Here is a 115,343-nt window from a genome sequence, read left to right on the forward strand (position 1 = left end):
AGACGTCGGTGCCGAAGTACTTTTGCGAGATCTGGGCGAGCGTTCCGTCGGCGCGCAGTTCGTCCAGGGCCTTGTCGATGTCGGGCATCAGACCGCTGTCCTTGCGGGCCGCGAACGCCTGCTCGCTCGTGTCACCGGTCTCGGCGGCCACCTTCACACCGGTGTCGTTCGTCTGCTTCTGGTATTCGGCGACGGCCAGATTATCGTTGACGGTGGCATCGACGCGGCCGTCCTTGAGCAGCGTGATGGCCTGCACGAAGCCCTCGACGGATTCGACGTTCGCGCCCGCATCCCTGGCGACCTGCGCCCAGTTGCTCGTCGCGGACTGCGCCGTCGTCTTGCCGTTCAGGTCGGCGAGCGAGGTGATCGAGTTGTCGTCGGCGCGGGTGACGATCACACCCTCGGAGTAGGTGTACGGCGTCGACAGGTCGTACTTCTGGCTGCGTTCGTCGTTGACGGTCACCTGGTTGGCGACGAGGTCGTAGCGTTTCGCTTCGAGGCCCGCGAAGATCGAGTCCCACGGAGTCTGCGTGAACTCGACGGAGACGCCGAGTTTGTCACCGACCGCGCGGATGACATCCACGTCGTACCCGGTGAGCTGACCGTCCGGGCCCTGGTAGCTGAACGGTGTGTACGTGCCCTCGGTGCCGACCTTCAGGACCCCGGCCTCGCGAACCTGGTCGATGACCGGCCCCGAGTCGGAGTTCCCACACCCGGCCAGCGACAGCGCGGTCAGGACGGTGATCAGGACGGCCGGAAGTGTGCGTCGCACGGGGTTCCTCCTCTGTCGGCGGATCAGCTAACCGTACTGGTCGAACGCTACCCGGATAGGATCTTCGGGTCTCCTCAGGAAGTAGGTTTGTCGCGTCGTGCCTTCTCTCGCTCTCCGACGGCCGGTGTGGCTGCATCCGACGGTTTTTCGTATCGAGTCGTTGTCCGCGCTCGTCGTGGCGATGGCCCTCATCCCGGAGGCGCTGTCGTTCTCCATCATCGTGGGGGTCGATCCCCGGGTCGGCTTGTTCACCGCCGCGATCATGGCGATGACCATCGCGTTCACCGGCGGACGTCCCGCGATGATCTCCGCGGCCACCGGTTCGGTGTCGCTGGTGCTGGCCCCGCTCATGGCATCACACGGATTGCAGTACCTCATTGCCGCCGTCTTCCTCGGCGGTGCGATGCAGATCCTCCTCGCCGTCCTCGGGGTCGCGCGTCTCATGCGGTTCCTGCCTCGCAGCGTGATGGTCGGGTTCTGCAACGCGCTGGGGGTCCTCATCTTCGTTCACCAGTTTCCGTATCTGACGAACGTGCCATGGGCGGTGTACGCGCTCCTCGCCGCCGGTCTGGCGCTGCTCGTGTGGATCCCGAAGCTGACCACCGCGGTGCCCGCCCCGCTGCTGGTGATCGTCGGTCTCACCGCGTTCACCGTCCTCACCGGTGTCGCGGTGCCCACCGTCGGGGACCAGGGGGAACTGCCCGACGGACTGCCGACCCTGATCGGGCTGCCGGACGTTCCGCTCACGGTCGACACCCTGAAGATCGTCGCCCCGTTCGCGCTGGCGATGGCCGTCGTCGGACTGCTCGAATCATTGATGAGCGCCAAACTCGTGGACTCCGTCACCGACACACATTCGGACAAGACGCGGGAGTCGTGGGGCCAGGGCGTCGCGAACATCGTGACCGGGCTCTTCGGCGGCATGGGCGGGTGCGCACTGATCGGGCAGACCATCATCAACGTCAAGACCGGCGGCGCGCGAACCCGGTTGTCGACGTTCCTGTCCGGTGCGTTTCTGCTGATTCTCGTGGTCGGGCTCGGCGACGTGGTGGGGACCATTCCGATGGCGGCGCTCGTCGCCGTGATGGTTCTGGTGGCCGCCACGACCTTCGACTGGCACAGCGTCCGCACGCTCCGGCGGATGCCGCTGAGCGAGACGATGGTGATGCTCAGCACCGTGGCGGGCACCCTGGCCACGGACAATCTTGCGATCGGTGTCGGTGTCGGCGTGCTGGTGGCGATGGTTCTGTTCGCGCGCCGGGTGGCCCACATGGTGGACGTGCGCGGCGAACTCGACGGCGACGTGAAGACGTACCGGGTGAGCGGTCAGCTCTTCTTCGCCTCGTCCAACGACCTCGTGTTCTCGTTCGACTACGCCGACGACCCCGGCCGCGTCGTGATCGATCTGTCGGGCGCCACCATCTGGGACGCGTCCACCGTGGCCGCGCTCGACGGCATCACCACCAAGTACGCGAGTCGCGGCACCGACGTCACGGTGGAGGGGCTGAATCCCGTCAGCGAGGAGCGGTACCGCAGGCTGACCGGCCGGCTGGGCGACTAACCTACGGTTTCCCGCAGGTACGCGAGGTCCTCGGCCAGCCCCTCCGCCGGTGTCTCGAGGACGACGGGCGCGTCGGCGGTGCGCACGACCTCGGCGAGCAGTTCGGCGTCGATGGTTCCGTCGGCGAGATTGGCGTGCCGGTCGCGGGCCGAGTTGAACTCGTCGCGGGAGTTGTTGAGGTGCACCAGGTCGATGCGTCCGGTGATGGCCTTGATGCGTTCGACGACACCCACCAGTTCCTCACCGCCCGCCCACGCGTGACAGGTGTCGAGGCAGAATCCGGCGCCGAAATCGCCGACCTCCTGCCACAGCCGGTCGATGGCGTCGAAGTGCCGTGCCATCGCGAAGTCGCCGCCTGCGGTGTTCTCGATCAGGATGGGACGGGGAATCCGCCCTTGTCTGCCTGGCGTTCGAAGAGTTTGCGCCAGTTGACGATCCCCGCGTTCACGTCCTCGCCGTCGCGGACGTGGCCGCCGTGGACCACCAGCCCGAATGCGCCGATGTCGGCGGCGGCCTGGGCCTGCTGCGCGACGGCGTTGCGGGACGGCATCCGGAGCCGGTTGTTGAGGCTGGCCACGTTGATCACGTACGACGAGTGCACGACGACGTCGATGGGGCTGTTCCGGATCTCGTCGGTCCGCGGATGCGTCGGCGGCTTCTCCCATTTCTGTGGGTCCGTGAGGAACATCTGGATGACGTCGGCGCCGAGCGTTTCGCCGTATCCGATCGGATCTTCGTCCTGGCGGACGTGTGCTCCTATGCGCATGAATCCAGGGTAGGGGGTGGGTGTGTCCACGTCCTTTGTGCTTGTGATCGCAGGCTTAACGTGGGAGATGACCCGGTTCATGTTCTTCTCGCGCTTTAAGCTTGCTATCGCAGTCATAGGGGTGGACTTCGGGGCAGAATCGGCGCACACTGTCGTTAAGCGTCCGTCGACAAGCATTGCACCGATCAGGGAGGCTTCATGGCAACCCCACGCCGCCGCGAGCGAACCGAGACCGGCGGAGTCGCCGACGGGTTCGTCGCGCGGCGGCACCAGCTCGGGCTGACGCAGGCGGAGCTGGCCGACCTGGCCGGGGTGTCGAGGTCGAGTGTGCAGTCGATCGAATCTGGTCGGGGGACCGTGCAACTGGACCTCGTCGTCGCCGTCGCGGACGCGATGGGGTGCCGTCTGGCGCTCGTCACCCGCTCGGGTGTGGAGGTGGCGTCCTGATGGTCGAGAACCTCAGCAGTGTCGACCGCGCCGACGTCTACAAGGGCGAACGCCTCGCGGGCAGTCTCGTGCGGGAGGGCGGTGACGTCGTCTTCCGCTACGACACCGCCTACCTGCAGGACCCCGGCGCCCCGCAGGTCGCATGGACGATCCCCACGTCGTCGACCGAGGTGCGCGCGAGTGGGGGCAGCGTCCCGCCGTTCTTCGCGGGGCTCCTCCCGGAAGGAATCCGGCTGCGGGGCGCGGTGGCAGCCACCAAGACGTCCGAGGACGATCACCTCACAATCCTGATGGCGGTCGGGGCCGACACGATCGGCGACGTGCGCGTCCTGCCCGCGGGGGTGCCGCCGCCCGAGACCGCACCGATGTTCGACCCCGACGCGGTCGAGCGCCAGGACCTGCGGGCGCTGTTCGAGCACATGTCGGGGCACGAGGCGGTGAAGCTGGACCCCACCTCGCTGCCCGGTGTTCAGGCGAAGGTGTCGGCGCAGATGTACTCGACGCCGATCGCGACAGAGAAGGGTCCCGCCATCCTCAAACTCTCACCACCGCAGGGGTATCCGCAGTTGGTCGAGAACGAGCACTTCTTCATGGGACTCGCCGCGCAGTGCGGGTTGCCCGTCGCCGATCATCAGCTGGTGCGTGACGGGAAGGGCAATGCCGGTCTGCTCGTCGCCCGTTTCGACCGGCGCGTCGATCCGTCCGGCCGCGTCATCCGCACACCCCAGGAGGATGCGTGCCAGGTGATGGGGATGTTCCCCGCCGCCAAGTACCGGCTGAGGACCGAGAGCGTGATCACCGCGCTCGCCGGCGTCTGTGAGCGCGGCGGCGGTTCGGCGCGGGTGGCCACCCTGGAACTGCTTCGGCTGGTGGCCTATTCGTACGCGATCGGCAACGGCGACCTGCACGGAAAGAACTTCTCGGTGCAGCTCGCCGAATCGGGGTTGTGGAGTGTCACACCCGCCTACGACCTGCTGTGCACCCAGCCGTACCTCGGATGGCGCGACCCGATGGCTCTCGACTTCTACGGCAAGGCGAACAAACTGAACCGCAGGCACTTCGTCGAATCAGGTGGGCGCCTCGGTGTTCCCGAGCGCGCGGTCACCAGAATGCTCGACGGCGTCCGCAAGGGCATCGGACGGGGCATCGAGGAGATCGAGACGATCGGCTTCACCGCGAAGGAGAACGCCCTACTGCGTACGCTGATGGAACGGCGCTCGGACGAACTGGGCTGAACCGGTTCACCACACTCGAAACGCGCTGTCCGAGAGCGTGAATCCGTGGCCCACATCGCTGCGGCACGTGACCCCGGACGTCTCGTCGACGAGGCACATCAGGTCGTTCACCTGCAACGCGGTGCCGTACGACAGTGCGGGCGCGGCGGATCCGTCGAGGGGGTAGTACCGGGGATCGCCGGCGCTGGCGAACTGACCGGCGCGGCCACCGGTGACCTCGATCGCGTTGGGCGTCACCGGGGTGCCGGACGCGCCGGCACCCGGAACCTTCGGCGCCGACGCCGGCATTGGGCCGTGACAGCCGGCGGTCGGGAGGTCGCCGCCGGTGAGGATCGCGCAGTGGAACTTGGTGCTCGGCGTCGTGAAGTAGTAGCTCCCCGCCGCGGTACCGGCAAACGTCTGCGGGGTTGCCTCGGCCGGGGTGTTCGTGGTGGTGGTAGTCGTCGTGGTGATGGGGCTCGTCGACGTGGTTCTGGTCGTGCTCGTCGTACTTGTCGTCGTCTTCGGTGCGGTCGTCACCGCCGGGGTGGTCGCGGGCCCCGCGACGGCGCCGGTCTCGGGGGATCCGTCGACCGAGCGACCGCAACCGGCCACCACCAATGCCGTCGCGAACAGAAGCACCGCACGCACCGTGTAGGTCATGGTGGAGAGCCTAGAACCGCACCCCGCCTCGGCGGTCGCGGCACGTCGGACGAAATTCTGGGACAGTGGTGACCAGCGAACTGCCAGGAGGTCCGATGTCGGAAAGCACCCAGTACGAGGAGCGGCGTGCACGCATCTCGCTGCAGGTCCGCCAGTGGTGCGAACGATCCGCGATCACGGGCACCCACGCCCCGTTGTCGGACGCCGCTGCGGTGCTGATCGCCGCCGGACACCTCGATTCGCCCACCCGGCAGGTACTCGCCCACCGGCGTCGCGCGGGCCGCACCGTCCCGTCGATCGGCGGCTTCGGGGCACTGCGTCTGCTGACGGACGAGTACCACCAGGTGGCGCGCCGCGCCGACAGCCTGCGTCCCGGACCGGCGCAACTACTGTTCAAATACCGTGCCACCGAACTGGGCCGCAAGCTGCAGTCGTCTCGGTCTGCGGTCGTGATGTCCCCGGCGCACTACGGCAACGGTGTCCGGGCGATGCGGCGGGATCGGCGTGAGGGCGTCCATCTCGATCTCGAACAGCGTGAGGCTCTGTTCCGGGCTCTGCAACGCACACCGGCGCCGATCGCGGGTACCGCGCTCGAACGTGCAGGCAACTATGCCCGCGGCACGGCGGCGGAACGACTCGGCCAGGCGGCCGAAAACACGCCGATGGCCGCGGTCGGACGACGCGTCGCCGACGCCATCGGCAAGGGCGTCGATCTCGACAACGACAGATTCGCCGACTCGTACGACACCCTCCTCTACCTGGCGGGGATGCTCTTCGACAGGATCGACGGTTCTGCAGTCTGGCATTCGGAGCACTTCGCGATCCAGCGGTACCAACTCGACCTCGCCGAAGAACTGACACAGATCGCCGTCGACACCGTGGCGCTGCGCGGAATCCGGACCGAGCTCGACGAAGCGCTGCGCGCCACCCATTCCGACACGGCGCGCGAACAGATCGAGGCCCGGCAGAACGCGCTGAAGCCGGTGTGGGATCAACTGGTCGACCGCGTCGCCGCACTCGCACGGATCGGCGACCTACTGTCCCGAGCCGAGGTGCAACTGCGGTCCGTGCTGGCGGTCAACCGGGCGATGAGTCTCGACAGCCGCATCGACGAACTCATCGCACGCTCCGGCGACCGCGAGCTGTCGGCGGAGAACACCCATCACGTGGGCGATCAGTTCGGCGGGGTGGAGGAGCTGATGCTCACCTACCAGTCGGCGCTGTACGGAGACATCGCCGAACTCACCTCCTGGTCGGGTGGGAACAGGTGACCCCGGCGACCGCGAAGGTAGCCGCCGCCACCTCATGACGCGCGCAGGTGTGCCGCGGACGGGAGCGGTGGGGCCGCCGACCGGTAGTGGTGTCCGGTCGGGGTGCCGAGGTCGATGAGGTGGGTGCGGCCGGGCCGCTGTATCGGGCGGGCTGTCCAGCCTGGTGCTTCCTTCGCGTAGTTGCAGGCCTCGCACAGTCCGGACCCGTTTCGCGCGGTGGTCGCCCCGTGCTGTCGGCGGGAGCGGATGTGGTCGTGGTGCCGGATCGGTGCATCGCACCACGGCGTACGACACGTGCGGTCGCGGAGGTCGATCATCTTTCGCAGGCTTTTCGGGAACGTGCGGGACTGGGATTCCATCGCGGTCAGCGCCCCCGAGTGCGGGCAGGAGTACACCCGCTGTAGCGATGTCTCGGTGTCACTGTCGACGGCGTCGGCCACCAGCCGCCGGGCGATTCCGGCCGGCATCGGCCCGAAGCCGTGCAGCTGCGCGGCCTCGTGCCCGCCGGCCAGCAACGTCTCGTCCGAGAGGACCAGGTTCACCGCCACCGGGACACCCGACGCCACTGACGCTCCGGTGCCGCGCTCGAACAACAGATCCACCATCAGCTGATTGCGAGTCCGGCCACCACTGTCCCCGGTCGCGATCAGACTGTCCGCATCCCGGCCCAGGGTCGTCTGCAGACACACGGCCTGCTCCACGGGCATCAGCACGCTCAGATAGGCCATCGAATCCGGCGCCGGGCGTGTCGTGACCCGCCGCTCGGACACTGCCTTGCGATGCCGGGCCACGACCGCCGCGGCGTCGAGTTCGACCGCCAACGCTTTCGCTCGTGCGATCAGCCCGCGGTCACCGACTCCGTCGAGAATGGCTGGATCCGAGCACAACCGGCGGTCCACGATGCCCCGATCGGCAGCCGACAGGCATGCTGTTTCCCGCACCAACAACGTCGTCCGCCATTCGTTCAACCGCCCGGTCTGCAACATGGCCAGGGTGTGCGGCATCTCGTGCACCAGAGCCTGCGCGAAACCCAGATGCCGCCCGCCGCGGTTCGGGGACTCTCTGCGCGCCAACGCAATCTGCGACGCGACACCCCGGTCCCACTCCACCCGCGGCAACCCCGCGGCCTTCCGGTCCGCACGGATACTCGTGGCGACGCCGTCGGTGATCACCGCCTGCGCCGCACACCCGACCGACTTCAACGCCTCGATCGCGTCGAGCAGGTCGATCCCCAAGCCCGCATCCCCGTCAGCGGAAACCACCCGCAGCCGTGCCGCGAACGCCCGCAACTCGTCCAGATCCGGTGCCATCAATTCCCCCACAACCAACCTCCCCCCAAGGTTCGAATGTATGTTCGACTTTATCAATCAGGTTCGACCAAGGCAATACCCGGATACGGTGGTGTGGGAACTCTCGTCGAGAAAGATGTAGGGGCTGGGTGCGATGACCGATGACGCCGATCTGCAGCGGGCGGTTGCGAACGAGTTCTCGGCACTGGCCGATCTGCTCGACGGGATCTCGGATGCGGAATGGGACACGCCGTCGCTGTGCGAGGGCTGGCGGATTCGGGAAGTGGTCGCGCATTTCACCATGGCAGCGCGCTACTCCGAGGAGCAGTTCATGGCGCGCTTGCGTGAGTGCGAGTTCGATTTCACCCGGCTCTCCAACGAGATCGCCCGTAGCGACGCCGAATTGGCACCGGCGGAACTCGTCGCCAACCTGCGCTCGGATGTCATGCGCCAGTGGATCCCGCCGGGCGGCGGCTATCACGGCGCGCTCAACCATGTGGTGATCCACGGTCTCGACGCCACCGTGCCGCTCGGCGTGCCACGACACGTACCGGAGGAGACGATGCGCGTCGTCCTCAACGATCTCACGGCGGGTGGTGGGCACTCGAATTTCGGCATCGACATCGAGGGACGCGGCCTGCGGGCCACGGACCTCGACTGGTCGTACGGGTCGGGCGCCGAATTACGCGGAACGGGCGAGGATCTGGCGCTGATGATCTGCGGCCGTACGCTGCCGGCCGGACGGGTCGAGGGCGACCCGTTGTAGCCCGGTTCAGATACCCGGGATGAAGCCCGGGTAGACGAAGTGCCCGGGACCTCCGCCGGGGAGGGTGGCGCCGAGGGATCCGGGGAAGTTCATGGACAACTTGACGAGTTTGTGTGGTTGGCCGTTCTGGTCGGCTTGCCAGCAGTCGAGCAGTACGCCGTGGAATCCGGTGCAGACGATGCGGTTGGCGGTTCCGAACGGTGACGTGAGCCGATTCGCGCTGACGAACGGATTCCAATAGTCGAGGTCGGTGGGGGTGAGGAAGTTCTGGGTGTCGAACGGCGCGACCGGACTGGGCTCGGTGGGTACCGGCGGCCATTCGTCGGCCGCGGCCATACCGGCGCTCCCGAGAAGGGCGGCGGCGACGACGGCCACGGTCGCGGTGAGCTGTGCGAATCGGCGAGTAGCGGTAGTCATCTCCACCACGCCACAGTAAACCGGCGGCAGTTTCTACGTCCGCAAACCGGGATGGCGGTTGGCCAGGACGGGGACGAGGAGCTTGTTCGGCGCGAGGTGGGCGAACACGGACGCCGCCCGGTTCGCGAGGCCGGGGATGGCGATCATGTGCCCCTTGTCGAGGCCGTCGATTCCGGTCCTGGCCACGGATTCTGGGCTTTCCCACATGAAGCTGGGCAGTGCGGCTTCGGCGTCTTCCTTCGCGAAGCCGGCTGTCTCACCGAAACCGGTGTCCACGGGCCCGGGGCAGAGGGCGGTCGCGGTGACGCCAGTGCCCTTCAGTTCGCCGGTGAGGCTCTCGGTGTAGGACAGGACGAATGCCTTTCCGGCGGCGTAGGCAGCCTGTCCGGGCAGCGGCTGGAACGCGGCAGTGGAGGCGACGTTGAGGACCGCTCCTCGGCGTCGTTGCACCATGCCGGGCAGGGCGCGGCTGCAGAGGTCGGCGACGGCCATGACGTCGACCTCGATCATGTTCATCTCGGCGTCCGGGTCGGACGCGGCCACCGGGCCGAGCGTGGACAGGCCGGCATTGTTGACGAGGATGTCGAGGGTGAGCCCGAGCCCGCCGACCCGGTCGAGCAACGTCGCGCGGGCAGAGCGGTCGGAGAGATCGGCACCCAGCACATGCGCCCGACCGCCTGCGGCCCGCAGTTCGGTGGCCAGTTCCTCCAGCTTCTCCGCCCTACGGGCGACGAGTACGACCTGGTGACCGCGGCGGGCGAGTTCACGGCTGATCGCTTCGCCGATCCAGGACGACGCTCCGGTGACGAGCGCGGTGCGATCGGCGGCAGGGGTGGGCAGGCTCTCAACTGTCGACTTAATGTCTAATACTGGCACCGTGTACCGGGTCTACACCGATCGTGGTTCAGGTCTGCGGGAGAGACTCGAGCGGGACTGAATCGGATGCTCGACGACGCAGCCAAGGGTCACTTCACGGTGGTGCGAATGGTGTGGCGGGACCGGTTGGCGCGGTTCGCCGGTGGCGTGGATCGAACGTTACTTGTCGGTGGTCGGCGTTAAGGTCGAGGTCCTACGGGAGCATGGGGACACGTCGCTGGTAGAGGAGCTGATGGATGACTTCATGGCAGTGCTCGCTTCATTGTCCGGCCGCTTCCACCCATTGCGGTCGAAGCAGAATCAACGTCGACTTCTTCCGGGCGATGCGGCAGCACGGTTGGAGATGGACTAACTGATGGCCGATACCGGATTCACTGCGCTGCGGCAGTTCTCGTTCACCACCCGCCCCTACCTGGCTGTCGATGACGAGACCGGTGCGCCGATCGGGCTTGACGACCTCGACGTGCGTGTCGGGTGGCTGCTCGACCTGATCTCGGGCGCCGAAGCGCAACTGTTGTCGCGGCTGTGGCAACCGGCCACCTTCGATGTCCTGGCCGCCGGATGTGACCGCCAGGGCCGGAAACTGCCGATGCAAGGTCATGTCGCTGCTGCGCGTCTGGGCTGGACCCCGCATTACCCGGACGGTGTCTACGTCCCGTCGCGTGTCACGCGGGTGGTGACCGCGCAGGCAGTCGGCACTTTGCGGGCGCTGGCCTACCGAGACACCGCGATCATCGCACTGTCGGCCCGGTTCGACCCGGCCACCGGCCGGATCGCCGCACCCACTACTGCTGCGGAGTACGTCCCGTCCGGATTCGCCCGGGGCGTGGTGCGGCAGTTCGCGGCGCACGCGCGCGGCGCGGCAGACGCGCGCCTGCGGATCACCGACGTGCAGGGACCGCCACAGACGAGCGCGATGGCCCGGCTCTCGGCCACCGATCGACAACTCGCACAGCTTGCCGTCACCGGTCACGAGCTGGTGTTGACGGTGAAGCTGCCCACCTGCCCCGCCCCGGCGGGGCGGGCGCAGTGGCGCAGTGTCCGGCTGAGCGCGACCATCCCCGAGCACCTGCACGGCCGGGCGGTCACCGATTGGCATCTGCCGACCCTGGTCCTCGACCGCCGGGGACTGCTCTGGCGGTGCGCCGCGACCGAGATCGTCCCAGCAGCCGACCTGGAATCGGCCTCCGTCGCGGTCGGGGTGGACTGGTCCCCGACCACTCTGGGTGCCGCCGCCATCACCGCCGAAAACCCCGACGGGTTGTCCTCGGATTACCGGGGTTGGACCTACGACGACCGCGGGCTCGGGATCAAACTGGCCCGCCTGCAGGCTGAGGGGCAGCTACTCCATGGCAAGGCGGCCCGGTTGACACGACTGGCCGCCACCGCCCCGCCCGAGGTCCGCGCTCAGCTGGAGGAGAAGATCGCCGTCCTCGACGAACACCGCACCGCGGTGGGTATCAAGAGGGGGAAGATCAACCGGGAAATGGCCTTCGACTTCGCCCGTCAGGTCACCGACTACGCCACCGACGCCCAAGCGCAGCTGATTGCGGTGGAAGATCTCACAACCCTCGAGAGCCGTGGGCACGGGCGGGTCAACAACAATCGGGCCGCGCAATCGGCCCGCCGCAAGGCCGTCGACGCGCTCACCCACACCGCCGCCGGTGTCGGTGTGACGGTGGTGTCCGTACCGGCCCGCGGATCTTCCGCGTGGTGTCCGGGCTGCAACGAACCACTCTCTCGCCCCGGCGGTTACCACCGGGCATGGTGTGAGCAGTGCAAAATTGGCGGCAACCGGGACCACGTCGCCGGGGTGAACCTGGCCAAACGCGCGCTGCTCGGCAGAAACAAGACCACCCGGCGGCGCGGAGGACTACCGGCGGTCCGGGTGACCGAACATGCGCCGGTACGGCAATCGCGCGACAAACACGCTCCTACCCCGAGCAGGCCGCGGCATCGCCGGGTCCGCCGCAGCCTGCCCACCGTGACACCGCGGTTGGGGGTGACTCCGAATCAGCATGTTCCTGCATCACAAGCGTCGGTGTGGGACACGGTCAAACCCACACCGCCGCACGGTGATGCGGGTAGCCGTGACACACGTCCATCTCCCACGCCCGCCACGCAAGTGGCAGATAGTATGAGATCTACGTAGACGCTCATGTGTCCAACCTACGTGCCGCCGTCGCACGCGCAAGGGTTCACCGGTCAGGCGTGGGTTCCGCCGTCGATGCGGATCTCGGTTCCGGTGACGAACGCGCCGTCGTCGGAGGCGAGCATGGCGACGACTCCGGCGACCTGCTCGGGTCCGCCCATGGCCGCGCCGCCCGATTCCAGGGTGGTGGGCAGGATGGGTGAGAGCTTGGCGAACAGGCTCCAATCGGCATCGGACGGAACGTATCCGGATGTGGCGTCGGTGATGCCGGTCTTGATGCTGCCGGGGGCGACACCGACGGCGCGCAGACCCTGCTTGCCGTATTCGAGGGCCAGCGCATGGGTGAACGACTGGATGCCGCCCTTGCTCGCGGCGTACGCGGCCATGTAGGGGTGCGCGAACGCGGCGGACGTGGAACTGAAGTTCACGACCACGCTGCGTTCGTTGCGCAGCAGCGCGGGCAGGCATTCGCGGACCATGAGGAACGTGCCGGTGAGGTTGATCCCGATCACCTGATTCCACAGGTCCAGCGACGTCCCGTGGGTGTGCGAGGCGCGGAGGATGCCCGCGGCGTTCACGAGTACGTCCAGTCCGCCGAGCTTCTCGACGCTGCGGCTCACGCCGTCGGTGACGGACTTCTCGTCGCCGATGTCGATTGCGGCGACGCTGAGGCGTCCCGCCGTGCCTGCCGCGTCGGCCAGTTCCGCCGTCCGCGCGAGGCCGTCCTCGGAGACGTCGGCTGCCACGACGGTGCCGCCTTCCTCGAGCAGGCGGAGGGCGGTGGCCTGTCCGATCCCCGACGCGGCTCCGGTCACCAGGATCCTCCGGTTGTCGAATCGATTCATCGTGTGTGCTCCTCGTGTGGCTTGCGAATTCGATCTCATTGGCCCATGACGTATTTGACGGTCGGCCCGGCGGTCCATCCGCCGTCGACGGCCAGTTCCGCTCCGGTGACGTACGTGGACGCATCCGACAGCAGGAACCCGACGGCACCGGCGATCTCCTCGGGCACGCCGACCCGGGCCATGGGAGTGTTCGGGTAGTTGCCGTCGCCCTGCTGGATTCCGAGGCCCGCGGTCATCGGGGTATACGTCATCCCGGGGTGGACGGAATTGACGCGGATCCGGTCGGTGCCCAGTTCCACGGCGGCGATCTTCGTGAGCCCGCGCACGCCCCACTTGGACGCGCCGTAACCGGCGGTCAGCGCGAGTCCCATCAGACCGGCGGCCGACGAGATGTTGACGATCGATCCGCCGCCGGCGGCGCGCATCGGGGCGATCACGGCCTGCAGGCCGTTGAACACACCGGTCAGGTTGATGTCGAGGACCGTCCGGAAGTGTTCGAGCGGTTCGTGCTCGATGTATTGGCCGGTGGAGATACCGGCGTTGTTGACGAGGCCGTCGACGCGTCCGAATTCGCTCGTCGCCACGTCGACTGCCGCCTGCCACTGCTGCGGGTCCGTGACGTCGAGGTGGCTGTACCGCGCCCGGTCGCCCAGCTGGTCGACGGTCGCGCGGCCGTCGTCGTCGAGAACGTCGCCGACCACGACGCTGCCGCCCTCGTCGACGATGCGCTGGGCGAATGCTGCGCCGAGCCCCCGCGCCGCCCCGGTCACGATCACCACCTTCCCCGCCAGTTGCTGTGCGGTCTCGGTCATCTCAGCTCACATCCTCGTCGTCAAAGAGTCACGTTCGTCGGGCACGTCGGCTGCCGACGGCCCGAGTCTGCTGTGGGCGCCGCCGGCGGGAAACGGGTTCTCCCGGTGATCGGAACAACTCGTAGCCACGGGAAACGTCCGACCACTGTGATGTGGGTTACCCGCTGACACTCCGGACATGCCGGACGAGCGGATCTCCCCGACAGCTCATCGAAAGGCTTCCCCTATGTCTCGACGCGTCACCTCCACCGCCGTGGTGCTGATCACCGGCAGCGTCCTGTTCGCGGGTTTCGGCACGCCTGCGCTCGCTTCGGCGGACCCGCTGTCGCTGCCCGGAATCAGCCTCCCGGGATTCGGTTCGTCCGACTTCGGGAGCGCGGGCCCGGTCGTCGAGACACCGCGACTGGCGTCGGTCGACAACTTCCGCGACGTCGGGGGATCGGGTAGGGGGTACGCCACCACCCACGGAGGACACGTCACGAGGGGGCTGTTCTACCGTTCGAACGCTCTGGTTCCGAACGATCAGGATCTCGCCGTCCTCACCGGGCTCGGACTGACGGCGGTGTACGACGTGCGGACCGTCGAAGAGGTGGCGGCGAAACCCGACCGGCTCCCGGCCGGGCCGCGCTACCTCGGCATCCCCATCCTGTCGGGAGACCTGGGTGCCGCAGTCGCGCAATTGAAGTCGCCCGCCGACGCCGTCGTGTTCATGCAGCAGATGAACCGCAGCTTCGTCGACGACGCGGCGACCCGGGCCGGGTTCGCGCAACTCCTGACGGCATTGGCCGACACCGAGGGGCCGCAGATCTTCCACTGCACGGCGGGCAAGGACCGCACCGGCTGGGCGTCCGCGCTGCTGCTCTCCATCGCGGGCGTCCCGCAGGACACCATCTTCGACGACTATCTGCTCACCAACGAGTACACCGCCGCGTCGATGAAGGTCACGTACGACCAGATCGCCGCCAGCCGCGGCGAGGCGGTGGCGCAGATCTACCAGCCGTTGCTGGGCGTCGACCGGAGCTACCTCGAGGCCGGGCTCGGCCGGCTCACCGAGCAGTACGGCACGGTCGACCGCTATCTCACCGAAGGGCTCGGTCTGAGCGCGGCGACCGTCGACCGGCTCCGGGGCAAGCTGCTGAGCTGAGGTCAGGCGCCGATCGCGTCCGAGAGAGTCGTGAGCCGGCTGATCTCGGATGCGGTCAGGGTCACGGTCGGGGCGTCGAGCAGAGCGGGAAGTTGTTCGAGGCGGCTCGCGCTCGCGATCGGCGCGGTGATGCCGGGCCGGGTGAGGAGCCACGCGAGCGCGATGGTGGAAATCTCCGCCGAGTGGGTGTCGGCGATCTCGGCCAGGGCGTCGACGACGGCGAGTCCGGACTCGGAGAAGTAGCGGGTCGCCATCCGCTGGCGCGGCTGACCGTCCAGGTCGGCCTGGGTGCGGTACTTGCCCGCGAGGAAGCCTGCGGCGAGCGAGTAGTACGGGAAGACGCCCAGGCCGTTCTCGGTGGCGATCGCGGCCACCTCGGGCTCGTAGTCGTGGCGGTGCACCAGGTTGTAGTGCGGCTGCAGCGCGATCGGGGCCGCGAAGCCGTTCTCGGCCGTCAGGGACAGCCACTCGCGGATGCGCTCGGGCGAGTAGTTGGAGATGGCGACGTGGCGGACGAGTCCGTCGCGGACCAGTTCGTCGAAGGCGCCGAGTGTGTCGACGAGGGGAGTGTCGGCGTCGTCGAAGTGGGCATAGTACACGTCGATGTGGTCGGTCTGCAGCCGCTTCAGGGATGCCTCCGCCGCCGCGCGGACGTTGGCGGGGGCCAGGCCCTTGAACTCCGGGTGCTGGCTGACCTTGGTGGCGATCACCATGTGGTCGCGGTTGCCGCGGGACGCCATCCAGTTACCGAGGACGGTCTCGGACTCGCCGCCGGAGTTGCCCTCGGCGAACGCCGAGTACGAGTCCGCCGTGTCGACGAAGTTGCCGCCGCCTGCGGCGAAGGCGTCGAGGATCTCGAACGACGTCGGTTCGTCACTGGTCCAGCCGAAGGTGTTACCACCGAGGGCCAGGGGAAAGATGTCCAGATCCGAGTTGCCGATCGCGACCACGGGTGCTCCGTTTCTAGGTGTGTCCTGTCCGGGAATGTGCGAAGAGTTCGCCTGACGACGCTATCGCAGCCGCTAGGCGCACGCGCGTCCGGCTACCGGACACAGTCTTCTCGGTAACGGATACCGTCGTGAATCGGACATGTGTGCGCGATCCCCGCCCACCGCGACTCCGACGGCATACCGTAAAGGGGGTGCGTTCGTTCCGGCGAGACACGGAGTTGAGTGATGCAGGACCAGTCGATCGATGACCACTTGAACACGGGCCTGTTCGTCGACGGGCAGTGGATCCGCTCCAGCTCCGGTGAGACCCGGGACTGCATCAATCCGGCCGACGGATCGGTGGTCGCCACCGTCGACGAGGCCTCCCCGGAGGACGCGACCCGCGCAGTCGCCGCGGCCCGCGCGGCGTTCGACGAGGGAACCTGGCCCCACACACCCGTCGCCGAGCGCACGGCGTTGGTCGCGAGGATCGCCGATCTCCTCGAGCGAGACAAGGAGACCCTGGCGCGCATCGAGACGCTCGACACCGGAAAAACTCTGGAGGAGAGCAGGATCGACATAGACGACGTGGTGTCGGTGTTCCGGTACTACGCGCAACTCGCCGCGGTCGAAGCCGACAATCTGGTCGATGTCGGGCGCCCCGAGGTGATCAGCCGGGTGGTGCGTGAGCCGATCGGTGTGTGCGTGCTCATCGCACCGTGGAACTACCCGCTGCTGCAGATCTCCTGGAAGGTGGCGCCCGCGCTGGCCGCCGGGTGCACCATGGTCCTCAAACCGAGCGAGGTGACCCCGCTCAGCACCATTGCGTTCACCGCGCTGATCGCCGAAGCGGGTGCCCCCGCCGGGGTGGTGAACCTCGTGCAGGGCAGCGGCGCCGTCCTGGGCGCCGCGCTCACGGGCACCCCCGACGTCGACTTCATCTCGTTCACCGGCGGGCTGGCCACCGGACGCGTCATCCTCGAGACCGCGGCGAAGAACGTCACCAAGGTGGCGGTGGAACTCGGTGGCAAGAATCCGCACATCGTCTTCGCCGACGCCGACGGAGACGATTCGGTGGACCAGGTGCTCACCGGGGTGTTCCTGCACTCCGGGCAGGTGTGCTCGGCGGGAACCCGCCTGATCATCGAGGAGTCCATCGCCGACCGGTTCGTCGCCGCACTGGCCGCGCGGGCGGAGAAGATCCGGATGGGCAACGGTCTCGATCCCGCGAGCCGAACCGGCCCGCTGGTATCCGAGGCCCACCGGGAGAAGGTCGAACGGTACGTGGCGCTCGGCCTCTCCGAGGGCGCCCGGTTGGTGACCGGGGGCGCCCGGCCCTCCGATCCCGCGCTGGCGGACGGGAGCTACTACCTGCCCACCATCTTCGACCACTGCGACCGCACCATGCGCGTCGTGCAGGAGGAGACGTTCGGACCGATCCTCACGGTCGAGCGCTTCAGCACGGAGGAGGAGGCGCTGCGACTGGGCAACGACACCGAATACGGCCTCGCCGCCGGCGTCCGGACCGCCGACAGTGCGCGGGGCGAGCGGATGGTGCGCGGTCTGCGCCACGGAACGGTGTGGCTCAACGACTTCGGCTACTACACCGCGGCCGCCGAGTGGGGCGGCTTCAAGATGTCGGGGAACGGGCGCGAACTCGGTCCCACCGGTCTGGCGGAATACCAGGAGACGAAACATATCTGGCACAACACCTCGCCCACGGCGGCGGGGTGGTTCGACAACGGCTAGGTCGGCGCACGGAGAGGCGAGAGAACCATGGCTACTCGGCACGGAGCAGTGGGTGACGGAGGTGCGCCGGGGGACAGTGGACTCGGCGAACTGGGGTACAAACAGGAATTGGACCGCAGCCTCGGTAAATTCGCCAGTTTCGCGGCGGGGGTCAGCTACATCTCGATTCTCACCGGCACGTTCCAGTTGTTCTACTTCGGGTTCGGCACCGCGGGGCCGGCGTACCTGTGGTCCTGGCCGATGGTGTTCGTCGGGCAGATGGCCGTCGCCCTGTGTTTCATGGAGCTCGCCGCCAAGTACCCCGTCGCCGGCTCGGTCTACAACTGGGCCAAGCTGCTCGGCAGCAGGATCGTGGGATGGTCGTCGGGCTGGCTGATGCTCACCGCGTCGATCGTGACCCTCTCCGCGGTCGTGCTCGCGCTGCAACTCAACCTTCCGCGGCTGTGGAGCGGGTTCCAGATCATCGGTGACGGCAGCGGTGAATACGACTTCGCCACCAACGCCGTGATTCTCGGCACCATCATGATCGCGTTCACCACGGCCGTCAACGCGTTCGGCGTCAAGCTGATGGCCCTCATCAACAGTTCGGGTGTCTTCATCGAATTGATCGCGGCCGTGCTCATCGCCGTCATCCTCGCCGCCAACATCACTCGCGGTCCGGACGTGTTCTTCTCCACCCACGGTTACGGCGCCGGAGAGAGCGGCGGCTATCTGACCGTCTTCCTCGTGGCGTCACTCGCGTCGGGCTACGTGATGTACGGATTCGACACCGCGAGTTCGCTCGGCGAGGAGACCGTCGACCCCCGGCGGACGGCGCCCAAGGCGATCCTGCGGGCGATCCTCGCCTCGTTCGTGATCGGCGGGGCGATCCTGGTGTTCGCCGTCATGTCGGCCCCCGACCTCGAGGATCCGCTGATCGGCAGCAGCGAGGGCGGCCTGCAGTACATCGTCGAGCAGGTGATGTGGGGGCCGCTCGGCAAGATCTTCCTGGTCTGCATCGTCGTCGCGGTCACGGTGTGTTCGCTCGCGGTGCACGCCGCGGCCATCCGGCTCACGTTCGCGATGGCCCGCGACAACGCGCTGCCCTTCGGGGAGCGGCTGGCCCACGTCAACCCGAAGCATCAGACGCCCGTGGTCCCCGCCATCGTGATCGGTGTGCTCGCGGCGTTCATCCTCGTCATCAACATCGGTCAGCCGCAGATCTTCACGGTGCTGACGTCGATCGCGATCATCATGATCTACCTGGCGTACCTCATGGTCACCGGGCCGCTGCTGAAGAAACGCCTGCAGGGGCAGTGGCCGCCGAAGGAACTCGCGGAGAGCGGCTACTTCACGATGGGCCGGTGGGGGCTTCCGGTGAACATCTTCGCCGTGCTGTGGGGAGTGGGGATGGCGCTCAATCTCGCGTGGCCGCGCCCCGAGGTGTACGGCACTCCCTGGTACAACACGTGGGGTGCGTTCGTCTACATCGGCATCATTCTCGGGCTCGGTCTCCTCTGGTATGCGGTGAAGGGCCGCAACCACATCGGATGTCTCGCCTCGCACGCGGCGTCGTCGAAGGACGAGGCTGAGAGTGAACTGCCATGACGGACACCGTGTTCGACTACGTCATCGCAGGCGGGGGAACGGCCGGATGTGTGCTCGCCGCGCGGCTCAGCGAGGACCCCTCGGTGACCGTCTGCCTCGTGGAGGCCGGGCCGTCCGACGTCGGTGACCGCAACGTCCTCGAGCTGTCGCAATGGATGCATCTGCTGGACTCAGGCTACGACTGGGACTATCCGGTCGAGCCGCAGGAGAAGGGCAACAGCTTCATGCGGCACGCCCGCGCCAAGGTGCTCGGCGGATGCTCCTCCCACAATTCGTGCATCGCGTTCTGGCCACCCGCCGAGACACTCGACGACTGGGCGGCGGCGGGCGCCACCGGCTGGGGCGCGAAGGACGTCCTGCCGCTCGTGGCGCGGGTGGAGAACAACGACGCCCCCGGCGAGCAGCACGGCCGCAGCGGTCCGGTGCGGTTGCGTGACGTCCCGCCGAACGACCCGTGCGGCGTGGCCCTGCTCGAGGCCGCGGCGAAGGTCGGGTTGCCCACCGTGCAGTTCAACCGGGGCACGACGGTGCTCGACGGGGCGGGGTGGTTCCAGATCAACGCGTCCGAGGACGGCACGCGCATGTCGACGTCGCACGCCTACCTGCATCCGATTCTCGGGTCCCGCCCCAACCTCGACGTGCGCACCGACTGCCGGGTCAGCGAGATCGTCATCGACGACGCGCTGGCGGCGACCGGCGTGCGGTACCAGCGCCCCGATCTCATCGGATACGACACCGTGTCCGCGCGCCGCGAGGTGATCGTCACCGCCGGGGCCATCGACACACCGAAACTTTTGATGCTCTCGGGTATCGGGCCGACGGTGCACCTGCGCGAGATGGGTGTGCGGGTTCGGGTCGACGCCCCCGGGGTCGGGCAGAACCTCGACGATCACGTCGAGGGGCTGGTGTTCTGGGAGGCGTCCCGGCCGATGGTCGAGACGTCCACCCAGTGGTGGGAGATCGGTCTGTTCGCCGCCACCGAGGAGGGGTTGAACCATCCGGACCTGATGATGCACTACGGCAGCGTGCCGTTCGACATGAACACACTCCGGTGGGGATACCCGACCACGGACAACGGCTTCTGTCTCACCCCGAACGTCACGCAGGGACTCTCTCGCGGAACGGTGCGGCTGCGGTCCCGCGACTTCCGGGATCGTCCGCGAGTGGATCCCCGGTATTTCACCGACCCCGACGGCCACGACGAGGCGGTGATGCTCGCCGGAATCCGGCTGGCACGTCGCATCGCCGAGCAGGAACCTCTCCGCGGCTGGATCACGAGGGAACTGGCTCCCGGGCCGGAGGCGGTCACCGACGACGAACTGATCGACTACGCGCACCGGACGCACAACACGGTGTACCACCCCGCCGGGACCGCCAGGATGGGTGCGGCCACCGACCCGATGGCCGTCCTCGATCCGGAACTGCGGGTGAAGGGCGTCCGCGATCTGCGGGTGGTCGACGCGTCCGCGATGCCGAAACTGCCCTACGTCAATCCCAATATCACGGTCATGACGATGGCCGAGAAGTGCGCCGATCTGATCCGCGGAACCTGACCCGACGAGGTGCCGGAGGCCCTGCGTGAACCGCTGGGTACTTTGAAGTCCTACTATCTCTCCATACTGGTAGAGAGACGGAAGGACACGTCATGAATTCTCCTGAACCGATCGTGGTAGTCGACGGCGCGAGGACCCCGATCGGCAGCTTCGGTGGTGCGTTCAAGGACGTGCCCGCCCACGAACTGGGTGCCACCGCCGCGAAGGCCGCGCTGGACCGTGCCGGGGTGCCGGGTGAGGACATCGACGAGGTGGTGATGGGCTGCATCGGTCAGGTCGGACCGGACGCCTACAACGCCCGCCGCGTCGCCCTCGCCGCCGGACTTCCCGAGAAGACCCCCGCGTACACCGTCAACCGGCTGTGCGGGTCCGGTCTGCAGGCCGTGTGGTCGGCGGCGCAGCAGATGCGCTGGGGTGGGGTGGACTTCGCCCTCGCCGGCGGCGACGAAAGCATGTCGCGGATGCCGTTCTACGACTTCTCCGCCCGCTCCGGCTACAAACTCGGCGACCGCACGCTCGTCGACGGCACGGTCGCGATTCTGACCGACCCGTTCGGTGGCGTGCACATGGGCCGCACCGCCGAGGCCGTCGCCCGCAAGTACGACGTCAGCCGGCAGCAGCAGGACGAGTTCGCCGTCGAATCCCAGCGCCGTGCCGCCTCCGAGGCCGCGAAGGCCGCGTTCGCCGAGGAGATCACCCCGGTCGAGATCGGGGGCCGCCGCCCGAAGACGATCGACGTCGACGAGCACCCCAAGCCCGACACCACCCTCGAGACCCTGGCGAAGCTGCGGCCGGCGTTCGAGGAAGGCGGCTCGGTGACCGCGGGCAACGCGTCCGGTATCAACGACGGCGCCGCGGCCCTGGTGCTGGCGACGCAGTCCGCCGCGCAGGAGAAGGGCCTGACCGGGCTGGTCACGTTGGAAGCCGTCGCGACCGCGGCGATGGACCCGGGCCTGATGGGATACGCCCCGGTGCTGGCGCTGGCGAACCTGTTCGAGCAGACCGGCACCACCCCCGGCGACATCGACGTGATCGAGCTGAACGAGGCGTTCGCGTCGCAGGCGGTCGCGGTGATCCGGGACGCGAAGCTGAACCCGGAGAAGACCAACCCGTACGGCGGTGCGATCGCGCTGGGTCACCCGGTCGGGGCGACCGGCGCGATCCTGAGCCTGCGCCTCGCGAAGGACCTCGTGCGCCGCGACCTCGAACTCGGCATCGTCACCATGTGCATCGGCGGCGGCCAGGCCCTCGCGGCACTCTTCCGGCGCGTCTAGAAACAGGGCAGGCGATGAAGAAGCACATCCCGTCGTGGCACGACGACGGGGTGAAGGCCCTGTCCGAGCTCGCGGTCGGGTTCTTCGAACGTGAGGTGGTCGCGCACAACGAGAAGTGGGACGCCCAGCACCGCATCGACCGTGCGGTGTGGCTCGCGGCCGGCAAGCTGGGGTTGCTGTGCTGCTCGATCCCGGAGGAGTACGGCGGCGGTGGGGGCACGTTCGCGCACGATCTCGCCGTGTTCGAGGCCCAGGGCTATGCCGGCGACCTCGCGCTCGGCATCTCGGTGCATTCGGGCATCGTCGCGCACTACCTCCTCGCGTACGGCACCGAGGAGCAGAAGAAGACCTGGCTGCCGGCGATGGCGACCGGGGAGATTCTCGGCGCCATCGGCATGACCGAGCCCGGCGCCGGCTCGGATCTCAAGGCGATCAAGACCACCGCCATCCGGGACGGTGACGAGTACATCGTCAACGGGTCGAAGACGTTCATCACCAACGGTGCGTCGGCCGACATGATCGTGCTGGCGGTCAAGACCGACCCGAAGGCCGGTGCCAAGGGGGTGGCGCTGCTGATCGTCGATCTGCGGGACTGCCCGGGGTTCGCTGTCGGGCGGGTGCTGGACAAGGTCGGTCAGCACGGGGCCGACACGTCGGAGTTGTCGTTCACCGATGTGCGGGTGCCGGTGTCGAATCTGCTCGGCGAGGAGGGGCAGGGTTTCGGGCAGCTGATGGCGCAGTTGGTGCAGGAGCGGTTGATCATCGGCGCGCAGGCGTCCGGTGCGATGACGCGTGCGGTGGAGGACACCGTTGCGTACACGAAGTCGCGGCAGGCGTTCGGGCACAGTCTGTTCGAGTTCCAGAACACGGCGTTCGAGCTGGCCGAGTGCCAGACCATCGCCCGCACCTGTGCGGTGTTCCTGGACCACTGCATCGAGGCGCACCTGCGTGGGGAACTGGACCCGTCCGAGGCGGCGATGGTCAAGTACTGGCTCACCGAGCAGCAGTGCGCGGTGATCGACCGGTGCGTGCAGTTGCACGGCGGTTACGGGTACATGCGCGAGTACCTGATCGCCCGGATGTACGAGGACGCCCGCGTCCAGAAGATCTACGCGGGCGCCAACGAGGTGATGAAGGGAATCATCGCGAGATCGCTGTAGCCGACGCCGGCTCACACGACACGTCGTACGCCGCCTCGTCGAACCGGCCGAGTCGCTGCCGCATGCGGTCGGTCGACCACGGCCAGTTGAAGCTGTTGCGGCCGTTGGCGTCGAGGAAGTAGCTCTGGCAGCCACCGGCGTTGTACACGGTGGTGGCCAGGGCTTCCTGGACCTGGGCGTTGAACGCGTCCTGCACTTCCCGGCGCGGTTCCATCCTGGTCCACCCGTTGCTCCGGGCACTGGTGACGGCCTGGATCAGGTAGTCGAGTTGCGCCTCGAGGATCATGAACGCCGACGTGTGGCCGGTGCCCAGCGCGGGCCCGAGGAGGACGAAGGCGTTGGGAAAACCCGCGACGGTGGTGCCGAGGTAGGCCTGCGGGCTGCCGTTCCAGTGATCGTCGAGGCTGCGACCGTCGCCGTCGAACACCGTGGCACCGATCGGCATGTCGAGAATGTGGAAGCCGGTGCCGAAGATGATGGCGTCCACTTCCCGTTCTGCGCCGTCGCTGCCGATGACGACGTTTCCGCGCACCGACTCCACGGCGTTGGCATGCACCTCGACATTCGGGCGGGTGAGTGCGGGGTAGTAGGTGTTGGACAGCAGCAGTCGCTTGCACCCGAGCGTGTAGTCGGGGGTCAACGCCGTGCGCAGCTTCGGATCCCGCACCTGCGCGCGGAGTTGTGCCTTGCCGACCTGCTGGATCACCCGCAGGATCCACGGGTGCCGGAAACCGAGTCCGAGCGATTCCATGATCGCGTACTCGACGCGTCGCAGCGCGCGGATCGCACCCGGTACCCGGCGCAGGATCGCGCGCTCGACGCCGGGCAGGGTGTGATCCGGTTTCGGTAGCACCCACTGCGCGGTGCGCTGGTAGAGATGCAGCATTTCGACCTGCGGCTGGATCGCCGGGACGAATTGCACTGCGGACGCACCGGTTCCGACGACGGCCACGCGTTTGCCGGTGAGGTCGTAGGTGTGATTCCAGCGGGAGGAATGGAACACCTCGCCGGTGAAGGTGTCGAGGCCGGGGATGGTGGGAACGAGCGGTTCGTTCCACGGTCCGGCGGCGGCGATGACGGCGTTCGCGGTGAACGTGCCCGCGGACGTGTCCACCGTCCACCGCCTGCTCTGTTCGCTCCACTGGGCACGCTGCATCTCGGTGCCGAACTTCACGTGTGCGGGCACCCCGTGTTCGGCGGCGGTGCGCTCGATGTACCCGCGGATCTCCTCCTGTCCGGCGAACAACCGCGACCACTCCCGGTTGGGTGCGAACGAGTAGGAGTACAGGGCCGAGGGGACATCGCACGCGCAGCCCGGGTAGGTGTTGTCGCGCCAGGTCCCGCCCAGCGCGTCCCCCTTCTCGAGGATGGCGAAGTTGTCGATTCCGCTCTGCTTCAGACGAATTGCGGCTCCGATGCCGGAGATCCCGGCCCCGACGATCAGAATGTCGTAATGCTTCATGCGCGTACTCCGTTCGCGAGCTGAGTGCGGGTGGTGACGAGGGAATGTTCGAGTGTGGCGAGCCGACGCCGGCCGTCCATGAAGTTCGGACCCATGACGGCGAGGTCCTCGGCGGTCGCGTCGAGGCGTATCACCCGGGTGCCGGCCGCCTCCAGCTTCGCGATCTCGGCGTCCAGCCCGGAACTCATCCAGTTCCGCAGCATCAGGCGTTCGATCCGGGCCGCCCCGCGGCCGGCGATGCGGCCCGTCGACGCCATCGGTGCCAGCACGACCACCTCATCGAGTTCGAGGGGCAGCACCAGGTCGGCGGATGCCGTGGACGCCGCGCCGCCGTCGACGAACCGGCGGCCGTCGACGGGGACCGGCGGATACCAGCCGGGAATCGCCCACGACGCCCGCAGCGCCTCGGACAGGGTGGCGGTCGGTGCACCGGGTGAGCCGAACGCGACGCGCTCTCCCGTGTCGTAGTCCATGCTCACCAGCCACGTCGCCGGGTGGCGCACCCAGCCGGAGTTGCAGACGAACCGCTGTGCGAGCCGGTCGAGCCAGGCGGCATCGCCGCGACCGTGGGGGAGGAGCCCGCTCGCGGCGGTCACGGGTGGCAGCCCGCGGCGCAACAGCCCTGGCGAACCGAGGCCCGGCCCGGGGAGCGGCGGGAACCGTCCCGGTGCGGCGGCGAGATGTCCGTCGAGCGCCGGATGGGTGGGCCCACCGAGCTGCATCGCAAGCAGTTCGTCGACGCCCGCCCCGCCACCCAGCATGGTGACGAGTTCGGCGCCGGCGGACGTGCCCACGAGGACGTCGGCGTCGCGTGGGTCCCAGGCCAGCGCGTCGCTCACGGCGACCAGGGCCGCCACCGTCCAGGCCGCGCCGAGCGTGCCGCCGCAACCGATCACCAGTCCGCGGCTGAGTTGTATGTCACTCGAAGTCATATCTAGAAGCTAGCAGAAACCAGATACCGGCGGTATATGAAAATTGGAATATTCTCGCAGGGGCTTCGAAGAAAGGGTGAGCATGGCGCGATTGACCAGGTCGGAGAGTCAGGCGCGCACGCGGGCGCATCTCGTCGCGACTGCACGCGACCTCTTCCTGGCCGACGGGTACGCGGCCACGTCGCTCGAGAAGGTGGCCGACGAGGCCGGCTATTCCAAGGGGGCGGTGTACTCCAACTTCAAGAACAAGAAGGAACTGTGCCTCGAGGTGCTCGGGCTCATCCACGCCACCAAGGGGCAGGAGATCGCCGAGGCGCTCGGCGGCGGCGACACGATGGAGGAGCGACTCGAGGCGTTCCAGACCTGGGCGGAGAAGACGCTCGGCGACGTCGGATGGACCATGCTCGAGTTCGAGCTGATCGTGTTGTCCCGCCACGATCCCGAACTCCGCGACGCACTCACCGCCACTCTCGGGGTCGCGCGGGAGATCACGGTGACACTGCTGAAGTCGTTCACCGACTCACTCGGGGTCGTCCTGCCGGTGCCCGCGGAGGATGCGGCCGGCAGCATCCTCAGTCTCGGTGTCGGACTGGGTATTCAGCGCGCCATCGATCCGACCATTTCCGCTCGGGTGGTCACCGACAACTTGCGGGTGCTGCTTTCGGTGTCGCAGGAGGCTCCGACTCCGGGGTCCGTGCCGGGGTGAAATTGGCGCGAGGAACCGATCCGAGTGGCGGCGCGCGCGTACGGTGAATTCATGAAGCGGTGGAACGTCCTGGCAATTCCGGCTGCCGCCGCGGCTGCGATCGCGTCGTACGACCTTGTTCAGCGACGCCACGCGCTGCTCCGGAATTTTCCCGTGGTCGGGCACGGACGCTATCTGCTCGAGTCGCTCGGCCCGGAACTCCGGCAGTACATTACGACCGGCAACGACGAGGAACGTCCCTTCACCCGCGACCAGCGTCGCTGGGTGTACGCGTCGTCGAAGCGGGTGACCGACACGTTCGGGTTCGGTACGGACAACGACATCGAGTTCACCGACGGCTACACCATCATCAAGCACCGGACGTTCTCGGAGATTCCTCCCTCGGCGATGCCGCATGCCGACGAACATCTCGCGATTCCGTCGGCGAAGGTGCTCGGTGCCGCCCGCGGCCGGACGCATGCCTTCCGCCCGCGCTCCATCGTGAACATCTCGGGGATGAGTTTCGGGGCGCTGTCGTCCGCGGCCGTGGTCGCTCTCAACCGTGGTGCCGCTGCCACCGATTGCCTGCACAACACCGGCGAGGGTGGAATCTCCCGATACCACCGGAACGGCGCAGACCTGATCTTCCAGATCGGGACCGCGTATTTCGGCTGCCGCGACGAGGACGGCCGGTTCGACCTGGCGCGGCTCCGGGCGCTGGTCGAGTCGGCGCCGGTGCGGGCCATCGAGATCAAACTCAGCCAGGGCGCGAAACCGGGCCTCGGGGGTCTCCTGCCCGGGGCGAAGGTGACACCGGAAATCGCCGAGATCAGAGGCGTACCGGAGGGCCGTGACTGCATCAGCCCGTCCCGGCACACGGCCTTCCGTGACGTCGACAGCATGCTCGACTGGGTGGAGCTCCTCGCCGCCGAGACGGGGCTGCCGGTCGGGATCAAGTCCGCGGTCGGCGACCCGACGTTCTGGGACCTGCTGGTCGACGCGATGAGCAACTCCGGGCGGGGTGTCGACTTCGTGACCATCGACGGGGGTGAGGGCGGTACCGGCGCGGCACCGCTGGTGTTCACCGACGCGGTCTCACTGCCGTTCCGTAGCGGCTTCGCGCGCGTGTACGCCAAGTTCGCGGAAGCCGGTCTGACCGACGGCATCACGTTCATAGGCTCGGGCAAGCTGGGCCTGCCCGACAATGCCGTGGCGGCGATGTCGCTCGGATGCGACCTGATCAATGTGGCGCGTGAGCCGATGCTCGCGGTCGGGTGCATCCAGGCGCAGAAGTGCCACACCGATCGGTGCCCGACGGGTGTTGCGACGCAAAACCCCTGGCTCGCACACGGACTCGACGCCGGCATCAAATCGATCCGGGCCGCGAACTACCTGCGGGCGTTGCGCCGGGACGTATTCAAGGTGGCCGAGGCGTGTGGTGTCGCGCACCCGGGCCTGATCACCGCGTCGGACGTCGAGGTCGCGGACGGCAACCGGCATTCGATCACGCTCGCCGACCTCTACGGTTACCGGACCGGCTGGGGGCTGCCCGGTGACGCCGACCGTGCCGAGATCACCCGCCTGATGAGCGAGGCCGCCGCCGTTCCCGCGGGCGAGACCGGGTCGCCAGGAGCGAAGACGGCGCCCTGAGGGCGTTTCCGTCCCGACTACAGCCAGTCGCGTCGGCGGAACAGGATGTAGAGCAGGGTGGCCGACGTCACGATCACGATGGTGCTGGCGATCATTCCCGACAGCTGCCCGACTCCGGGGAACAAGACGTTCTGACCGAACCACCCGGTCACCGCGGTGGGAACCGCGATGATGGCCGCCCAACCGGTGAGCTTCTTCATGACGGTGTTGAGCCGGGCATCCTGGAGCGACAGATTCGTCTCGAAGACGGTCACCACCATGTCGCGCAACGACTCCGTCCACTCCGCGGCGCGCGTCACGTGGTCGTAGAGATCGGTGTACAAGCTGTCGAGAACCGGCGACTTGTCGCGTCCTGATTCGGCGCGCCCGCGCATGACGGCGCCCACCACCTCACGCATCGGCAGCACGACGCGACGCAGTTGCACCAGTTCCTTCCGCAGCCGGTACGTGCGCTGCTGAATCTCCCGGGTCCGCGCGGACTCGTCGAACAGGCCCTCCTCGAGCGCTTCGATCGCGTCGTCGATCGTCTCGATCGTCTCGAACTGCCCGTCCACGATGGCGTCGAGCAGTCCGTGCAGGAGCGCGAGTGCGCCGGAACCCGGTGTGAGCAGTGCGGGGTCCTCCTCCCAGCGCTCCACCACCTGCGACATGTCGAATCGATCGTCCCGCCGCACCGTGATGATCCCGTTCGGCACCACGAACGCGGAGACGCGGCTGAGCCGAAGCCGGGAATCGAGGACGCCGAGAGTGCTGACGTCGTCGGTCTCGAACCAGGTGGCGTACGCGGTCACGAACGCATGGCCCGCATAGCGCGTCGCCTTCGGCCGCTCACCGCGGGCGACGGCATCCTCGATGGCGTTCGGATCGAGCGACCACTCGGCCGCCAGTTCGGTCAGGCACTCGTGGTCGGGGTCGCACAGGTCGACCCACACGAGCGCATTCTCGTCCTTCACCTGTTCGGACACGTCGGCAAGCGGAAAATCCTTGCCGACGCACTCGCCATCGCGCCACACACGGGTCTGCACCAGGTTGAGGGTCACGCTCCCAGTCTGCCGAACCATTCCGGCAGGGACGCGGTTATGACGCGCGATCGGACGAATACCCCCACAGCCAGTCGGTGTACTTGTAGCTCGACGTGTCGCGGGTGCGGAACAGTTCGTTGCGCGCGATGCGGGCGGTGCCGTCGAGGTGCCACAGCTCGCCCCACATGCGTCCGGTGGTGAGGATGCGGTTGCAGCGCGGTGCGCGTTCGGTGTTGACCTCCTTCAGGATCTGCGGCCACGCGGAGTTTCCGCCTGCGGCGAAGTCTTCGGCGGCATAGTCGGCGAGGCACTTGGCGTCCTCGATCGCCATCACGGCTCCCGAGGCCAGGTACTGCAGTGGCGGGTGCGCTGCGTCGCCGAGCAGGATCATCCGCCCGTCCACCCAGTTCTCGATCGGCTCGCGGTCGTACATCGGCCACCACCGGTCCTTCCACAGGTAGTCGATCCCGCGGCGGACGTTCTCGTGGCAGTGCGCGTAGGCCTGTTCGAGCTCCTCGGGTCCACCCCAGTTCTCGATTCCGTTCTTGAAACCGGGCGATTCGAACACCGCGACCTGGTTGAGCATTTCGCCGCCGCGCAGCGGGTACTGGATGAAGTGGCACCGCGGTCCGATGTAGCCGACCACATCCTCGATGTCCTCGTCGAGTGCGACGTCCTGGTACGGGGTGGTGCCCCGGTAGGCGGCGTAGCCGGAGGACACGGGTTCGTCGTCCGAGATCTTCCCCCGCAGCCGGGATTTGAGGCCGTCCATGCCGAGCGCGATGTCCGCTTCGTGCCTGCAGCCGTCGTCGGTGCCGACGGTCACCTTGTCACCGTCGGTGATCACGTCGGTGACGGTGACGCCCGTGTGCAGTTCGGCGCCCGCAGCCCGCGCGGCGTCGACGAGGGTCGCGTGCAGGTCACTGCGGTGGGTGACGAAGTACGGTCCGCCGTAGCGGGCGCGGAACTCGGCGCCGAGGTCGATCCTGGTGAGCACCTCCGCGGTGATCGCGTCGCGGAACACGATGTTCTTCGGCAGGAAGGCCCGGGAGAGAACGTCGTCGAGCACGCCCCAGGAGTCGAGGATGCGGGCGCCGTGCGGTCCGACCTGCAGTCCGGCGCCGACCTCACCGAACTCGGAGGCACGTTCGAACAACGTGACGTTCGCGCCCTTCCGGGCGAGAGCCAGGGCGTTGGCCGCGCCACCGATCCCGCCTCCGGCGATGATGATGCGTGCGTCCTGCAGATTCGACATGACAGTTCCTTCGTTTCGAGCGTTCGGGGCATGTGAGTGGCAATGCGTGCCGGGGCACGCGGCGGCACTCACCTGGGGGAGGGGAAGCGGCGCCAGATCACGGCGAGCAGCAGTGCGGCGACGAGGGCGCTGACGCCGAAGAGGATGAAATTGGAATCCGCGCCGAGTCCGGCGGCCAGGAGCCAGCCACCGATCTGCGGTGCGGCGACGGCACCGATTCGGCCGACACCCAGCGCCCAGCCGAGGGCGGTGCCCCGGAGATAATCGGGGTAGTAGGACGCGACCGCCGCGATGATGAGGCACTGAGTTCCGTGTGTCCCGACGCCGGCGAGCACGAAGATGACGTAGATCAGCGCCACCGGTGGGCCGGTGAGCAACGTCAGCAACGCGAGACCCGCGAGGAGTGCGGCGACGATGCTCGTGGGGATCGTGCCGAACCGGACGCCGCCCCACGCGGTGACGAACGAGCCCGCCACGGCGCCGAGGTTGAGTGCGAGGGCGAACGTGAGCGCGCTGCCGAGATCGGTTCCCTCGCCCTGCATGAGTTTGGGCAGCCACGTGCCGAGGCCGTACCAGGCGAGCAGGGTGACCATGGTGGCGAGCGCGAACATGATGCTGACAGACCGGCACCGGGTACCGAGCAGTGCGCTGAAGCCGGTTGCCGGCCGCACCTCCGTCGACGTCACCGCGGCGGTGTGATCGGGCAGCGTCTTCCACGCGATCGGCACCAGCAGGATCAGCGGGACGAGCGCGAAGACGAACATCGGCTGCCAACCCCAGTTCGGGATGACGGGGATGCCGATCAGTGCCGCGATCGAACCGCCGATGGGAACACCGGACATCATCATCGTGGCCACCGCGGCGCGCCACTTCGCGGGGATCAGCTCTGCGGCAAGTGCATTGGAGGTCGGCACGAGGCCGCCCAAGCCGAGTCCGGCGATCAGACGCAATGCGCCGAACATGACCGGTCCGGTCGCCAGCGCACACAGCGCGGTGAACACGGACAGGACGATCGCGCATCCGATCACCGCGCGTTTGCGTCCCACCACGTCGGAGAGGCGTCCCGCGAGCACGGCGCCGATCATCATCCCGAGGAATGCGAGGCTGCCGAGCGTGCCCGCGGTCGCGGCGCTGATGCCCCATTCCTTCTGCAGGCTCGGGATGACGTTGCCGTAGACGATGAGGTCGTAGCCGTCGAAGACTACGAACAGCCAGCAGACGACGACGGCGATCATGGCGGTGCGGTCCAGTTCGACGCGGTTCACCGGTGGCGCCGCGGTGGTGGCAGTGAGGGGCATGAATCGAGGGTGATGCGGCGCACAGCGCACGTGCAATAAAGTTCTGCTGTGCAGAAGAAGCGAACGATCGAAAAGCCGACGTACATGTTGGAGTCCGTCGACAACGTGTTGCGCCTGCTGCAGATGCTGCGCGACGTCGGCGGGCTGCGGCTCAAGGACGCTGCGGAGGAACTCGGCATCGCGCCGTCCACCGCGCACCGTCTGCTGGCGATGCTGGTGTACCGGGGGTTCGCCGTTCAGGACGAGAGACGCATGTACCACCCCGGGTCGGCGATGGGCGCCGGCCCGGCCCGCCGCGGGTGGACGCGCGAATTCACCGACCTCTGCAGGCCGCACATGGAAGCGCTGGCCATCCTGTGCGGCGAGACCGTCAACCTCGTGATCCGCGTCGGCACCCAGGCGCGCTTCCTGTCGTCCGCCGAGTCGACCGGGATGTTGCGCGTCGGCGACCGTCAGGGGCAGGTGCTCGACGCGGAATTGACTGCGGGCGGGCGCATTCTGCTGGCAGAACTGCCGGGGGAGACCCTCGAACAGTTGTACCTGCGGCCCGCGAATCTGGCCGACGACGAACGCGAGTGGGGCGACCGCCGTCTGTCACCCGACGACTTCGAGCGGTTCCGGCGCGAACTGTCCGCCGCCCGCGCCGTCGGATTCGCCGTCAACGTGCAGCAGACCGAGGAAGGGGTCGCGGCGTTCGGTGTCGCGATCCGGAACCGGGCCCGCACGGCCGTCGGGGCGCTGACGGTGGCCGTGCCGATCACCCGCTTCCGGCAGCACTCACAGGGACCGCTGGTGTCGCAGATCAAGAACGCGATCCGCGAGCTCGAGGTGGACATCGCCGACCTCGAACCCTGACAGCAATTCTGCACAGAAGAATTCTGTATCGGCCGGGACGCCGACCCTCCTAGCGTCGATGCCATGACCGCTACCGAACCGCACGTCGACGACGCTCCGCTCGCCCAGTTGTACCGGGACTTCGAGAGCGAACACCTGAATCCGTTGTGGACCCAGCTCGGTGATCTGATGCCGATGACGCCGACGTCGCGGGCGGTGCCGTTCGTGTGGAAGTGGTCGACGCTGTATCCGCTGGCGCAGCGGGCCGGGGACCTCGTGCCGGTCGGCCGGGGTGGGGAGCGGCGGGCGATCGCCCTGGCGAACCCGGGGTTGGGTGGGGTGCCGTATGTGACGCCGACGTTGTGGGCGGCGATCCAGTATCTGGGTCCGAAGGAGGTGGCCCCCGAGCACCGGCACGCGCAGAACGCGTTCCGGTTCGTCGTCGAGGGGGAGGGGGTGTGGACGGTCGTCAACGGGGATCCGGTGGCGATGCGGCGCGGCGATTTCCTGTTGACCCCGGGTTGGCATTTCCACGGTCACCACAACGAAACCGATCAGCCGATGGCCTGGATCGACGGCCTGGACATCCCGTTCGTGCATTACACCGACACCGGGTTCTTCGAATTCGGGTCCGAGAACGTCACCGACGACTCCACCCCGGATGTGTCGCGGTCGGAGCGGTTGTGGGCGCATCCGGGGCTGCGGCCGCTGGTCGGGTTGGACGCGAAGACGTCCTCGCCGATCGCGGCGTACCGGTGGGAGCACACCGACGCCGCGCTGCGCGAGCAGCTGGCGTTGGAGGACGAGGGGTATGCGGCGACCACCGAACCCGGTCATGCCGCGGTCCGCTACACCAACCCGACCACCGGCGGGGACGTGATGCCCACGATCCGCGCCGAGTTCCACCGGCTGCGCGCCGGCGCCCGCACCCGGCCCCGCCGCGACGTCGGGTCCACCGTCTACCAGGTGTTCGACGGTTCCGGGCGGTTCGACCTCGGCGGCGAGAACCGTGAGGTCGGCACGGGCGACATGATCGTCGTCCCGTCCTGGACGGAGTGGTCGATCGAGGCCGACACCGAGTTCGACCTGTTCGCGTTCTCCGACGCCCCCATCGTCGAGCGCCTGCACTTTGATCGCACGTACATCTCCGAAGGAGCCTGAAAATCCCATGAAGCTTGCCACCCTGCGCCGCGCCGGCGCCACCGTCGCCGTCCGCGTCGATTCCGACACCACCGCCACGATCATCGACGGGTACCCGGACCTGTCCGCCCTGCTGGCCGACCCGGACTGGAAAACCTTCGCGCAGAACGCGTCCGGTGCCACCGTCGACCTCGACGGGGCCGATTACGCCCCGGTGGTCCCGAACCCGGGGAAGATCATCTGCGTCGGCTTGAACTACGCGAACCACATCCAGGAGATGGGCCGGGATCTGCCCGAGTACCCGACCCTGTTCTCGAAATTCAAGGAAGCCCTCACCGGCCCGTACGACGACGTGATCGTCCCGTCGTATGCCGCCGCCCAGTTGGATTGGGAGGGGGAGTTGGCGTTCGTCGTCGGCAGGCAGGCGTATCAGGTGCCGGAGGCGGACGCCGAGCAGTACATCGCCGGGTATTCGGTGATGAACGATTACACGATGCGCGACTACCAGTACCGGACGCTGCAGTGGGATCAGGGCAAGACGTTCGAGAAGGCCAGCGGTTTCGGGCCGTTCCTGACGACCACCGACTCGTACACGTTCGGCGGGACACTGGAGACGAAACTGGAAGGGCAGGTGGTGCAGTCCACCACCACCGACGATCTGGTGTTCACCCCGGCCAGGCTGGTGGAGTACATCTCGCACATCGTGACGTTGCAGCCCGGTGACGTGGTGATCACCGGCACCCCGGGCGGGGTGGGGCACGCCCGTAAGCCCGGTCTCTACATTCAGGACGGGCAGACCGTCGAGGTCACCATCGAGGGCCTGGGCACCGTCCGCAACACGACGATCGTCAAATAAGGGGGTGCACCCGGTGGGTTTCCACGATCTCGACTTGTCCGAGCGGTTGCTGATCGCGCGCCGCGGTACCGCGTACTTCGCGCAGCGCCTGGCCGAGCTGTCCGACGAGCAGCTGTCCGAGCCGACCGGGTTGGCGGGGTGGTCGCGGCGACACCTGGTGGCGCACGTCGGCTACAACGCGGCCGCGTTGTGCCGGCTGCTGGACTGGGCGGCGTCGGGCGTGGAGACCCCGATGTATGCGTCGGCGGAGCAGCGGGGCCGGGAGATCGCCGAGGGCACCACCCTGTCGGCGGCGGCGCTGCGGAACCTGTTCGACCACACCGTCGCCCGGCTCGACGAGAAATGGCGCAACCTGCCCGCCTCGGCGTGGGATGCGCAGGTCCGCACCGCGCAGGGCCGTCTGGTGCCCGTGTCGGAGACGGCGTGGATGCGCACCCGGGAGGTGTGGATCCATGCGGTGGACCTCGGCAACGGCGGCCGGTTCGGCGACTTCCCCGACGTGGTCCTCGAGTCGCTGCTCACCGACATCGTCGGGATGTGGCAGCGCAAGGACCTCGGCACACGCCTGATACTCGCGGTCGACGGAGGTGAACCGGTTGCGGTGCAGCCGGATTCACCGCCCGCGGAGAAGGTGTCCGGGCCCCTCGCCGCGGTCGTGCGGTGGGCCGCCGGACGCGGCACCGTCGGCGTGAACATCGACGGTGAAGTCGAGGAACCGCCTCGTTGGCTTTGATCGACAACGGTGTCTCAGTCGTCCGGGTGTGATTGTCCGAAACGTCCGGCGTCGAAGGCGACGTGTCCGACGCCGATGTGGGCGGACATGAGGGATTCGGCGACGGTGCGGTTCTGTGCGGCGATGGCGTCGGTGATGTCGCGGTGGAACTGGATGCTGCGGGCGATGTCGGTGTCGGAGTAGTAGAAGTAGGTTCCGAGGGTGACCGAGGTGTACGCGAGTTGTTCGGCGATCTTGTACAGGCGAGGTGACCGTGCGGCCGAGAGAACGAGCAGGTGGAACTCGCGGTTGTTGTGGTGCAGATCGTCTTTATAGGTGGACTTCTTCGCTGCGGCGATCTTCGCCATCTCGTCGACGGACTTGCGCAGCTCCGCGCACTCGTCCGCGGATCGGCGTTCGGCGGCTAGGCCCGCGCCGCGGGATTCGAGGACGCAGCGCAGTTCGAAGACCTCGTCGACGTCGGAGCGGGTCCATTGCGCGACGAACGCACCGCGGTGCGGTTCGGTCTGGATCAGTCCTTCCTCCGTGAGGCGGCGGAGTGCGGCCCTGACCGGGGTGCGGCTGACATCGAGTTCGTCGCAGAGCTGTCCCTCGGTGAGGTGCGCGCCCGGCGCGTAGTGTCCGGCCATGATTCGGCTCCGGACCAGTTCGTAGACCATGGAACTCGATTGAGCCATCGGGTGTCTCCTCTGTCTGCGTTATCCACCCACGATGAGCAAGATTGTACTTCGATCGTACTGTTCTCTTATGGGTCTGAGCGGGCTCGCCGAGGCGAGCCCGCTCAGTGCGGATTGGGAGGGTGGGTCAGGAAACGCGGACGCCGTCCACTTCGGATAACTCCCGGGCGTCGGTGGCCGCGAGTTCCCGGGCCTTGGCCTCGGCCTCGCGGACGAACCGGAGCCGGGTGACCAGGCCCGCGGCGAGGATGAGCATGGCTGCGACGATGGACAGGCCCCAGTAGATGCCGCCGGTGGCGGTTTCGAGGGCGCCGAAGCCGAAGGGTCCGACGAATCCGCCGAGGTTGGCGAGCGAATTGATCGAGGCCAGGCCGACGGCGGCGGCGGGTCCCGTCAGGAACAACGACGGCAGCGCCCAGAACGGTCCGTAGGTGGCGTAGACGGCGACGGTGATGACGACCAGCAGGATCACCGAGAACCACAGGCTGTCCTGGACGAAGACCATCGACACCAGGCCGGCGGCGGCGACGAGCAACGGAATCCCGACATGCCAGCGGCGTTCACCGCCTCGGTCCGAGTGCCGGGCCCACCAGACCATGAAGATCGCGGCGGCGGCGTACGGGAGGGCGGTGATGAACCCGACGGAGGTGTTGCTGAGTCGGTCGCCGAGTCCGGAGATGATGCTGGGGGTGAAGAAGGCGAGGACGTAGATCGCGACGGACTTGCTGCAGTAGATGAACGACAGCGACAGGGTGCGGATCCCGGCGAGGCTGCGGAGGAACGACACCTGGCCGTGGGCGGCGGCCTTGGCCCGGTTCTCGGCTTCGATGGTCTCGGTCAGCCAGTCCGCTTCGTCACGGGTGAGCCACTTGGCCTTGTGTGGGCCGTCGACCAGGACGAACAGAGTGACGAAGCCGAGCATGACAGCAGGGATGCCCTCGAGGATGAACACCCAGCGCCAGCTCTCGACGCCGAACCAGTGCACATGATCGAGGATCATCCCGGACAGTGGGCCCGCGATGAGGGTGGCCACCGGCAGGGCGATCATGAACTGGGCGACGACGCGGGCGCGTTCACGTTCGGGGAACCACAGCGTCAGGTACAGCAGCACACAGGGGAAGAAACCGGCCTCGGCGATACCGAGAACCGTTCGTGCGATGGCTAATTGGGTGAAGTCGTGCACGAAGCCGGTCAGGACGGCAACGGCGCCCCAGCTGAAGAGGATGCGGGCGATCCACTTGCGGGCGCCGACCTTGCGCATCAGCATGTTGCTCGGCACCTCGAACAGGAAGTACCCGATGGAGAACAGCCCCGCGGCGAGCCCGAACTGTGCCTTGGTGATCCCGAGGTCGGCGTTCATCTCCAGGGCGGCGTATCCGACGTTGGCGCGGTCGATGAACGCCATGATGTAGAGCACCACCAGGAATGGCAGGACCCGCATCTTGATCTTGCGGATCACCGCGCTGCGGTAGGCGCCGACCTCGGGCGCGTCCAGGTCACGTGACATCGGTGGGCTCCTTCGTACAAAGCTGCTGGGAAGTCGAGGGCGGTCATTCATCCCGTGGGATTGGACGCTGCCGTGACGGGCCGCACCAGGTTGCTGTGTTGCGCGCCACACTCGATCGGTTACGAACATACAATCTGAGAACAATATTCGCAATACTGCCATGTCAAATCAGGCACTTCAGTGTCTTTGTTTCTGAAATTGTCGTCGTCGGCGGTCGGAAGTGCTCGCCTGTCGGCGCTGGGTGCGCGTAGCGCGCCACCTGCCGACCCCGGACGCGCGGCCGGGGCCGGCCGGAAAGTGGTGGACTGCGAGTTGAGCTCAGACCGCCGCAGGGATGTCGGCCTCGGACACGCTGAGCAACCACGCGAGCGCGGAATCGATGGATGTCGCGGCGTCCGGGCCGGGCGGGTGGGCGGCCAGTGAATGCACCGTGCGCTCGTAGAGCGTGCGCGTGCCCGCGAGTACCGACGAGGGCAGATGAGCCTGGTCGAGCTGGGCGACGGCGCGTTCGACCTCGTGCGAGCGGCGCTCGGCGTGCAGGAGGTGACTGCGCACCACCGCATCGAGGAAGGTGGTGAATCCTTGGGTGTCGATGTCGCCGAGTACGCGGTAGAGCTCCTCACGCACACCCTGCTTCTCCGCCGACACCAGGCACTCGACCGCCAGCGCCTCGATCCCCTTGGTCAGCACGGTGCGCAGCAGCTTCAACGCCGCCGCATCCCCGGGCCGGGCGTTCTCCAGCGCCCGCGCCGGCGCCCCGATGGTGGCGAAGTCGGCCACCGCCGTCGCAGCCGCCTCCCCCGAAACCAGCAGGGACGTGCGCAGGCCCGTCATGCCGATGGCACCCATGATCACCGCATCCGCGTACTCGATCCCCTTGGTGTGCAGAAGCTCCGACGAGCGCAGTTTGTCCGCCGGGGTGGCGGTACTCAGATCGACGAACATTGCCCCGGGTGACACGAAGGCTCCGGACTGCTCGGCCACCGCCGCGGCGACGTCGCCGGTCACGCACGACCACACCCGGTCCACGCCGGCGAGCCAGTCGCCCAGACGCTCGTGAAGCGTCAAGCCCAGCTCGATCGCCAGATCGCGCGCCGCCGGTGACGGATACGCATCGCAGAGGACGACCTCGAAGGACTCCGCCGCGACCCGGGCATACAGGCGGCCCACTTCACCGCATCCGATGATCGCCAACTTCATGATCTTCTCCTACCTCAGAGTGAGTACAAAATATGAGCGATAGTCCGGCAACGGCCCGTCAACTACCTGTTCGGATCTCTATGGTGACAGAGATTGTTCTGATAATGTACTTTTTTGTCAGATCAGTTACCAGGTGCCACCGCACCCGGCAGCGGTGGAAGCCCTCGTCCTCCGGTTCCGGTGACCCGCGCCAACCGCGCAGCACCGGAGCGGCTCCACAAATCCGAAGCTCCACCCCGTGACCGCCGGTCCGCAGTCCGCCGGTCGCACCCCACATCTGCAGAGCCGCAACATCTTCGGCAGACCCCACCACAGTCGCGACGGCACGACCGCGCAGAAACAGGAGAACACCATGAGCACTCGACCCACCGACGAGCAACTCGCCCGCCTCCGCGAGCTGGGTGCCGCCACCATCTACGAGGCCCAGGGGCAGCGCGGCTCCATCGATGCCGTGATCAAGCCGATCGACCCGTCGATGAAGCTTGCCGGTCCCGCGCTCACAGTGGACGCCGGTCCCGCCGACAACCTCATGCTGCACGCCGCCCTGCAGCACGCCCGCCCCGGCGACATCCTCGTCGCCGACGCGCGCGGCTTCCTCGACGCCGGAGCCTGGGGTGACGTGCTCACCGCCGCAGCGCAGAAGGCAGGGATCGCCGGCCTCGTCATCCACGGCGCGGTCCGCGACGCCGAGGAGATCATCGGCATGAAGTTCCCGCTCTTCGCCAAGGGCCTGTCGATTCGGGGCACGACCAAGGCCTACAAGGGCAGCATCGGCCAACCCGTCGACATCGCGGGCACTACCGTGCACAACGGCGACATCATCGTCGGGGACCGCGACGGCCTGGTTGTGGTCTACGCCGGCGAGGTCGAATCCGCCCTCGAGCTCGCCCAGGCCCGCGAGGACAAGGAAACCAAGTTCCGCGAACAGATCGCCGAGGGTGCCTCCACCGTCGAACTCCTCGGTCTGGCCGGGACACTGAGTAGCTACTTTCCGAACTGACCTCGAGCTGACCGAAGTGGAGCGGGACGATGCCATCACTCAGCCTGACCGTGCCTACCCCAGCCTTGTACCCAGCTCTGGGACTGGCAGATGCACGCTCGGTGCCGGGACACCGGCGCCGAGCTGTTCTTCGCCCGCGACGGCGAAGGTCGAGGCGCGCGCATCCGCCGCGAACGGCAGGCGAAAGCCGTCTGCGCCACCTGTCCCGTGCAACGCGAGTGCCACACCCACGCAATCACCGTGGGCGAACCCTACGGCGTCTGGGGTGGCACCTCCGAAGCAGACCGGCGATGGCGCGATCCCGACTCACCACCACGCGACGCAACCACACGGAACGGCCGGAAGCGGCCATTGCGGATTTCCTCGAAACACTCGGCGCCCGGGCATAACCCGGTGCGGCGAACATCGCCGAACGGCGCCCAGGTTTGGGCGAAGGCGACGATGTCTTGACTACGTGAAGGTTTGGCCATTGCTCCGATTGCTGGTTTGCCTGTCGGGGTAGCCGGTCTGAACAGGAATCGTCGGCCGGAAGCGAACTGTCCGGCTAGCCGGCGACGGGTACCCGTGTGCCGAGAGTGGTTGCGGCGCGGCGGACTTCGGGGATCAGGTGGTCGATCTGGGTGTCGGTGAGTGTGTCGGCGGGTCCGGTGACGCCGAGGACGGCGACGAGGGTGCCGTCGGCGGCACGGACGGGGGCGGTGACGGAGGCGATGCCGTAGAGGCGTTCGCTGACCGACACGGCGAAGCCGTCGCTGCGGATCTTTTGGAGTTGGGCGAACAGTTCCGCTTTCGACACGGTCGCACCGCTGGCGAGGGCCATGTCGCCGATACCGCCGAGGATCTCGTCGACCTCCGCGGTGTCGAGATGAGCGAGGATCGTCTTCCCGGCGCCGCCCAGGTAGAGCGGCAGGCGCTCACCGACGGGGAGGATGTAGTTGAGCGGATGGTCGCTTTCCACCCGCGCGATGAGCACTCGGGAGGATTCGACCTTCACATACATCGACGCGGTGAACCCCGTACTCGCGGCGAGCTGCTGCAGCATGGGCTGGGCAAGGACACTGAGCGGGTTGGTGACCATGAACGCGTGCGCGACCGCGAGCGCAGCGGGCCCGGCGGTGTAGGTGTCGCCGATGCGGGCGGCGTACCCGCGTTCGAGGAGCACGCCGAGGATCCGCTGCACGGTGGCGACGTGCAGTGATGCGTGGCGGGCGACTTCGCTGAGCCGCAGGGGCTGCTTTGCCTCTTGGAGGACGCCGAGCACGTCGAACGCGCGGTCCAGTGATCGCATGTTGTTGGTCGGCGCCGCCATGTTTCCTCCTCGATTCACCCACTTTCGATGAAACTTATCATTGTGCGATAAACCTGTCAGCGGATGGCGGTCGCGTTGCAGGGCGAACCGACCCCGCCGACGAAGTTGAGTGGTTTGACGGTGACCAGGGCGTCCCAGGTGTGAGTGCGGCGGCTGTCCACGGCGAGTGCGGTGAGGTTCCACAGTTCGCCGAGGGGGACGCCGAGTTTGCCGATCAGTTCCTGGTGCATCATTCCGGCATCCTCGGGAGCGGACTCCGTGAACGGGCTGTCGGGGAGGACGGGGAGAACTTCGACGGCGAAGGTGTCGGTGCCGAAGAGCGCGATCTTGTTGTTCCACAACCACTGTGCGAGGTAGCGGCTCTGTGCGAAGCCGGTGGAGCGGCGACCGGAGCGGACCTCGTTGCGTTGGTCGTCGGTGGCGGTGAGGTACCAGTGTGCCCAGCCGGTGTGGACGAGAATCAGGTCACCGCCGCGGATCTCGCAGCCTTGGCGCTGCGCGGCGGCGTCCAGGTCGGCAGGGTCGAGCGCCGGACCCTGGGCGTGGTCGAGCGGATGCCCGCGCTCGGCGTGAAGCGCTTCGAGGTCGAGGAGCAAGCCGCGGCCGACGATCGGGTCCTGCGACCAGGCCTGGATCCCGAGCGCCGGGGACCCTTCGGTGACCTGGTCGTCGGGAATACCCCCGTAGAAGCCTTGCCCGGACACCCGTCGGTGGCGCAATCCGTCGAGGTGACTGCTGGCTTGCAGGTAGAAACCGTCGAGGAGGTCGTCGCGGGATTCGGCGTGCGCGGAGACGATTGTGTGCTTCGGCGCCGTGCGCGACCGGGCCATCGGTGGGTCGAACGCGCCGAGCGGATAGTCGAGGGCGAACACCGCACCCCGGGTGACCAGGGTGGCGGCGTCGCGGACCTGCCCGGGGCCGGCGAAGTTCGCCGTCCCCCGGTCCCGGTTGTCGAAGACTCCCCAACTCGACCCGGCCGGGGCGCCGTCGGTGCGGGCGCACAGGTCGGCGTAGGTGGAGTCGGCACCGATCGTGCTCATCGACCTGGTCATCCGACGTGTTCGGCGGTGCGGGCGGGAGAGTCCTCGTTTCCGAGGGCGTCCTCCTCTCCGCCGTGGTGGAAGTACGACAAGACGAAGGCGAGCAGTCCGGCGATGCCTGCGGCACCGTAGGCGTACGGGGCGAGCAGTTCCTCGACGTGGGTGACGACGACGCCGTCGCCGAGGATCAGTCCGACGGATTGACCGAGCACGATCGCCAGTCCGCCGAGCAGGAACGCGACGACGCTGATGCGGAAGAGGGTAGAGAAGCTTTTCTGGAACATGACGTGTCCTGTCGCGGGATCAGACGGGGAGGAGGCCGAGGGCGATCAGTACCCCGATGCCGAGGATGGGAATGCAGTAGTACCTCAGGAGCGGCATGAAAATCTTCGACGGGTCGATCCGGGCGATCCCGGAGGCGACGTAGATGGGAGCGCCCGAGGGTGGGGAGGCGCCCTCGGTGGACGCGAAGACCAAGACGGCGGCCGCGGCCACGGGGGCGGCGATACCGGTGCCGACCAGGGCGGCGACGGCGACGGGGCCGACCGAGGCCATGGTGGCAGAGGCGGTCAGCGGGATCGCGATGATGACGATGATGATCCCGACGAGGATCGCCATCAGCCAGGACGGTGCGCTGAGGCTTTCGAGCATCGCGGTCAGCTGCTGAGGCAGTTTCAGCTTGGCGAGCACCGCCGACGCGGAGAACGCGGCAACGATGGTGATACCGATGACGCCGAACTGGGGGGCGGCGTCGCCGAGGACCTTCCACCAGCCCGTGCTGGTCTTGGGCAGGTGCCGGCGCCCGAGGAAGAGCACCAGCAGGATCATCAGGACGGGGATCCAGGTGATCAGGCTCAGGGCACTCGACATCACCAGGTCGGTGTAGTGCGCGATGGGTGCGGCGACCGGACCGCGGGTGAGCAGCAGCGGGATCAGGATCGGGACGAACAGCAACAGCGAGGTCCACCCGACCCGCAGGCTCCGCTTCACCGGGATCCGGTCTTCCGGTGCGATCGGCTGCAGGCCGTTCTTGCGGACCAGGTAGTAGCTCAGCACCAGTCGGTAGCCGAGGCACCAGAGGCCGGCGATGGCGAGCGGGACGATGATGTCGTCGGCGGCCATCATCCCGGTGACGGTGCTGGACCCGACCAGGATGAACATGGTCGCGCTGAACGGGAACGTCACGCCCATGCCCGCGCAGCCGGCGACGACGGTGGCGGAGAGTTCGCCGCTGACGCCGGAGCGTTTCATCCACGGCACGGTGACTGAGCCGACCGCGGCGGTGACCGAAGCGCCGACATGCGCGATGGCACCGAACATGCCGCCGGCGACGGTGGACGTGTAGATCGGACCGCCGCGCAGGCGGCCGAGGAACGAGTTGAGGATGTCGATGAGCCGGTCCAGCACCGGGGTCTTCGCGAGGATGAAGCTCATGAAGATGAACGCCAGCCCGGCGAACGTCACTTCCTCCTGCATCGAATTGACGAAGCCCTCCCACATGTACTTCGGAGCGTCACGGCCGGCGAACGCACCGACGACGACGAACCCGACGATCATCGCCTCACCGATGTTGCGTTTGAGCACCGCATTCCAGAAGACGATGGACGCTATGAACGCCAGCAACGCCCAGATGGCAATCATGCCGCGACCTTACGGGCGGCGATGATCGCGGCCCGACGCTGCGCCTCGTCGGCTTCGACCGCCCGGCCACCCGCCAGGCTGGTGAACGCTTCGGCCGCCGGGATGATGATGACGCCGTCGTCGTCCGCGACGACGAGGTCGCCGGGGGCGCAGACGACACCGCCGACCGCGACCGGGACGTCGATCTTGCCGGGGCCGTCCTTGTAGGGGCCCGAGGGGTTCACCGCACGGGCCCACACGCCGAACCCGATCTCCTGCAGGACATCGATGTCGCGGGCGGCGCCGTCGATGATCATGCCGACGCAGCCGCGGGAGCGGGCGCGTTCGGCGATCAACTCACCCATCAAGGCCCGATTCTGGTCGCCCTGTCCGTTGATGACAATCACCTCACCAGCCTGCACCTTCGCCAGCGCTTCATGCAGCGCCTTGTTGTCGCCGGCCCGGGTCCACACCGTGCGGGCACGGCCGACGATCCGTGCGCCCTTCCACATGGCATGGATACCCGAATCGACCATGCCCATGCGCTGGCGGGCGTCGCCGATGTTGGCGACCGGGAGCCCGGCGTAGGCCTCGAGCAACTCGTCGGTGGCGCGTCCATTCGCATCGGCGAGGGTGCGGTGCACCTCGGTCGTCGCGGACGCGAGGACCGGGCGGACACCAAGGGTGTCGAGGAGCTCGACCGAGGCGGCCGCCTCCACCGAGCGTCGGGCGGCGTGCTTGCGGGTGCCGTCCCGCAGCCGGTCCAGGGCCGAGAAGCTGCCGGACAGCTCACCGGCGATCTGCGCACGCACCCACTGCTCGGCGTCGGCAGCGATCCCGGCATCGACCGATTCGACGATCAACGCGCCGAGGCCCTTCATGAACGCGCTGCGCAGCAGCTTGCGGTTCGACGCGTCCCCGGGCGCACCGGAGATGTCCTCGACCGTGGCGCCGAGTGCCTCGAAATACGCGGCCGCCGCGGTCGATCCGTCGCCACTGACCACCAGGGCGGTACGCGCCCCGTGGGCGGGGACGGACCCGACCACCGCGACATCGGCGAACGCAGCGCCGGCCGCGCCGACCACGTCGGCGACCTGCGCCTTGATCTCGGCTGGCGCGGCATTCATGTCCGCATAGCAAATGCCGTCCGACAGATGCGGTGCGGCGTCGGTCGCCGCCCGCACCGCCACCTTCGCGCTGGCCAGACTCAGCACCAGATCCGCACCTCGCACGGTGTCGGCGACGTCGTCGAAGCGCAGCACTCCCGCGGGGGTGGCGGTGTCGGCCGGGTCGAACCCGGTCACCTCCCAGCCCTTCGCGAGGAATCCCGACGAGTAGAGACTTCCGGCTTCGCCCAAGCCGAGGATCGCAACCTTCATAATTTCCTCTCATAGTGTGATAACCTCTATCACATGATGCGGTAATGGTGGTCACACTGCATCGCCGTTGTCAAGGCATCGAGAGTTGAGAGGGATTGATCGCGAAAGTGACCACCGCACGCGGGGGCAGCGCAGGATCCCGCGCTATTCGGCGTGCTGACGTGCAGGTTCGCAACTACCGTCGAGTGGGGTTCGCGAGTCGTACAGCAACGAGGATTTGCGTGGGCCGGTGCTCGAGAATCGAGGCTGACCGGGGAATCGTGCGCGGAGATGGCAGGGGAGGACCGAGAATCCGGGAACCCGCGCACTTGTGAATGTGGGTGACCACGCCAAGGTGCATGCCGGCGCCGCCTCGGAGTTCATCATGCGCGAGCATCGGCGGCGCCGGCGGCGGCCACCGAAGGAGTAGTACGCGGTGGGGACGCGGATGGGGACGTCGATGCCGACCATGCCGACCTCGACCTCGTTCTGGAACTGTCGGGCGGCGCCGCCGTCGCTGGTGACCATGGCGGTCCATTGCCGAACTTGCTGGAGCGAGTGTCCCGCTAGTACGACGCCCGGCCACCGCTGGCGTCGTAGACGGCGCCGGTCGAGAAGCTGAGCGCCTCCGAGCACAGCCATGCGACGAGTTCGGCGATCTCCTCGGGCCGACCCATCCGGGCCATCGGGGTCAGGCTCTGTGACCGCGCGAGGATCGCCGGGTCGGTGCCGGCATTCATCGGGCTCTCCACCGCGGCGGGGGCCACCACGTTGGCCAGGACACCGGTTTGCGCGACCTCCTTGCCGAGCGATTTCGTCAGCGCGATCACGGCCGCCTTCGACGCCGAGTAGGCGCTCTGGTTGGGATTTCCATCCTTCGCCGCGATGCTCGCCAGATTCACGACCCGCCCCCAGCCTGCGTCGGCCATGGCCGGCACGAACGCGCGGCAGAGGAGGAACGTCCCGTCGACGTTGATGCGGAACGTGCGGCGCCAGTCCTCGAGGTCGACGGCCACCAGGGGAGCGGACGGTCCCACGACACCGGCGCTGTTGACGAGGATGTCGACGCTGCCGAGCCGGGCGGCGAGCTTCTCGACGGCGTCGGCGTCGGTGACGTCGAGTTGCTCGTCGGCCCCGGCGGCGACGTCGGCGGTGACGACGCGGACCCCGGCGCCGGCGAGGCGTTTCGCGCACGCCGCACCGATTCCGCTCGCTCCGCCGGTGACGAGCGCGGTCGCGCCCTCGGGATACGTGGCCATGGTGGTCTCTCCTCGCGACTGTGTGCGCATTAGTCTTGTTCTATGTGCGAAATCAGAATGATCGGTTTCACACTGTGTGCGAATTGGAATATATGGGCTGAGCCACACTCGTCAAACTCGCGAAGGGAATCCGATGGAGATTCGCTGGCTGCAAGCGTTCGTCGCCGTCGCCGAAGAACTGCATTTCGGCAGGGCCGCCGCGCGGCTCCAGATGGCCCAGTCGCCGCTGAGTCAGACGGTGCGCAAACTCGAGAAGGACATCGGCGTGCCGTTGTTCGAACGGAGCACCCGCAGTGTGGCCCTGACGTCGGCCGGCCACACGTTCCTGCCGCACGCCTACCGCATTCTCGAGAGTGTCGACATCGCGCGGCAGGCCAGCCGCGCGTCCGCCGGGGGCGTGTACGGCCGCATCAAGATCGGCTTCACGGGCGTGCTCAATCACCTGTCGCTGCCCCCGCTCACCCGTGCACTCCGGCAGCGCTACCCCGACATCGAACTCACCCTCGTCGGACGCATCATGACCCGCGACGCCATCACTCAACTCGACAGTGGCGCACTCGATCTCGCGTTCGTCGGACTTCCCGTGGAGACCGCCTCGGTGTCCACCCGGTTGATCCGCCGCGAGCCGTTCGGGGCGGTGCTCCCGGCGGACCACCCGCTCGCGTCGGAGCGGGAGATCGACTTGCGCGACCTCGCCGAAGACGGGTTCGTCACGACACCGCTGTCGGCAGGCTCGGCATTGCAGGAGGTCGCGATGCGGGCCTGTGTCGATGCGGGATTCCGTCCCCGCGTGGTGCAGGAGATCACCGACCCGTACATGATCCTGATGCTCGTGGCGACGGGTGTCGGCGTGGCGCTCATGACGTCGGGTATTGCCGCGCTCACGCCCCCGGGCACGGTGTTCGTGCCGCTCACCGGCGAGCCGATCTACATGAACCACGGACTCGCCTGGTCCCCGCGTCGGGTCTCCGACGCGCTCCGGGTGGCCCTCGCGGTATCGGAGGACATTCTCCCGACTCCCGATTAGGACATTTTCGGTCTATATCTAAGACTTTTTTTGCGCTGGACTGCGCATAGTCCGCCATGACACGCTCGTCACGGTCCGGAACTTCGTGTGAGGTGGGTCACCTCCGAAGAAGCCTTGCGGCGCACCGGATCCCTGGGACGAAAGGAACACCATGGCAAGCACGTCTACTCGCGACACCGGGGGACAACCGAACGAGAACGCCCGCCGGGCCGCCGTCTCGGGGTTCCTCGGCAGCACGCTCGAGTACTACGACTTCTTCATCTACGGGTCCGCGGCAGCGCTGGTCTTCCCGCGGATCTTCTTCCCGGGCGGTGGCGCCACGGCGACCCTGCTGTCGATCGGCACGCTCGGTGTGGCGTACATCGCGCGTCCACTCGGCGCAGTGCTGTGGGGACATCTCGGGGATCGATACGGGCGCAAGAATTCGCTGCTGGCGTGCCTCCTGCTCATGGGTATCGCGACCGTGGTCGTCGGGTGCCTGCCCACGTACGACCAGATCGGTATCGCCGCGCCCATCATCCTGGTGCTCCTGCGATTGCTGCAGGGCCTGTCGGCCGGCGGCGAATCGCCCGGGTCCTCCGCGTTGACGCTCGAACACGCACCGGACAACCGTCGCTCGTTCTACACCTCATTCACCATGAGCGGCATCATGTTCGGCATCGTCATCTCGAGCCTGGTATTCATTCCCGTGGCCGCGCTGCCCGACGACGCGCTCTACTCGTGGGGCTGGCGTGTGCCCTTCCTGCTCAGCATCTTCGTGACGGGTGTTGCGGTCTGGCTGCGTCGCAAGCTCGACGAGCCGGAGGTCTTCGAGGAGCTGAAGGAACACGACGACACGGCGGGCATTCCCGTCGTCGAGATGTTCCGCTCGCACTGGCGCACCGTGATCCGCATCAGCCTCAGCGCGACATTCGCGATGATCAACACCATCGTCAATGTCTTCGCGCTGGCGTACGCCGTGCAGGTCGCCGGGCTCGAACGCTCCACGATGCTGTGGGCCATCGCCGTCGCCAACTTCGTCGCGGTCCTCACCCAGCCGCTGTTCGGAATGCTCGCCGACCGGATCGGCCGCAAACCAGTGTTCGTGACGGGCGCCGTCGGTGCCGCGGGCATGGTGTTCGTGTTCTTCCACGCGATCGGGACGGGCAGCGCGCCGATGGTGTTCGCGGCCGGCATCGTCCTGATCGGCCTGTTCTACGCGATGCCCAACGGCGTGTACCCGGCGTACTTCCCCGAGCAGTTCCCCGCCAAGGTCCGGTACACGGGAATGGCCGTGAGCCTCATGCTGGGACTGTTGGTCGCCGGCTTCACCCCGGCCATCGCGCAGTGGCTGTCGGCGGGCGACACCGCGAACTGGACCCCGGTCGCCTGGATGTGCCTGGGCTTCGCGCTGCTGTCGTCGGTCGCCGCGCTCACCGGCCCCGAGACGTACCGCACACCCACCGAGCAGCTCGGCGAACCCGGCACGACGACGGTCGGCACCCGGCACCAGGCGCTCGTCCGCACCGACGCCTGACCGGACCTTCACCACTGCAGGAGATTTTCATGCACCCCGTATCCACCCGGCACCGGATCCGCCTCGTCGGGGCAGGGATCGCCACGTCCCTGTCGCCGGCGCTGCACGAGCACGAGGCCGCCGCCCTCGGCCTGACCGACTACCGCTACGACCTGCTCGACGTCGCGGCGGAGGGCATCCCCGTCGACCGTTCCGGCGACACGCTGCGGCAGGCCGTCGCAGCGGGTTGCACCGGACTCAACGTCACCCACCCGTGCAAGCAGGTGGTCGTCGACTCCCTCGACGAATTGTCCGACAACGCGCGACTTCTCGGTGCCGTCAACACCGTCGTCGTCCGTGACGGGCGGCTGATCGGTCACAACACCGACCACAGCGGATTCCTCGCGGCGCTGCGCCGGGGACTGCCCGATGCCACGCTCGGCCGCGTCGTCCTCGCCGGTGCGGGCGGTGCCGGTTCGGCCGTCGCCTACGCGCTCGCCGCCGCCGGAGTGACGGACCTGCGGGTCGCCGACCTCGACCCGGCCCGCGCGGCGGACGTCTGCACGCGCCTCGTGGCGGCCTTTCCGCAGACGCGGGTCACGGCCATCCCCCTCGGCGCGATCGAAGCGAACCTGGAACGCTGCGACGGCGTCGTCAACGCCTCCCCGATCGGCATGGTCGGACATCCTGGAACGCCGTTCGACACCGACGCGCTCCATCCCGGACTGTGGGTCGCCGACATCGTCTACCGCCCCCTGCGGACCGAACTCGTCGCGGCAGCAAGCGCTCTCGGCTGCGCCGTGCTCGACGGCGGTCAGATGCTCGTCGCTCAGGCGGCCGACACGTTCGCCCTCCTCACCGGGGTCACGCCCGACCCCGACCGCATGCGACGTCACCTCGGCGAACTGCTCGCCGATCAGTGCGCCCCGACCGTACTCGAGGAGTCCCGATGACCGCGCGTCCGTTCGCCGCACCACTCGACCTGGGTAACGTGCGACTGCGCAACCGCTTCGTGTCGGCGCCGATGGAGCGCAACTACTGCGAGGTCGACGGCACGATGACCGACGAGTACATCGCGTACCTCGAGCGCCGTGCGGCGGGCGGCGCAGCACTCGTCTTCACCGAGGCCAGCTACGTGCGGGCCGACGGCAAGGGCCGTGTCCGGCAGATGGGTGTGGACGTCGACGAACGCATCCCGGGCATCGCGAAGATGGCCGAGGCGATTCATGCGCAGGGTGCCCTTGTCGGCGTCGAACTCAATCACGGCGGCCGCACCGCGCAGAGTTCCGTCAGCGGATTCGTCCCTGTCGCACCGTCACCGATCCCGTGCGCGGTGGTCGGCGGCGGAATGCCCGAGCAACTCGACGGCGACGACATCGAGCACATCATCGAATGCTTCGGTGAGGCCGCCGCGCGCTGTCAGCAGGCCGGGGTCGACGTGATCTCGCTGCACGGCGGTCACGGCTACCTCATCCACCAGTTTCTCTCGCCGGCGTACAACCACCGCGACGACGAGTGGGCCGATCCGGCACTGTTCGTCAACAAGGTGATCGACGCCGTGCGCGCGATGGCACCGGGTATCGCTCTCGGACTGCGATTCTCGGCGTTCGAGGCCGTCGACGGCGGTCTCGACGCGGAGACGACCCGCGCCCGGATCGACGCGATCGCCACCGACCGGCTCGACTTCCTCGACGTCTCCGCCGGTAACTACGAATCCGGGCAGTGGATCATCCAACCCGGCGAGTGGCCGCGCGGGCTCCTCGCCCCGTTCTCCGAGCAGTACACGCGGGACTTCGACCTCCCCGTCGGAGTCGCAGGCCGGATCAGCTCACCCGAGGTCGCGGCGCAGATCATCGAATCCGGGCAGGCCGACTTCGTCAGCATGGCCCGCACCCTGCACGCCGACCCGGACTTCCCGAACCGCGCGCTGGACGGCGGCCGGTACCGGCCCTGTATCGCCTGCAACTACTGCATCGACAGCCTTGCCGCCGGACCCGTTCCGTGCTCGGTCAATCCGTGGGTGGGCCGCGAGCTCGAGCAGCCGTCGAAGCCGGCGGACGTGGCGGTGCGTGTCGCCGTCGTCGGCGGCGGGCCGTCGGGCATGGCGGCCGCCCGCGACCTCGTGCTCGCCGGGCACCGAGTCGACCTGTACGACGAACGCGGCAGTCTCGGTGGCGATTTCGCGCTGGCCTCGCGACTGCACGAGTACCCCGAGTACGCACGGATCGTCGACTGGTACCTCGCCGAGATCGCCGACCTCGACATCGCTTGCCACACCGGGACGCGGGTCGACGCCGCCGCACTGGCGGAACTCGACTTCGACGCCGTCGTGCTCGCGACGGGCGGCCGCGGACCCGAGGTCGACCTCCCCGGGGCCGACACCCGGAGGGTCCGCGACGTTCGCGAGTTCCTGGAATGCGGAGACCCTGCACCCGAGGCGATCACGATCTTCGGCGCCGACCGGGAAGCGGCCGCGGTCGCCGACGACCTGCTCCAGCACGGCACGAAGGTGGTCATGATCGGCCCGCAGGAGACGATCGCCCACGATGTCGGCCGACGCGGCAAGATCGTGCTGCTGCCGCGGCTCGCGGCGAGTGCGAACCTCACCACCCATCTGTCGTCGATCGTGACGCGGATCGAGGAAGACCGGGTGGTGATCTCGACCGCCGGGGACGAGCGGGTGGTGGACGCTCCCGGCGAACTGCTGATCTCGCACGGCGTCGAGCCGCGCACCGACCTGCTCGCCGCAGTGCGGTCGCTGGCACCGCGACTCGGCGTCCACACGGTCGGTGACGCGAGTGGCGACGGCGGCTCCATCCACGCCGCTCTCGTCACCGCAGCCGACGTCGCCGCGAAGATCACCGCGGCCGCCGATGCTCGCGAGGAGGTCAGCGCATGATGGACATCCCGCCCCTCGGTCTCGGGACCTGGCCACTGACCGGCCCGGACGCCACCCGGGCCGTGCTGTCCGGTATCGAGGCCGGCTACCGGCTCGTCGACACCGCCACGATCTATGACAACGAGGACGCTGTGGGTGTGGCGCTCGCGGAGTGCGGACTGCCCCGCGAGGAGCTGTTCGTCACCACGAAACTGCGGGGGAGCGATCACGTGTCGGGTGACATCCGAGGCGCGGTCGAGCGCAGCCTGAAGAATCTGGGACTCGATCGGCTCGACCTGTTCCTCATCCACTGGCCGCTGCCCCGCCACGACAGGTACGTGGCGGCGTTCGAGGCGATGCTCGCGTGCCGCGACGCCGGCCTCGTCCGCTACGTCGGCGTTTCCAATTTCCTGGAGACGCACCTGCGTCGCGTCGTCACCGAAACCGGAGAAGCGCCGGCAGTCAACCAGATCCAGATGGACCCGTCGCTCGCCCGGCTGCCCGTCCGGCGCGCGAACGACGAACTCGGCGTGTTCACGCAGTCGTGGAGCCCGCTGGGCCGCGGCGAGGTGCTCGACTCACCCGTGGTCACCGACATCGCCCGGCGCCTCGACCGCACCCCCGCGCAGGTGGTCCTGGCCTGGCACTTCGCGCAGGGTGTCGTGCCGGTCGCGAGATCCGCGAATCCCGCGCGCCAGGCCGAGAACCTGGCCGCCCTCGACGTGCGGCTCACCGGCGCGGACGTCGACGCCCTGAACCGTCTCGACCGCGGCGAGTCCGCGGCCAGGGACGTCGAAACCGAGGAGCACTACTGATGGCACTACGTATCGGCATCGTCGGCTGCGGAAAGATCGCCGGCAACCACGCACGGGCCCTGCAGCAGGTGACCGGCGTCGAGGTGGTCGGCTGCTGCGACCCTGACGTCGACCGCGCCCGCGAGTTCGCATCCGCGCACGGCATCGCGCGGGCCGTCGGTTCGGTGGAGGAATTGCTCGCCCTCGGCCTCGATGCGTGCACCGTCTGCACCCCGCATCCGGTGCACGAGCAGGTGGTCGTCGCGGCCGCCGAGGCAGGGATCCACGTGCTGTGCGAGAAGCCGATCGCGGTCGACGTCGCCGCGGCCGACCGGATGATCGCGGCCGCCGACCGCGCGGGCATCACCCTCGGTGTGCTGTTCCAGCGCCGGTTCTGGCCGGCCGCGAGGCGGATCAGGACGGCCATCGACGACGGCCGGATCGGCATTCCGGTGCTCGGTGAGGCGTCGGTGCTTCTCCACCGCCCGTCGTCCTACTACTCCGCCGACGAGTGGCGCGGACGGTGGGACACCGACGGCGGCGGTGTCCTGATGACGCAGGCCGTCCACCAGATCGACATGCTCCAGTGGTTCATGGGTGAGGCCGTGTCGGTGAGCGGCTTCATCCGCACCCACACACACGGCGACCACATCGAGACCGAGGACAGCGCGTCCGCCGTCGTCTCGTTCGCGTCGGGCGGCACGGCTACCGTCACCGCGACCACCGGCGCCAACCACAACCTCGGCAACCGGGTCACCGTGATCGGGCAGACCGGTGTGATTGCGAGCGTCCTCGAGTTCCCGGAGGGCCGGGAGGGCGTCAACGAGATCTGGACGGTCCCCGGCGAAGTGGAGCTCCGTGCCCCGTTCCCAGCCGACGTCCGCGCCAATCTCGACGTCACCGAAGTCAACGCCGGACTCGCCGACTTCCACACACTCCAGGTGCAGGACTTAGCGGACTCCGTCCTGACCGGTCGCGATCCTGCCGTCACCGGACGTGACGCGCGCGCCTCGCTGGCGATCATCGCGGCGATCTACGAGTCTTCGCGCACCGGCCGGGTCGTCGACCTCACGCCCGCACCGACTTTCGCAACGACATCCGCTCAGGAGACGCTATGACCCCCGAACACACCATCGCCACCTACGACGTCGTCGTCATCGGCTCCGGAGCGGGCGGTCTGTCCGCCGCCGTGGCCGCAGCCGACGGGGGAGCCTCCGTCCTCGTCGTCGAGAAGGCGGACACGTGCGGCGGCGCGACGGCGTGGTCCGGCGGCTGGATGTGGACGCCGCGGAACCTGTTCGCGCAAGCGGACGGCGTGAACGAGGATCGCTCGCTGCCGCGCACCTATCTCGAGCACCGACTCGGCGAGAACTTCGACGCCGCCAAGGTCGATGCCCTGCTCGACGGCGCACCCGAGATGGTCGAGTTCTTCGAGAAGAAGACGGCGCTGCAATTCGTTCCGGGCGCGAAGATCGCCGACATCCACGGCGACACACCGGGTGCGGGCACGGGACACCGCTCCGTCGGGCCGAAGCCGGTGAGCCTCCGGAAGCTCGGCCCCGACGTCGCGGCGCTGCTCCGGCGGCAGCTCTACGAGACGTCGTTCCTCGGTATGGGCATCATGGCCGGCCCGGACCTCCAGGCTTTCCTGCACTCGACGCGTTCGGCGAAGGCGTTCGTGCACTGCGCCCGCAGGGTGTCCACGCACCTGCTCGACCTCGCCACCACACGCCGCGGCCAGCAACTCGTCAACGGCACCGCGCTCGTCGGCCGGCTGCTGCGGTCGGCGCTCGACGCCGGCGTAGAGATCCGCGTGAGCACGGCGGCCACCGCGCTGACCACCGACTCCGCGGGCACCGTCACCGGTGTCCGGCTGGAGGGCCCGGACGGGGCCTACTCCGTGTCCGCCCGCCGCGGAGTCGTCCTCGCGACGGGCGGCTTCAGTCGCGACGTCGACCGGCGCCGCGAACTCTTTCCCCGCACACCCACGGGCCGTGAACACTGGACCCTCACCCCGTCCACGACCACCGGCGACGGCATCACCCTCGGCGAGTCGGTCGGCGGCCGACTCGACCGCTCGGTCGCATCGCCGGTGGCGTACTGCCCGGTGTCGATCATCCGATACCGCAACGGCAAGGAGGGCGTGTTCCCGCACATCCTCGACCGCGGAAAGCCCGGCGCCATCGGCGTTCTCGCCGACGGTCGCCGCTTCGTCAACGAGGCCCTCGGCTACCACGACTACACTCTGGCGATGGTCGAACAGGTCCCCGACGGCGACGAGGTCTGCTCCTGGTTGATCGCCGACCAACGGTACCTGCGGTACTTCCCGCTCGGCATGGCCAAGCCGCTGCCGATCCCCACGTGGCCGTACCTGAAGTCCGGCTACCTCACCCGCGGCCGCACGGTGCGCGAGCTGGCCGAGAAGATCGGCGTCGACCCCGACGGCCTGGAGAAGACGGTCGCAGCGTTCAACGAGGGCGCCCGCGACGGCGTCGACCCCGAGTTCGGTCGTGGCACCACCCCGTTCACCGTCGGGTCCGGGGACGCCGACAATCCGTGGCCCAACGCCTCCCTCGCACCGCTCGAAGAAGGCCCGTTCTACGCGGTCAAGGTGGTGCCCGGCAGCTTCGGCACGTTCGCCGGTCTGGTCACCGACAGGGCGTCGCGGGTGCTGAACGACGACGACCAGCCGATCGACGGGCTGTTCGCCGTCGGGGTCGACCAGTCCAGCGTCATGGGCGGCCACTACCCGTCCGGCGGCATCAACCTCGGCCCGGCCATGACTTTCGGCTACCTCACCGGTCGCCGCCTCGCCTCGACGACAGGAGATCTGCGATGACCGCCCCACTCGGCCTTGCCGCACTCACCGTGCTCGACACCGCGCCGTTGCAGCAGGTGGACCTCGCCGAGAAGCACGGCTTCGACACCATCGGCATCCGGCTGCTGCCCGCCGCGCCCGGCACCACCGCCTACCCGCTGCACGAGGACGACGCCGCCCTCGACGCGCTGGTCCGGCGTCTCGACGATTCGTCGATCGAGGTGTTCGACCTCGAAATCATCCGGCTGGGTGCCGATTTCGACCCGAAGTCGTACGTTCCGCTGCTCGAGGCGGGCGCACGCCTCGGTGTGAAGGCCGTGCTCGTCGGCGGCGACGACCGCGACCGTTCCCGGCTCACCGACTCCTACGCCCGGCTCGCGGAACTGTGCGCGCAGTACGGCATCGTCGCGAGCCTCGAGTTCATGCCGTGGACGGCCGTGCCCGACGCGACCACCGCGGTCGAGATCGTGTCGCAGGCCGACGGGCCGGCGCGCAGCGTGCTGGTGGACGGGCTGCACGTCGGACGGTCGAGCACCACGCTCGACGACCTGGCGGCGATCCCGAGGGAGTGGCTGCACTACGCCCAGATGTGCGACGGCTCGGTGCCTGCGCCCACGGACGACGCCGAACTGATCCGTCAGGCGCGCGAAGAGCGGCTGGTACCGGGGTCGGGCGGCATCCCGCTCGCCGACATCTGGGCGACGTTGCCGGCGGGCCTGCCGGTGAGCATCGAACTCCCCAACGAGCCGCTCCGGCGGGTCGTCGGCACGGACGCGTGGCTCGCGCGGCTGGTCGCCGCCACCCGGGAGGTGCTCGCGCAGGTCCCGGCGGCCACCGGACGCTGAATTGTCCGCGCTACCGTTCTTGCATGCCCCGCCCCGACAACGTCCCCGTGTACACGATGCGCCAGCTGGCGGCGTTCGTGGCGGTCGCGGAGACCGGGACGATCAGTGGTGCGGCCGAGCGGATGCACCTGTCGCAGTCGGCGTTGTCCGCGGCGGTGACGGACCTGGAGAAGGCACTGAAGGCGCAGTTGTGTGTGCGCCGGCGGGCCCGCGGTGTGCAGCTGACCCCGACGGGGGAGGCGGTGCTGTCGCGGGCGCGTGCCCTGTTGCAGCAGGCGGGGGAGTTGCAGGCCGACGCATCCGGGGAGGGCGGTGTCGTGGCGGGGCCGATCGCCGTCGGCTGCTACCCGGCGCTCGGCCCGACGATCCTGCCGTCGATGTTGTACGCGTTCACCGCGGAGTACCCGCGGGCGTCCGTAGAGTTCCGGGAAGACACCCAGAACCGGTTGCGGACGCAGCTCGAGGGCGGCGAACTGGACGTCGCCATCGTCTACGACCTCGACCTCTCCCCGGAGTGGCAGACCGTGCCGCTCATGACCCGCGAGCCGATGGTGGTGCTCGGGGCGGAGCATCCGCTGGCGGGTGTCGACGGGCCGGTGCGGCTCGCGGATCTGGCCGAGCACCCGATGGTGCTGCTGGACGCGCCACCGAGCACCAACCATGCGATGGACGTCTGCCGGGAGGCCGGATTCGCGCCCCGGGTGGCGTACCGGACTGCGAACTTCGAGACGGCGCGGGCCTTCGTCGGACGCGGTCTGGGGTGGACGCTGCTGCTGCAGCGACCCCGGGTGGATGTCACGTACGAGGGGCTGCCCGTCGTCGTGAAACCGATCGCCGACCCGAAACCGGCGTCGGTGGCCGTGGTGGTGGCGTGGCATCGGGAGGCGACGCTGAGCCGGGTCGCGCGGGCATTCATCCGGTTCGTCACACCCTGATCTGCGCATTCACGCCTTCCACGGTTTTTCTGCAATTCATGTGGGGATAGTCCCGCTTTTCAGATGTATGTGAGTCGGGTCATTGTTTTCCGGTAGCGCGATGAGTGCGCGCGCAGCAGAACCGGGAAGGCAGACGATGACGGCAATCACCGAGGCGACACCGCCGGTGTCTCACAAGGAAGCACGCAGGGCAGTCCTGTCGAGCTTCGTCGGTACCGCGATCGAGTGGTACGACTTCTTCATCTACGGCACCGCCGCAGCCCTGGTGATCGGACCGCAGTTCTTCCCCGGCGCGTCGACGTTCGCCGGAACCCTCGCCGCATTCGCCACGTTCGCGGTCGGCTTCATCGCCCGCCCGATCGGCGGTGTCGTCATGGGGCACTTCGGTGACCGCATCGGACGCAAGTCGATGCTGGTGCTGTCGCTGACCATGATGGGCGCCGCGACCGTCGGCATCGGCCTGCTCCCGAACTTCGAGGCCATCGGGGTGGCCGCACCCATCCTGCTGGTGGCGTTGCGGTTCGTCCAGGGCATCGGCGTCGGCGGCGAATGGGGCGGCGCGGTGCTCATGGCCACCGAACATGCCCCGGAAGGCAAGCGCGGCCTGTACGGCGCGGCACCTCAGATGGGCGTTCCGGCCGGAGTGATCATGGCGAACGTCGTGTTCCTCGCCGTCACCCAGTTGCTGTCCGACGACGCGTTCCAGACGTGGGGCTGGCGGGTGCCGTTCCTGATGAGCGCCGTGCTCGTCGGCGTCGCGATGTGGATTCGCCTCGGCGTCTTCGAGTCCCCGGCGTTCGCGGAGGCCAAGGAGAGCGACACGATCGTGAAGATGCCGATCGTCGAGGTGCTGACCCGCAACTGGCGGACGGTGCTGCTCGCGGCCGGCACGTTCATCGCGACCAACGGCATCGCCTACGTGTTCATGGTGTACGTCCTGACGTACGGCACCAAGGAACTCGGATACAGCCGCGCCACCATGCTCACACTGCTGATCGTTTCGTGCCCGGTCTGGATGGCGGGCATGGCCGTGTCGGCTTGGAAGTCGGACGTGCTCGGCCGGCGCCGCGTGTACACGTGGAGTTCGATCGCGCTCGTGATCGTGGCCGCGGTGTTCTTCCCGCTCATCGACACGGCGTCGATCCCCGTCATGCTGCTCGCGATGATCGTGATGGCGGCGGTGCTCGGCACCACCGCGGGGCCGCAGTCGGCACTGTTCGCGGAACTCTTCCCTGCCCACATCCGCTACAGCGGTGCGTCTCTCGGCTACCAGATCGGCGCCATCCTCGGCGGTGGGCTCGCACCGTTCATGGCGACGTGGCTGTTCGAAGCGTTCGGCACTTCGACGGCCGTCACCGCCTACTTCGTGGTGATCGCCGTGGTCAGTCTCGTCTCGATCCTGCTGTTGCCGGAAACCACCACCAAGCGCCGGGAAGCGGAGGCCGCCTGACATGTCCACCTACTTTCAGCCACAGAAGTACCCGGCGACGGAGTTCGCGTCGACCAGTGCAACCGACGAGGCCCTGCCCGTCGTCGTCGTGGGCGCGGGACCGGTCGGCATGGGCGTGGCACTCGGCCTCGCGCAGCGCGGCATCCCCGTCACCGTGCTCGAGGCCGCCGACCAGGTGTCGTTCGGCAGCCGCGCCATTTGTATCTCCCGGCACAGCCTCGAGGTGGCCGCCCGGCTCGGCTTCGGGCCTGAACTCGAGAAGATCGTGCTCCCCTGGGTGGGTGGGCGCAGCTTCTACCGCGACGAACAGGTGCTGCACTTCGAGATGGCGCACGGCGACCACGACGTCCGCGGACCCATGGTCAACGTGTCGCAGTCCGAGATCGAGCAGATCATGACGGACACACTGCTCGCGCACCCGCTGATCACGTTCCACTGGTCGTCGAGCGTCGCCGGGGTGCTGCGGTCGGACGAGGACGTGACGCTCGACGTCGACACCGCGTTCGGTGCGCGCCGCCTGCGCGCGCGCTGGGTGGTGGCCGCCGACGGCGGTCGCAGCCGGATGCGTGAACTCGCCGGAATCCGGTTGCAGGGAAACAGCTATCAGGGCAATTACGTCATCGCCGACATCCACTGGGAATCGACGTTGCCCGCCGAGCGGATGGTGTGGTTCGACCCGCCGAGCAACCCCGGCTCGACGATCATCATGCATCAGCAGCCCCGTGACATCTGGCGCATCGACTACCAACTCGACAGCGCCGACGACGCCGAACTCGAGACGCAGGAAGACCGCATCCGCGACCGGATCACCCGGCACCTCGACTGGCTCGAGAACGACGTGCCGTGGACCCTCGAATGGCACGGCTTCTACCGCGCGCACGCGCTCGCGCTGGACGACTTCACGCACGGTCGCATCCTGTTCGCCGGGGACGCCGCCCACCTGGTGCCGATCTTCGGAGTCCGCGGGCTGAACTCCGGCATGGAGGACGCCGAGACCCTGGCCTGGACACTGGCCGCCGTCGTCCACGGTACCGCGGATGAGTCTCTCCTGCAGGCGTATTCGGCCGAACGGCGCGCCGCCTGGCAGCAGAACGTCGACAACGCGGGCAAGTCGACGCTCATCATGTCGCCCGGCAGCCACGGCTACCACACCACCCGCGACGCGGTGCTGGCGCTGGCCACGACCCGTCCGGAGTTCGGTCACCTCGTCAACCCGCGGCAGTCGAGTGCGACGCACGCGCACCTGTCGCCGCTCACGTGGCCGGTGGCCGAGGGGACCACCGGCGTGCTGCCCGGGGATCCGATGGAGGACCGGCGCGTCCGCGTCCGCGTCACCACCGCCGACGGGTCGGTGGAGTCCTCGCTGAACCGTGTCCGGGGAACGGGTTTCGCGGTGCTCGGTGTCGGAGTCGACCCAGCCGGTGCTCGGATGATCGCCGCGCACGCGTCCGCGCTCGCAATGGCGCTGTCGCCGGAATCGGTGCGGGCGGTCGTCGTCCCGGCACCGGGGGCGGCGGTGGCGGTGGCCGGGGCGGCCGACCTGACGGTCCTCGACGACCCCGACGGCGCGTTGGCGCAGGCCCTCGGCGCGTCCGCGGGTGAGTGCTTCGTCATTCGCCCGGACGGACTCGTCCTGTGTCGGGTTCGGGACCTGTTGCTGCTCGGCGACGTCCGCGACCACCTGAAAACGGCAACCGCCCCCGCGCTGGGCGTCGTCCCCACGCACACGGAGACGACGGCGACGCCGGACGAACTGCTGCGCGAGAACGTGTGGATGGGACTGTCCGAGGCGCTCGACCAGGCGGGCGAATCGGACCGCGAGGGATTCCTGACCCGGCTCGCGCTGCTGCTCGGATCGCAGTCGGGCCGGCGGGAGTTCGAGGAAGCACTGGCCGCCGCCTCCCACGTGAGTGGCAAAGTGTCCTCAGGCACGCCGCGGCACTCACATGCGGACGCTTAGCCTGGGAGCATGGCGCATCCACAGTTCCTGAACTCGCCCAAGTCCTTCGTCGTCGACGCGCTCCGCGGGGCCGTCGCCACCACCGACGACCTCGAATGGCATCCGGAACCGGGATATCTCACACGGCGGGAACCGTTGCCGGCCGGGCAGGTCGCGTTGCTGTCGGGCGGCGGGTCCGGGCACGAACCGTTGCACGCCGGGTTCGTCGGCCGGGGCATGCTCACCGGAGCCTGTCCCGGCCTCATCTTCAGTTCACCCAACGCACTGCAGGTGCGGGCCGCCACCCGGGCCGTGGACGCGGGCGGCGGCGTCGTGCACATCGTGAAGAACTACACCGGCGACGTCCTCAACTTCCGCATCGCCGGCGAACTGGCGGCGGAGGACGGCATCACGGTCGAGCACGTGCTCGTCGACGACGACGTCGCCTCCGAACGGGAGGACGGGCCCGGACGTCGCGGCACCGCTGCCACGATCGCGGTCGAGAAGATCTGCGGCGCTTCGGCCGAGCGCGGAGACGACCTCGCCACCGTCGCGGAGTTCGGGCGACGCACCGCCCGGAATTCCCGCAGCATGGCGGTCGCGTTGAGAGCGTGCACGGTCCCGGGGGCGGACTCGCCGTCGTTCGACCTCCCCGACGGGCAGATCGAACTCGGGATCGGCATCCACGGCGAACGCGGAACCGAACGGGTCGACGCGATGGGGGCGGCCGAACTGGTCCGCCGGCTCACCGACCCCGTGCTCGCCTCGCTCGGCGTGGAGCGGGGCGAGCCGGTGATCGCGATCGTCAACGGGCTCGGCGCGGCGCATCCGCTGGAGCTGCAACTGCTGTTCGGTGAACTCGCCGACCACCTCGCGGAGCGGGGTGTGGTGATCCGGCGTTCGCTGGTCGGCAGCTTCGTCACCGCCCTCGACATGGACGGCGCGTCCATCACACTGGTGCGCTGCGACGACCAGCTCCTCGACCTGTGGGACGCACCGACCGCCGCACCGGGATGGCCCAACGCCCCGGCCGGTGAATTCCGCGGCATCGCAGACGAATCCGAGGTGCGGTTCCGGTCGAACGTCGCCTCCCGTGAGGACGAGCCGGAGGTGTCCGGCACCGCCGACACGCTGGGCCGTGCGGCGGTGGGCGCGTGGATCGGCGCGTTCGTGGAGAAGGTGCTCGCCGAGGAGGCAAACCTCACCGACCTCGACCGCCGCGCAGGCGACGGGGACTTCGGCACCAACATGGCAGCCGCACTCGACCACGTCGACGTTCCCAGGATCCGCGACAGCTACTCCCCGCCGACGGTGTTCGAGTCATTGTCCGACGCCTATCTCGGTCACGCGGGCGGCACGTCGGGCGCGCTGTTCGGTGTCTGGTTCCGGCAGTTCTACCGGGTGGCCGCCGACGCACCGCACGGTGTTGACCTGAAGGCGATCGCCGCCGCGGCACGGGCGGGCCTCGATACGATCCAGGAACTCGGCGGGGCGCAGCCCGGAGACAAGACGATGATCGACGCCATCGACCCGGCCGTCGCCGCCCTCGAATCGGCCGCCCCGGCCGGGAAGAGTCCGGCCGACGGTCTGGCCGAGGCCGCGGACGCCGCCGCACGTGGCGCCGAGGCGACCGCGGACATCACCGCGCGGCGCGGCCGGGCCAGCTACATCGGGGAGGCGGCGCGCGGCGTCGTGGACCCCGGTGCCCTGGTGCTGTCGTGGTTCTTCGCCGAGGCGGCGGAAGCGGCCCGCGCGGTCGGGTAGTCACCGCGCGCCGGGCTCGGCACGTAAGGTGAGGGGAAGAACGCCGAGTCGTGCTGCGCAAACCCGTCGCCACACCTCTCTCCACCTGCGTACGGGACGCAGAATCAGGGACGGACACGTAGACAGTGGAAGACACCGCCAGCCGGGGAATCCAGGCTTTCATCGCCGATGTCGTGGAACGGGGCGGCAAGGCAGTCCGGCTCACCCACTCGCGACGTAACCCCGTCCAGGTCTGGGGCGACGACGGCACGAGCTGCATCGTGCGGGTGCGCTCCAAGCTCAGCGGTGACTGGCAGGCCCGCAAACAGGACGAATCGCTCGACGACGACGACACCGGCTCGGAGTTCTGGGTGTTCGTGGATCTCGCGAGTTCGCCGGAGGAGTTCTTCGTCGTGCCCTCGTCCGAGGTGGCCGACGACATCCGCGCCGAGGTGGATCTGTGGATGATGGACACCCCGGGCCGCACGCGGACCGGACATCACGCGATTCCGCTGAGCCGGGTCGCGCACGGTCGTGGGCGCTGGGATCTTCTCGGGCTGGCGGGGGAGAAAGACCCCAGCCGCTACAGCGACGCGCAACGCGCGACGACGGCGGCGACGTTGCGCGCCGACGCCGACGCCCGCGCTTCGGCCCGGAAGAAGCCGGCCAAGGCGACGGCGGCGTTGGAGGAATTGATCGATACCCGCCTCGAGGTCGTGGCCGACTTCGAGGGATATCGGTTGGTCGGACGGTTCGACCCCGACACCCAGACTCTGGAGATCATGCGCGGTCCGATGCAGGGCCGCCGGTTTCCCGACCCCACGACCGCGGCGACCGCCGTTGCCAGTCACATCAGCGGAGACATCGAAACCCACGACGGCTGGGAATTCTGGCGCACCGAACAAGGTGATCGAATTCCCATGGGACAGAACAGCATCCGATAGTGGCTGAGAGTTCCCTGAAACTGTTCCGGCGCGCGGCGGTTGAGAATACCCTGAGGTGGGTACCGCAGACATGATCCGCCCGCGCATCGGCGGTAGTGGCCACGGCCGATGGGAGTTCATCATGCGAATCGTCGACGGCACAGTGCACGCCGTGTCAGGTGCTGCGAACGCGACGACCAGTGCGGTCGGTGCGGTCGGCGGCGCCGCGATCGGCGGTGTGGTCGGCGGAGTCCGCGGGGCGGCGCTCGTGCTGCGGCAGTTCGGCGCAGGTTCCAGGCAGTAGTTGCCGTGGGAGTCGGTCGATACCTCCGCGCCACCGCATCGCTGCCGGTGCGCGGCGCCGGTGTCGGACTCGGGGTGGCGTCCTACGGGGGCACGGTCGCTGCCGATCTGATGGCGACCACCGCACGGACCGCGTCGCAGATCGCCACCGAGGTGCTCGGAGGAACCCCCGCCCGCCGCACGAGTTCCGGACACGGTCGTGCCTGGATCGAGGTCCGCGGACTCGACGGACCTCGCGGGGACGACGTGGCCGCGACCGTTCTCGGCGCCGTCCGGGAAACCGCCGGTGTGGCGGGAGCCGAACTCAACCGCGCGCTGTCCCGGCTGGTGGTGACGGTCGACGAGCACGGACCGTCGGTGGCCGCGCTGTGTGCCGTGGGCGCGGGCGCGGAGGATGTCGCGCGACCGATCGCCCGCGGTGCCGTCCGCGACCGGCCCGGAGAACTTCCCGGCGACGACGTCGCACTCGCCGAACGCGCGCTCGCACTGGCCGCCGTCACGACGGGCCTGGTCGCGGCCGCCGGCGTTCGCCTGCTTCCGATGCCCGCCCTGCCGTCGGCGGTGCCAGCCGCCGCCGTCACGTTCGTCAACTATCAACCCCGATTGCGCAGCATGGTCGAGGACCGGCTCGGGCCGGACGCCGCCGAACTGCTGCTCGCCACCGCTCAGGCCGTCGGCGACGTGCTGCGGCGGGCACCTGCGTCACTCGCCGTGGACGTGGCATTGCGGTCGGCGATCACGGCGGAGGCGTGGTCGGGCCGGCGGGTGTGGCACCGCCGCGAACCCGAACTGGCCCGGGACCCCGCGGACGACACGGATCGCCCCGCCCGCCCGCGCGGCGCATCGGGACCGGTGGAGCGGGACGTGGACCGGGCGGCGATCGCGCAGTGGGTGGGCGCGACCGCGGTGGGAGCGGCGACCCGAAGCGTCGCAGGCGCCGCGGACGCGGCCCTGGTCGCCGCGCCGAAGGCGGCGCGCACCGCACGCGAGGCCTTCGCCGCGACACTGGGCCGTGGACTGGCCGATCGCCACGCCGTGCTGGCCCTGCGTCCCGGCGCGCTCCGCTGCCTGGACCGGGTCGACGCGGTGGTCGTGGACCCGTCGGTGCTGCACACGGCCGAACTTCGGGTGAGCGGGATCCGTGCGGTTCGGGACGCCGACCGGACGAGAGTGTGGGAGGCCGCTCGATCTGCCGTGGAGGCCGGCGCCCTCGGGGTGGGCTGGCACGCGCTGACCGACCTTCCGGATGATGTCGCCGCGGCAGCCGTGGACGAAGATGCCGCCGTACTCGTGACCCCGGCGCACCATCCGAGCGCAGCGGCCGTGCTCGCGCAGGCGCGCTCGTCGGGCGCCCAGGTGGTGTCGGTGAACGTGGACACGCTCGGCGGACTCCGCTCGGCGTTCGACGATCTGCTGCCCTCCAGCGGATCACTGGATGTCGATCTGCGCGACGCCGTCGCGCAGTTGCAGGCGAACGGCGCGACGGTGGCGGTGGTCGCCGGCCGGGCGCCGCACGCACTGTCGTCCGCCGATGTCGGTATCGGTGTCCTCGTCGACGACGCCCCGCCGCCGTGGTGCGCGGACCTGCTGGTCGACGACCTCGTCGGAGTGTGGCGGGTGCTGCGGTCCCTGCCGGACGCGCGGACGGCGAGCAGGCGCGGCGTCGAGATCGCAACGGCGGCGTCGATGCTCGGTGCGCTCGTCATGCTGCCGGGAGTGCGTGGGCGTGGACCCGGACCCGTCACGGTCGGCGCGGCGGCAGGATTGTGGACGGGGCATTCCCTCGCGCGCGCTGTGCTGCGGGCCGAGGTTCCACCCGCCGCCCCGGTTCACGCCTGGCACGAGATGCCGGTGCCGGACGTGCGCCGGCTGCTTCCCGCGCGCAACGAGGAGGAGGCCGCGGTCTCCCGGCGCCGGTCGGTGAATCTGGTGCTGACCCCGGTCGAGGCGATCGGGCGGCTCACGGCGTGGCCGGTCGGGCTGGCCTGGGATTTCGGCCGGGCGATGCGGACGGAACTGTCGGATCCGCTGACCCCCGTCCTCGCCACCGGATCGGCGGCGAGCGCCCTGCTGGGGTCGCCGATCGACGCGGTGCTCGTGGGGTCCGTGCTGGCGGGCAACGCCGCGCTGTCGGCCGTGCAACGCCTGCACGCGGAACGTCTGCTGAACCGGTTGCTGGCGGCGGGCGATCCGCCCGCGCATCGCGTCGCCGGGCCTCCGGAGCGCCGGGTGACCGAGCGGGTGGAGGCGTCGCGGTTGCGGCCGGGCGACGTGATCGAGATCGGTCCCGGCGAGGTGGTGCCCGCCGACGGCCGGCTCGTCGAGGCGTCGGGCGTCGAAGTCGACGAGTCCTCGCTCACCGGGGAATCGCTGCCGGTGAGCAAGCAGACGTCGCCGACTCCGGGCGCACCACTCAGTGACCGCGCCTGCATGGTGTTCGCGGGGACCACGATCCTCACCGGCACGGCGGCGGCGATCGTCACCGCGGTGGGCGACGCAACAGAAGCGGGACGCGCGGGTGCCCTCACCCCCGCGAGTGCGTCGCACGTGGGTCTGCAGGCGCAGCTCAGAAGCCTCACCGACCGGGTGCTGCCCGTCAGCGTGGGAGGCGGCGCGCTGGTCACCGCCGTCGGGTTCCTGCGCGGCACCGGACTGCGGCAGGCCGTCACGAGCGGCGTCGCGGTCGCGGTGGCGGCGGTTCCCGAGGGTCTACCGCTCGTCGCGACACTCGCGCAGCAGGCCGCCGCACGCAGACTGACGAGGTCGGGCGCACTGGTGCGGACGCCGCGGTCCGTCGAGGCGCTCGGCCGCGTCGACGTGGTGTGCTTCGACAAGACGGGCACCCTGAGCGAGAACCGACTGCGGGTCGTCACCGCCGTCCCGGAGGCGGGGTTCGATCGCGAGGACGTGCTCGTGTGCGCGGGCCGGAGCGCGGTGACCCCAGACGGCAGTCCGGCCGCACACGCCACCGACGCCGCGATCGCCGACGCGGCAGTGGACCTGCTACCGCAGGGGGAGGACCGGAGCAGTTACCTTCCGTTCCGGTCCGGACGGTCCTACTCCGCCTCGCTGTCCGGGACACACGTGTCGTTGAAGGGTGCGCCGGAGGTCGTGGTCGCGGCGTGCGCCGGAATCGACGCGGACGAGGTCCACGACACCGTTCTCGGCATGGCTGCCGACGGGTTACGCGTCATCGCCGTCGCCCGCCGGACCGTCACGCCCTTCCAGGCGCGTCGCGCGGCCGACGACACCGCGGTGCTCGACGATCTGTGCGGCAGTGGGCTGCAACTCGTCGGACTGCTCGGGCTGGCGGACACCCCGCGCCCCGAAGCGGCCGGACTGCTCCCGGCATTGGAAGGGCTACAGGTCGGGGTCCGGCTGATCACCGGCGACCATCCCGTCACGGCCACCGCCATCACGAAAGAGCTGGGACTGGCGGTGTCGTCCGAGCAGGTGATCAGCGGGACCGACTGGGACACCCTGTCGCACCGGGGGCAGGAGAATGCCGTCGAGAAGTGCGTCGTCTTCGCCCGGATGTCGCCGGAGAACAAGGTGCAGATCGTGCAGACCCTCGAGCGTGTCGGTCACGTCTGCGCGATGGTCGGCGACGGCGCCAACGACGCGGCCGCGATCCGGGCGGCCAGCGTGGGGATCGGTGTCAGCTCGCGCGGCAGCGACCCGGCCCGCAGCGCCGCGGACGTGGTGCTCCTCGACGGCCGCGTCGACGCGTTGCTCGACGCCCTCGACGAGGGCCGTCAGCTGTGGCGGCGGGTGCAGGCGGGAGTGTCGGTGCTGCTCGGCGGGAACGCAGGCGAGGTGGCGTTCGCCCTGATCGGCAGTGCGATCGCCGGACGGTCGCCGCTGACGGCGCGTCAGCTCCTGCTGGTGAACGTGCTCACGGACGCCCTGCCCGCGGCCGCGCTCGCGGTCAGTCCGCCCAACGAACAGGCCCGGGGAGAGGGCCGCGGCCCGGACAGCGCGGCGCTGTGGCGGACAGTCGCGATCCGCGGCGCCGCCACCGCGGCGGGCGCGACGACGGCGTGGGCGCTGGCGAGCGTGACGGGCAGGCAACGCCGGGCGTCGACGGTCGGGCTGGTGGCGCTGGTCGGCACACAGCTGGGTCAGACGCTCATCGATTCGCGGAGTCCGCTCGTGGTGCTCACCGCGGGCGGTTCACTCGCCGCACTTACCGTGATGGTCAGTACTCCCGGTGTCAGTCAGCTCCTCGGTTGCACCCCGCTCGGACCGGTCGGGTGGGCCCAGGCGCTGGGCTGTGCGGGTGCGGCGACCGCGGCGGCCGCGTTCGCACCGGGGCTGCTCGAAAAGCTTGTGGGCGATCAGTCGACGATCTCGATCACGCCCGCCCGCAGCAGCACGGCGTACACCTCCCGCAGCGGTGGGGTGAGCACGCGGGTGACCACCCCGGTCAACGGGTCCCCGGCGGCGGAGAAGACACCGGCAGCGGTCTGGGCGACGGAACTCAGCACAGCGGCCACGGTCCGCGATCAAGGTGGCTGACCGGGAAACGGCACGGACAAGGGAGACGAACTATGGCCCAACGAACGTCGGAGGCGGAATCGCAGAGCGACGCCGTCCAGCGGGTGCGGGAGGCCCACAGCTTCGCGGTGCAGCTACCGATCCTCGGCAGGGTGCCGCTGCCGCGTCCCGAGCAACTGGCATTCTTCGCGGCGATCGGCTTGCTCGCCGCAGTCGAGATCATCGAATGGCCGGTCGCCCTGACCATCGCGGCAGGGCACATCCTGATCACCGATCAGCACAACCGCGCCGTCCAGGAGATCGGGGAGGCCCTGGAAGGCGCGTGACGCGGAGGTCCGGATCAGGCGGGCGGACAGGCCGGTGACGTCAGCTGCGCGATCGCCACGATGGAACATGCCGTCGCCTTCGACAATTTCCACGTCCCGTTCTCGCCGGGCACGAAGATGGCGGGCAGGGTGTTCTGCTGCACCTGGCCGTTGATCGTCAGCTGCAGCTGCGCGCTGGCGCTGCCGTCACCGTTGTCGATCACCGGGTCCAAGACCGTGACCTGCGCACCCGCCTGCTGGGCGGCGGCAGCGACCTGATTGAACAGGTTCGGGTCCTGCTCCGAACCCTCCACCATGGCGATCTTCTCCTCGAGGGGAGTGGCCGGGTCGAGGCCCTTCGCCAGCAGGGCGTTGAGTTCGGCCGCGGTCGGCAGAACGAGGTCGTCGGTGGTCTCGGCCGCTGCGGTGGTCGTGGACGTGGTGGTCGCACTCGGCCCGGACGGCTCGTCGGAACCACAGGCGGACATCGTGAGGGCTGCGGCGATCGCTACCGCGGCAACCGTGATTTTGCGGATCGTCAACTCAGTTACCTCTTCGTATCTCGGTGCGCTGGTCGTTCGGTCTCACATCGAGTCTGAAGGTTTGGGCAGCGTCGCGCCGTCGAAGCCAGAGAATTCTCAGACTTCGACCGAATTCAGGCCGCCGTGCCGAACGCGCCACGGTACGGAGTGGCGTGGCTCCACTGCAGAGCAGCAGCGGTGACGTCGGACGCGGGAAGGTCGTGGTGATGGGTCTGGATGAACGCGATCAGCGCGCGGGCGGTGCGGGCGAGGGCGACCTTGTGCCTGCGGGACGTCTCCGCGAGTTCGGTGAACGCGTCGTTCTCGGAACATCCGCGGTAAGCGATGAGGATGCCGACCGCGATGTCGACGGCCGTGCGGGTGGAGTAGCTGGGCGCTGTCATGAATGTTCTCCCAACCTGCGTCGCAATGGGTACAACTCCATCCTCCCGCACTCGGTAGGACGTCGAAAGGGTTCGAATCTCCTCGAGCCTTCCTCGTGCGAGTTCTTCACCCAGGTTTTCCCTTACGGTAGGGGCATGGCTACCGTCTGGACGATCCCGATCGACATCACTTCTCGCTGGCTCGACAATTCCGAGGTCCAGACTTTCCTCGCGTCCAACGACCTGGACAACGCGGCACCCGACCCCCGGGTGCGGTTCGCGCAGTTCGCGGACGTCACGAAGTCGCTGGAACGCCACATCGGGCACACCTTCTCCTCAGTGCAGGGCGCGGCCACCGCACTCTTCGACGGCATCGACGGCGGCGTCCCCGTCGCGTTGAAACTGGCGGCGCTGCGCCTGATCCTGAAAGAGGTGTATCAGACCCGTCACGCGCCGCAGCCGTTCCCGAAGCGGGTGGGCGAGGAACTCGGCACCTACGTCTACGCGCTCCTCGATCCCCGCAACAGGTCGGTGTTCTACGTCGGCGCCGGGCGGGGCACCCGGGTGTACGGCTACGTGTGGGAGGCGTTGGCCGAGAACGAGCACCGGCAGACGCTCGAGGATCCGGAGACCGACAGCGCCGAGGTGAAGGCCGCGACCATCGCCCGCATCCGCGAGATCTACGACTCCGGCCACGAGGTCGAGCACTACATCGTGGCGCATCGGATCGCCGACACCGGTGACGTCGCCGGCGCGGTGCGGGGCGGAATCGTAGGCGCGCTGGGGCTGAACGAGGGTGCGGTGCTCAGCAATCTCGCCGGTGGCGCGGGCGAGCATCGTGCGGTGCCCGTCGACGACCTCGTGTTGCAGTACGCAGCAGAACCCGTCCCGAACCTGCCGACTCCCTGCGTCGTCCTCGAGGTGCCCGCCACGTCCCGGCGCGGCGTGACGCCCGAGGAGGTATACGAACTGTCCCGCGGCGCGTGGGCGGCAGGCGCTGCCGTCCGCAACACCGACGACATCCCGGTGATCGTGTTCGCGGACAACATCGTTCGTGCCGCATACCGTGCCAAGTCCTGGTCCTCGGTCGCCCGACCGGGCGACGCGGCGCTGTGGCGGTTCACGGGCGAGCCCGACACCGAACTGGAGAGCCAATTCGTGAACAAGCGGATCGTTCCCGCCAAGGTCGGTCTGAAGAAGTGGCCCAGCCACGGCTGGGTTCCGCACCTCACCCAGGCGCGCCCCGGCCGCTGACGTGAGTGGCGAAGCGTGCCCCGGCACACTTTGCCACTCACCTGCAGAGTGGGCCTCCCGAGTCGGTGGGTTGTGGTAAGTCTGAGCCGACCGGAGTTGGGGAGCGAAGGGAGGCCACGTGCTCGTACTGCATCGCGCCGAGCGTTCCACCACTCTCGCGTCGGCTCTCGGCGACGTGCTCGCGACCCCGCTGCCCGATCCGTTCGCCCGGGAGGTCGTCGCGGTCCCGGCGAAGGGGGTGGAGCGCTGGCTCACGCAGCGCCTCTCGACCGCGCTCGGTGCCCGGCCCGACATCGGCGACGGGGTGGCCGCGAACATCGACTTCCCGTCCCCGACCCGGCTCGTCGACGAATGCCTCGCCGCCGCCACGGGGGTAGCCGCCGACGACGACCCGTGGAATCCGTCCCGCGTGCTGTGGTCATTGCTCGGCGTCGTCGACGACTGCCTCGGTGAGCCCTGGTGTGCCGTCCTCGCGAAACACCTCGGCCACGGCCTCCCGGATCGCGACCCGGACGATAACCGGCCGGGCCGGCGCTACGCCACCGCCTCACACCTGACCGATCTGTTCCGCAGTTACGCCGCACAGCGGCCGGCGATGCTGGTCGACTGGGCCGGAGGCCGCGACACCGACGGTGCGGGTGGTCCACTCGACGACGACCTTCTCTGGCAGGCCGAACTGTGGCGGCGGCTGCGTGAGCGTGTCGGCAGCCCCGCTCCCGCCGAGCGGCTCGACTCCGCCTGCGCCCGGCTGCGCGAGGAACCGGACCGCGTCGAACTCCCCGCCCGACTGTCGCTGTTCGGTCCGACACGCCTCGCGACCGATCAGATCGCGGTCCTCGCCGCCCTCGCCGTCAATCGTGATGTGCACCTGTGGCTTCCGCATCCGAGTCCCGCGATGTGGTCGTCGCTGTCCACGGCAGCCAGCGTTCTCGCACGCGCCGACGACGACACCGCGCTGTCCGTCGCCCATCCGCTGCTGTCGAGCCTGGCGCGGGACGTCCGCGAACTCGAGTCGAGGCTGACCCGCCTCGACGTCGACGACCTCCACCACGAGGGACCTGCGCCCCGCGACTCCCTGCTGGGGTGCCTGCAGGCGGACGTCCGGGACGACCGGGCGCCCGCGCTCGCCGAGTGCACGGCCGACGCGTCCGTCCAGGTCCACGCGTGCCACGGACCGGCCCGCCAGGTGGAGGTCCTGCGTGAATGCCTCCTGCATCTCTTCGAGGACGATCCGACTCTCGAACCGCGCGACGTGCTCGTCATGTGCCCCGACGTCGAGTCGTACGCCCCCCTGATCCGGGCCGCGTTCGGGCAGGACGTGCTCGGGCATCCCGGCCATCGACTTCGGGTCCGGCTCGCGGATCGTGCCCTGCACCAGACCAATCCGGTTCTCGCCGTGGTGTCGACTCTCCTCGAACTCGCCGACGCGAGGGTGACGGCGAGTCAGGTCCTGGACCTGTCGGCGGCCGCGCCGGTGCGCAGGCGGTTCCGGTTCGGCGACGACGACCTCGAACGGATCCGGGAGTGGGCGACCGCGACGGGCGCCCGCTGGGGAATCGGGCCGCGGCAGCGCGCGGCGTTCGGTCTCGGCGACTTCCCGCAGAACACGTTCACCACTGCGCTCGACCGCATCCTGCTCGGCGCCGCGGCCGACGAGTCCGAAGGCGAATGGCTCGCCCTGGCGCTGCCGCTCGACGACGTCGACAGCAACGATATCGACCTCACCGGGCGGCTGGCCGAATTCGTCGACCGGCTCGACGTCGCGCTGCGCGGGCTCGGCGGGCCGCAATCGGTCGCGGACTGGTCGAGCGCGCTCACCCGCGCGCTCGACCTCCTCGTCGACGTCAGCGCCGCCGACACGTGGCAACTCGCGCAGGCGCGACGAGAACTCGGGGCGGCGATGGAACACGGCGGCGACGCGGTCCTGCGACTGTCGGACGTGCGCGCCATGCTGGCCACCCGGCTCGCGGGCCGCCCCACCCGCGCGAACTTCCGCACGGGCGAGCTGACGGTGTGCACGATGGTGCCGATGCGGTCGGTGCCGCACCGTGTGGTCGTTCTCCTCGGCCTCGACGACGAAGTGTTCCCGCGGGGCGTGAGCGTGGACGGCGACGACGTGCTGGCCCGTAATCCCCTTCTCGGTGAACGCGACCCGCGCAGCGAGGACCGGCAGTTGCTGCTCGACGCCGTGATGTCGGCGAGTGAGAAACTCCTGCTGTTCTACACGGGCGCCGACCCCGTCACCGGCATGTCGCGGCCGCCGGCGATCCCGCTGTCCGAGCTGCTGGACGCGGTGGCGGCCACCGTCGGGAGCGATGCCCTGCCCCGAATCGTGACCCGGCATCCGTTGCAGCCGTTCGATGCACGCAACTTCCGACCCGGGCACCCGTTCAGTTTCGACCGGGCGGCGCTGGCCGGTGCCCGCGCCGCGCAGCACCCGCCCGAACCGGAGCCCGCGTTCCTGCCTGCGCCATTGGTGCCGCCGCCGCTGGGGGACGTCGATCTCGCCGACCTCATCGCGTTCCTGGTCCACCCGACGCAGGCGTTTCTGCGGCAACGGCTCGGGTTACGGGTCCCCGACGTCGACGAGGACCTCGCCGACGCATTGGACGTGGCGCCCGATCCGCTGGCCCGGTGGGATCTCGGCCAGAGGATGCTCGTCGCGAGGCTGGCGGGAGTCGAACTGGCCGACTTCCGCGCCGCGGAGTGGCGCCGAGGGACGTTGCCGCCGTTCAAGTTGGGGGAGTCGGTGCTCGGCGGAATCGAGCACGCGGTCGAGTCGCTCGTCGCCGTCAGCGGGTCCGTGCACGTCGGGCGCGCGGAGACCGTGGACGTCGATGTCGATCTCGGCTCCGGACGGCGCCTCACCGGCACCGTCGGCGGTGTGCACGGGTCGGTGATCGCAAGCACCACGTATTCGAAGCTGGGGCCGAAACACCGCCTCGCCGCCTGGGCGCAGTTGCTGGCAGTCGCGGCGTCCGACAACGAGACCGAGTGGACTGCGGTCACGACCGGCCGCGGTGCGTACAGCCGTCCGGCGTGGCGCTCGACCCTCACCGCACCCGAGAACGCAGTGGAAGAGTTGGTGCGACTCGTCGAACTGCGCGATCTGGGGCTGCACGCGCCGTTGCCGATCGCCACGGGCGCGTCGGCGGCCTATGCCGAACGACGCCACGGCGGCAGCAGCATGGAGGACGCGATCGAGGCGGCCCGGAAGGAATGGAGCAGTGACTTCGGTGACTCACGCGACCGGCACATCACGTACGTGTACGGGGCTTCGCCCGGGCTCGACGTCCTCGGCGACACGGTGACGATCGAGAACTACGCCCGGCAACTGTGGGCGCCGCTGCTCGCCGCCGAGACGTTGGCGCAGCCGTGACCGGCGCGCGAGGCGTCGACCTCCTCGGTCCGCTGCCGGAGGGCACGACGGTGCTCGAGGCGAGCGCCGGCACCGGCAAGACGTACGCGATCGTCGGTCTGGCCGCCCGCTTCGTCGCCGAGGGTGGCGTGGACCTGTCGCAGCTGTTGCTGGTGACGTTCAGCCGGGCGGCCACGCAGGAGCTGCGGGAACGCACCCGTGAGCGGTTCGGTTCCGCCGCAGCCGCATTGGCCGATCCCGCGGCGGCGCGACTGAGCGCGGATCAACTGATCCGGCATCTCGCCGAAGCCGACACCGACGAGGTGACGCTGCGCCGCCGACGCCTGCTGCAGGCACTGTCGGACTTCGACGCCGCCACCATCGTCACCACCCACAGCTTCTGCCAGCGCATGCTCGACGGGCTCGGCATCGCGGGCGAACGCGACCCCGACACGGTGCTGGTCGAGGCCGCCGACGACCTCACGACGGAGGTGATCGCCGACCTGTACCTGCGAGCCTACAGTCGGGTCGAGTCGGCGCCGTTCACTCCGGCGGAAGCCACCGCGGCCGCCCGGGCGGCCATCTTCGACCCGCAGGCCGTGCTCGCCCCGGAAGATGCGCGGGGCACCCCGGCGGGGGATCGGGTGGCGTTCGCCGAGGCGGTGCGCGCCGAAGTCGAGCGGCGCAAACGTGCGGTGGGTCTGCGTGACTTCGACGATCTCCCGATGCTGCTCCATCGCGTCCTCAGCGATCCCGAGCACGGTGCGGCGGCGTGCCGGCGAGTCCGCGAACGCTACGGCGTCGTGCTCGTTGACGAGTTTCAGGACACCGACCCGCTGCAGTGGGACATTCTGCGCCGAACGTTCCACGGCAGCGGAACTCTGGTCCTCGTCGGCGATCCGAAGCAGGCCATCTACGCGTTCCGTGGGGCGGAGGTGCTCAGCTATCTGGACGCGGTGCGGTCGGCGGACCGTCACCAGGAGTTGACCACCAACTGGCGCAGCGATCAGGAACTCCTCGACGGGCTCGAATATCTGCACGGCGGGGCCGCGCTCGGGCATCCCGAGATCGTGGTGCACCGCGTCGACGGTGCGAGACCGAAGTCGCGTCTGACGGGTGCCGCGCCGCTGCGGCTGCGGTATCTGCCGAGGACCGGCGCCGGGCCGATCAACAAGTCGGGATACCCCGCGGTGGGGCCGCTCCGTAAGCGGATCGCGGCAGATCTCGCCGCCGACATCGTCGCCCTCCTCGACGGTGGCGCGACACTCGACGTCGGGGGGAGCGCCCGACTCGTCGAACCGGGCGACATCGCCGTCCTGGTGCGCACCAACGCGCAGATCACACTGGTCCACGACGCCCTCGACCGGGCGGGTGTGCCGTCCGTGCTCGCCGGCGGGGCCAGCGTCTTCACGACTCCGGCTGCGCAGCACTGGCTCTGGATTCTGCAGGCCATCGAGCAACCGCATCGTTCCGACCGGGTGCGGCTGGCCGCGCTCACCCCGCTGCTCGGGCACACGGCCGAGGAACTCGACGCTCGCGGCGACGACATCGTCGCCGAGGTCGGCGGGCAGCTCCGTGAGCTCGGCGCGGTGTTCGCGCAGTCCGGTTTCGCGGCCCTGTTCGAACGACTGTCCGCGGTCGGCGCGCTGGAGGCGAGACTGCTTCGGGTGGCAGCGGGTGAGCGGGCACTGACCGATCTCCGGCACGTGGCGCAGTTGCTCAACGGTGCCGCCGTCGAGCAGTCGCTCGGTCTGACGGCCGTCACCCGCTGGCTCACCGAACGGATGAAGGATCCGTCCTCGGGTGGGGTGGACCGCAGCCGGCGACTCGACAGTGACGCCGCAGCGGTGCAGATCGCGACCGTCCACGCCAGCAAGGGCCTCGAATTCCCGCTCGTGTACCTGCCGTACGCCTGGGACGCCGCGAAGATCTCGAAACCGAGCAAACTGCTGCTGCACGACGACGACGGGCGACGCATCCTCGACGTCGGCGGTCCGGGCAGCCCCGGTTACGCGGATCGCAGGAACCGGCACGACGCGGAAGAGGCGGGGGAGGAGTTGCGGCTGCTGTACGTCGCCGTGACCCGGGCGATGTGCGGGCTCGTGGTGTGGTGGGCACCGGCGTTCACGACGGCGGGCGCACCGCTGCACCGGATGATCCTGGGGCGGCAGCCCGGGCAGCGGGAGGTCCCGCCGAAGGTCACCGTCCCCGAGGATCCGGTTGTCGCGGAACGGTTGTCCGCGTGGGGTACGGAAGCTCCGGAGACGGTGACCGTCGAGGCGGTGGGTTCCGACCCGATCGCGCGGGTCGGGTGGACACCACAGCGTGAGCCCAGCGGAGACCTGGAAGCCGCGCGCTTCCGGCGGCTGCTCGACACGCGCTGGCGTCGCACGTCGTACTCGGCGTTGACCGCATCTGCGCACGACGCGCCCGCAGTGGGTAGTGAGGCCGAGGTCGAGGAGAAGACGGACGAACCGGACGAGCCTCCGTTGCAGGCGCCGGCCGACGTCACTTCGGGGGTGCCGTCGACGATGAACGAACTGCCCGGCGGCGCGACGTTCGGCACGCTCGTCCATGCCGTCTTCGAGATCGTCGACACCGCGGCACCCGATCTGGAAGCAGAAGTCCTGCGGTGCTGCCGCGACGTGATCGCGTCGACGCTGTCGGACATCGACCCCGCCCAGCTGGGGACGGCGCTGCTGCCCGTGCTGCGGACTCCCCTCGGCGCGGGGGGCGAGCCGACTCTCGCCGACATCGCACCCGCAGACCTGCTGGCGGAGCTCGACTTCGAACTGCCGCTCGCCGGTGGCGACACACCCTCGCTCACCGTGATGCTCGACGGCGTCGGCAGGCTGCTGCGCACCCACCTTCCCGTCGACGATCCGCTGCGGTCGTACGCCGATGCCGTGCAGACACTCGAACCGACTCCGCTGCGCGGATACCTCACCGGCAGCATCGACGTCGTGCTGCGGTTGCCCGGACCGCGGTACGTCGTGGTCGACTACAAGACCAATCGCCTCGCGCAGGGCGACCTGACCACCGCGCACTACACCCGCGAGAGGATGGCCGCCGAAATGTTGCGGGCGCACTATCCGCTGCAGGCGTTGCTGTATTCCGTTGCGTTGCATCGCTACCTGCGCTGGCGGCAACCGGACTACGATCCGGCGGTGCACCTCGGTGGCGTCCGGTATCTGTTCGTTCGCGGAATGGTCGGCCCCGGCACCCCACCCGGCTGCGGAGTCTTCGACTGGGCGCCGCCCGCCGCGCTGATCACCGAGCTGTCCGATCTGCTGTCCGGGTCGGTCTCCGAGCGGGAGGGGACGCGATGACCGAGGTGCAGGTGGCGCAGCGCGGCAAGGGGATGCTGCGGGTGTTCAACGAGGCCGGTGTGCTGGCCGCCGCGGACGTGCACGTCGCGTTGCGGTTGTCGGCGCTCGGAGGCGAATCGTCGGAAGACGTCGTGCTGGCGACGGCGCTGGCGGTGCGGGCGGTGCGGTCCGGCTCGGTGTGCCTGGACCTGACGCGGATTCGTGAGGTGACCGTCGACGAGGAGTCCGAAGTCGATCTCGACGCACTGCCGTGGCCGGACGACGGCACCGTCGTCGAGGCACTGCGGCAGAGCCCGCTGGTCACGGGTGGTTCGGCGGGTCCGCTGCGACCGCTGCGGCTCGTCGACACGGCCGAGGGCGGGCTGCTCTACCTCGACCGGTACTTCCGGCAGGAAGCGACCATCCGGCGGGTACTCGACCAGCGCGCGGTCGGGCATCCCCTCGTCGACGAGCAGTCGCTGCAGGACGGCCTGGACGCGTTGTTCCGTGACCAGCACGACCACGGGGCGCCGGCCCCGGCTCCGGATCGGCAGCGGATCGCCGCCGCGGTGGCCGCCACACAGTGGACGTCGGTGGTGGTCGGCGGACCCGGAACAGGCAAGACGCACACCGTCGCCCGGGTGCTGGCGCTGCTGACCAGGCAGCCCGGGCCGGGCCTCCGGATCGCGCTCGCCGCACCCACCGGGAAGGCCGCGGCGCGGTTGCAGGAATCGGTGCGCGAGCAGTCCGACGCACTCGGGTTGCCGCCCGACCTGACCGCGATGACGCTGCATCGGCTGCTGGGCTGGCAGCGCGGACGTGGTAGCCGGTTCCGCTACAACGCGAACAATCACCTGCCCTACGACGCGATCGTGGTCGACGAGACGTCGATGGTGTCGCTGACGATGATGTGCCGCCTCCTCGAGGCCGTCCGCCCGGACACCCGGCTGGTGCTCGTCGGCGACCCCGATCAGCTGACGTCCGTCGACGCGGGCGCGGTCCTGGCCGATCTCGTGGCCCGGCCGGTGACGGGAACCGAGAATCCGGTGCTCGCCAGGATCGTTGGCGGTGACCTGGAGGCAGCCGACGACCCGCTCGAAGCCGCCTTGAGTGCGGGAGAACGGGACAGATTGCGGGGCGGAGTGGTGCGGCTCAGCCGCGGGCGGCGGTTCGGCGGCGGCATCGCGCAGCTGGCCGTCGCGGTACGGAAGGGCGAACCGGACGAGGTCATGGAGATCCTGTCGAGCGGCTTCCCCGAGGTGTCGTTCCACGGTCCCGAAGATCTGGACGCACTGCGGGCGGACGTGGTGGGGACGGCCGCCGCGGTCACCGGGTCCGCGGAATCCGGTGATGCCCTTGCTGCACTGCGGCATTCGGAGGAGCACCGGCTGTTGTGCGCGCACCGCGAAGGTCCGTACGGCGTGCAGCGGTGGGCGCGGCAGGCGATGGAGTGGATAGGGGAGGCGACCGGGCAGCGACTGAACCCGGATCGCTGGTCTCCGGGCCAGCCGCTGATGGTGACTGCCAATGATCACGAAACGAAGATCTACAACGGCGACACCGGGGTGATCGTGCGCCGCGACGACGACGAACTCGTCGCCGCATTCGTGCGGGGCAACGAACCGTTCCTGTTGCATCCGACGCATCTGTCCGCCGTGCAGACGGTGTACGCGATGACGATTCACCGCAGTCAGGGCAGTCAGTACGACACGGTGTCCGTAGTTCTTCCCGGCGAGGCGTCGTCGCTGCTGACTCGCGAATTGCTGTACACCGCGATCACCCGGGCACGAAAGCACGTGCGGATCATCGGGTCCGAGGATGCAGTGCGGGCGGGAGTGCAACGTCGGGTGCTGAGGGCGAGTGGGCTTCGGAGGGCGATTCCGTAGCACGGCTCCGGAGGGAGGAGATCACGACGGCGAGAGTCGCGGACACGAAGACGACCTGCAGGAGTGTGCGGGGGATCAGCGCTTCGAACGGTCCCGTCGAGAGTCCCTCCACGGCGGCGTACACGTTCGCCGGGAACATCACGATCAGCAGGGCGGTGAGGCAGCCCGCCGCCCACGGCGCGGTGCGTCGTATCAGCAGTCCCGCGGCGCCGGCCAGTTCGAGCAGACCGGTCACGGTCACCAGCAGGCCGGGATTCGGCAGAGACGGCGGGACCATGTCGACGAGTTCCGCGCGCATCCCCACGAAGTGGGCCATGCCGGTCAGCGTGAACATGGCCGCGAGTCCGCCCCTCAGGGCAACGGGCCACGGCCGGAACCGGCGCACACCCGCCGCGCCTGCGACGAGGAGTGCCAGAGTGACGGCAACGAGGGCGATCAAGGGTTCCATGGTTTCTCCTGAATCGATCACTGTTCGTGGGCGTTGTTACTGCGGGACAGCCGGTCTCGGGCGCGGCTGAACTTCTGTGCGACGGGCACACGTGCGGTGGCGCGAGCCAGGCCCATCGCCGGCGTGCCGACGTAGATCGACTCGGCGCGGTCCACCGGATAGGTCTCGTGCCAGACGCCGACCGCACCGGGTGCCTTGCGGGCCCGCCGGTTGAATGCGGCCCAGGCCGGACGATGCTTCGCTTGGCTGTCACTGGCGTAGGCGTACAGCTTGTCGACGGAGTTCCAGTACTGGATCACTGTCGGGCCGCGGCCCTCGAACGTCAGGCGGTAGCCCATCAGACCCGAATCCGGGTCTTCGGACAGCTCACGCAGCATCCTCGGCATCGCGAGGAACGTGGGCAGCCACAGGTCCGGTCGCCAGGGTCGGTTGATGGTCATCCCGATCAGGAAGACCACCAGTTCGCCGTCGTAGTGGTGCGTCGAACGGGTGGGGTCGATCGTCGTCATCGGATGCCTCCCAATGTTGGATACCGATACTATCTAATAGTGGATAGTGCGGGTTTCCAATGTCAAGGGGTGTGGGCATACGAAAACCCGGACCGCGCAGTGCGCGGCCCGGGTGAATGGGTCAGGAGTGGTTTACGGAGCCGGAGCCGCAGGTGTCGGTGTCACCGGGACGACCGAGGCGAGTGCGCGCTCGTGGGCGTCGGTGGACCATTCGTGTTCGGTCGTGATGTTCATGTCCCCGACGATCGTGCCGAAGATGTCGATGTCCGTGCTGTACAGGATCACCGCGTTGCGCTGCGAATCCGTGAAGTTCGTTCCGGTGAGGTTCGCATCGCTCAGGTCGGCGTACGACAGATTCGCGGCGGCGAAGTTGGTGCCGGTGAGGTTCGCCCGTTTCATGTTCGCGCCCGACAGGTCGGCGAAGCTCAGGTTCAGGCCCGCCAGGTTCGCGGAACTCAGATCGGCGCCGGGGCAGGTCGTGCGATCGTCGGGATTAGGATTCGCCACAATCCTGCAGCCGTTGATCTCGGTGAGGACGTCCGCCGCGGCCGTTCCGGTGCCCGCAGTGAGTGCGGCACCCCCGGCCAGCGCGACCGCGCCCAGTGTCAGAGCCCTGAAATGTGTCCTGCTCATGCCGGACCGCCCCCTCGCGTAGAACCTCAACCGTCATCGCCGAACTTAGTGCCGAGCGCACTGCGCCGCACGGGGAATGGCGACACCTGCACGCAGGTGAGGCGTTGCGAGACATCGACGCACCCCTTCTCGGTGGACGCACCCGTTCCAGGGCTCGAAAAGGGGTGCGTGGGCGCAGAAGGGGTGCGTGTGTGGGAGGGCGGCGCGCCGGGGACGGACTACTCGCAGGCGATGCCGTCGTTGTCGCGGTCGAGGTGCGGCGCGTAGCCGTCCTGGCCGCGGTAGATCGGCGTCACGCCCGCATTGCGGGCCTCGGTGCAGTTCTTGTACCCCGCCCGCGGCGCGGGTGCCGGCGGTGCCGGAGCCACCTGCGGTGCGGGGGCTGCCTGCGGGGCCGGCGCGACCTGCGGCGCGGGTGCCGGTGCTGCCGGAGCGGCGGGCGCGGGCGGCAGGAGGGGGTTCACGGCGTCGGCCGAACCGCTCGGAATCAAGGACGCAATCTCCGGGGGGAGGAAATCGAAGATCGTCGCCGCCTGTGCGGAGGGCGCGGCCGCCATCGAAATGGCGGCGCAACCGAGGACGCTGAGAACTAACCGTCGAGCCTTCATGTTTACCTCGTTCAGGGGTGGGGTGGGGCTTCCACAGAATGGTCGAGAAATGCCACGACGGCCAATCCATCCGGTGTGACGAGGATAGTAGCCAATTGGTAACGGACTTCGAAAGCTGTTGAGGCGCAATGGACCTCTGTGTCATTCACTCGAATGACACAACCCTCGACCTGTACTTGAACAAAAAACTACCGAGAAATTCAGAATGGGCACGATATGTGCCGGATATTTCCGTGTCGTCGATCAGAACGGCGAGAACCGGGCTCTATAGTCGCTCTGTGCTGTCATCTGCCTCCTCGACCATGACCCGGCCGGCGCGATTGCCGACGGGGCACCGCTGGGTCGTCGTGGACGTCGAGACCTCCGGTCTTCGTTCGTCCACGCACAGAGTGCTCAGCGTCGCGGCGTTGGCGTTGCGTGAAGACGGTTCGGTGGAGCGTGAATTGGTGACTCTGCTCAACCCGGGCTGCGACCCGGGGCCGGTCCATATCCACAATCTCACGCCACAGCGTCTGGCGGGGGCGCCCCGTTTCGAAGAGGTCGCGAAAGATCTGCTCGAGCTTCTCGACGGTCGGACGCTGGTCGCGCACAATGCGTCATTCGATTACGGCTTCCTCGACGCCGAGGTACGGCGGGCGGGGATGACGATGCCGACACGGCAGAGGCTCTGCACCCTCGCCCTGTCGCGCCGCCTCGAGATCGACGTCCCCAATCACAAGTTGTCCACTCTGGCTGCGCACTGGAAGGTTCGTCAGAACCGGGCTCACGACGCTTACGACGACGCCCTCGTGCTGACGGAGGTCTTCGCGCACAGCGCCTCGCTGGCCGAGTCTCTCAGACTTCCTCTGCCGGTCGTCGGTTGCGCCGATCGGCGGGCGGTGTACCCCGATCGGGTTCCGCGCGTGGAGTCTCCGTGGCGGAATCCGGGTCGGCTGGATCCGGGGGCGGGACTGGTCCAGGGCATGAAACTGGTCATCAGCGGCAGTACGGATGTTCCCCGTCTTGCGCTCGCCGCACGGTTGACCGCCGCCGGCCTGGACGTCATGAATTCGGTCAGCCGTCAGACGAGTGTCGTCGTCTGCAACGACCCGCACTCGTCGAGTGCAAAGGTGCGCCGCGCGGTGGCCGACGGGATTCCTGTCCTGACCGAGCGGCAGCTCGGCGAGATGTTGCTGCACGTGACACCGGGTGAGCCGAAGGGGGCCGCGGCACCGTCCGAAGTTCAGTGGCCTCGACCTGCGACAACTGTTCCCTCCACGAAGCCTTGGCACGGAAGAAGAGTGCTCATCGTCGGTGGCTCGCATGCGGACTCCGTTCTGATGCGCTCCCGCATCGTGCAGTTGGGTGCCAAGCCGTCGGTCAATCTCTCCGCAGGAGTCACCGATGTCCTCGTTCTCGACGGTGGTGAACTCGATCCCCGCATGGACCGAGTGTCGGCCCGTCAGTTGCCTCTGCTCACCGCCCCCGATGTGAACTCCGCACTCGAACCGGCGGCACCACCCGCGCGGGGGGCGCTCCGCGAGCCGATCCGACCGCCTTCTCAGTGGGTTGCGCCGTTGCTCGCTCGCGGAGAGGTGATCGACCTGCCACCACAGACGACATCGCTGACGGTCAACGCGTCTTGGCGCGCCCACACCGAGGACGATGCGTTCGACGTGGATGTGGTTGCGCTTCTTCTCGGCGAAGACGGCCGGGTCGGTTGCGACGAGGACTTCCTCTTCTACAACTCGCCGACGAGTTCGGACGGCACCGTGGAATTGTCCTGCGACGGCAGCAGCGAGCAAGGAGTGCGGATCGAACTGGCTGCCCTGCACTCCGACTACCAGTGCGTGTCCGTATCGGCGGCGATCGGCGGAGATCGCACCTTCGGTGAACTCGGTCCGATCTCGGTGACCGTCGACGCTCCGGACCACACAATCGCATCGTTCGTTCTGGACGCCGGCACGACCGAACGGACGATGCATTTCGCCGAGATCTACCGACGCGCCGGGCAGTGGCGTCTCCGCGCGGTGGGGCAGGGGTACGAATACGATCTCGCCACGCTCGCCACCGAGTACGGGGTGACGGTCGACGATTGAGGATCCCTCACCGTTCGGAACGAACAGTTTCGGGGGCCGGGGAAGTCCGCCGGAGCTGGACGTCGGGGAAGGTGGGGATTTCGAATCGGGTGTGTACGAAGGGTTCGGTGCAGACGCGCTGGGCGTGTGCCGCGATGTCCGCGAGGGTGGTCACCCACATCCCGTCCATCGCTTTGACGTTCTCGATGAGTCGTTCCAATGCGGCTGCCTTGGAGGGTATTCCGGAGATGAACGGGTGGTTCGTGAGGGCGAAGCACCCGCCTTCGGCATGGTGGGCCTCCGCTTCGAGGGTCCACATCTCCAGGACCTTGGCGGGGCTTTCGATGACGCCGCTGCCGGTGACACCGGGGTAGAACGCATACTGTTCCCAGTCGTCGAGTGCCCAGTCGACGGGGATCTCGATCAGTGTTCGTTCCGACGCCGGGCTCGTCGCCATCAGGTAGGGCTTGTCGCCGTCGAGCAGGCTCGAGTCGTACAGAAACCCGCGATCGACGAGCAACTCGGGTGTGTGCCAGTTCATTTCCCACCAGGGTGCGCGATATCCGACGGGGCGGATGCCCGCGACCTCCTCGAGCGTGTCGAGCCCCCAGTCGAGGTAGCGTGCCTCGGTCGCAGGGTCGAGGCCCTTCATCGGTTCGTGTAGACACCCGTGGTGCCCCACCTCGTGACCGCCGTCGATGATGGCGCGGACCGTGTCGGGATAGCACTCGGCGGTGAATCCCGGCACGAAGAACGTTGCGCGAACGTCCTGACGTTCGAGTATTCGCAGAATGCGGGGGACACCGACGCGGGGCCCGTACGACTGGTGGCTCATCAGCGACATACAGTCCGCCGAAGTGGGATCGTGGGCGAGGACGCAGGATTCGGCGTCGACGTCGAAAGTGAAGGCGGCGGCTGCGGTGTGGCCCTGCGGCCAGGTGAAGTCGTTGTTCACGGTGTGCTCCTGGGGTGTCGGGAGGGTTCAGTTGCCGGCGAGGACGTCGGGGGAGTCGGTGGTCGCGGACGATCGTGTCGGGGGTTGGCCGGTGATGCGGTAGGGGCGGTGTGCTCGGGGGCCGAGGACTGAGTAGAGGGCGGCGGCAACTCCGCCACCGGCCAGCCAGGACAGGTCGAGCCCGCCGAGTGCGCGAGCCGCGAAGCCCTGGGTGAGGCTCGTGGCGCCGTACATGAACAGCCACGTTGCGGCGATTCCGGCGACGAAGCATCCCATCGTGGTCCAGTTGACGTCGCGCACCTTCTTCGCGGCGGCGAGTTGCTGCTGACCGGCGGGTTCGCACTCGCGTCTGCCGACCCGGCCGGACTGCGGCGGTACGTGCGTGAACTGTCGGCCCGCCGTGTCGCCGGAGTGGCCATCGAGACCGGGTCGCAACTGCCGCTGATCCCGCCTGCGCTGGTCGAGGAGGGGTCGGAGGCGGGTTTGCCCGTCCTCGAACTGCGTGGTGTCGTTCCGTTCGTCGAGGTCGCCGAGGCGATCAACGGCCTGCTGGTCAACGAATCGGTGCAGCGACTGCGTCGTGGTGACGCGGTCGCGCACGCGTTGTCCGAGGAGTTGGCCCGCGGTGGCGGACCCGACGAGTTGCTCGAGGTGCTCGCGCGACTCTTGCCCGGTGACGTGACCCTGCTCGACGCGACCGGCGACGTGATCGCGGCCCTCGGGAACGAGATCACCGCCCCTGCCACCGGCTCGGGCGTGCTCGCCGTGCCGGTGTCCGTTCAGGGTGTCGGTGTGGCGACGCTCATGGTGTCTCCGGACGACCCGGCCGATCTCGTCACCGCAGAGGCGATCGTCGAGCGAGCACCGGCAGCGCTGGCGATCTCCCTCCTGCGATCGTTTCCTCCCTCGGCCGCGGTCCGCGGCTCGCAGGCCTTGCTGCGGATCGCCTGCCAGCCGAGTCCTGCCCCGGAGCGTCTCGTTGCGGCGGCGCGCGCGGCCGGGATGGCCGACGGAGCGTCATACGTCGGGGGTTGTCGGACGTTCGGTCGACGGTCCGGTATCGCTCGGCGCTGTCGATGCGGCACTGCACCGGTACGCGGCCGGAACGGTGTCGTCCATCGCCGGCGACGAGTTGCACGCAATCGTCGTGCTCCGGGCCGACGACCGAGTCGGTTCCTGCGCGTCGCTGGTCGAATCGCTGCGCGCGACACCGCAGGCGGAGTTGGCGCGGGTTGCGGTGGGTCCGGTGGTCATCGGTCTGATCGGGCTCCCCGAGACGCTGGCGGAGGCGCGGTTCGCGCTCGACCTCGCGGCCGATCTGGGTATCGCCGACACCATCGTGGACGCCGCGGAACTCGCTCTCGAACGCCTCGGCCGGCGAATCGGCGATCCGGCCCTGCTGACGTCGTTCGTCAGGGAACTGCTCGGGCCGCTTCTCGCGGTCGGGCCCGAACGTGCTCGCCGTCTGATCGACACGCTGGACGTCTACCTGCAGTGCGGGTGCAACAAGACCGAGGCGGCGGCCCGGCTGCATGTGCAGCGTCAGACGCTGTATCAGCGGCTCGATCAGATCTTCGCGCTACTCGGCGAGGATCCGACGGGTTCGCCGCGTCTCGCTGCCGTGCACCTCGCGACCCGCCTCTATCTCGGCGGTGCGGTCGACGCGAGCGCGCTCTGACTTTCACGGGTGACCGGGAAAGCCACCTCCGAACTCAGCTGTTGCAACGGTGTTGCATTCCCGTGAACATCGCCGGGAACCGCGGATCGGGGTAGCGCAACTGCGCCCGTCCGTGTTTACTGCGGTGTCACCTTGGTTCACCCCTTGCAACCGCAGTCCGGTCATGAGAAGCAAAACATCGTTGACATGTGATGCTGAGCACAATATGGTCGGTGAACGAATTGTCGTTGCAATGAAAGCAACAAATGCCATTCGTCGCAGTCGGCAAGCGCCGACGCCCCGAGAAGGAGTGGGCATGGCCCAAAACCTCAATTCCCCCTCAGCCCCGCCGCAATCGGACGAGGACGGCGCGGTGAACCCCTCGCCCCGTGTTCTCCGGCGGGTCATCACAGCGAGCTTCATCGGCAACTTCGTCGAATGGTTCGACTACGCCGTATACGGCTATCTCGCAACGGTTATCGCGGTGGTCTTCTTCCCCGAGGCCGAGCCCACGACGGGTCTGCTGGCCACGTTCGCCGTGTTCGCCATCTCGTTCGTCATCCGCCCGATCGGCGGACTCGTCTGGGGGCACTTCGGTGACAAGATCGGACGTCGCACGGCGTTGTCACTGTCGATCCTCATCATGTCGGCGTCGACGTTCTGCATCGGCCTGATCCCCGGCTTCGATCAGATCGGCTACCTCGCACCGGTCCTGCTGCTGCTCGTCCGCATGGTGCAGGGATTCTCCGCCGCCGGCGAGTACGCGGGCGCCTCGGCGTTCCTCGCCGAGTACGCCCCGGACCGCAAGCGCGGGCTGTTCACGAGCGTCGTGCCCGCGTCCACGGCCGCCGGGCTGCTGTTCGGATCGTTGATCGCGGCACTGCTGACCGCGGTGCTGTCGACGGAACAGCTCGAGGGCTGGGGCTGGCGGCTGCCGTTCCTGCTCGCGGCGCCGATGGGCCTGATCGGCCGCTACATTCGGTTGAAGCTCGAGGACACCCCGAAGTTCCAGGAAATGGAACAGAAGGTGGAGTCCAACGCGCCGTTGTCGATCCTGTTCACCCACCATCGGCGCGCGATCGCCATCGCGTTCGGTGTCACCTGCCTCAATGCGGTCGGCTTCTACCTGATCCTCAGCTACATGCCGACGTATCTGTCGGAGGTGTTGAACGTCGGCCACACGGCCTCGTTCGTCGCCGCGTCGATCGCTCTCGCCTGCTACATCGTCTTCATCTTCGGGATGGGTGCGCTCTCGGACCGCTTCGGCCGCAAGCGAGTTCTCATTGCCGCGTCGGTCTGCTTCGCGGTGTTCACCGTCCCGCTGTTCAGTGCACTCGGCGCCGTCGGAATCGTCGGAATCGTCCTCATCCAGATCGTGCTGTGCGCGTTCCTCACCATGAACGACGGCACGCTTCCCACCTTCCTGGCCGAGATCTTCCCGACCCAGGTCCGCTACAGCGGTTTCGCGTTCAGCTTCAACACCGCCAATGCACTGTTCGGCGGCACCGCGCCGTTCGTCGCCACGTTGTTGATCGAGCTCACCGGCAGCACCCTCGCGCCCGCCTGGTATCTCGTCGCCGCGGCCCTCGTCGCCATGGGGGCCATGCTCATGGCCCGCGAAACCTCCCAGCGCCCCCTGGCCGACACCTGACCACCCGTAGATCCCACAGAAGTGCGGCATCACGCGATGCCGCCGGCAACTCGAAAGGAACATCATGAACTTGGAGCGCATCAAGAGCATCCCCAACGGCGAGAAGGTCGTTCCCACGTTCTCCCCGGTGGAAATGGACCGCAGGCTGGTCGCCCTGCGTAAGCACATGGCGGACAACGGGTTCGATGCCGTGCTCTTCACCAGCTACCACAACATCAACTACTACTCCGACTTCCTCTACACGGCGTTCGGGCGGCCGTACGCCCTGGTCGTCAGCCAGGACGGCTCGACCACCGTGTCCGCCAACATCGATGCCGGGATGCCGTGGCGGCGGTCGTTCGGCGAGAACGTCGTCTACACGGACTGGCGCCGCGACAACTTCGAGTACGCCGTGCAGCAGGTCTTGGCGAAGCAGGGCATCTCGCGCGGCACACTCGGTGTCGAGGACGACCACCTGACCCCCGACGTGCGGACCCGGATCGCGGCGGTTCTGCCCGGGATGACGTTCACCGACGTCGCGAAGGCCGCGATGTGCCAGCGCATGATCAAGTCGCCCGAGGAGATCGAACTGATCAAGCACGGGGCCCGGATCGGTGACCTCGGCGGCGAGGCGATCCGCGCGGCGATCACCGAGGGGGTCCCCGAATACGAGGTGGCGATCGCCGGCTCGAACGCGATGATCCGCGAGATCGCGGCCACCTTCCCGCACGCCGAACTGCGCGACACCTGGGTGTGGTTCCAATCAGGCATCAACACCGACGGCGCCCACAACTGGGCGACCAGCCGGCAGGTCGAGCGCGGAGACATCCTGTCGCTGAACTGTTTCCCGATGATCGCCGGCTACTACACCGCGCTCGAACGCACCCTCTTCTACGGGGAACCGTCGGCCGAGCACCTGCGCTTGTGGGAGGTCAACGTCGCGGTGCACCGCCGCGGACTCGAACTGATCAAGCCGGGCGCGGTCTGCAAGGACATCGCGGCCGAGCTGAACGAGATGTACGAGGCCGAGGGACTGCTGCCGAACCGCACGTTCGGGTACGGGCACTCGTTCGGCGTGCTCTCGCACTACTACGGGCGCGAGGCCGGACTCGAGCTGCGGGAGGACATCGACACGGTCCTCGAGCCCGGCATGGTGGTGTCGATGGAACCGATGATCATGGTGCCGGAGGGGCAGCCCGGCGCGGGCGGATACCGCGAACACGACATCCTGGTCGTCGGCGAGGCCAGCGCGGAGAACATCACCCGGTTCCCGTTCGGACCCGAGCACAACATCCTCGGCGTCTGACCGGGACACCGACCCTGCCACGGGTGTGGCAGGGTCGGCGGTGGTATAGGCGGAACCGAAGGAGCGCAACGATCATGAGTGTGGACGACGTCGATCGACTCGCGGACAACGGACCGGGCGAGCACGACGGTGACGCGAAACCGTCCCCGTCGGTCCTCCTCAACGGACTGCGGGTGCTCGAATCCTTCTCGATCGCGGAACCGGTCCTCGGCGTCACCGAGATCGCGCGCAAGGTCGATCTGCACAAGAGCAGCGTCTCCCGCATGCTCGCCACCCTCGAGAAAGCCGGCTACGTCGAGCGTGACGAGGGCACCGGACGCTACCGGCTCGGCCTCGGTCTCATCGCTCTCGCGGGGCCACTGCTGGCCAACCTCGACGTCCGCCGCGTGGCGCAGCCGGAACTGGAGGAACTCACCCGCCGCACCGGCGAGACCAGCGCGCTCATGGTGTGGAACGGGCACGAATCCGTCGTCGTCGAACAGATTCCCAGTCCCAAGCAGGTCAAGCACACCGCCGCGGTGGGCACCCGCTACGACACCTATGCGAGTTCGTCCGTCCAGGTGTTCCTCTCCGAGATGCCGCAGGCGGAGACCGAGCGGCTGTTCGACCGGCGTCTGCTCGTCGGACCCGACGAGCAGGAGTCACGCGGCGAGTACTTCGACGAGCTGAGTGACACCCGCGACCGCGGATACGCCGTCAACGACGGACGCACGTCGATCGAGGAGGTCGGCATCTCGGCGCCGGTCCGCGATCATCGCGGCGTACTGGTCGCGGCCGTCATGTTGTCCGCCCCACGGTTCCGGGTCCCCGAGTCCATGCTCGAGTCGCTCGGTCGGGCGGTCGCGGAATCCGGCAGGCGGGTGTCGGCACGACTCGGGGCACCCGTCGCGACCCGCGACTGACCGCATCGCCTCCGCTCGTCGGATGGACTCCGCGGACTATTCTGGGTGGAGCGTGTCAGAGGTGGTGCAGGGCCGATGACGAACGACGATCCGTGGGCAACCCAGCGCCAGCCGGAGATCACGACCGAGCTGGCCGCGGCAGGGTTCGACGATGCCGTGGAGATCGGCCGCGGCGGGTTCGGGGTCGTCTACCGCTGCCTGCAGGAGGACCTCGACCGCACGGTGGCCGTCAAGGTCCTGACGTCGAACCTCGACCCCGACAACGTGACGAGGTTCGTGCGCGAGCAACGGGCGATGGGCCGGACGTCCGGGCACCCGAACATCGTCGCCGTCTACCAGGTCGGTGTCACCCGGAGCAGGCGGCCGTTCCTCGTCATGCCGTACCACTCGTTCGGTTCCCTCGATGCGCAGATCCGTCGGTCGGGTCCCCTCGGGTGGCAGGAGGTGCTGCGGCTCGGGATCAAGATGTCCGGCGCCCTCGAGACCGCGCATCGCGGTGGGATGCTCCACCGCGACGTCAAACCCGCGAACATCCTGCTCACCGAATACGACGAGCCGCAATTGACCGACTTCGGCATCGCCCGCGTCTCCGGCGGATTCGAGACGACGGCAGGCTCGATCACCGGGTCCCCGGCGTTCACCGCGCCGGAGGTGCTCGAAGGAAGGCCACCGACGGTGGAGTCGGACGTCTACAGTCTCGGGTCCACCCTGTTCTGCGCGTTGACCGGGCATGCGGCGTACGAGCGCCGGAGCGGTGAGCAGGTCGTCGGGCAGTTCCTGCGGATCTCCAGGCAGGCGGTCCCCGACCTGCGGGATGCCGGAATCCCCGACGACGTGTGCAGCGCAGTCGAACATGCCATGGCCCGCGCGGTCGAGGACAGGCCGGGCGGCGCCGCCGACTTCGGCAACGAGCTCCGGGCGGTCGAGCGACGCAACGGTGTCGTCGTCGACGACATGTACATCCCGGTTCGGCGGGCACCCGAGCAGCTGCACGATCATGCCGGCGAATCCACCCGGTCCCGGGGCCCCGGGCTCCCGTACAACGTGCGGACGCCGCCGACCCCGCCCGCGCCGGTGACGAAGTTCCGCCCACCCACCACCACCCGGCAGCTCGTGCCGCGCCGGCGGCTCCTCGCCGTCCTCCGCGCGGGCCGGGACCGCAGGCTGACGCTCGTCCACGCGCCGGCCGGGTTCGGCAAGAGCAGTCTGGTCGCCCAGTGGCGCGACGACCTGGTCGACGGCGGGACGGCGGTCGCGTGGCTGACCGTGGACCGGGACGACAACAACGTGATGTGGTTTCTCACCCACCTCGTCGAGGCGATCAGGCGGGTACGCCCGGAGGTCGTCACCGATCTGGGCCAGTCGCTGGAGGAGCACGGGGACGCGGTCGAACGGTTCGTCCTCACGTCGCTGATCAACCGGCTTCACGACAGCGAGGAGGCCCTCGTCGTCGTGATCGACGACTGGCACCGCATCACTGGCTCCGGGCCGATCGACTCGATGAAGTTCCTGCTCGACAACGGCTGCCACCACTTGAAGATCGTCGTGGCGAGCCGGAGCCGGTCGGGGCTGCCGCTGAGCCGGATGCGGGTGCTCGACGAACTCAACGAAATAGCGTCCGACGACCTGTGTTTCGATTTCGGCGAATCGCAGAACTTCCTGTCGGACCGGGTACAGGTTCCCCTGAAGGACACCGAGATCGAACAACTCCGGGAATCGACCGACGGCTGGATCGCGGCACTGCAGTTGGCCTCGTTGTCGTTGCGCGAAGCCGGAACTCCGGAGAACCTGATCGAACAGCTCCGGACGGGGACCGACGCGATCGGCGAGTATCTCGCCGAGAACGTGCTCGACGCCCTCGAACCCGACATGCTCGACTTCATGCTCGCCACGTCCGTCCCCGACAAGGTGTGCGGCGATCTGGCGTCGGCGCTGGGCGGCGTGCAGGACGGGCAAGCGAAACTCGAGCAGGTCGTTGCCCGTGACCTGTTCCTCGGGAGGACGGGCGACGACCGCCAGTGGTATCGCTATCACCACCTGTTCGCGCAGATCCTCCATCAGCGTCTCGAACGGGACCACCCCGGGCGCATCACCGATCTGCACCGCCGGGCATACGACTGGTTCCGGAAACGGCACCGGCTGGGCGAGGCCGTCGACCACATCCTCGCGGCCGGTGAACCGCAGCGAGCGGTGGAACTGCTCGAGGAGGACGACCTCTACCTCCTCGATCGGTCACAGATGTCGACGCTGCTCTGCCTGATCGGGAAGCTGCCCGCCGACCTGGTGGACGCAAGCCCGCGGCTGCAGCTCACCATCGGATGGGCGAACTGCGAACTCCAGCGACTCGAACTCGCGCAAACCGCCCGAACCCGCGCGCTCGAGCAGATCGACAGCGGCGAGATGCCCGAGCGTCGCGCCGCCCAGCTCCGGGTGGAAGCGGATGTCCTGCAAGGTGATATCGAGGTGACCGCCGACCGCATCGAGGGGGTGCGAGAGCTCGTCACCGAATGCCTCGCCCATCCCACGGAGTACCACCCCTTCGTGGTGTCGATGGCCGCTCTCATCGAGACGTTCGTGGACACGTGTGAATTCCGGTTCGAGGACGCCCACCGCAGGCAGAGCTGGGCGGCCCCGTACCACCGGCAGAACACGGGACCGTACTCCGTCGCCTACGGGTACTGTTTCGCCGGACTCGCGAAGTTCGAGCAGCTCGACGTCGGCGGTGCGATGGAGCTGTACCGCAAGGCGTTCCAGCTTGTCCGGGAGGCGGAGAACACGCAGTCGCAACATGCGCGACTCACCCGCGCACTACTCGCCGAGGTCCATTACGAGCAGGGCCGGGTCGATGAAGCGGACGAGCTGCTCAACGAGACGTTCGACGCGGCCGCGCTCGGTGGCGCACCGGATTTCATGATCCGGCACTACTGCCTCAGGGCGCGGATCATGGCGGTGCGCGGCGATCGCGACGGCGCGGCACGACAACTCGACGAGGGGGTGCGGACGGCCGAGACGTTCTCCCTGCCCCGGCTGCGGGCCGCCGTCGACAATGAGCGGGTGCGGATCGGGCTGCCCCCGGCACCCGGGTTCGTGCCCGTCACACGCGAGACCCGGCGCACCCCGGCGAACGGCCTCGACCTGGCGACGGCACAACTCGAGGAAGAGGCGGCCATCACGTTGCTCGCGGCGCGGGGCGATCCGGCGGACGCGGATCTCGCGTGCGAATGGGCGAACGACTGGGTTCGGCAACTCGACGGGACCGGGCGGCACCGGGCCTGCCTGCAGGCGGTCCGGTTGCTCGTGTCGTGCCTGTGGGCGGCCGGACGCCGCGACGAGGCGCAGGCGATGCTGCTGCCGGCGGCGGTGGAGTGCGCCCGGCACGGGCTGAACCGGTTCCTACCCGACGGCGGCCCGAACGTCGTCGCGGCGCTGTCGGCGCTGCGGGAGAACGGTCACCCCGACCTGCCGCGGACTTTCGTCGACACTGTGCTCGCGGCCGCGCAGTAGTCATCCCGCGGGAGCAGGTGCGCGGCGGCCGTCCGCCACGGGGCGAGCAGTGTGTCGAAGTGTGCGCTGGTGAAATCGTGCCGCCCGACGAGATCCGACACGGCGTGCGCTGCTGCCGCGTCGCGCACCGCGGTCGCGATGTCCGCGCACAGTTGCTCGTCCTCGCGCACTGTCGCCTCGTCCATGAAGTGCCGTTCCCACGCGGCGTCCTGGGCGCGGTACCAGGATTTGATCCGGCCCGCTTCCCAGGCCGCATCGCGTGCGCAGGCCCAGGCGCCGAGCCGTCGTCGGCTGTCGGCGACGCTTGTCGTCCGCGTGAGTGCTCCGAAGTGCCCGTGCAGGAGGGCTGCCGCTTCCACGGCGTGTCGCACGACGTCCTGCCAGTTCGGGCCGAAACTCTGCTCGCATTCGTACTCGGTGACGGCGAACGTGTCGAGGGCGGACAGCGCGTCGTCCACGACGTCGACGTGGAGAAGGTACGAGCCGGGCAGCTCGCGCCGGCTGAGGAGCTGGAAGGCCACGAACGCGTCGCCGCGGACCGGTGCGCAGTGCACGAGGACGTCGAGCACTGACAGACGGGTCTCGGGTGCGAAGTCGCCGCGCTTCGGAACCGGGTGCCGCCGGATGAAGTGCGCGGCGCGGGCGGGGAGAAGGCGAAGTTCGTCGGTGATCATGTCAGCACTCGACATAGTTGACCGGGACGTTGACGGCCAGACCACCGGTCGACGTTTCCTTGTACTTCGACAGCATGTCTGCGCCGGTCGAGCGCATCGTCTCGATCACCTGGTCGAGGCTGACCCGGTGGGTGCCGTCGCCGCGCAGGGCCATGCGAGCGGCGTTGATGGCCTTGCCCGCCGAGATCGCGTTGCGTTCGATGCACGGAATCTGCACCAGTCCTTCGATGGGGTCGCAGGTGAGTCCGAGGCTGTGCTCCATCGCGATCTCCGCGGCATTCTCCACCTGTTCGATTGTGCCGCCGAGGATCTCCGCAAGCCCGGCAGCGGCCATGGACGCCGCGGAACCCACCTCGCCCTGGCAACCGACCTCGGCTCCGGAGATCGACGCGCGTTCCTTGTACAGCGATCCGACGGCGCCGGCGGCGAGGAGGAAGCGGATCGCGGTGTCGTCGGGATCCGACTTCCCAGCCGGGGTGTAGTGAACGGCGTAGTGCAGCACCGCGGGGATGATGCCCGCGGCCCCGTTGGTCGGCGCGGTGACGATCCGGCCACCGGATGCGTTCTCCTCGTTGACGGCCAGCGCGACGAGGTTGACCCAGTCCTCGGCGAATGCGGGATCACGGTGCGGGTCTTCCTTATTCAGGCGCAGGTACCAGTCCCGTGCGCGCCGGCGCACGCGCAGAGCGCCGGGAAGAATTCCGTCGCGCGCGATCCCGCGCTTCTCGCATTCCACCATGACGTCGCGGATATGCAGGAGCCGCTCGTAGATCTCCACGGTCGACCGCGTTTCGCGTTCGAACTGGAGCATCACGTCACTGATGGCGTAGCCGTGGCGGGCCGCGACGTCGAGGAGTTCCTTGGCGGACCCGAACGACAGACCGCCGGTGGCGGTGGCCGGCGGCTCCGCGCTCTCCGCTTCGGTGACGACGAAGCCGCCGCCGATGGAAAAGTAGGTTTCGCTGTGGATCTCGACGCCGGTGGCGGTGGACGCGGTTATTTTCATCCCGTTCGGGTGCAGCGGCAGGATGGTCAGCGGATGGAGGACGATCTCGTCCTCGGCGAGCGCGACCTCGTGGGATCCGCCGACCCTGATGTGCCGGGTACTGCGCATCTCCTCGAGACGTCGTTCCATCTCCTCGGTCTCGATCTTCTCGGGAAAGTACCCCTCGAGTCCGAGCAGCACCGCGGACATCGTTCCGTGGCCCGCTCCCGTGGCTGCGAGCGACCCGTACAGGTCGACGCGGATGTCCGCGACTGCGGGCAGGGCGTCGAGAGCGCGGAGGTCGGAGACGAACCGTGCGGCGGCGCGCATCGGTCCGACGGTGTGCGAACTCGAGGGGCCGATGCCGACGGAGAACAGGTCGAACACGCTGATGGTCATGGGATTACACCGCCTCACTGAGTTCGTGTGTGTATTGCGCGGGGGTGAGAAGTCCGTAGGCGGACGACGTCGGTGAGGGGAGGACGGCGAACAGCCAGCCGCGATGGAACGGGTCGTCGGCGACGAGTTGCGGGTTCGCGAGGGCGTCGTCATTCGTCATCGTGACGAGTCCGCTGATCGGCGCAAACACCGTGACGACGGTCCGCGCGGACGTCCAGACGAGCGCGCAGGGTGCGCCCGCCTCGATCGTGCTGCGCACTGCCGGAAGTTCAAGCCCGACCACCTCGATCTCGTCGAGTGCCGTGTCCGTGACCCCGGCCCGGAGCGGGTAGTCGGAGAAGCTCTGTCCCGGTGCGAGGGCCAACCAGCTGTGTGTCGCCGTGAACCGTCGATCCGAGGGAATCTTTCCAGCTCTCATGCCTTTTCCTTTGACAGTCGGGCGTTGTGGTCGCGGAGTCGCGCGTGTGATCCAATAGGTCTGATATTGATATATCAGTGTGTGCGATAACAGTAGGTCAGGTGCGGAGGCGGGTCAAGAGGTGGTGTGCACTACATCCGGAAACGACGCAGGCTACGGCCGGAGGGTCGCGGGCAGCACGCCTTTGAGTGAGCTCGTCACGGCGAGCGCCTCGGCGGCCAGGAGATCGCCCGGCGTGAGAATGCGTTCGCGCATCAGCCCGCGGTCGAGCTGCCAGGACCGCTCGACACCCGGCAGGCACCCCGACGCCAATGGTGGCGTCCACCAGACGCCGTCGATCCGGGCGGCGAGATTAGCGATCGTGGTCTCGGTGACGTGCCCGAGTTCGTTGACCAGCACGACGTCGCCGGCCCCGGGATGGCGGTGTCGTCTGCGGTCGTATCGCTCGCGCAACGTCGTCTTGTGTCCGAGGAGGACGTCCCGGGAGTCGACGGGCTCGTCGTCGAGCACGAGAGACACCGACGCGGGTGCGACCGGCGGCCCGAAGACGTCGACGTCCACACCGCCGTCGCGGTGCAGGCGCACGCGGACCCGAGCCGGCCCGACGCCGGACAGCCGCTGGGTGAGTCGGCGCCGGACGTCACGTTCCCGGAACTCGTACCCGAGCACGGCCGCGGAACGGGCCAGACGCCGCAGGTGACGCTCCGCGTGCCGCAGGCCGGTCCGCGGATCGTGAAACATCGTCTCCATCAGCTGGGCACCGGCACCGATCAGCTGCGCCGCGACGGTATCGATCGGCTGGACCCCAGCAGCATCGATCGTCGCGAGGCCGGCGGCGGACACGGAGCTGTTCACAATGCGAAGGCTCGATTCGACGCGGGACTGGAGTTGGCGCGACCAGGATATACGAGCGCGCGGAGCACGGACACCGCGTCCACGGTGGCGGCCACGTCGTGCACTCGGAGTACAGCTGCCCCGTTCTGTGCGGCGATCAGCGCAGCGGCCACCGAGGCGGCCTGACGGTGGTCGACGCTGCGACCGGTGATCGTGCCCAGCATGCCTTTCCGGGACAGTCCGGCCATCACGGGAACACCGAGATCCGTGATCTGCCCAAGCTCGGACAACAGTGCAAGGTTGTGGGCGAGGGTCTTGCCGAAGCCGAAACCCGGATCGACCATGAGGTGCTCGAGGGGAATTCCCGCGCCCCGGCAGGCGCCGACACGGTCGACGAGGAACCGGCGCACCTCGGACACGACGTCGCCGTACTCCGGCGACGTCTGCATCGTTTCGGGCTCGCCGCGCATGTGCATCAGGCACACGGGTACGTCGAGATCGGCGGCAGCCCGCAGTGCACCCGCAAGTCGCAGGGCACGAACGTCGTTGATCATCGACGCGCCGGCGGCAACCGCCTCCCGCATGACGTCCGGTCTCGAGGTGTCGACCGAGATCGGGACCGACGTCGACATCGCGAGTGCCGCGACTACCGGCACCACGCGCGCGATCTCCTCCGCGACGGACGGCGGGCGGGACCCGGGACGGGTCGACTCGCCCCCGACGTCGAGGAGGTCGGCGCCCTCCGCGACCAGAGACAGGGCGTGCTCGACCGCGGCCTCGGTGTCGAGGTATCGGCCACCGTCGGAGAACGAATCCGGGGTCACGTTCACGATGCCGCAGACCAGGGGAACATCGCGTGCGAGAGCCTCGAGCAGTCGGCCGGGGCCGGTGGCGGTGAGCGTCGGGAACGGAACCATTCGGGCGCACCTCCTTCCAGAAGGGGGGGATCGGTCCGGTGGACGACGCCGTGCCGTCCACCGAACCGGCGCTGTCGCTTACACGGGGTCGACGCCGAACTCCTCGGCGGCGTCGATCAGCCACTCCGCGAGATACCGGGCGAACGACGACCGCACGAGGATCCGGTAGTCGGTTCCCCGGTCGTCGAGCGCGATCAGGATCACGCCCGCGAGGCCGAGCATGGTCTGCGCCGCAGTGCTGCGGACGAACACCGTGGGATGCAGATCCAGTGAGCAACCCTTCTCGAGGACGTCGCGGGCGTGAGTGCCGCGCAGCCGCAGGGTGGTTCGCTGTCCGGAGACGTCGATCGCGGCACCGCCGTGGGGGGCCGCCGCCGCCCGCAGGTCCGATTCGAGCGCGGGCGCCGGCTGTGACCGCGTGGTGACCAGCCACTCCTCGGGACCGAGCCAGACCGCGGTCATCGCGTCGGTGCCGGCGGACGTCGACGCCGCGGTGGGGAGGTCGAACCCGAGGACCGTTGCGGCGGCCGCGGCTCCCGGTCCGGTCGGGTCGACCCACAGGTCGACCATGGTGACGAACGGTTCCTCGGTGATGGTCACCGACTCGGGGAGTTCGGAGAATTTCTGGTCCCAGCCGTGCAGGGGGCTGAGGGGGACGAGGGTGTCAGCCATCGCGGCGTGCTCCTTCGGGATCGACGAGGACGGAACCGGTGACCTCGACGGCGACCAGGTTTCCGTCCACCGGGACGTGCAGGGTGTCGCCGAGCCGGGCCCGGCCGCCCTTGACGAGGGCGAGCCCGAACGGGCGGCCGAGTTCGGCGCTGAGGTAGCTCGACGTGACGTGCCCGAGCATCGGCACCGGTGCGGGCGGCAGGATGCCGTCCAACGCCTCTTCGATGATCTGTGCGCCCTCGGGCAGCACGGTCTGCTTGTCGAGGGGCAGCAGCCCGACGAACTGTTTGCGCAGCGGGTTCTGGTTTTCGGCCCGGGTGAAGGAGCGCTTCCCGATGAAGTCGCGCTTCTTCTTCGACACGGCCCAGCTCATCCCGAGGTCCTGCGGGGTGACCGTGCCGTCGGTGTCCTGACCGATGATCGGGTAACCCTTTTCGGCGCGGAGGACGTGCATGGTCTCGGTGCCGTACGGGGTGATGTCGAACTTCTCGCCCGCGGCGATCAGGCGCGCCCAGACCGCGGAAGCGTGCCAGCCGTCGACGTTGACTTCGAACGCGAGTTCGCCGGAGAAGCTGATCCGCGCGACCCGTACGTGGACGCCGCCGAGGGAGGTGTCGCGCCACGCCATGAACGGGAACGCGTCGTTGGTGACGTCGAGGTCGGGGAAGACCTCACCGATCACGTCGCGGGAGCGCGGTCCGACGACGGGGAACGTGGCCCACTGTTCGGTGACCGAGGTGAGCCGCACCTTCAGGTGGGGCCACTCCGTCTGCAGCCATTCCTCCATCCAGTCGAGGATCTTCGCGGCGCCGCCGGTGGTGGTGAAGACCTGGAACCGGTCGTCGTCCAGGCGCATCACCGTGCCGTCGTCGATGACCATGCCGTCGACGCCGCACATGACGCCGTAGCGGACCATGCCGACCTTCAGGGTGCTCATCATGTTCGTGTAGACCATGTCGAGCAGCACCCCGGCGTCGGGGCCCTGGACGTCGATCTTGCCGAGGGTGGAGCCGTCGAGGATGCCGATGCTGCGGCGCACGGCGGCGCATTCGCGCAGCACGGCGGCGTCCATGTCCTCCCCGGGGAGGGGGTAGAAGCGGGGACGCTTCCACTGGCCGACGTCCTCGAACACCGCGCCGCGGCCGACGTGCCAATCGTGCAGTGCCGTCACCCGTTCGGGGTCGAAGAGGGCGCCGCGGCTGCGGCCGGCGAGGGCGGCGAACGCGACCGGGGTGTAGGGCGGCCGGAACGTGGTGGTGCCCAGTGTCTCGATCGGCCTGCCGAGCAGTTCGGCCGTGATGCCGGAGGAGATCACACCGGACGTCTTGCCCTGGTCGTGCGCGGTGCCGATGGTGGTGTAGCGCTTGATGTGCTCCATCGACGTCATTCCGGCGCCGACCGCGCGGGCGAGGTCGGCGACCGTCGCGTCGCGCTGCACGTCGACGAACTGGGTGTCCTCACCGGCGACGTCCCGCACCCGCCAGAGCACCAGCGGAGTGGACTGTTCGATCGCGGGTGCAGGTTCCGGGTCGATCGTGCGTTCGGGAACGGTGTAGCCGAGGTCGCGCATGATCGACTGGCCGGCGGTCTGCCCGTCGCGCAGGCACCCGTCCAGGTCGAACACACCGTTCGCGGACCCGGCGACGGAGACTCCGTCGAGGTCCTCGCCGGGCACGAAGGCACCGAGGTTCTCGTCGTAGCGGAGCTTGCCGCGGGCCTGGGAGAACAGGTGCACGGCCGGGTTCCAGCCGCCGCTGACCAGCAGGACGTCGCAGGCGAGGGGGACGCGGAACCGGTGATCGGTGTCCGTGCGGTGCGACACGACGGCGTGACTGATCCGGCCGTTGCCGCGGGTGCCGGACACCACCGACGCCGTACGGATCGTGATGCCGCGCGCGTCGCACTCGCGCTGCCAGCGGGCGGGTGCCTCGTCGCGGGCCTCGACGATCGCGTTGATGCGGACCCCGGCGTCGTGCAGGTCGATCGCGGCTTCGTACGCGCTGTCGTTGGTGGTGAACACGACGGCCTGCTCGCCCACCTTGACACCGTAGCGGTGCAGGAAGGTGCGGGCGCCGTGCGCGAGCATGATGCCCGGGCGGTCGTTGTCGGTGAAGACGACGGGACGCTCGTGCGCGCCGGCGGCGACGAGAATGTGCCGGGCGCGGATCCGCCAGACCCGTTGGCGGCTCAGCGCCGCGGGAGCCTCGACACCGAGGTGATCGGTGCGACGCTGCAGCGCGAGGACGAAGCCGTCGTCGTAGTTGCCGAACGCGGTGGTGCGCTGCAGGTGCAGCACATCCGGGTAGGTCGCGAGTTCGGCGACCGCGGCCGCGACCCAGTCGAGGGCGGGGGCGCCGTCGATGAGGTCCGTGCTGCCGAGCAGGTCTCCGCCGGCTTCGCCCTGCTCGTCGACGAGCACCACCCGCGCACCTGCCCGGGCCGCGGTGAGAGCGGCGGCCAGACCGGCCGGTCCGGCGCCGGCGACGAGGACGTCGGTGTGGACGTGCTTCGCGTCGTACTTCGCCGAATCAGCGATCTCGGCGAGCCGTCCCTGACCGGGGATGCCGCGGGCGACGAGACCGTCGAACAACTCGATCGTGGTGGCGAGCAGCATCGGCTCGGGGAACGGCTCCTCGATCTGCACGAGACCGCCGGTGTCCTCCGCCCACGCCGCGGTGATGCCGCGGGGCCGGCCGAGCTTGATGCTGGTGGTGATCTGGTGGACGCCGTTCGCGAGCAGGGCCGAACCGAGCGTGTCACCGGGGTGACCGGTCAGTTCCCGGCCGTCGAACGTGAAGGTGTAGGAGGTGTCGCGGTCGAGGCGACCGCCCTGGCGGGTGCGGAAGGGTGCGTTCACGATATCGTCGGCTTCTGCTCGTCCAAGCGGTAGACGCTGTGGAATCGGTAGGTGGCGGTGTCGCGTACGGCGTTGAACCAGCGCCGGCAGCCGGCGCTGTGGTTCCACCGTTCCGCGAAAAGACCTTTCGGGTTCGCGCGGAAGAACACGAAATGTGCCCATTGTTCGTCCGTCAGCGATTCGGGGTCTTCGGGATACAGGACGTGGGCTTCGCCCCCGTAGTGGAACTCGGTTTCCTCTCGGGACCCGCACCACGGGCATTCGATGAGTTGCATTGTGGCTCCTGAATTTCAGTACGCGACGGGGGATCAGTGCGCGACGGCCGCGGCGCCGTGCTCGTCGACGAGGGCGCCGGTGACGAACCGGTCGAGGCTGAACGGTGCGATGAACTCGTGCGGTTCGTCGTTCGCGATGGTGTCCGCCAGACACCAGCCCAACCCCGGGGTGGCCTTGAATCCGCCGGTGCCCCAACCGCAGTTGAGATACACGTTGTCGTATGGGGTGCGTCCGACGATCGGGGAGGCGTCGGGGCACACGTCGACGATGCCGCCCCAGGTGCGCAGCAGATGCGCGCGGGCGAACACCGGGAACAACTCCACCGCGGCCGCCATCTGACGTTCGATGATGTGGAACGCGCCGCGCTGGCCGTACCCGTTGTAGGAGTCGACACCGGCGCCCATCACCAATTCACCCTTGTGCGCCTGCGAGACGTAGACGTGGATGGCGTTGGACATCACGATGGTCGGGTGCACGGGCTCGAGCAGTTCGGAGACCAGCGCCTGCAGCGGGTGGGACTGCACGGGGGTGGCGATGCCGAGCATGTCGGTGAGCGTCGAGGTGTGCCCGGCCGCGCACAGCGCGACCTGACCGGTGGCGATGTCGCCGCGGGTGGTGCTCACCCCGGTCACCTTGTTGCCGTCCGTGACGAACCCGGTGACCTCACAGTTCTGGATGATGTCGATGCCCGCCTCGTCGGCGCGGCGCGCGAAACCCCAGGCCACGTAGTCATGCTTGGCGATCCCGGCCCGCGGCTGATACGTCGCGCCGAGGACGGGGTAGCGGATGTCGCTCGAGATGTTCACCAGCGGGCACAGCTTCTTGACCTCGTCGGGTCCGACCCACTCGGCGTCGATGCCGTTGAGCTTGTTCGCCTCCACCCGGCGGACGCTGTCGCGGACGTCCTGCAGGCTGTGCGCGAGATTGAGGACGCCGCGCTGGCTGAACAGGATCGGGTAATCGAGATCGTCCTCGAGGCCCTCCCACAACTTCAGGGCGTGCTCGTAGATCTTGGCGCTCTCGTCCCACAGATAGTTCGACCGGATCAGCGTGGTGTTGCGGGCCATGTTGCCGCCCGCGAGCCAGCCCTTCTCCAACACCGCGACATTGGTGATGCCGTGATTCTTCGCCAGGTAGTGCGCGGTGGCGAGGCCGTGCCCGCCGCCGCCGACGATGACGACGTCGTACGACTTCTTCGGTTCCGGGTTGCGCCACAGGAAGTCGGGGTGGTCGGGCAGGTGCGCGCCGGGGGGCTGGGTGGCACTCATCAGTTCGCCTCCGTCAGGTCGGGGTAGAGCGGGAAACGCAGCGCGAGCGCGTCGACGCGGCTGCGGAGTTCGTCGAGCCCGGCCTCGTCGGTGGCCGGCCGCAGCGCGTAGCTGATGATGTCGGCGACCTCGGTGAACGCGTCCAGGTCGAAACCGCGGGTCGCGAGCGCGGGAGTACCGATCCGCACCCCGGAGCTGACCATCGGCGGACGCGGGTCGAACGGGACCGCGTTGCGGTTCACTGTGATTCCCACCCGGTGCAACCGGTCCTCGGCCTGCTTACCGTCGAGCTCGGACTTGCGCAGATCCACCAGCACCAGATGCACGTCGGTGCCGCCGGACACGACGTTGATGCCCGCCTCCCGCGAATCGTCCTGCAGCAGGCGGTCGGCGAGGATCTTCGCACCGGCGAGCGTGCGCTCCTGACGCTCCCGGAACTCGGGCTCGGCGGCGAGCTTGAACGAGACGGCCTTGCCGGCGATCACGTGCTCGAGCGGACCACCCTGCTGACCGGGAAACACCGAGGAGTTGAACTTCTTCGCCAATGCCTCGTCGTTGGTGAGAATGACACCGCCGCGCGGACCGCCGAGCGTCTTGTGCGTCGTCGACGTGACCACGTGGGCGTGCGGGACGGGGGAGGGATGCAGTCCGGCGGCGACGAGTCCGGCGAAGTGCGCCATGTCGACCATGAGGTACGCGCCGACCTCGTCGGCGATGCGACGGAACGCGGCGAAGTCGAGCTGGCGTGTGTAGGCGGACCAGCCGGCGAGGATCAGCTTCGGGCGGTGCTCCCGGGCCAGACGCTCCACCTCGTCCATGTCGACGAGATGGTCGTCCTCGCGGACGTGGTACGCGGCGACGTCGTAGAGCTTGCCGGAGAAGTTCAGCTTCATTCCGTGCGTGAGGTGACCGCCGTGCGCGAGGTCCAGGCCGAGGATGCCGTCGCCGGGCTTCAGCAGTGCCGACATCGCGGCGGCGTTGGCCTGCGCTCCGGAGTGCGGTTGCACGTTGGCGAATTTCGCACCGAACAGTGCGGTGAGGCGGTCGATGGCGAGCTGCTCGATGACGTCGACGTGCTCGCATCCGCCGTAGTAGCGGCGTCCGGGGTAGCCCTCGGCGTACTTGTTCGTCAGTACCGACCCCTGCGCCTGCATCACCGCGAGCGGGGCGAAGTTCTCGCTGGCAATCATTTCCAGGGTGCCCTGCTGTCGCTCGAGCTCGGCCGCGATCGCCTGGTGCACGGCGGGGTCGAGATCGGCGAGCGAATGAGTCAGCGTCGGGTTCGCTGCTGCCACCTCGGTGAGGTGTGCGGTGTCCACGGTCATGGTTCGCCTTTCTGGAAGGTCAGTTGACTTCGAACTGATATATCAACTGGAAAGTAGAGTAAGGTCAGCACCGGACAAAGGTCAATAGCTCCGGAAAATCAGGGAGACGGAACATGAGCCTGGCGCATTCATCGGTCGCGGACACGGCGTCGAACGGCGGCACCAACGCCGACCGCGCGTACGAGATCGTGCGCGAACGCCTGGTCATGCTGGACATCCGGCCCGGCGAACCGATCAACGACGACCGTCTCGCCGAGGAACTCGGATTCGGCCGGACACCGGTACGGGAAGCGCTCAAGCGCCTCGAGCGGGAACGCCTCGTCGTCGCCTACCCGCGTCGCGGCACGTTCGCCACCGCCGTCGACATGACCGACCTCGCCGACATCTCCGAGATCCGCAAGCAACTCGAACCCACCGCGGCGGCCCGGGCGGCCCGGACGGCGTCCCCGGACGCGCGAGCCCGGCTGACCGCGCTCGCCGACGAGATCGCCGAGATAGACGACAGCGAAGATCCGCGCGAAGTCCTGCGCAAGGACGTGCGCGTCCACCGCGAGATCTACCGGGCGTCCGGGAACCCTCACCTCGAGGACATCCTCGTCAGCCTCGACGCGCATGCCACCCGCATCTGGTGCCTCTTCCTCGACCGGCTGCCCGACGTCGCCAGCCACGTCCGCGAGCATGTGTCCCTGCTCCGGGCCATCGTCGACGGCGACGAGAGCACTGCCTCGTCCCTCACCCTCGCCCACGTCGCCGGTTTCGAGAAGGCCATCCGCGACCTGCTGTAGGCCTCCGGCCCGTGCGCCTTTCTGGTAGCGGGAGCTACCAAAAAGGCGCACGGGCGCGAAGCGCCTCAGCTGAAGACGACCGTCCGATGACCGTGCAGCAGGACGCGGTTCTCGCAGTGCCAGCGCACGGCCCGCGACAGCGCGAGGGCCTCGGCGTCCTGCCCGACCGTGGCGAGTCGCGCCGGGTCGAAGGAGTGGTCGATGCGGATGACTTCCTGCTCGATGATGGGACCCTCGTCCAGATCGGGTGTCACGTAGTGGGCGGTGGCCCCCACCTGCTTGACGCCGCGATCGAACGCCTGGTGGTAGGGCTTGGCGCCCTTGAAACCGGGCAGGAACGAGTGGTGGATGTTGATGGCCCGTCCGCGTAGCGCGCGGCACGCGTCGTCCGACAGCACCTGCATGTACCGGGCGAGGACCACGAGATCCGCGTCGAACTCCTCGACGAGTTCGAGCAGCCGGGCCTCGGCCTGCGGCTTGGTGGTCGGTGTGACCGGGACGTGGACGAACGGCAGCCCGGCGGCCTCGGCCATCGGTCGCAGCACCTCGTGATTGGAGACGACGGCGACGAGTTCGGCGCCGAGGTTGCCTGCTCGCCAGCGGAAGATGAGGTCGTTGAGGCAGTGACCCATCTTGGAGACCATCACGATCACCCGGGGCAGGTCGCTGCCGTTGAAGTTGAACGTCATGCCGAATTTCGCGGCGACGCTCCCGAATTCCGCCGTGAGGCGCTCGATGTCGACATCTTCCGCCGACACGAACGACGTGCGGAGGAAGAATGCGTCGCTCCGGGTGTCGTCGAACTGCTGATGCTCGGCGATATCGCAGTTCTGCTCGAAGAGAAAGGAGCTGACTGCGTGAACGATCCCGGGACGCTGAGCGCAGCTGAGCGTCAGGGTGAAGGTCTGGGTCATGTGGGTCTCCTCGATGCCGGACTGGTTATGGTGTCACTACTTAAGGTGTCAGTCCGAGCGAACTGATATATCAGAATGGGCCCATGCTATTTCAGGCTGGACGAGCGGGTCAAGGGGTGGAGACGGAGTCAGACGCTGCTACGGAACCCGGCGAGCAGGGAGTCCGATCGAGTCTGGGCGTACTGGGTCGCGGCGGCGTCGACCGTGTGATTGAGCAGCAACGCCGTGGTCACCGGTCCCACCCCGCCGGGGACCGGGGTCAGCGCGTCCGCCCGGCCGTCGACGGCCGCGGCGTCGACGTCACCGAGCAGTCGGCCGTCCGCGGTCGCGGTGGTCCCGACATCGATGACGACGGCGCCGTCGGCGACGTGGTCGGCGGTGATCAGTCCGGGAATGCCGACGGCGACGACGAGGATGTCGGCGTCACGGGTGCCGGCGGCGAGGTCGGTGGTGTGCCGGTGGCAGACGGTCACCGTCGCGTTGCGCTGCACGAGCAGATGCGCGACGGGACTTCCGACGACCGTCGATCTGCCGACCACCGCGGCCGTCCTGCCGTGCGGGGAGATTCCGTGGTGATCGAGGAGGGCGATCACGGCCTGTGCGGTGGCGGGCGCGAACGCGGGCAGACGCGCGACGAGGCGGCCGAGGCTGACCGGGTTCGCGCCGTCGACGTCCTTGGCGGGGTTGATCGCCTCCCGGAGGGCGTCGAGGTCGGTTCCGTCCGGCAGGGGTGTCTGCAGGATGATTCCGTGGACGTCCGGGTCGTGGCCGAGTTCGACGAGCGTGCTGCGGATCTGCTCGGTCGACGCCGCGGCGCCGAGATCGACGATGTCGCAGAGGATTCCGGTGCGTTTCGCGGCCGACGCGATGGAACGCACGTACCAGGCGGTCGATTCGTCGTCGGTGGCCTGCACGACCGCCAGCTTGGGCCGGACCCCGATTTCGGCGAGGGCTGCGGCGGCGACGGACGCGTCGTTGCGGATGGAGGTGGCGAGTTCGGCGCCACCGAGGCTTCTGGTCATGAACTCAGCTGCTTTCGTACTCGTGTCGTGACTGCGTCGGCACGCTCGACGATCGCGTCGACGCCGGACAGGCACTCGGTGAGGGCCCGGCGGGTGTCCGGATCGGTGATACCCGGCAGGTTCACCTCGATGTTCACCCGGGCGGTGGTGGCGGCTGCGCGGGCAGCCTCGGCGGCGGCCGCGACGTCGCTGACGACGGTGCGGTTCGCCACCGGCAGCAGGACGTCGGCGAGTGCGACGACGTCGCCTGCCGCGACCACCACCTCGGCGGGGACCGCGGCGGCGCCGGCGAGGGCGGTCGCGATCGCCGACGTGCGGGCACCCGTTTCGTCGTCCGTGTCCTGGGGGAGGCGGTAGGCGTCGATGACGGCCGTGAAAGCCGCCATGTCGTCATCGGCGAACTGCAGTGCCTTCTCGCGGAACGCATCTGCTGAGGCGCAGATGCGTTCGACGAGCATCCCGTGGTCGGCGTACCTCTTGCCGGTGGTGTAGCGGGCGACCATCGAGACCAGCGCGGCTGCCTGGCCGAGGTGGAGCGCACCGGTCGCGCCGCCGCCGGGCGCGGGGGTCCGAGCGGCGAGCGAGTCCAGGAATCCGGCGATCGTGTCGTCTCGGAGGGTCATGACCGGATCTTCTTCATCTCGGGGTCGACGAGCGGCTCGGCCACGACCGTTGCCGGGATGCGGCGTCCGAAGTACTCGATCTCCACCGCGGTGTCGACGGTCGCGTTCGCGGGAAGCCAGGCGTAGGCGATCGGCGCCCCCACCGTGTGACCGAACGCGGCGCTCGTGACGTACCCGGCGGGCTGTCCGTCGACGAACACCGGCTCGTGGCCGAGGACCACCGACGTGCGGTCGTCGATCATGAGGCACGCCAGGCGCCGCTCCACCGTCTCGTCGGAGACGCCGTCGAGCGCGTCACGCCCACGGAAGTCGCCCTTCTGCAGTCGGACCGCGAAACCGAGACCGGCCTCGTAGGGGTTGTGCTCGGTGGTCATGTCACTGCCCCACGAGCGGTAACCCTTCTCCATCCGCAGGCTGTTGAACGCGGCGCGGCCCGCGGCGATGACGTCGTACTTCTGCCCCTCCGCCCACAGCAGATCCCACAGTCGCAGACCGTTGTCGGCGGACGTGTACAGCTCCCAGCCGAGTTCGCCGACGTACGACAGACGCATCGCCGTGACGGGAACACCGCCGATGCGGACCTGCTTCGCGCGGAAGTACTTGAAGTTCTCGTTCGTGAAGTCGTCGGAGCTCAGCGCCTGCACCAGATCCCGGGCTCGCGGACCCCACAACCCGATCCCGCACGTGCCGCCGGTGATGTCCCGGATCTGCACACTGCCGTCGTCCGGAGATTGGCGGCGGAAGTAGTCGAGATCGAGGTTGCCGTTGGCGCCGACCTGGAAGACGGTGTCGGACAGTCGTGTGACGGTGAGGTCGCTGCGGACGCCACCGGTCTCGTCGAGCGCGAGCGTGTACGTGACGGACCCGACGGACTTGTCCATCTTGCCGGTCGTCAGCCGGTCGAGCAGGGCCAGCGCGCCGGGACCGCTGATCTCGAGCCGCTTCAGCGGTGTCATGTCGTACATCGCCACCGACGTGCGGGTGCGCCAGGCCTCGGCCGCGGCGATGGGGGAGTGGAACATCGCCGCCCACGGTTCCCGGGCCGGCGGCTGCCATTCGGCCGGAAGGTCCTGCACCAGATGGGCGTTGGATTCGAACCAGTGCGGGCGCTCCCAGCCGGAGCTCTCCAGGAACACGGCGCCGAGTTCCTTCTGGCGAGCGTGGAAGGGACTGACTCGCAGGTCGCGGGGAGACTCCTTGGGCTGCAGCGGGTGCAGCACGTCGTAGATCTCGACGAAGTTCTGCTGCGACGTCTCGCTGACGTAGTCGGGTGCGAGCTGGATCTCCTCGAAGCGGTGCACGTCGCAGCCGTGCAGTTCGACCTCGGAGCGGCCGTCGACGAGCAGTTGCGCGACCGCCCGGCCGACACCGGCGGAGTGTGTCACCCACACTGCCTCGGCGATCCAGAACCCGGCGACGTCCGGGGACTCGCCGATGAGCGGTCCGCCGTCCGGGGTGAACGAGAAGACCCCGTTGAAACCGGCCTCCAGTTTCGCGGATTCGAGGCACGGCAGCAGCAACTTGCTCTGCTCCCACGACGGCGCGAAGTCTTCTTCCGTGAACGGCAGCATCGACGGCATGTCGGACGCGGACACGTCGTCGCTCGCGTCCAGGTCGCGCAGGTTCACCGGCATCGGGCGGTGAGCGTACGTGCCGATACCGAGGCGGTCGACGTGCTCACGGAAGTACAGATCCTGGTCCTGGTGGCGCAGGATCGGGAAGCCCGCCTCGGCGAGTTCGGTGTTCCGGCCGACGAGTTCGGGAATCTGCTCGGTCTTCGCGTACTGGTGCGCCAGGGGAAGCAGCGGGACGTCCATGCCCACCATCGCGCCGATGTCGGGACCCCAGAAGCCCGCGCAGGACACCACGATGTCGGCGGGGATCACACCGTCGGCGGTGGCGACGCCGGTCACCTTGCCGCCGCTCTGTTCGATGCCGATCACCTTCGTCGAACCCTGGAACACGGCACCGCGGGCCTCGGCCCGCCGGGCCAGCGCGACGACGACACGGGACGCCTTCGCGAGGCCGTCCGTCTCCACGTACAGCCCGCCGAGAACCCGCTTCTCGTCCAGCAGCGGGTGCAGCTTCGCGCACTCGGCCGGGTCGAGGACGGCGCCCTCGATGCCCCAGGAGGTGGCCCAGCCCTGCTTGCGGTGCAGATCGGCGAGTCGCTCGGGGGTGGTGGCCACCTCGAGCCCGCCGAGCTGGTTGAAGCACCATTCGCCGTCCACGTCGAGTCCGACGAACTTCTCCACCGTGTACCGGGCGAATTCGGTCATCGTCTTGGACGCGTTCGTCTGGAACACCAGGCCCGGTGCGTGTGACGTGGAGCCTCCGGTGAGCGGCAACGGTCCCTGGTCGAGAACCGTGATCCGATCCCAGCCGCGAGCGGTGAGCTCGTCGGCCAGGTTCGCGCCGACGATGCCGGCTCCGATGATCACTACGCGCGGTGACCCCATAATGGTCCTCCTGGTTGGGTGGGTGCCTGTGTGTGGCGAGGTAGCGGGAGATTCGGTGTTCGGTGTTGGCTCGAACGGCGCCGGGAAGAACTGTGAATTGCGAAACGGATCGGACTGATCCAACCCGACATCGACAACTGATATATCAACACATTAGGTCGGGAAGAGTAAGGGGGTCAACCCCGAATTGCGGGTAATTCCACGATGATTGGTTGAGGAAATAGCAGCAATTCCGCGATCGACCGCGGAAATGTGCACCGTGCGCGACGGTGATGACGCGGAACCGGGTGTGGATGGAGGTAACCGTCGCACGGTGATGTCGCCTATCCTGAAGTCGCGATGACTGAATTGGACGATAACTCGAATGGAGATCGGAGCCGGCCGTCCGGCGCTGTGCAGTCAGTGGACCGCGCGCTGGCGGTACTCGAAATCCTGGCCAGGCTCGGTACCGCCGGCGTCACGGAAATCGCCGACGAGCTGGGTGTCCACAAGTCGACCGCGTCGCGCCTCGTCGCCGTTCTGGATTCGCGAGGTTACGTCGCCCAATTGAAGAACCGGGGAAAATTCCAGCTCGGCAATTCCATCGTCCGTCTGGCCCGCACCGCGTCGCCGGACGGCGATCTGGTGCGGCAGAGTCAGGAATTGTGCGCCGAACTGGCGGAAACTGTCGGAGAGAGCGTCAATGTGTCGATACTCGACGGCAATCGATCGGTGAGCATCGTCAAAGCGGACGGTCCGTCCGGCGTCGGTACCAATACCTGGGTGGGTCAGAGCAGCCCGGCACATGCGACGGCGAGTGGAAAGTTGTTGCTGACGGAATTGTCCGACAGCGAACTCGCGGAGCGGGTGGGAGAAACTCCGATTGCTCTCACGGAGAAAACTCTCACCGATGTGCCTGCGCTCGTGGAATCGCTGAAAACCATTCGCGAGCGGGGGTGGGCGGAATCCGAGGAGGAACTCGAACTCGGGCTGAACGCGGTGTCCGTCCCGATCCGGGACTACACGTCGAAAATGATTGCTGCTCTGAGTGTGTCCGGCCCCGCCTACCGGCTGCTGCCGGAACGGTTCGAGGACGTCGCCCGCGCCGCACTCGACACGTCCCAGCAGATCAGCAGCCGATTGGGCTATGCCGTCTCGTAGCGCCGGCATCAGGCCCGCGACCTGGCGAGTTGCTTCTTGTACCGGGTGAACAGCCGGGGACTGTTCATCGCGAAGACGCCGACGGTGTCGCCGTCCCGGTCGTAGGTGGCCACGAACGTACCGGTTCCGGGGTCGCCGTCGACGAATCGGACCTCGTCGGTGCTGTGTCTCGTCCCGGCGAACTGCAGCATCTTGCCGTACTGGTGGGACCAGAAGTACGGGATCGCGGCGGGCCCGGACGGTGTGGCCATGATCGTGTCGGCGACGGTGGCGGCCTGTGCGACGGCGTTGCTCCAATGCTCGCTTCGGTGGTGCACCTGGTGGGCGTCGTCGAAAGTCCGTGCGCAGTCGCCGATCGCGTACACGCCGGGCACGTTCGTGCGGCACGACGAGTCGGTGAGGAAACCGTCTTCGATCATCAGTTCCGAATCGCTTGCCCATTCGACATTGGGGACGGCCCCGATTCCGACCACCACGGCGTCCGCGGGGAGGATCGTTCCGTCACTCAGTTGGACGGCTTCGACCGCGTCGTCACCGAGCAGTGCGGAGACGACTGCCCCGGTGAGGAGCCGGACGCCGTGTGCGGCATGCTGTCCTGCGCAGATCGCCCCGAGTTCGATGCCGAGCGGGCCGGCGAGGGGCGTGGGCGAGGCCTCGACGACGGTGACGTTCAGGCTCATGCCGGCCGCGCTGGAGGCCACCTCCGCTCCGATGAAGCCGGCTCCCACGATGACGAGGTTCTGCGCACGTGACAGCGAATCCCGCAGTGCGCGTGCGTCGTCGACCGACCTGAGCGTGTGTACGCCGGCGAGACGGGAGTGTCCGGGCAGGGTCCGGGCGCGCGCGCCCGTCGCGAGGACGACGGCATCGGCGTCGAAGTGGGACCCGTCGTCGAACGTGACGCGGTGGATCCCGTCGGGGGAGCGAACCAGACCGGTGGCCGTTCGGTTCATGCGCCATTCGACGTCGAGTGTGTCGTCGTCGCTGTTCATCAACAGGAGGTCCTCGTCGGTCAGGTCGCCGGTGAGAAATTCCTTGGACAGGGGCGGCCGGTCGTAGGGCAGGGACTGCTCGCTCCCGGCCACGACGAGGCGGCCTGCGTATCCCTTCTCGCGCAGTGCGCGGACCGCCGACAATCCGGCGAGTGAAGCACCTAGTACCACAATGGAATTCGGGACAGTGTTCATCGGGCGTCGCCCTTCTCTTCGAGATGAAGCAGCACGGTGCCGTCGACGATCGACACATCGTGTGTGCGGACTGCGATCTTGGCCGGCGGACCCGACGGCACTCCGGTGCGGAGGTCGAAGCACGCTTCGTGGAGCGGGCACTCGACGGTGCAGCCTTCGACCCAGCCGTCGGCGAGGGAGGCGTCCTGATGGGTGCAGGTGTCGTCGATGGCATACAGACCGTCGGAGGTGTGGAAGACGGAGATGGCAGCCATGCCCGGCGGGGTCACCGTGACGACTTCGCCCACGGGCAGTGTCACGAGTTCGCACACGGGGAAGGCCGTGGCGCCGGGGTGGGTCACAACTGGGGAATCGTTATCGAGAATCACTCGATACCTCCGAAAGCGTCGGGGAGGAAGGACAAGTTGTGGAGCGGTTGTTGCGCTATGCGCGACGACTTGCAAGCTGTGCAACACAATGCTCTCCGGTGCTGCCCCACGGTGTCAAGCATTCGCGTGTAAAAACTGCGTTCCCGAAGTCGGTGGGCATAACCTCGGGGCATGAGTGAATCCGAGGCAACGGCGCCCGCGGCCCAGGGAACGGAAGGAAAGGCGAAGACCGTGCACGCGGTGGAACGCGCCATCGACGTACTCGAGATCGTCGCGGCAGAAGGCCGTGTCGGCGCCTCGGAGATCGCCGTGCGGCTCGGCGTGCACAAATCGACCGTGTCACGCCTGATCGCATCGCTGCAGCAACGAGGATTCGTGGAGGAAGCGGGTGTCCGCGGCAAGTATCAGCTCGGATTCGCGGTGGTGCGATTGGCCGAGGCCACGGTCGCGCAGAGCGGGCTCGTCGAGGTTGCGCAGCCGGAGTGCGACCGCCTGGCCGACGCCTTCGGGGAGACGGTCAACCTCGCGGTGCTGGACGGTGCGGCGACCCTCAACGTGCTCGAGGCCCGCAGTGATCGCCACGTCGCGCTGCGTACGTGGGTGGGTCAGGTGACCCCGGCGCACGCGACCGCGACCGGCAAGGTCCTGGTCTCGGAATTGACGTCCGGCCAGCTCCGGAGCCGGCTGGGGCCGCACTTGAGCCCGCTCACTCCCAACACGATCACCGACTTCCGGGCGTTCGACGTCGAACTCGAGCGCGTGCGGTCGCGAGGGTGGGCGTCCACGGCCGAGGAACTCGAAGCGGGGCTCAATTCCATCGCCGTGCCGGTGCGGAGCAAGGTCACCAACCGGATCGTCGCGTCGATCTGTGTATCCGGGCCGGAGTACCGGCTGGCGCCCGAACGGTTCGAGGCCGTGGCGCTCGAACTCGCCGACGCGGTCGCGCGGATCGAGGCGCAGCAATCCGTCGGCGCGGATGACTGAACGCCCGGAAGTGCTTCTCCCTCAAGGCGGGACGAGCGGATAGTCCCGTTTGCCCGGGTTTCGGCCGTCCGCGGTTAACGCGGTGTTTCGGTCGTGTCTCGTCCGCGAAAGAAGTGCCGAATGTGATGTTTGACACGTCCGCGGGCCACAGTCTAAGTTGTGTAAATCGCATAGCGTTGCTGATGACGCAACAATGCTGACGCCGCGATGACTCGGCGGGAACAGCTGCCCGCTGTTCGAACGGTCGCCGCGGATCGGGCACGCATGTCGTCACACTCGGCAACGACGCCCCTGCGATCTGCGCCCCCTACGCACACAGACATCAGGTCACAGCTCGACCGAAACGCATCTTTCCCGGCAACGAAAGAAACGGTGACATCTATGTCCGCTCCGGACGTCCAAGCCCCCGCTCCCGCCTCCGCGCCCGCACCGGCACTGATCCCCACCCTCGGTGGCCGGTACTACACCGACGCCGACATCTTCACGGACGAACAGGAGAACCTGTTCGAGGCGATGTGGTTCTGCGCCGTCCGCGCCGCCGATCTCGCCGCCCCCGGAGCCTTCCGAAAGATCACGGTGGGCCGGGAGAGCGTGCTCCTCGTCCGCGGCCGCGACGGGGAACTGCGCGCCTTCCTCAACATCTGCCGGCACCGCGGCGCCATGCTGTGTACCGAGGACGAAGGGCAGATCCGCAGAAACCTTCAGTGTCCCTACCACGCGTGGACGTACGGACTCGACGGCAAACTGGTGGCGGCCCCCAACATGGCCGCGCTGCGGGACGAGACCGGAGCCGACATCGACCGGGTGCGGTACGGACTGGTGCCGGTCGCGCTTCGCGAATGGCTCGGCTACGCGTGGGTGTGCCTGGCCGACGAACCGCCGTCGTTCGAGGACGAGGTCGTCGGCGCCGTCACCGAACGACTCGGTGATCCGGCGGCCATCGACCGGTACCAGATCGGAACCCTGGAACTCGGCCGCCGGATCGTCTACGACGTCGCGGCCAACTGGAAGCTGATCATCGAGAACTTCATGGAGTGCTACCACTGCGCGACCATCCACCCCGAGCTCACCGAGGTACTCCCGGAGTTCGCGGACGGCCTAGCCGCACAGTACTTCGTGGGGCACGGTGCCGCCTTCGGTGACGACGTCGAGGGATTCACCATCGACGGAAGCGGCGGATTCGACTCGTTGTCCGGCATCAGTCCCGACCAGGACCGCAAGTACTACGCCATCACGATCCGGCCGCAGGTCTTCGTCAACCTCGTGCCCGACCACGTCATCTTCCACCGCATGTACCCCGTGTCCGCGGATCGCACCATCGTCGAATGCGACTGGCTGTACTCCCCGGAGGTCACCGCATCGGGTCGCGACGTCTCCCGTTCGGTGGAGCTGTTCCACCGGGTCAACCAGCAGGACTTCGACGCCTGTGAGCGGACCCAGCCCACGATGGCGTCGAAGGCGTACCGGAACGGGGGTGTGCTGGTGCCCGCGGAACACCACATCGGCGAATTCCACGACTGGCTACTCGAAAGGCTGAGCGGGGATCCCCGATGACCTACGCCGGCGAGCAACCGAGGGTGACCGACCCTCCCAGGGTGAACGATGTCGATCCGCAACCCCGGCACCAGGAGCAGGAGCCGGCGGCGCCGTCCGGCGGCGAGGGGCGGCGGAGCGTCGACAAGGTGGTGTTCGGCACGGCCGCGGCGCTCGGCGTCGGACTCATCCTGTGGGGACTGCTGGCACCGGAGAACCTCTCGGTCGTGTCGACCGCGGCGCTGGACTGGCTGGTGGCCGACCTCGGTTGGCTGTTCATCGCCGCGTCGTCGGCGTTCGTCGTCTTCTCACTGTTCCTCGCGTTCTCCCGGTACGGCCGGATTCCGCTCGGCCGCGACGGCGAGAAACCGGAGTTCAGAACGGTGAGCTGGATCGCGATGATGTTCAGCGCCGGCATGGGAATCGGATTGATGTTCTACGGCGTCGCCGAACCGCTCGCTCATCTGGTGAGCCCGCCGCCGGGAACGGACGGCTCGGTGGGGTCGGCGATGGCCACGACGATGTTCCACTGGGGGCTGCATCCGTGGGCGATCTACGCGGTCGTCGGGTTGTCGATTGCGTACGGCTCCTACCGGCGTGGCCGCAAGCAACTCATCAGCGCCGCGTTCTTCCCTCTCCTCGGCCGCCGCTCGGAAGGCGCCGTGGGGAAGGTCATCGACATCCTCGCGATCATCGCGACGATGTTCGGCACCGCCGCGTCGCTCGGGCTCGGCGCACTGCAGATCGG

The 115,343-nt window shown here is 68.4% G+C and carries 96 protein-coding genes and 3 pseudogenes (2 of these 99 running past the window's edge); 52 read left to right on the plus strand and 47 right to left on the minus strand.

Annotated elements, in window-relative coordinates; all coding sequences use genetic code 11:
- A protein-coding gene (locus tag QM806_RS08555) for an amino acid ABC transporter substrate-binding protein (RefSeq protein WP_005258089.1) crosses the window boundary here: on the minus strand, window positions 1-772 show its 5' portion. Its footprint begins 17 nt before the window's first position; the window shows 772 of its 789 coding nt (coding positions 1-772); its start codon is at window positions 770-772; its stop codon lies off the left edge, out of view.
- A gap of 97 nt (window positions 773-869) precedes the next feature.
- Here QM806_RS08555 and QM806_RS08560 point away from each other — a divergent pair, with 97 nt between their 5' ends.
- A complete protein-coding gene (locus tag QM806_RS08560) occupies window positions 870-2,333 on the plus strand; it encodes a SulP family inorganic anion transporter (RefSeq protein WP_043788853.1) in 1,464 nt (487 codons plus the stop codon).
- Here the strand turns inward: QM806_RS08560 and QM806_RS08565 are convergent.
- Window positions 2,330-3,099, minus strand: a pseudogene (locus QM806_RS08565) (deoxyribonuclease IV). The gene QM806_RS08560 and the pseudogene QM806_RS08565 sit on opposite strands and share 4 nt — an antisense overlap.
- 198 nt (window positions 3,100-3,297) lie before the next feature.
- Here QM806_RS08565 and QM806_RS08570 point away from each other — a divergent pair.
- Both QM806_RS08570 and QM806_RS08575 read left to right on the plus strand, forming a co-directional pair.
- Entirely contained in the window at window positions 3,298-3,546 is a 249-nt protein-coding gene (locus QM806_RS08570; protein ID WP_005258081.1) for a helix-turn-helix transcriptional regulator, read from the plus strand.
- Window positions 3,546-4,781 (plus strand): type II toxin-antitoxin system HipA family toxin, encoded by a 1,236-nt coding sequence (locus tag QM806_RS08575; protein ID WP_283291041.1) that lies wholly within the window; start codon window positions 3,546-3,548, stop codon window positions 4,779-4,781. Before QM806_RS08570 ends, QM806_RS08575 begins: the two co-directional genes overlap by 1 nt.
- Before the next feature lie 6 nt (window positions 4,782-4,787).
- On the opposite strand, the gene QM806_RS08580 is transcribed toward QM806_RS08575, so the two are convergent.
- A complete protein-coding gene (locus QM806_RS08580) occupies window positions 4,788-5,423 on the minus strand; it encodes a hypothetical protein (RefSeq protein ID WP_283291043.1) in 636 nt (211 codons plus the stop codon).
- A gap of 95 nt (window positions 5,424-5,518) precedes the next feature.
- On the opposite strand from QM806_RS08580, the gene QM806_RS08585 reads away from it, so the two are divergent.
- Window positions 5,519-6,694 (plus strand): hypothetical protein, encoded by a 1,176-nt coding sequence (locus QM806_RS08585; protein ID WP_043788856.1) that lies wholly within the window; start codon window positions 5,519-5,521, stop codon window positions 6,692-6,694.
- Window positions 6,695-6,726: 32 nt separating this feature from the next.
- Here QM806_RS08585 and QM806_RS08590 read toward each other — a convergent pair whose 3' ends face one another.
- The gene (locus QM806_RS08590) at window positions 6,727-8,016 is read right to left on the minus strand and encodes an HNH endonuclease (protein WP_283291045.1); all 1,290 of its coding nucleotides are present in this window, start codon (window positions 8,014-8,016) and stop codon (window positions 6,727-6,729) included.
- Between the two features lie 121 nt (window positions 8,017-8,137).
- On the opposite strand from QM806_RS08590, the gene QM806_RS08595 reads away from it, so the two are divergent.
- Window positions 8,138-8,749 carry a maleylpyruvate isomerase family mycothiol-dependent enzyme gene (locus QM806_RS08595; RefSeq protein WP_005565301.1) on the plus strand — a complete coding sequence of 204 codons (612 nt, stop codon included), beginning with the start codon at window positions 8,138-8,140 and terminating at the stop codon, window positions 8,747-8,749.
- Between the two features lie 6 nt (window positions 8,750-8,755).
- Here QM806_RS08595 and QM806_RS08600 read toward each other — a convergent pair whose 3' ends face one another.
- Together QM806_RS08600 and QM806_RS08605 are read right to left on the minus strand one after the other, a co-directional pair.
- Window positions 8,756-9,166: a hypothetical protein gene (locus QM806_RS08600; protein WP_039952808.1), complete on the minus strand. Its 411-nt coding sequence runs from the start codon at window positions 9,164-9,166 to the stop codon at window positions 8,756-8,758.
- A 33-nt stretch (window positions 9,167-9,199) separates the two neighbouring features.
- On the minus strand, window positions 9,200-10,042 hold the full coding sequence (locus QM806_RS08605; RefSeq protein WP_283291047.1) for an SDR family NAD(P)-dependent oxidoreductase: 843 nt from the start codon (window positions 10,040-10,042) through the stop codon (window positions 9,200-9,202).
- A 355-nt stretch (window positions 10,043-10,397) separates the two neighbouring features.
- On the opposite strand from QM806_RS08605, the gene QM806_RS08610 reads away from it, so the two are divergent.
- A complete protein-coding gene (locus tag QM806_RS08610; protein WP_283291049.1) occupies window positions 10,398-12,194 on the plus strand; it encodes a zinc ribbon domain-containing protein in 1,797 nt (598 codons plus the stop codon).
- Window positions 12,195-12,247: 53 nt separating this feature from the next.
- On the opposite strand, the gene QM806_RS08615 is transcribed toward QM806_RS08610, so the two are convergent.
- Window positions 12,248-13,039, minus strand: a complete 792-nt coding sequence (locus QM806_RS08615) for an SDR family NAD(P)-dependent oxidoreductase (protein WP_005565289.1) — start codon at window positions 13,037-13,039, stop codon at window positions 12,248-12,250.
- Between the two features lie 35 nt (window positions 13,040-13,074).
- Complete coding sequence (locus tag QM806_RS08620) at window positions 13,075-13,851, minus strand: SDR family oxidoreductase (RefSeq protein ID WP_054248235.1); 777 nt, start codon at window positions 13,849-13,851, stop codon at window positions 13,075-13,077.
- A gap of 226 nt (window positions 13,852-14,077) precedes the next feature.
- Between QM806_RS08620 and QM806_RS08625 the strand changes: the two genes are divergently transcribed.
- Window positions 14,078-14,995 (plus strand): tyrosine-protein phosphatase, encoded by a 918-nt coding sequence (locus QM806_RS08625; RefSeq protein WP_005565285.1) that lies wholly within the window; start codon window positions 14,078-14,080, stop codon window positions 14,993-14,995.
- 2 nt (window positions 14,996-14,997) lie between these two features.
- On the opposite strand, the gene QM806_RS08630 is transcribed toward QM806_RS08625, so the two are convergent.
- Window positions 14,998-15,945 (minus strand): aldo/keto reductase, encoded by a 948-nt coding sequence (locus QM806_RS08630; protein ID WP_280779998.1) that lies wholly within the window; start codon window positions 15,943-15,945, stop codon window positions 14,998-15,000.
- A gap of 225 nt (window positions 15,946-16,170) precedes the next feature.
- Here QM806_RS08630 and QM806_RS08635 point away from each other — a divergent pair, with 225 nt between their 5' ends.
- From QM806_RS08635 to QM806_RS08655, 5 genes are all read left to right on the plus strand, one after another.
- Window positions 16,171-17,673, plus strand: coding sequence for an aldehyde dehydrogenase family protein (locus tag QM806_RS08635; protein WP_005565281.1), 1,503 nt, complete (start codon window positions 16,171-16,173; stop codon window positions 17,671-17,673).
- Window positions 17,674-17,700: 27 nt separating this feature from the next.
- On the plus strand, window positions 17,701-19,260 hold the full coding sequence (locus tag QM806_RS08640; RefSeq protein WP_052023959.1) for an APC family permease: 1,560 nt from the start codon (window positions 17,701-17,703) through the stop codon (window positions 19,258-19,260).
- Entirely contained in the window at window positions 19,257-20,813 is a 1,557-nt protein-coding gene (locus QM806_RS08645; RefSeq protein WP_054248237.1) for a GMC family oxidoreductase, read from the plus strand. The genes QM806_RS08640 and QM806_RS08645 overlap by 4 nt, the downstream gene beginning before the upstream one ends.
- 92 nt (window positions 20,814-20,905) lie before the next feature.
- Window positions 20,906-22,087: a thiolase family protein gene (locus QM806_RS08650; protein WP_005560545.1), complete on the plus strand. Its 1,182-nt coding sequence runs from the start codon at window positions 20,906-20,908 to the stop codon at window positions 22,085-22,087.
- A gap of 14 nt (window positions 22,088-22,101) precedes the next feature.
- The gene (locus tag QM806_RS08655; protein ID WP_283291056.1) at window positions 22,102-23,247 is read left to right on the plus strand and encodes an acyl-CoA dehydrogenase family protein; all 1,146 of its coding nucleotides are present in this window, start codon (window positions 22,102-22,104) and stop codon (window positions 23,245-23,247) included.
- Here the strand turns inward: QM806_RS08655 and QM806_RS08660 are convergent.
- Window positions 23,228-24,709, minus strand: coding sequence for a flavin-containing monooxygenase (locus QM806_RS08660; protein ID WP_054248239.1), 1,482 nt, complete (start codon window positions 24,707-24,709; stop codon window positions 23,228-23,230). The two genes, QM806_RS08655 and QM806_RS08660, sit on opposite strands and share 20 nt — an antisense overlap.
- Window positions 24,706-25,641, minus strand: a complete 936-nt coding sequence (locus QM806_RS08665) for a patatin-like phospholipase family protein (RefSeq protein WP_065491987.1) — start codon at window positions 25,639-25,641, stop codon at window positions 24,706-24,708. Before QM806_RS08665 ends, QM806_RS08660 begins: the two co-directional genes overlap by 4 nt.
- Before the next feature lie 82 nt (window positions 25,642-25,723).
- Here QM806_RS08665 and QM806_RS08670 point away from each other — a divergent pair, with 82 nt between their 5' ends.
- Window positions 25,724-26,347 (plus strand): TetR/AcrR family transcriptional regulator, encoded by a 624-nt coding sequence (locus QM806_RS08670; protein ID WP_005560549.1) that lies wholly within the window; start codon window positions 25,724-25,726, stop codon window positions 26,345-26,347.
- Window positions 26,348-26,398: 51 nt separating this feature from the next.
- Complete coding sequence (locus QM806_RS08675) at window positions 26,399-27,976, plus strand: FMN-binding glutamate synthase family protein (protein ID WP_210752634.1); 1,578 nt, start codon at window positions 26,399-26,401, stop codon at window positions 27,974-27,976.
- 17 nt (window positions 27,977-27,993) lie between these two features.
- Here the strand turns inward: QM806_RS08675 and QM806_RS08680 are convergent, their stop codons facing one another.
- From QM806_RS08680 to QM806_RS08690, 3 genes are all read right to left on the minus strand, one after another.
- Window positions 27,994-29,016 carry a magnesium transporter CorA family protein gene (locus QM806_RS08680; protein WP_005560552.1) on the minus strand — a complete coding sequence of 341 codons (1,023 nt, stop codon included), beginning with the start codon at window positions 29,014-29,016 and terminating at the stop codon, window positions 27,994-27,996.
- 37 nt (window positions 29,017-29,053) lie between these two features.
- Window positions 29,054-30,253: an FAD-dependent monooxygenase gene (locus QM806_RS08685; RefSeq protein WP_265146293.1), complete on the minus strand. Its 1,200-nt coding sequence runs from the start codon at window positions 30,251-30,253 to the stop codon at window positions 29,054-29,056.
- Between the two features lie 68 nt (window positions 30,254-30,321).
- Window positions 30,322-31,551, minus strand: a complete 1,230-nt coding sequence (locus tag QM806_RS08690) for an MFS transporter (RefSeq protein ID WP_283291060.1) — start codon at window positions 31,549-31,551, stop codon at window positions 30,322-30,324.
- A gap of 48 nt (window positions 31,552-31,599) precedes the next feature.
- Here QM806_RS08690 and QM806_RS08695 point away from each other — a divergent pair, with 48 nt between their 5' ends.
- From QM806_RS08695 to QM806_RS08710, 4 genes are all read left to right on the plus strand, one after another.
- The gene (locus QM806_RS08695; RefSeq protein WP_265146291.1) at window positions 31,600-32,406 is read left to right on the plus strand and encodes an IclR family transcriptional regulator; all 807 of its coding nucleotides are present in this window, start codon (window positions 31,600-31,602) and stop codon (window positions 32,404-32,406) included.
- A 63-nt stretch (window positions 32,407-32,469) separates the two neighbouring features.
- Complete coding sequence (locus tag QM806_RS08700; RefSeq protein ID WP_283291062.1) at window positions 32,470-33,546, plus strand: cupin domain-containing protein; 1,077 nt, start codon at window positions 32,470-32,472, stop codon at window positions 33,544-33,546.
- A 7-nt stretch (window positions 33,547-33,553) separates the two neighbouring features.
- Entirely contained in the window at window positions 33,554-34,381 is an 828-nt protein-coding gene (locus tag QM806_RS08705) for a fumarylacetoacetate hydrolase family protein (RefSeq protein WP_283291063.1), read from the plus strand.
- A gap of 13 nt (window positions 34,382-34,394) precedes the next feature.
- Window positions 34,395-35,114 (plus strand): maleylpyruvate isomerase family mycothiol-dependent enzyme, encoded by a 720-nt coding sequence (locus QM806_RS08710; protein ID WP_043786853.1) that lies wholly within the window; start codon window positions 34,395-34,397, stop codon window positions 35,112-35,114.
- 14 nt (window positions 35,115-35,128) lie between these two features.
- Here QM806_RS08710 and QM806_RS08715 read toward each other — a convergent pair whose 3' ends face one another.
- The 3 genes from QM806_RS08715 to QM806_RS08725 form a co-directional block, all read right to left on the minus strand.
- Window positions 35,129-35,791, minus strand: a complete 663-nt coding sequence (locus tag QM806_RS08715; RefSeq protein WP_043786848.1) for a GntR family transcriptional regulator — start codon at window positions 35,789-35,791, stop codon at window positions 35,129-35,131.
- A gap of 127 nt (window positions 35,792-35,918) precedes the next feature.
- A complete protein-coding gene (locus QM806_RS08720) occupies window positions 35,919-37,298 on the minus strand; it encodes an MFS transporter (RefSeq protein ID WP_283291065.1) in 1,380 nt (459 codons plus the stop codon).
- A 318-nt stretch (window positions 37,299-37,616) separates the two neighbouring features.
- A complete protein-coding gene (locus QM806_RS08725) occupies window positions 37,617-38,498 on the minus strand; it encodes an NAD(P)-dependent oxidoreductase (protein WP_054248012.1) in 882 nt (293 codons plus the stop codon).
- Window positions 38,499-38,850: 352 nt separating this feature from the next.
- On the opposite strand from QM806_RS08725, the gene QM806_RS08730 reads away from it, so the two are divergent.
- Together QM806_RS08730 and QM806_RS08735 are read left to right on the plus strand one after the other, a co-directional pair.
- Window positions 38,851-39,498 carry a 4-carboxy-4-hydroxy-2-oxoadipate aldolase/oxaloacetate decarboxylase gene (locus QM806_RS08730; RefSeq protein WP_054248017.1) on the plus strand — a complete coding sequence of 216 codons (648 nt, stop codon included), beginning with the start codon at window positions 38,851-38,853 and terminating at the stop codon, window positions 39,496-39,498.
- 90 nt (window positions 39,499-39,588) lie between these two features.
- Window positions 39,589-39,948, plus strand: coding sequence for a WhiB family transcriptional regulator (locus QM806_RS08735; RefSeq protein WP_081276556.1), 360 nt, complete (start codon window positions 39,589-39,591; stop codon window positions 39,946-39,948).
- Between the two features lie 94 nt (window positions 39,949-40,042).
- On the opposite strand, the gene QM806_RS08740 is transcribed toward QM806_RS08735, so the two are convergent.
- The 7 genes from QM806_RS08740 to QM806_RS08770 all read right to left on the minus strand — a co-directional run bounded on the left by QM806_RS08740 (window position 40,043) and on the right by QM806_RS08770 (window position 46,084).
- On the minus strand, window positions 40,043-40,807 hold the full coding sequence (locus QM806_RS08740) for an IclR family transcriptional regulator (RefSeq protein ID WP_283291067.1): 765 nt from the start codon (window positions 40,805-40,807) through the stop codon (window positions 40,043-40,045).
- 56 nt (window positions 40,808-40,863) lie between these two features.
- Window positions 40,864-41,847 carry a cyclase family protein gene (locus tag QM806_RS08745; RefSeq protein WP_043786859.1) on the minus strand — a complete coding sequence of 328 codons (984 nt, stop codon included), beginning with the start codon at window positions 41,845-41,847 and terminating at the stop codon, window positions 40,864-40,866.
- An 8-nt stretch (window positions 41,848-41,855) separates the two neighbouring features.
- On the minus strand, window positions 41,856-42,131 hold the full coding sequence (locus QM806_RS08750) for a hypothetical protein (RefSeq protein ID WP_005560578.1): 276 nt from the start codon (window positions 42,129-42,131) through the stop codon (window positions 41,856-41,858).
- A gap of 19 nt (window positions 42,132-42,150) precedes the next feature.
- Window positions 42,151-43,488, minus strand: coding sequence for a TRAP transporter large permease subunit (locus QM806_RS08755; RefSeq protein WP_283291070.1), 1,338 nt, complete (start codon window positions 43,486-43,488; stop codon window positions 42,151-42,153).
- A complete protein-coding gene (locus QM806_RS08760) occupies window positions 43,485-44,846 on the minus strand; it encodes an RraA family protein (protein ID WP_005560582.1) in 1,362 nt (453 codons plus the stop codon). Before QM806_RS08760 ends, QM806_RS08755 begins: the two co-directional genes overlap by 4 nt.
- A 144-nt stretch (window positions 44,847-44,990) precedes the next feature.
- The gene (locus QM806_RS08765; RefSeq protein WP_054248010.1) at window positions 44,991-45,353 is read right to left on the minus strand and encodes a hypothetical protein; all 363 of its coding nucleotides are present in this window, start codon (window positions 45,351-45,353) and stop codon (window positions 44,991-44,993) included.
- Window positions 45,354-45,391: 38 nt separating this feature from the next.
- Window positions 45,392-46,084 (minus strand): SDR family NAD(P)-dependent oxidoreductase, encoded by a 693-nt coding sequence (locus QM806_RS08770; protein WP_169695445.1) that lies wholly within the window; start codon window positions 46,082-46,084, stop codon window positions 45,392-45,394.
- A 133-nt stretch (window positions 46,085-46,217) separates the two neighbouring features.
- On the opposite strand from QM806_RS08770, the gene QM806_RS08775 reads away from it, so the two are divergent.
- From QM806_RS08775 to QM806_RS08850, 16 genes and pseudogenes are all read left to right on the plus strand, one after another.
- A complete protein-coding gene (locus QM806_RS08775) occupies window positions 46,218-47,111 on the plus strand; it encodes a LysR family transcriptional regulator (protein ID WP_120660545.1) in 894 nt (297 codons plus the stop codon).
- Window positions 47,112-47,262: 151 nt separating this feature from the next.
- The gene (locus QM806_RS08780) at window positions 47,263-48,627 is read left to right on the plus strand and encodes an MFS transporter (RefSeq protein WP_005253933.1); all 1,365 of its coding nucleotides are present in this window, start codon (window positions 47,263-47,265) and stop codon (window positions 48,625-48,627) included.
- A gap of 29 nt (window positions 48,628-48,656) precedes the next feature.
- Complete coding sequence (locus QM806_RS08785; RefSeq protein WP_120660546.1) at window positions 48,657-49,559, plus strand: shikimate dehydrogenase; 903 nt, start codon at window positions 48,657-48,659, stop codon at window positions 49,557-49,559.
- The gene (locus QM806_RS08790) at window positions 49,556-51,505 is read left to right on the plus strand and encodes an oxidoreductase (RefSeq protein WP_283291072.1); all 1,950 of its coding nucleotides are present in this window, start codon (window positions 49,556-49,558) and stop codon (window positions 51,503-51,505) included. The genes QM806_RS08785 and QM806_RS08790 overlap by 4 nt, the downstream gene beginning before the upstream one ends.
- The gene (locus QM806_RS08795; protein WP_283291074.1) at window positions 51,502-52,299 is read left to right on the plus strand and encodes an aldo/keto reductase; all 798 of its coding nucleotides are present in this window, start codon (window positions 51,502-51,504) and stop codon (window positions 52,297-52,299) included. The genes QM806_RS08790 and QM806_RS08795 overlap by 4 nt, the downstream gene beginning before the upstream one ends.
- Entirely contained in the window at window positions 52,299-53,396 is a 1,098-nt protein-coding gene (locus QM806_RS08800) for a Gfo/Idh/MocA family protein (protein WP_283291076.1), read from the plus strand. The genes QM806_RS08795 and QM806_RS08800 overlap by 1 nt, the downstream gene beginning before the upstream one ends.
- Window positions 53,393-55,117 (plus strand): FAD-dependent oxidoreductase, encoded by a 1,725-nt coding sequence (locus tag QM806_RS08805; protein WP_005253938.1) that lies wholly within the window; start codon window positions 53,393-53,395, stop codon window positions 55,115-55,117. The genes QM806_RS08800 and QM806_RS08805 overlap by 4 nt, the downstream gene beginning before the upstream one ends.
- A complete protein-coding gene (locus tag QM806_RS08810) occupies window positions 55,114-55,941 on the plus strand; it encodes a sugar phosphate isomerase/epimerase family protein (RefSeq protein WP_283291077.1) in 828 nt (275 codons plus the stop codon). Before QM806_RS08805 ends, QM806_RS08810 begins: the two co-directional genes overlap by 4 nt.
- A gap of 23 nt (window positions 55,942-55,964) precedes the next feature.
- Complete coding sequence (locus tag QM806_RS08815) at window positions 55,965-56,876, plus strand: LysR substrate-binding domain-containing protein (protein WP_065491977.1); 912 nt, start codon at window positions 55,965-55,967, stop codon at window positions 56,874-56,876.
- A 136-nt stretch (window positions 56,877-57,012) separates the two neighbouring features.
- Window positions 57,013-58,326 carry an MFS transporter gene (locus QM806_RS08820; protein ID WP_283291080.1) on the plus strand — a complete coding sequence of 438 codons (1,314 nt, stop codon included), beginning with the start codon at window positions 57,013-57,015 and terminating at the stop codon, window positions 58,324-58,326.
- A gap of 1 nt (window position 58,327) precedes the next feature.
- Window positions 58,328-60,286 carry an FAD-dependent monooxygenase gene (locus QM806_RS08825; RefSeq protein WP_283291081.1) on the plus strand — a complete coding sequence of 653 codons (1,959 nt, stop codon included), beginning with the start codon at window positions 58,328-58,330 and terminating at the stop codon, window positions 60,284-60,286.
- Between the two features lie 9 nt (window positions 60,287-60,295).
- Window positions 60,296-62,029: a dihydroxyacetone kinase subunit DhaL gene (gene dhaL / locus QM806_RS08830; RefSeq protein ID WP_182624674.1), complete on the plus strand. Its 1,734-nt coding sequence runs from the start codon at window positions 60,296-60,298 to the stop codon at window positions 62,027-62,029.
- 125 nt (window positions 62,030-62,154) lie between these two features.
- Window positions 62,155-62,952: a hypothetical protein gene (locus tag QM806_RS08835; RefSeq protein ID WP_283291085.1), complete on the plus strand. Its 798-nt coding sequence runs from the start codon at window positions 62,155-62,157 to the stop codon at window positions 62,950-62,952.
- A gap of 121 nt (window positions 62,953-63,073) precedes the next feature.
- Window positions 63,074-63,196: pseudogene (locus tag QM806_RS41650) on the plus strand (hypothetical protein); the annotation flags it as partial.
- Between the two features lie 44 nt (window positions 63,197-63,240).
- Window positions 63,241-67,752, plus strand: a complete 4,512-nt coding sequence (locus QM806_RS08845; protein ID WP_283291088.1) for a cation-translocating P-type ATPase — start codon at window positions 63,241-63,243, stop codon at window positions 67,750-67,752.
- 32 nt (window positions 67,753-67,784) lie between these two features.
- Window positions 67,785-68,057 (plus strand): hypothetical protein, encoded by a 273-nt coding sequence (locus tag QM806_RS08850; RefSeq protein WP_005253947.1) that lies wholly within the window; start codon window positions 67,785-67,787, stop codon window positions 68,055-68,057.
- Window positions 68,058-68,071: 14 nt separating this feature from the next.
- On the opposite strand, the gene QM806_RS08855 is transcribed toward QM806_RS08850, so the two are convergent.
- On the minus strand, window positions 68,072-68,578 hold the full coding sequence (locus tag QM806_RS08855) for a WKL family lipoprotein (protein WP_005252352.1): 507 nt from the start codon (window positions 68,576-68,578) through the stop codon (window positions 68,072-68,074).
- A gap of 113 nt (window positions 68,579-68,691) precedes the next feature.
- Window positions 68,692-68,961, minus strand: a complete 270-nt coding sequence (locus tag QM806_RS08860) for an ANTAR domain-containing protein (protein WP_005563493.1) — start codon at window positions 68,959-68,961, stop codon at window positions 68,692-68,694.
- Window positions 68,962-69,096: 135 nt separating this feature from the next.
- Between QM806_RS08860 and QM806_RS08865 the strand changes: the two genes are divergently transcribed.
- The 4 genes from QM806_RS08865 to recD all read left to right on the plus strand — a co-directional run bounded on the left by QM806_RS08865 (window position 69,097) and on the right by recD (window position 78,746).
- On the plus strand, window positions 69,097-70,194 hold the full coding sequence (locus QM806_RS08865; RefSeq protein ID WP_269590913.1) for a GIY-YIG nuclease family protein: 1,098 nt from the start codon (window positions 69,097-69,099) through the stop codon (window positions 70,192-70,194).
- 118 nt (window positions 70,195-70,312) lie between these two features.
- Window positions 70,313-73,573 carry an exodeoxyribonuclease V subunit gamma gene (gene recC, locus QM806_RS08870; RefSeq protein ID WP_283291093.1) on the plus strand — a complete coding sequence of 1,087 codons (3,261 nt, stop codon included), beginning with the start codon at window positions 70,313-70,315 and terminating at the stop codon, window positions 73,571-73,573.
- Window positions 73,531-76,881 carry a UvrD-helicase domain-containing protein gene (locus QM806_RS08875; RefSeq protein WP_502943845.1) on the plus strand — a complete coding sequence of 1,117 codons (3,351 nt, stop codon included), beginning with the start codon at window positions 73,531-73,533 and terminating at the stop codon, window positions 76,879-76,881. The genes recC and QM806_RS08875 overlap by 43 nt, the downstream gene beginning before the upstream one ends.
- Window positions 76,878-78,746, plus strand: coding sequence for an exodeoxyribonuclease V subunit alpha (gene recD, locus QM806_RS08880; RefSeq protein WP_120660558.1), 1,869 nt, complete (start codon window positions 76,878-76,880; stop codon window positions 78,744-78,746). Before QM806_RS08875 ends, recD begins: the two co-directional genes overlap by 4 nt.
- Here the strand turns inward: recD and QM806_RS08885 are convergent.
- From QM806_RS08885 to QM806_RS08900, 4 genes are all read right to left on the minus strand, one after another.
- A complete protein-coding gene (locus QM806_RS08885) occupies window positions 78,664-79,194 on the minus strand; it encodes a DoxX family protein (protein ID WP_065491966.1) in 531 nt (176 codons plus the stop codon). The genes recD and QM806_RS08885 overlap by 83 nt on opposite strands.
- Before the next feature lie 17 nt (window positions 79,195-79,211).
- Window positions 79,212-79,703, minus strand: coding sequence for a DUF4188 domain-containing protein (locus QM806_RS08890; RefSeq protein ID WP_005573424.1), 492 nt, complete (start codon window positions 79,701-79,703; stop codon window positions 79,212-79,214).
- A gap of 132 nt (window positions 79,704-79,835) precedes the next feature.
- Window positions 79,836-80,336 carry a pentapeptide repeat-containing protein gene (locus tag QM806_RS08895; RefSeq protein ID WP_283291097.1) on the minus strand — a complete coding sequence of 167 codons (501 nt, stop codon included), beginning with the start codon at window positions 80,334-80,336 and terminating at the stop codon, window positions 79,836-79,838.
- Window positions 80,337-80,554: 218 nt separating this feature from the next.
- Window positions 80,555-80,944, minus strand: a complete 390-nt coding sequence (locus QM806_RS08900) for an excalibur calcium-binding domain-containing protein (RefSeq protein WP_005253957.1) — start codon at window positions 80,942-80,944, stop codon at window positions 80,555-80,557.
- 302 nt (window positions 80,945-81,246) lie between these two features.
- On the opposite strand from QM806_RS08900, the gene QM806_RS08905 reads away from it, so the two are divergent.
- Window positions 81,247-83,022 carry a TerD family protein gene (locus QM806_RS08905; RefSeq protein WP_120660560.1) on the plus strand — a complete coding sequence of 592 codons (1,776 nt, stop codon included), beginning with the start codon at window positions 81,247-81,249 and terminating at the stop codon, window positions 83,020-83,022.
- Between the two features lie 7 nt (window positions 83,023-83,029).
- On the opposite strand, the gene QM806_RS08910 is transcribed toward QM806_RS08905, so the two are convergent.
- Complete coding sequence (locus QM806_RS08910; protein ID WP_283291100.1) at window positions 83,030-83,956, minus strand: polysaccharide deacetylase family protein; 927 nt, start codon at window positions 83,954-83,956, stop codon at window positions 83,030-83,032.
- A 318-nt stretch (window positions 83,957-84,274) separates the two neighbouring features.
- Here QM806_RS08910 and QM806_RS08920 point away from each other — a divergent pair.
- The 6 genes and pseudogenes from QM806_RS08920 to QM806_RS08945 all read left to right on the plus strand — a co-directional run.
- A pseudogene (locus QM806_RS08920) lies at window positions 84,275-84,442 on the plus strand (PucR family transcriptional regulator ligand-binding domain-containing protein); the annotation flags it as partial.
- A gap of 493 nt (window positions 84,443-84,935) precedes the next feature.
- Window positions 84,936-85,634, plus strand: coding sequence for a PucR family transcriptional regulator (locus tag QM806_RS08925; RefSeq protein ID WP_269590917.1), 699 nt, complete (start codon window positions 84,936-84,938; stop codon window positions 85,632-85,634).
- Window positions 85,635-85,929: 295 nt separating this feature from the next.
- The gene (locus tag QM806_RS08930; RefSeq protein WP_005574211.1) at window positions 85,930-87,264 is read left to right on the plus strand and encodes an MFS transporter; all 1,335 of its coding nucleotides are present in this window, start codon (window positions 85,930-85,932) and stop codon (window positions 87,262-87,264) included.
- Window positions 87,265-87,328: 64 nt separating this feature from the next.
- Window positions 87,329-88,549: a M24 family metallopeptidase gene (locus QM806_RS08935; protein ID WP_005253963.1), complete on the plus strand. Its 1,221-nt coding sequence runs from the start codon at window positions 87,329-87,331 to the stop codon at window positions 88,547-88,549.
- A gap of 74 nt (window positions 88,550-88,623) precedes the next feature.
- Window positions 88,624-89,451 (plus strand): IclR family transcriptional regulator, encoded by an 828-nt coding sequence (locus QM806_RS08940; protein ID WP_005253964.1) that lies wholly within the window; start codon window positions 88,624-88,626, stop codon window positions 89,449-89,451.
- Window positions 89,452-89,526: 75 nt separating this feature from the next.
- On the plus strand, window positions 89,527-92,955 hold the full coding sequence (locus QM806_RS08945) for a serine/threonine-protein kinase (protein ID WP_283291103.1): 3,429 nt from the start codon (window positions 89,527-89,529) through the stop codon (window positions 92,953-92,955).
- Here QM806_RS08945 and QM806_RS08950 read toward each other — a convergent pair.
- The 10 genes from QM806_RS08950 to glyA all read right to left on the minus strand — a co-directional run bounded on the left by QM806_RS08950 (window position 92,901) and on the right by glyA (window position 103,580).
- Window positions 92,901-93,629, minus strand: coding sequence for a hypothetical protein (locus QM806_RS08950; RefSeq protein WP_037203085.1), 729 nt, complete (start codon window positions 93,627-93,629; stop codon window positions 92,901-92,903). The two genes, QM806_RS08945 and QM806_RS08950, sit on opposite strands and share 55 nt — an antisense overlap.
- Before the next feature lies 1 nt (window position 93,630).
- Window positions 93,631-95,013 carry an L-serine ammonia-lyase gene (locus QM806_RS08955; protein WP_005572862.1) on the minus strand — a complete coding sequence of 461 codons (1,383 nt, stop codon included), beginning with the start codon at window positions 95,011-95,013 and terminating at the stop codon, window positions 93,631-93,633.
- 4 nt (window positions 95,014-95,017) lie between these two features.
- On the minus strand, window positions 95,018-95,431 hold the full coding sequence (locus tag QM806_RS08960) for a glycine cleavage system protein H (protein WP_005253968.1): 414 nt from the start codon (window positions 95,429-95,431) through the stop codon (window positions 95,018-95,020).
- Between the two features lie 153 nt (window positions 95,432-95,584).
- Complete coding sequence (locus tag QM806_RS08965; protein ID WP_133984873.1) at window positions 95,585-96,286, minus strand: aminotransferase class IV; 702 nt, start codon at window positions 96,284-96,286, stop codon at window positions 95,585-95,587.
- The gene (gene folP / locus QM806_RS08970; protein ID WP_283291108.1) at window positions 96,283-97,182 is read right to left on the minus strand and encodes a dihydropteroate synthase; all 900 of its coding nucleotides are present in this window, start codon (window positions 97,180-97,182) and stop codon (window positions 96,283-96,285) included. Before folP ends, QM806_RS08965 begins: the two co-directional genes overlap by 4 nt.
- A gap of 78 nt (window positions 97,183-97,260) precedes the next feature.
- A complete protein-coding gene (locus QM806_RS08975) occupies window positions 97,261-97,854 on the minus strand; it encodes a sarcosine oxidase subunit gamma (protein ID WP_054247205.1) in 594 nt (197 codons plus the stop codon).
- Complete coding sequence (locus QM806_RS08980; protein ID WP_283291110.1) at window positions 97,847-100,711, minus strand: 2Fe-2S iron-sulfur cluster-binding protein; 2,865 nt, start codon at window positions 100,709-100,711, stop codon at window positions 97,847-97,849. The genes QM806_RS08975 and QM806_RS08980 overlap by 8 nt, the downstream gene beginning before the upstream one ends.
- A complete protein-coding gene (locus QM806_RS08985; RefSeq protein ID WP_005253973.1) occupies window positions 100,708-100,986 on the minus strand; it encodes a sarcosine oxidase subunit delta in 279 nt (92 codons plus the stop codon). The genes QM806_RS08980 and QM806_RS08985 overlap by 4 nt, the downstream gene beginning before the upstream one ends.
- Window positions 100,987-101,019: 33 nt before the next feature.
- Window positions 101,020-102,255 (minus strand): sarcosine oxidase subunit beta family protein, encoded by a 1,236-nt coding sequence (locus QM806_RS08990; RefSeq protein ID WP_054247201.1) that lies wholly within the window; start codon window positions 102,253-102,255, stop codon window positions 101,020-101,022.
- The gene (gene glyA, locus QM806_RS08995) at window positions 102,255-103,580 is read right to left on the minus strand and encodes a serine hydroxymethyltransferase (RefSeq protein WP_005572857.1); all 1,326 of its coding nucleotides are present in this window, start codon (window positions 103,578-103,580) and stop codon (window positions 102,255-102,257) included. The genes QM806_RS08990 and glyA overlap by 1 nt, the downstream gene beginning before the upstream one ends.
- 113 nt (window positions 103,581-103,693) lie before the next feature.
- On the opposite strand from glyA, the gene QM806_RS09000 reads away from it, so the two are divergent.
- Window positions 103,694-104,365, plus strand: a complete 672-nt coding sequence (locus tag QM806_RS09000; protein WP_005253976.1) for a GntR family transcriptional regulator — start codon at window positions 103,694-103,696, stop codon at window positions 104,363-104,365.
- Between the two features lie 65 nt (window positions 104,366-104,430).
- Here the strand turns inward: QM806_RS09000 and purU are convergent, their stop codons facing one another.
- From purU to QM806_RS09020, 4 genes are all read right to left on the minus strand, one after another.
- Window positions 104,431-105,279 carry a formyltetrahydrofolate deformylase gene (purU, locus tag QM806_RS09005; RefSeq protein ID WP_005572856.1) on the minus strand — a complete coding sequence of 283 codons (849 nt, stop codon included), beginning with the start codon at window positions 105,277-105,279 and terminating at the stop codon, window positions 104,431-104,433.
- A gap of 128 nt (window positions 105,280-105,407) precedes the next feature.
- Complete coding sequence (locus QM806_RS09010) at window positions 105,408-106,301, minus strand: bifunctional 5,10-methylenetetrahydrofolate dehydrogenase/5,10-methenyltetrahydrofolate cyclohydrolase (protein ID WP_064080655.1); 894 nt, start codon at window positions 106,299-106,301, stop codon at window positions 105,408-105,410.
- Window positions 106,298-106,924, minus strand: a complete 627-nt coding sequence (locus tag QM806_RS09015) for a cyclodeaminase/cyclohydrolase family protein (protein ID WP_064080654.1) — start codon at window positions 106,922-106,924, stop codon at window positions 106,298-106,300. Before QM806_RS09015 ends, QM806_RS09010 begins: the two co-directional genes overlap by 4 nt.
- Complete coding sequence (locus QM806_RS09020) at window positions 106,921-109,383, minus strand: GcvT family protein (protein ID WP_043793549.1); 2,463 nt, start codon at window positions 109,381-109,383, stop codon at window positions 106,921-106,923. Before QM806_RS09020 ends, QM806_RS09015 begins: the two co-directional genes overlap by 4 nt.
- Window positions 109,384-109,722: 339 nt before the next feature.
- Between QM806_RS09020 and QM806_RS09025 the strand changes: the two genes are divergently transcribed.
- Window positions 109,723-110,523, plus strand: coding sequence for an IclR family transcriptional regulator (locus QM806_RS09025; RefSeq protein ID WP_043793547.1), 801 nt, complete (start codon window positions 109,723-109,725; stop codon window positions 110,521-110,523).
- An 8-nt stretch (window positions 110,524-110,531) separates the two neighbouring features.
- Here the strand turns inward: QM806_RS09025 and QM806_RS09030 are convergent, their stop codons facing one another.
- A complete protein-coding gene (locus tag QM806_RS09030) occupies window positions 110,532-111,710 on the minus strand; it encodes an NAD(P)/FAD-dependent oxidoreductase (protein WP_169692945.1) in 1,179 nt (392 codons plus the stop codon).
- Window positions 111,707-112,051, minus strand: coding sequence for a bifunctional 3-phenylpropionate/cinnamic acid dioxygenase ferredoxin subunit (locus tag QM806_RS09035; RefSeq protein WP_005253983.1), 345 nt, complete (start codon window positions 112,049-112,051; stop codon window positions 111,707-111,709). The genes QM806_RS09030 and QM806_RS09035 overlap by 4 nt, the downstream gene beginning before the upstream one ends.
- A 198-nt stretch (window positions 112,052-112,249) precedes the next feature.
- Here QM806_RS09035 and QM806_RS09040 point away from each other — a divergent pair, with 198 nt between their 5' ends.
- The 3 genes from QM806_RS09040 to QM806_RS09050 all read left to right on the plus strand — a co-directional run.
- A complete protein-coding gene (locus QM806_RS09040) occupies window positions 112,250-113,062 on the plus strand; it encodes an IclR family transcriptional regulator (protein WP_054247194.1) in 813 nt (270 codons plus the stop codon).
- A gap of 381 nt (window positions 113,063-113,443) precedes the next feature.
- Window positions 113,444-114,616: an aromatic ring-hydroxylating oxygenase subunit alpha gene (locus QM806_RS09045; protein WP_283291117.1), complete on the plus strand. Its 1,173-nt coding sequence runs from the start codon at window positions 113,444-113,446 to the stop codon at window positions 114,614-114,616.
- Window positions 114,613-115,343 carry the start of a BCCT family transporter gene (locus QM806_RS09050; RefSeq protein ID WP_210023701.1) on the plus strand. It continues 916 nt past the right edge of the window, so the window shows 731 of its 1,647 coding nt (coding positions 1-731); it begins with the start codon at window positions 114,613-114,615; the stop codon falls past the right edge of the window. Before QM806_RS09045 ends, QM806_RS09050 begins: the two co-directional genes overlap by 4 nt.

The organism is Rhodococcus sp. IEGM 1351 (genome assembly GCF_030056875.1).
Taxonomy (GTDB): domain Bacteria; phylum Actinomycetota; class Actinomycetes; order Mycobacteriales; family Mycobacteriaceae; genus Rhodococcus_F; species Rhodococcus_F opacus.

Excerpts from the sequence above, each read along its gene's own strand:
- QM806_RS08570 (WP_005258081.1), top strand. The coding sequence starts at position 3,298 with ATGGCAACCCCACGCCGCCGCGAGCGAACCGAGACCGGCGGAGTCGCC.
- QM806_RS08575 (WP_283291041.1), top strand. The coding sequence starts at position 3,546 with ATGGTCGAGAACCTCAGCAGTGTCGACCGCGCCGACGTCTACAAGGGC.
- QM806_RS08580 (WP_283291043.1), bottom strand. The coding sequence starts at position 5,423 with ATGACCTACACGGTGCGTGCGGTGCTTCTGTTCGCGACGGCATTGGTG.
- QM806_RS08585 (WP_043788856.1), top strand. The coding sequence starts at position 5,519 with ATGTCGGAAAGCACCCAGTACGAGGAGCGGCGTGCACGCATCTCGCTG.
- QM806_RS08595 (WP_005565301.1), top strand. The coding sequence starts at position 8,138 with ATGACCGATGACGCCGATCTGCAGCGGGCGGTTGCGAACGAGTTCTCG.
- QM806_RS08600 (WP_039952808.1), bottom strand. The coding sequence starts at position 9,166 with ATGACTACCGCTACTCGCCGATTCGCACAGCTCACCGCGACCGTGGCC.
- QM806_RS08610 (WP_283291049.1), top strand. The coding sequence starts at position 10,398 with ATGGCCGATACCGGATTCACTGCGCTGCGGCAGTTCTCGTTCACCACC.
- QM806_RS08615 (WP_005565289.1), bottom strand. The coding sequence starts at position 13,039 with ATGAATCGATTCGACAACCGGAGGATCCTGGTGACCGGAGCCGCGTCG.
- QM806_RS08620 (WP_054248235.1), bottom strand. The coding sequence starts at position 13,851 with ATGACCGAGACCGCACAGCAACTGGCGGGGAAGGTGGTGATCGTGACC.
- QM806_RS08625 (WP_005565285.1), top strand. The coding sequence starts at position 14,078 with ATGTCTCGACGCGTCACCTCCACCGCCGTGGTGCTGATCACCGGCAGC.
- QM806_RS08635 (WP_005565281.1), top strand. The coding sequence starts at position 16,171 with ATGCAGGACCAGTCGATCGATGACCACTTGAACACGGGCCTGTTCGTC.
- QM806_RS08640 (WP_052023959.1), top strand. The coding sequence starts at position 17,701 with ATGGCTACTCGGCACGGAGCAGTGGGTGACGGAGGTGCGCCGGGGGAC.
- QM806_RS08645 (WP_054248237.1), top strand. The coding sequence starts at position 19,257 with ATGACGGACACCGTGTTCGACTACGTCATCGCAGGCGGGGGAACGGCC.
- QM806_RS08650 (WP_005560545.1), top strand. The coding sequence starts at position 20,906 with ATGAATTCTCCTGAACCGATCGTGGTAGTCGACGGCGCGAGGACCCCG.
- QM806_RS08655 (WP_283291056.1), top strand. The coding sequence starts at position 22,102 with ATGAAGAAGCACATCCCGTCGTGGCACGACGACGGGGTGAAGGCCCTG.
- QM806_RS08660 (WP_054248239.1), bottom strand. The coding sequence starts at position 24,709 with ATGAAGCATTACGACATTCTGATCGTCGGGGCCGGGATCTCCGGCATC.
- QM806_RS08665 (WP_065491987.1), bottom strand. The coding sequence starts at position 25,641 with ATGACTTCGAGTGACATACAACTCAGCCGCGGACTGGTGATCGGTTGC.
- QM806_RS08670 (WP_005560549.1), top strand. The coding sequence starts at position 25,724 with ATGGCGCGATTGACCAGGTCGGAGAGTCAGGCGCGCACGCGGGCGCAT.
- QM806_RS08675 (WP_210752634.1), top strand. The coding sequence starts at position 26,399 with ATGAAGCGGTGGAACGTCCTGGCAATTCCGGCTGCCGCCGCGGCTGCG.
- QM806_RS08685 (WP_265146293.1), bottom strand. The coding sequence starts at position 30,253 with ATGTCGAATCTGCAGGACGCACGCATCATCATCGCCGGAGGCGGGATC.
- QM806_RS08690 (WP_283291060.1), bottom strand. The coding sequence starts at position 31,551 with ATGCCCCTCACTGCCACCACCGCGGCGCCACCGGTGAACCGCGTCGAA.
- QM806_RS08700 (WP_283291062.1), top strand. The coding sequence starts at position 32,470 with ATGACCGCTACCGAACCGCACGTCGACGACGCTCCGCTCGCCCAGTTG.
- QM806_RS08705 (WP_283291063.1), top strand. The coding sequence starts at position 33,554 with ATGAAGCTTGCCACCCTGCGCCGCGCCGGCGCCACCGTCGCCGTCCGC.
- QM806_RS08715 (WP_043786848.1), bottom strand. The coding sequence starts at position 35,791 with ATGGCTCAATCGAGTTCCATGGTCTACGAACTGGTCCGGAGCCGAATC.
- QM806_RS08720 (WP_283291065.1), bottom strand. The coding sequence starts at position 37,298 with ATGTCACGTGACCTGGACGCGCCCGAGGTCGGCGCCTACCGCAGCGCG.
- QM806_RS08725 (WP_054248012.1), bottom strand. The coding sequence starts at position 38,498 with ATGAAGTTGGCGATCATCGGATGCGGTGAAGTGGGCCGCCTGTATGCC.
- QM806_RS08730 (WP_054248017.1), top strand. The coding sequence starts at position 38,851 with ATGAGCACTCGACCCACCGACGAGCAACTCGCCCGCCTCCGCGAGCTG.
- QM806_RS08735 (WP_081276556.1), top strand. The coding sequence starts at position 39,589 with ATGCACGCTCGGTGCCGGGACACCGGCGCCGAGCTGTTCTTCGCCCGC.
- QM806_RS08740 (WP_283291067.1), bottom strand. The coding sequence starts at position 40,807 with ATGGCGGCGCCGACCAACAACATGCGATCACTGGACCGCGCGTTCGAC.
- QM806_RS08745 (WP_043786859.1), bottom strand. The coding sequence starts at position 41,847 with ATGAGCACGATCGGTGCCGACTCCACCTACGCCGACCTGTGCGCCCGC.
- QM806_RS08750 (WP_005560578.1), bottom strand. The coding sequence starts at position 42,131 with ATGTTCCAGAAAAGCTTCTCTACCCTCTTCCGCATCAGCGTCGTCGCG.
- QM806_RS08755 (WP_283291070.1), bottom strand. The coding sequence starts at position 43,488 with ATGATTGCCATCTGGGCGTTGCTGGCGTTCATAGCGTCCATCGTCTTC.
- QM806_RS08760 (WP_005560582.1), bottom strand. The coding sequence starts at position 44,846 with ATGAAGGTTGCGATCCTCGGCTTGGGCGAAGCCGGAAGTCTCTACTCG.
- QM806_RS08765 (WP_054248010.1), bottom strand. The coding sequence starts at position 45,353 with ATGGTCACCAGCGACGGCGGCGCCGCCCGACAGTTCCAGAACGAGGTC.
- QM806_RS08770 (WP_169695445.1), bottom strand. The coding sequence starts at position 46,084 with ATGGCCACGTATCCCGAGGGCGCGACCGCGCTCGTCACCGGCGGAGCG.
- QM806_RS08775 (WP_120660545.1), top strand. The coding sequence starts at position 46,218 with ATGGAGATTCGCTGGCTGCAAGCGTTCGTCGCCGTCGCCGAAGAACTG.
- QM806_RS08780 (WP_005253933.1), top strand. The coding sequence starts at position 47,263 with ATGGCAAGCACGTCTACTCGCGACACCGGGGGACAACCGAACGAGAAC.
- QM806_RS08785 (WP_120660546.1), top strand. The coding sequence starts at position 48,657 with ATGCACCCCGTATCCACCCGGCACCGGATCCGCCTCGTCGGGGCAGGG.
- QM806_RS08790 (WP_283291072.1), top strand. The coding sequence starts at position 49,556 with ATGACCGCGCGTCCGTTCGCCGCACCACTCGACCTGGGTAACGTGCGA.
- QM806_RS08795 (WP_283291074.1), top strand. The coding sequence starts at position 51,502 with ATGATGGACATCCCGCCCCTCGGTCTCGGGACCTGGCCACTGACCGGC.
- QM806_RS08800 (WP_283291076.1), top strand. The coding sequence starts at position 52,299 with ATGGCACTACGTATCGGCATCGTCGGCTGCGGAAAGATCGCCGGCAAC.
- QM806_RS08805 (WP_005253938.1), top strand. The coding sequence starts at position 53,393 with ATGACCCCCGAACACACCATCGCCACCTACGACGTCGTCGTCATCGGC.
- QM806_RS08810 (WP_283291077.1), top strand. The coding sequence starts at position 55,114 with ATGACCGCCCCACTCGGCCTTGCCGCACTCACCGTGCTCGACACCGCG.
- QM806_RS08815 (WP_065491977.1), top strand. The coding sequence starts at position 55,965 with ATGCCCCGCCCCGACAACGTCCCCGTGTACACGATGCGCCAGCTGGCG.
- QM806_RS08820 (WP_283291080.1), top strand. The coding sequence starts at position 57,013 with ATGACGGCAATCACCGAGGCGACACCGCCGGTGTCTCACAAGGAAGCA.
- QM806_RS08825 (WP_283291081.1), top strand. The coding sequence starts at position 58,328 with ATGTCCACCTACTTTCAGCCACAGAAGTACCCGGCGACGGAGTTCGCG.
- dhaL (WP_182624674.1), top strand. The coding sequence starts at position 60,296 with ATGGCGCATCCACAGTTCCTGAACTCGCCCAAGTCCTTCGTCGTCGAC.
- QM806_RS08850 (WP_005253947.1), top strand. The coding sequence starts at position 67,785 with ATGGCCCAACGAACGTCGGAGGCGGAATCGCAGAGCGACGCCGTCCAG.
- QM806_RS08860 (WP_005563493.1), bottom strand. The coding sequence starts at position 68,961 with ATGACAGCGCCCAGCTACTCCACCCGCACGGCCGTCGACATCGCGGTC.
- QM806_RS08865 (WP_269590913.1), top strand. The coding sequence starts at position 69,097 with ATGGCTACCGTCTGGACGATCCCGATCGACATCACTTCTCGCTGGCTC.
- recD (WP_120660558.1), top strand. The coding sequence starts at position 76,878 with ATGACCGAGGTGCAGGTGGCGCAGCGCGGCAAGGGGATGCTGCGGGTG.
- QM806_RS08885 (WP_065491966.1), bottom strand. The coding sequence starts at position 79,194 with ATGGAACCCTTGATCGCCCTCGTTGCCGTCACTCTGGCACTCCTCGTC.
- QM806_RS08890 (WP_005573424.1), bottom strand. The coding sequence starts at position 79,703 with ATGACGACGATCGACCCCACCCGTTCGACGCACCACTACGACGGCGAA.
- QM806_RS08895 (WP_283291097.1), bottom strand. The coding sequence starts at position 80,336 with ATGAGCAGGACACATTTCAGGGCTCTGACACTGGGCGCGGTCGCGCTG.
- QM806_RS08900 (WP_005253957.1), bottom strand. The coding sequence starts at position 80,944 with ATGAAGGCTCGACGGTTAGTTCTCAGCGTCCTCGGTTGCGCCGCCATT.
- QM806_RS08905 (WP_120660560.1), top strand. The coding sequence starts at position 81,247 with ATGACCCGGCCGGCGCGATTGCCGACGGGGCACCGCTGGGTCGTCGTG.
- QM806_RS08930 (WP_005574211.1), top strand. The coding sequence starts at position 85,930 with ATGGCCCAAAACCTCAATTCCCCCTCAGCCCCGCCGCAATCGGACGAG.
- QM806_RS08935 (WP_005253963.1), top strand. The coding sequence starts at position 87,329 with ATGAACTTGGAGCGCATCAAGAGCATCCCCAACGGCGAGAAGGTCGTT.
- QM806_RS08940 (WP_005253964.1), top strand. The coding sequence starts at position 88,624 with ATGAGTGTGGACGACGTCGATCGACTCGCGGACAACGGACCGGGCGAG.
- QM806_RS08945 (WP_283291103.1), top strand. The coding sequence starts at position 89,527 with ATGACGAACGACGATCCGTGGGCAACCCAGCGCCAGCCGGAGATCACG.
- QM806_RS08950 (WP_037203085.1), bottom strand. The coding sequence starts at position 93,629 with ATGATCACCGACGAACTTCGCCTTCTCCCCGCCCGCGCCGCGCACTTC.
- QM806_RS08955 (WP_005572862.1), bottom strand. The coding sequence starts at position 95,013 with ATGACCATCAGCGTGTTCGACCTGTTCTCCGTCGGCATCGGCCCCTCG.
- QM806_RS08960 (WP_005253968.1), bottom strand. The coding sequence starts at position 95,431 with ATGAGAGCTGGAAAGATTCCCTCGGATCGACGGTTCACGGCGACACAC.
- folP (WP_283291108.1), bottom strand. The coding sequence starts at position 97,182 with ATGGTTCCGTTCCCGACGCTCACCGCCACCGGCCCCGGCCGACTGCTC.
- QM806_RS08975 (WP_054247205.1), bottom strand. The coding sequence starts at position 97,854 with ATGGCTGACACCCTCGTCCCCCTCAGCCCCCTGCACGGCTGGGACCAG.
- QM806_RS08985 (WP_005253973.1), bottom strand. The coding sequence starts at position 100,986 with ATGCAACTCATCGAATGCCCGTGGTGCGGGTCCCGAGAGGAAACCGAG.
- QM806_RS08990 (WP_054247201.1), bottom strand. The coding sequence starts at position 102,255 with ATGAGTGCCACCCAGCCCCCCGGCGCGCACCTGCCCGACCACCCCGAC.
- glyA (WP_005572857.1), bottom strand. The coding sequence starts at position 103,580 with ATGACCGTGGACACCGCACACCTCACCGAGGTGGCAGCAGCGAACCCG.
- QM806_RS09000 (WP_005253976.1), top strand. The coding sequence starts at position 103,694 with ATGAGCCTGGCGCATTCATCGGTCGCGGACACGGCGTCGAACGGCGGC.
- purU (WP_005572856.1), bottom strand. The coding sequence starts at position 105,279 with ATGACCCAGACCTTCACCCTGACGCTCAGCTGCGCTCAGCGTCCCGGG.
- QM806_RS09010 (WP_064080655.1), bottom strand. The coding sequence starts at position 106,301 with ATGACCAGAAGCCTCGGTGGCGCCGAACTCGCCACCTCCATCCGCAAC.
- QM806_RS09015 (WP_064080654.1), bottom strand. The coding sequence starts at position 106,924 with ATGACCCTCCGAGACGACACGATCGCCGGATTCCTGGACTCGCTCGCC.
- QM806_RS09020 (WP_043793549.1), bottom strand. The coding sequence starts at position 109,383 with ATGGGGTCACCGCGCGTAGTGATCATCGGAGCCGGCATCGTCGGCGCG.
- QM806_RS09025 (WP_043793547.1), top strand. The coding sequence starts at position 109,723 with ATGACTGAATTGGACGATAACTCGAATGGAGATCGGAGCCGGCCGTCC.
- QM806_RS09030 (WP_169692945.1), bottom strand. The coding sequence starts at position 111,710 with ATGAACACTGTCCCGAATTCCATTGTGGTACTAGGTGCTTCACTCGCC.
- QM806_RS09040 (WP_054247194.1), top strand. The coding sequence starts at position 112,250 with ATGAGTGAATCCGAGGCAACGGCGCCCGCGGCCCAGGGAACGGAAGGA.
- QM806_RS09045 (WP_283291117.1), top strand. The coding sequence starts at position 113,444 with ATGTCCGCTCCGGACGTCCAAGCCCCCGCTCCCGCCTCCGCGCCCGCA.